Genomic DNA, 114,766 nt, shown 5'->3' on the forward strand with positions numbered 1-114,766 from the left:
GCGTGAGCACGATCTCCTGAGGTGAGCGGCCGGCGGCCAGGTCGAGCGCCGCGGCCACCGCGGTCTTCGCCAACTGCTCGGGGTTTTGCGAGACGGTGGTCATCTGCACGTGCGGTATCTTCGCCAGCCTCGAGTCGTCATAGCCGACGACGGAAATATCACCGGGCACGTCACGTCCGTGACGTGCGAGGACGTCCAGCACGCCGGTGGCGCAGCGGTCGTTGAACGCGATCACGGCGGTGGGGGGCGAGGGGCGGTCGAGCAGGTAGCGCATGCCTTCGGCGCCTGCGGTCTCGGTGAGACCACCGGCGATCACGTCGGCCGAGTCCTGGAGTCCGTGGCGCCCCATGGCTTCCAGGAAGCCCAGCCGACGGTCGGAACTGCCAGGGGCGCCGGCGCCGTCGATGTGGGCGATGCGCCGGTGTCCGAGCGCCACGAGGTGGTCGACGGCGAGCGCGATCCCCGCTGTGTCGTCACCGCGCACCACGGCCACGCCGGAGGCATCGGTGTGGCGGGCGACGACTACGGTCGGCACCCGGCGGGCCAGGCTCGTCAGCTCCTCGGGTTCCAGCCCGCTGCCCAGGAGGATCGCCGCCTCGCACCGCTCCCGAAGCAGGGCGTTGACGGACGTCATTTCGCTGCGACTGGGGGCCACCGCACTGATCACGGCTTCATAGCCGCGTTGCGCGGCGGCGGAGTAGACGTGTTCCACGAGGTCGCCGTGGAAGGGCTGCTGGAGCTCGAAGGAGACGCCGAGTACCCGGGAGCTGGACTGCCGGAGCTTGCGCGCACGCTGGTCGGGGACATAGCCCAGTTCGTCGGCGATCCGCATGATGCGCTGCCGGGTGGCCTCGCTGGCTCCCGGCACGCCGCGCATGACGATCGATACGAGTGCGGTGGACGTACCCGCCGCCCGGGCCACGTCGGCCATCGTCGGCCGGGTCCCGTTTCCGCGCTTGCCGCCGGTGGCCGACGTGCGGGGCGAGCGCTGCTCGGCTTCGGCGCGTGCCTCCTCGGGCTCGCCCACTTCCGCTGCTCCTACCTGCTCGAATCGTTGCGGACGCCCGCGCCGCCCCCGGCGGGTGCCGCCTGTGCCGAGCATATCCACCTCTTGACCCCATGCGGAGTGGGCTTTACGTTGTGCAACTAGAACGTACTAGTGATGTGGAGCACTCCATGACCGTCACCGATGTCAGCACCGGTCGTAGCGCCCGGCCCGCCTCGGACACCTTGCAACTGGCCACCATCGGGGCCGGCCGCATCGGCTCGAACCACGCGGAGATCGTTGCCCGGCATGTCCCCGGAGCCACGCTGGCTGCGATCAGCGACCCCGTCCCCGGAGCCGCCGAACGTCTCGCGACCGCACTCGACGTCCCGCTGGCCACCACCGACGTCGCGGAGGTACTCGACCGGGCCGACATCGACGGAGTGCTGATCACTGCGCCCGCTCGCGCACACACCGACCTGGTCGTGGCCGCGGCTACCGCCGGCAAGCACGTCTTCGTCGAGAAGCCGATGGCGGTCACCCTGGAGGATGCCGACCTCGCCATCGCCGCGGCCGAGGAAGCCGGCATCGTGCTCCAGGTCGGCTTCAACCGCCGGTTCGCCCCCGGCTTCGCCGCAGCCCGTGCCGCCATCGACGAACGTAAGGTCGGGGCTCCGCAGCTGCTGCGTTCACTGACCCGCGACCCGGGACCCTTCACCGCGGACCCCTCCCGCATTCCGCAGTGGACGATCTTCCTCGAAACCCTCATCCACGACTTCGACACCGTGTGCTGGCTCAACCCCGGTGCCACCCCCGTGCGCGTCCACGCCACCGCCGATGCGCTGGTTCGCCCCGACGCCAAGGCCGACGGCCACCTCGACACCGCCGTTGTGACCATTCGCTTCGACAACGGCGCCATCGCCACCACCGAGGCCTCCTTCTCCGCGCTCTACGGATACGACGTACGCGCCGAAGTCTTCGGCTCGGAGGGCATGGTGACCGCCGGCAACGGACGCCGCACCGACATGACCTACTACGGAGCCGACGGGATCCAGGCCGACACCGCCCGACGCGACACCGAGCTGCTGCGCGCGGCGTACACCGCCGAACTGAGGGCGTTCACCGACGCCATCTGTAACCAGTCCCCGGTACCGGTCACCGGGCACGACGCACGCCGGGCACTGTCCATCGCATTGGCCGCCATCCGCAGCATCAAGACCGCCTCCGCCGTCGACATCGCCGAGGTGACCAAGTGAGCAGCACTCCTTACACGCTGGCCGCCTGCGCCGAAATGCTCTACCTCGACCGGCCCTTCCCCGAGCGGGTCCGCCATATCGCCGAGCGTGGCTTCCAAGTGGAGGTCTGGGACTGGTCCGCCAAGGACATCGACGCCCTCACCGCCACCGGAGCCACTTTCTCCTCCATGACCGGCTACCTGGAGGGCAACCTCACCGAGCCCGACGGCATCGACGCTCTGCTCACCTCGGCCCGACAGTCCCTCGACGTGGCCAAGCGGCTCGACTGCCCGCGCCTGAACCTGCACGGCACCGGCCTGGACGGGAAGGGGCTCCCCGTCCGTCCCGTCGAAAACGTCACGCCCAGCATGTGGCCGGCGGCGCTCGACACGCTGCGCCGGGTGGCCGAGTTGGGGGAGGAGGCCGGCCGCGTCTTCACCCTCGAAAACCTCAACCTGGCCGTCGACCACCCGGGCACCCCCTTCGCCCGCGCCGCCGACACGCTCGCCCTCGTACAGGCCGTGAACAGCCCGTACCTGCGCATGAACCTCGACCTCTACCACGCTCAGATCGGCGAGGGAAACCTCATCGAACTGGTTCGCCAAGCCCTCCCCTACGTCGGCGAAATCCAGGTGGCCGACGTACCGGGTCGCTGTGAACCCGGCACCGGGGAGATCCACTACCCCGCCATCGCCGGGGAGCTTCGCAACCTCGGATACAACGGCACCGTCGCACTCGAAGGCTGGGCCCGCCACGACTCCGACGCCGCACTCGACGCCTTCCGCGCGGCATTCACCTGAAAACTCGCTTCACAGGGCCCATCACAAGCACGGCGCCCCCGAGTCCACGACGGGACCGGGGGCGTGTGTAGAACGGAAGGATCAGGAGGTCATTCCGCAAGGGGCAGGTAGACGCGGTTGCCCGCTGCCGCGAATTCCTTGGACTTCTCGGCCATGCCGGCCTCGGGGTCCACGGCCAGGTCGCCGCCGTGTTCGCGGCGGATGTCCTGGGAGATCTTCATGGAGCAGAACTTCGGGCCGCACATGGAGCAGAAGTGCGCCGTCTTGGCCGGTTCGGCCGGGAGCGTCTCGTCGTGGAAGGCGCGGGCCGTGTCCGGGTCGAGGGCCAGGTTGAACTGGTCTTCCCAGCGGAACTCGAAGCGGGCGTCGGAGAGGGCGTCGTCCCACTCCTGGGCGCCCGGGTGGCCCTTGGCCAGGTCGGCCGCGTGGGCCGCGATCTTGTACGTGATGACGCCGGTCTTCACGTCGTCGCGGTCCGGCAGGCCCAGGTGCTCCTTGGGCGTGACGTAGCAGAGCATCGCCGTGCCCCACCAGGCGATCATCGCGGCGCCGATGCCCGAGGTGATGTGGTCGTAGGCGGGAGCGATGTCGGTGGTGAGCGGACCCAGGGTGTAGAACGGCGCCTCCTCGCAGATCTCCTGCTGGAGGTCGATGTTCTCCTTGATCTTGTGCATCGGGACGTGGCCCGGGCCCTCGATCATGGTCTGCACGCCGCGCGACTTGGCGATGGTGTTGAGCTCGCCGAGCGTCTTCAGCTCCGCGAACTGGGCCTCGTCGTTGGCGTCCGCGATGGAGCCGGGGCGCAGGCCGTCACCGAGCGAGAACGTGACGTCGTACGAGGCGAGGATGTCGCAGAGCTCTTCGAAGTTCTCGTAGAGGAAGGACTCCTTGTGGTGCGCCAGACACCACGCCGCCATGATCGAGCCGCCGCGGGAGACGATGCCGGTCTTGCGGCGGGCGGTGAGCGGGACGTACCGCAGGAGCACACCGGCGTGGACCGTCATGTAGTCGACGCCCTGCTCGGCCTGCTCGATGACGGTGTCCTTGTAGATCTCCCAGGTGAGCTCCTCGGCCTTGCCGTCGACCTTCTCCAGGGCCTGGTAGAGGGGGACGGTGCCGATGGGAACGGGGGAGTTCCGCAGCACCCACTCGCGGGTGGTGTGGATGTTCCGGCCGGTGGAGAGGTCCATGACCGTGTCGGCGCCCCAGCGGGTCGCCCAGGTCATCTTCTCCACCTCCTCCTCGATGGAGGAGGTCACCGCGGAGTTGCCGATGTTGGCGTTGACCTTCACCAGGAAGTTCTTGCCGATGATCATCGGCTCGATCTCCGGGTGGTTGACGTTGGCCGGCAGTACCGCGCGACCCGCCGCGATTTCGTCCCGCACGAATTCGGGGCTGCACTTCTCGCGGACCGCGACGTACTCCATCTCCGCGGTGATCTCGCCGCGCTGGGCATACGCGAGCTGGGTGACGGCGCCGTCCCGACCGCGGCGCGGCTGCCGGGGCCGGCCCGGGAACACCGCGTCGAGGTTCTTCAGGCCGCCACGCGGCGAGGTGTGCTTGAGGCCGTCGTCCTCCGGGCGCATCGGCCGGCCCGCGTACTCCTCGGTGTCGCCGCGGGCGATGATCCAGTTCTCCCGCAGCGGCGCGAGGCCGCGGCGGACATCGGTTTCGATATTGGGGTCGGTGTACGGCCCTGACGTGTCGTAAAGCGTCACGTGCTCGCCGTTGGTGAGGTGCACTCGCCGGACCGGCACCTGGATGTCGGGGCGCGATCCGTCGATGTAGCCCTTGTGCCAGCCGATCTGCTGCGTCGTCTCGGCAGCGTCCTGGCCATTTTCGGGCGTGCGTGCATCCTGCAGAGTCATTAAGACCCACTCCCTACGCCGGCATTACCCGGTAACAGGTTCGGCGGTCGACGCAGCTCTTCCCGTGTCGGTGTTTCACGTGAAACACCGCTGGTACGGAATCAGCGCCCTCTCAGCCCGGTGCTCCGAGCTCCCGCGATTGCAAAGGTGCCACCACGGTAGCGGCCGATGCCGCGTGGTGACCAGGGGGCCCGGTGAGTTGTTGGATGATCGGGCGGTGACCCGCAACGAGCCCGAGCCCCAGCCGCACACTCATCCGCATGCACACGGCCACAGCCATGGCCACGGACCAGCCGCGCCCGTCTCGCGCCACCTGCGCAAGGTCATCGCCGCGGTACTGATCCCCTTCGCCCTGGCGGTGGGCGTCGGGCTGATCGCCCTCTGGCCCGGCGGCGCACCGCCGCACAAGCCCACGGGGGTCGGCTTCGACCAGGAGACCCAGTCCGCGCGGGTCGTCCAGCTGACGAAGGTGGACTGCGCCGACGTCAACGCACAGCAACAGCAGCAGATGGAGCAGCAACAGCCGCCGACGGGACCCGGCGGTGGCGCGCAGCAGCAGGCGCAGCGCTGTGAGCAGGCCACCATCGAGGTGACCACCGGCAAGGACACGGGGCACCGCTTCAAGACCGTGGTGACGCCGGATGCCTCGCGCCGCTACACCGAGGGCCAGGACGTCGTGGTGGCGTACGCGCCCAAGGCGCCCCGGGACCTGCAGTACTCGGTCACCGACGTGGACCGCACCTTCCCGATGTGGGTGCTCGCCGCGGTGTTCGCGCTGGCGGTGGTGGTCGTCGGGCGGCTGCGCGGGGTGCTGGCACTGGTCGCGCTGGCGGCGAGCTTCGCCGTCCTCACCGTGTTCATCCTGCCGGCCATCCTGCAGGGCTCGAATCCGCTGCTGGTGGCGGTGGTCGGGGGCAGCGCGATCATGCTCATCGCGCTGTACATGTGCCACGGCCTGACGGCCCGTACATCGGTCGCGGTGCTCGGCACGCTGGCGTCACTGCTGCTGATCGGGCTGCTGGGATCGGTGTTCATCGGCTGGGCACAGCTGACGGGCAACACGGACGACCAGACGGGACTGGTGCACAGCCTCTACCCGGGCATCGAGATCCGGGGTCTGCTGCTGGCGGGGATCATCATCGGGTCGCTGGGTGTACTGGACGACGTGACCGTGACCCAGACGGCGGCCGTGTGGGAGCTGCGGGACGCCGACCCGACGGCGAGCCGGCGGCAGATCTACGGGGCGGCGATGCGGATCGGGCGGGACCACATCGCGTCGGTGGTGAACACGCTGGTACTGGCGTACGCGGGCGCCGCGCTCCCACTGCTCCTGCTGTTCTCCATCGCCCGCAGCGGTGTCGGTACGGTCGCCGGCAGCGAAATGGTGGCCGAGGAGATCATCCGGACGCTCGTGGGCAGTATCGGGCTCGTCGTGTCCGTACCGCTGACCACGCTGCTGGCGGTACTGGTGGTCTCCGCCGACCGCGGCAGCCGGAGCGGTCCGCAGGAGGAAGACGGCCGGGCGGCCGGTCCGGGGCCCGGGCAGCCGGGCAGCAGGCGCGGTGGACGGGGCCGCCGCCGCAAGCGCTGACCGGGCCGGACCGGCGGTCAGCCCGCCCGTTGCGCGTTCGCGAAGATCCGGTCCAGCTCCGCGTCGAGCGTGCCGCAGATCTGCTCCTGGCCGAGCGGCACCAGCCGGTCCGTACGGTCCAGGAAAGCGACCAACGGAGCCGCGCCGACGCGGAAAAGCGCCTGCTCGGAGCCCACCTGCAGACTGACGAAGACATCACTGAGGTGCGCGCCCGAGACCGGCGCCACGTGAATGTCCCCTTCACCGGCCGGCCGACTCAGGCCGTCCAGGAGCAGTTCCCGGCTGAACGCCCAGGTCACCGGGGCATCGCCCGGGAGATCGAACGTGAAGCGCACGGCATAGGGATCGGCGCTGTCGAAATCGAGCTCCACCGGAATCCGGAAGGCGAGTTCCTCGGAGACGATGAAGCTCATCATCACTTCTGCCTGCACTGTTTGGCTCATCAACCACTGCCCCGCACTACTTGATCGAAGTGGCCGGTAATGATCCGCCGACCGCTATTGACGCCATCGTCGACGAGTTGCCGACAGATCACAAGGAGTAATTTTTCAGATACTGATAGAGAAGGCCAGCGTCATAAGGGTCGACTCCGCCATCCTCTGCACCTTTTCGGTTACCGCCAGCAGTCTCTCCGCCTCACCTGCGGGGAGAGAAATCGCCACGGTCGCCGCCGCCGAACCAACTCGAATGGGAATTGCCGCACACACCGTACCGACGGCATATTCCTCGCGTTCGACGGCGAGTTGGGCCTTACGCACCGTGTTCAGCCGGTGCAGCAGTTCACCCTCCGTCCGTACGGAATGGGCCGTGAGCGACTGCACTTGATACCGGGAAAGATGATCTTTCCGCTCCTCCTCGTCGAGTTGGGCCAGCAGGCACTGGCCGATCGCGTGCGCGTGAGCGGTCGTACGAAAGTCCGCCCATTCCTCGACCGGCGGCCGCTCCGGATCGTCGCTCACCGCGACCACCTCCACCTCGCCCGCGTGATACACCGCGAAATACAGCGCGGCGCCGACTTCTTGGCCGATCGCCGACAGCGCCTGCGCGATCCGGGAGTAGCGCCGGCGGCGGGCCCCGCACCGGCCGATGAGCTCGGCGGCCTCGCCGAGGAGGAACACGCCGTTCTCGCGCTGGAGATATCCCTCGTGGGTCAGGGTGCGCAGCAGGTGGTACGTGGTCGGGAGGGGATAACCGGTCTCCCTGGCCAGCTGTTTGGCGGGGGCGCCGCGGGGGTGGCCGGCCACCGCTTCGAGGAGGCGCAGCGCCCGCTGGACGGAGCCGATCAGCGTCGGGGAAGTCGTGGATGCGTCGTTCGCCGTGGCCAAGACCAACCCCCAGGACAGGTCGCCGGGGTGCCGACCCCGGGCTCGGGCCCCGCGCCCGTGCCGCGTGCGCTTTCCGGGCACCGTCCGTGTCGCCCGGACCGGCCGGACGGTCCGGAACGTCGGCATCCGGAAGATGCCCCGCGTCGGCACTCTAACGTGAGCGCTGCGGACGGCAGGTCGATTAGCTTGCGAATTACCTCAGGCGGCGCATTTCTTGACTCGGCCCGAAGCCCGTCCGCCGCGAGCGCCCCGGACACCAGTTCGCAGGGGACAAACAAAGGGCGTCCCGTACCCCTGCGGGGGAACGGGACGCCCGGCAATTCCGCGCTGCCGCGAACTCACCACTCGCCGCGTGACGAGGACGACGATCCGGTGAACCTGCGCACGAGGTAGACCACGCCCGCGATCAGTGCCACCGCCAGCAGGATCTTGAAGAGCAGCCCGATGAGGAAGCCCACCACGCTGCCGATCAGCCCGCCGAAGACGACCAGCAGGATGACGGGCACCGCGACCCACTTCACCCACCACGGGAGTCCCGCGAAAATCTCCTTCACGGCCATTTCTCTGCCCTGCTTTCTGGTCGTCGCCCGGTACTCGCCCGGCCCGCCCGGCTCCTGTCCGATCCCGCCCTGCACCATCGATGCTAGGGCGCCGACCGGCCACATTGGGGCCCCACGGCCCCGGCTGTCCCCTGACCCTTCCCCTACGGGTACGGAAGGCCCGGCTCGGCTGCCGGGAGGAGGCCGACCGGCCGGGCCCACTCGCTCACCGGTCGGCCCACCGGCTCAGCCTTCCGGCGGCGAGAAGATCACCATGACCCGCAGATCCTCGGTGATGTGGTGGAACTTGTGCGGCACCCCGGCCGGTACGTACACCACGCTGCCCCGCGCGACCTGCGTCGTCTCCATCCCCACCGTGATCGACGCGCGCCCGCTCACCACCAGGTACACCTCGTCCTGCTGGTGCGGCGCCTGCGGATCGCTGCTGCCGGCGTCCAGTGCGTACAGCCCGGCCGACATGTTCCGCTCCCGAAGGAACTGCAGATACGCACCGTCGTTGGCGGCCCGTTCCGCCTCCAGCTCCTCCAGCCTGAACGCCTTCATCACCCGCGCACCCCTCACTGCCACCGTCGTGTCTGCGACGATCCCACCATGAAGAATTTTCTGGTCAAGACGCTCGCCAACGCCGGGGCCCTCGCCGTGGCCACCTGGCTGCTCAGCGACATCACGCTGACCGGCACCAGTACCGGCAACAAGGTCTGGACGCTGATCCTGGTCGCGCTGATCTTCGGCGTGGTCAACGTCATCGTGAAGCCCGTGGTGAAGCTGCTGTCGTTCCCGCTCTTCATCCTCACCCTGGGCCTGATCACGCTCGTGATCAACGCCCTGATGCTGATGCTGACGTCCTGGCTGGCGGGGAAGGTCGACCTGGCCTTCCACGTCGACGGCTTCTGGACCGCGGTACTGGGCGGCCTGATCGTCTCGATCGTCTCCTGGGCACTGCACGTGATCCTGCCGGACAAGGACTGACCGCACCGCCCCACCGGTCTCCCCCCTCCCTCCCGGCTGCTGCGGGCGCCCGGCCCGGCGCCCGTGACGCACGCCACGGCCGTTCTCGATACGGATGTTCCTGACCCGTACTACGGCGGCGTGGCAGGCTTCGAGGACGCAGGACGAGAGGCGGGGAGAGCCCATGACAGGCGACGACGCGCGCATGACCGGCGACAGCACCCGGGCCGTACGGGCCGGCCTCCCCGAGGCCGAGGCGTACCACCCGACGCTCCCGGGGCCGGTCTTCGCGGCCCACTACCACCTGCCGGGCGATGCCACCGGCCCGTACACCTACGGCCGCGAGTCCAACCCGACCTGGACCCTCCTCGAAGAGGCGATCTCGGAGCTGGAGTCGCCCGGCGAGCCGGCCCACACCTCGGTCTTCGCCTCCGGGATGGCCGCGATCTCCGCCGTCCTCTTCTCCCAGGTCCGCACCGGCGACGTGGTCGTCCTGCCGAACGACTGCTACCAGCTCATGCCCGCCGTCCGGGAGCGCCTGGAGAGCTACGGCGTCGAGGTCCGCACCGCCCCCACCGCCGGGGACGCCCAGCTCGACGTACTGGACGGCGCCCGGCTGCTGTGGATCGAGACGCCCTCCAACCCGGGCCTGGACGTCTGCGACATCCGCCGGCTCGCCGCGGCCGCGCACGCCCAGGGCACTCTGGTCGCCGTCGACAACACCCTCGCCACGCCGCTCGGCCAGCGCCCGCTCGGCCTCGGCGCCGACTTCTCCGTGGCCAGCGGCACGAAGGCGCTGACCGGCCACGGCGACCTCCTGCTGGGCTATGTCGCCACCCGCGACCAGGCCCTCACCGACTCCGTACGGCAGTGGCGCAAGACCGTCGGCGCGATCCCCGGCCCTATGGAGGCGTGGCTCGCGCACCGGTCGCTGGCCACGCTGGCGTTGCGCGTCGAGCGGCAGGCGGTGGGCGCGCTGGCGCTCGCCGAGGCGCTGCGCGACCGCCCGGAGGTCACCGGGCTGCGCCACCCGGGACTGCCCACCGATCCGTCGTACAAGGGCGCGGTGGCCCAGATGCGCCCCGGACGCTTCGGCTGCGTCGTCTCCTTCGTCCTGCCGGACAAGGCGCACGCGGAACGTTTTCTGGCCGGACTGACGCTGGTGGACGACGCGACGAGTTTTGGGGGAGTCCGGTCGACGGCCGAGCGGCGGGGACGCTGGGGCGGCGACGCCGTACCGGACGGATTCGTCCGCTTCTCCGTCGGCGTCGAGGATCCGGACGACCTGGTCGCGGACGTGCTCCGGGCGCTGGACAGTGCCGCGCGCGGCTAGTACCGCTCCGATCGGCGGGCCCGGCGGCCGTACGCACAGCAGACGGTCCGAGCCTCCCCCCTCGTGGCTCGGACCGCCCTCGGTTCAATGCGCAACGAACCGCACAATCAAGGCTAGTTGACTCAGCGTCAGTGTCCAATCACGCTAGCGACACAGCCCTATCGACAAATTTATAGTGACCCCGCGAGCAGGCATCCCGGAAGAAGGGGGTATGGATGGATCTGGCGCTGTTGCGCACCTTCGTCACTGTGCACCGGGCCGGCTCCTTCACCCGCGCCGCCGCCCTCCTCGGACTCTCCCAGCCCGCGGTGACCAGTCAGATACGGACGCTGGAACGCCAGCTCGGCCGCCCGCTGTTCCTGCGCAGGCCGCGCGGGGTCATCGCCACCACCGTCGGCGACGAACTCGCCCACAAGATCGCCCCGCATCTCGACGCCCTCACCGAGATCACCGAAGCCGGACTCGACGAGGAATCCGTCACCCGCACCCTTCATCTCGCCGGGCCCCCGGAATTCGCCGCCGAACGCGCCCTCCCGGCCCTCGCCCCCCTCATCGACCGGGGCCTCGCCGTCCGCACCTCCTTCGGTTCCGCCGAGGAGCTGCTCAACGGGCTCGCCGCCGGCCACCACGATCTCGCCGTCACCACCGCCCGGCCGCGCGGCGGACTGCTCACCGCGACCCCGCTGTGCGACGAGGAACACGTTCTGGTCGCCGCGCCCCGCTGGGCGAACCGGCTCGGCGGCCCGGCCCACCTCCAGGACCGCGGCCCGCGGGCCCTCGACCCCGTACCGGTGGTCGAGGTGCACGAGAGCCTGCCGCTGGTCACCCGCTACTGGTCCGCCGTCTTCGACGCCCGGCCCACGGCGCCCGCCGCCGTGATAGCCGCCGACCTGCGCGCGGTACTGGCCTGCGCGGCGGCCGGCGCCGGGCTCGCCGTCGTACCGCGCTACCTCGCCGCACCGGCCCTCGACCGCGGCGAGGTGGTCTCGCTGCTGGACCCGCCGGTGCCGCCGCTGCGCACGTACTTCCTCGTCGTCCGCACCGGGACGCTCGCCCTGCCGCACATCGCCCGCGCGCACGAGTGGCTGCTGCGGGCCGCGGCGGCCTGGTGACCGGCAGGAGCGCTACCGCACTGGTGAGCGGCCTGGAGGGGTTCGTTCCGGCGCTGACCGGGGCGTATCCGGCGCGCCCGCGGCCGGATGTCACGCGCCCCGCAAGACGCGGGTTTCACCAGCCGTCGAAAGCGGCATCTGTCCCCTATGACCGTACGGCCAGTCGTCAAACGCACCGCCCGCGCGATCCTGCTCGACGGTGACGACCTCATCCTGATCAAGCGCACCAAGCCGGGACGGAACCCGTACTGGATCACGCCGGGTGGTGGCGTGGAGCCCGAGGACGCCACCGTGATCGACGCCCTCCACCGGGAGGTGGACGAGGAGCTGGGCGCCAAGGTGAAGGACGTCGTGCCGGTCTTCGTCGACACGGTTGAGCACGTCACGGACGGCGGCGTGGACGGCGTGAAGGTGCAGCACTTCTTCGTCTGCCGGCTCGACTCCATGGACCTGGCCCGGCGACACGGCCCGGAGGTTGAGGAGCCGTGCGGGGAGTACGAGATCGTGCGGGTGCCGTTCACCCGCGTCGGTATCGCCTCCGTCGAGGTCGTACCGCTCTCCCTGCGGCACTACCTCGACGCCAACATCGAAGGCGTCCGGGCGCTGCACGCACCCGATCTGGGCTGACGATCCGCCCCGCGCGAACCGTCCGTTTCACGTGAAACATCCGCGTCCACGTCGTATCGCTTACGACCGTTTCACGTGAAACACGTCATGTTTCACGTGAAACAGCGGTCGGTCCCTGGGCTAACCAAACCAGCCACGGAAGTCGCCGGGTTCCGCCGGTGCCCGCTGCTGTACGAGCGCCAGTACGCGCTCCGCCTCCTCCTGGAAGGAAGAAGGGGCGGGGGTACGGGGACGAGCCGGCGCCGGTTCCTGTGGCGCTTCCGGCGCCCCTTCCCGGCGCCGGTAGGGGGCCCGGTCGGCCGCCTCGGCCGCCGCGCCGAAGAAATCGCCGCCCTTGCGCTTCATATCGTCCGTGCCCCAGGCGCGGTCGCCGCGCTCCTGCCGGGGAACCTTCTGCAGGTGGGGTATGTGCTTGGCGCAGTGGATGTACGCCTCCTCCACCTCGACCACCACCCACAGCTGTGCGCGCCGCCCGGGCACCGGGTCGACCGGCAGATCGGGGTGGCGCACCCGCATCTCCTCGTCCGGGACGACCCAGGCCCGCCCGTTCACGTGCAGGCCGATCCGGTCGCGCAGGAAGTCCACGAAGAGGATGCCCAGCCGCGGGTTCTCGGAGAGGTTGCCGAGCGAGGCCAGCACGCCGTTGCCGCGGTACTCGGGGTAGATCAGCGTGCGCTCGTCCAGCACGCGCACGAAGCCTGGCGGCCCGGCCCGGAAGGTCGAGTCGCACTCGCCGCTCCCGTCCGCGGTCGCCAGGAAGAACATCTCCTGTCGGCCGACGAACTCACGCATGCGCGCGTTGAGATGGTCCAGGACCTGGTCGCGGTAGAAGCGGTCGGCGCGGTCGGTCGTCCCCATCTGTTGCTGCACACGGTGCTCACCGTCGCTGCCGGGCCGCTCGGCCCGCTCCTCGACGGCCCAGCTGGGCACCGGTCGCGCGGCCGGCTGCTCGTACGCCTGCGCAGCCGAACCGGGCCGCTCGTGCGTGGGCGCAGCCGCACTGGGCCGCTCATGCGTGGGCGCGGCCGGGGCGGACGGCTCGTAGGTGTATACATCCGGGTACTCACTCGCGTACCGGTCCGGGTACTGGACCGCGTACTCGTCCGGGTACCGGCCCGCAGGCTCCCGCGAGTAACCCCAGCGGCTGCTGTCTTCCGTGCTCAAGTACTACTCTCCCGCCGCGACAAGCTCTTCAACGGCGTCATGCCGGATACGGTCCGACGGGACGCCGACGCCGACCAGCGCGTCCACACCGCTGCGGATCAGACCGGGCGGCCCCGACACATACGCGTCGTACTCGCCCCACGGCCCGTACTCCCGCACCGCGTCCGGCAGCCGCCCGCTGATGCTCCGGTACACACCGCCCGTCGGTCCGCTGGAGATCACCGGGCGTACGGACAGCCAGGGATGGGCGTGCTCCAGCCGCAGCATGGTGTCGATGTCGTACAGGTCATGATCGCTGCGAGCACCGTAGAACACCTCCACCGGACGCCGGCGGCCGTGCTCGGCGACATCCTCGACCAGCGCCTTGATGGGCGCGATACCCGTACCGCCGCCCAGACACAGCAGGCCGTTGTCCGTGGTGTGGTCGACGGTCATCGAACCGCCCGGAGGACCGAGCCGGATGACGTCGCCCGGCCGCGCCCGGTGCACCAGCGCACCCGAGACCCAGCCCGCCGGTACCGCCTTGACGTGAAAGGTGAGCAGGCCGTCCGAGCGCGGCGCGCAGGCGAAGGAGTAGTGCCGCCACACCCGCGGCCACCACGGCGTCTCCACACTGGTGTACTGCCCGGCGAGGAACGGGTACGGCTGGTCCGGCCGCACGGTAATGATGGCGACGTCGGGCGTGCGCAGCTCGTGGGCGACCACCTCGGCGTCCCACCAGGCGGGCGCGATGGCCTCGTCCTCGGCGGCTGCGTCGATCATGGTCTGTGAAATCTTGGTGTATGCCCGGATCCAGGCGGCTTCGGCCTCGCCGTCCCAGCTGAGCGTGGCGTACCGGGAGAGCGCACCGAGCAGGCACTCGCCGACCGCCGGGTAGTGCTCCGGCAGCGTGCCGTACTTGCGATGGCCGCGGCCGAGATGCGCCAGGAACTCGGTGAGCGACGCGTCGTCGTCCACCCGCTGTGCGGCGGTGAGCAGCGCCTTGAACAGCCGGTCGCGCTGCTCGTCCATCGAGACCGGGAAGAGCTGGCGCAGGTCGGGGTGGCGGACGAAGAGAAGCGCGTAGAAGTACGAGGTGACCTGGTCCGCCACCGGCTCGATCTCCGCCATCGTGCGCCGGATGAGCAGCGCGTCGGCGGACGCCTCGGCCGCGGCGGGCCGCTGGGTACGGACCGATGCCTCCAGCGCGGACTCCGGCACGGGCCCCGCCGCGGCCGGGACCTCACGGCGGGGCGGGAGCGTGGCGGTCCGAGCGCCGGCCCCAGGAGCACCTTGAGAAGCGGCGCGAGAAGCGGCTTCAGGAGTCGTGCGGGGAAGGGTCGGAGGAGCCGCCTGGTCGGCTGCCGATTCGGTTGATTCGATGGATTCAGCCGCTTCGACCGATTCGGCGGCTTCAGTCGATTCGGTGGGCTTTTCCGGTGACTTGGCGGGAGAGGGAGTGAACCAACTCCACGCGCCACTGTCACCGTCGGCGCCGTTACCGGCCGACGCGGTGGTCGGAGCGTCCATGGTCTGCCTCGCCTCGAACGGTCGTGGAACGTCTTCGCATTCTTGATCGGCAACCGCTAGCCGGGCAATGCCCGCGAAAGCGGGGCAGCTCCGACTCGTGTCACACCCAACGCAGTTCCCGTCTCCGCACGCCTCCGCAGCATGTCAGCCCGCACCCGTACGTACGGGCGAACAGCCTGAAGTCCCGGTAACGCACGATGCGTTGCCGGTAGGCTGGCGGACTCCGGGCGCACGCCGGGGCAACCCGCGGCGCGCCCGCCCGATGAATCGGAGTCGACCATACCGGGACCGGACGAATCCACAAGTCCCGTTCCGCGGCAGCCCGCCGACGTCCCGGTGAAGCCCTGGTGAGTTCCGGGTGAACCGACCGGTGACGGGGGTGGTGGCACGAGCCGGTGGGCTCATCCGCCGGCCTTCCCGCCGAGCGTCAGCGCGTACGCCTCCCGCAGGTCCCGCCCCGCGTACGCGAAGGTCGCGAGTTCGCTGACGTGATGATCCGCGTTCACCGCCACGGACGCCGGGAGGGCCGCGAACAGTTCCGCGTCGGAGCGGGAATCCCCGTACGCCACGCAGTCGGCCCGGCTCAGCCCGAACGACGCACAGAGCTCATCGGCGATACGCACCTTGGCCCCGGCGGACAGGATGCCGGTCGGGTCCACCCGCTCCCGGAACGGCACGTCCGGCCAGCGCGAGCCGTACGCCGCGTCGGCGCCCCAGCCCAGCAGCCGGTTCACGAAGAACGACGGCGACAGGGAGATCACCGCGCAGCGCTCCCCGCGCTCACGGATGTCGGCCCACACGTCCCGGATGCCGGCCAGCCAGGGCGCCGCCTCGAAAGCGGCCGCGACATCGGCGTGGGTCAGCTCTGTCCACAGGTCGCAGGCCAGCTGCGCGAAGCGCGGCGGAGTCAGTTCGCCGGCCGCGAAGGCACGCTCCAGCTCGCCGGTCTCCCGTTCCAGTCCGAGCTGCCGCGCGATCTCCACGGCGGCGGCGGACTCGTAGAGCAGCGTTCCGTCCAGGTCGAAGAGGTGCAGCTTGGCCATGGGGGCGAGGGTAGGCGGTCGAGCTGTCGGCAGGCAGGCCGGGTCGCGACGAACCGGTACGAGTCGGTGTCCGTACTCGTCCGCGCGTACGGGCGGATACTCCCGCCGTCAGACGCGCCGCGGGCCGCCGGGCGCGACGGTGGTGACATGCAGCAGCTCAGCCGTCCCGCACGCCGGGCCACCCTCGTCGTCCACGTCGTCGTCTCTGTCGGCTGGCTCGGGCTCACGCTCGGCCTCCTGGCGCTCGGCATCGCGGCGGCGTCCGCGGATGTTTCACGTGAAACCGACGCGGTGGCCGGTTCAGGGACGGCCGACGCCGCCACGGAACTCGCCGCGGCCGCCTATCGCTCGATGAAGATCTTCATCGACTGGCTGATCGTCCCGCTCGCGGTGCTCACCTTGGTGTCCGGCCTCGTCCTGTCGCTCGGCACGCCATGGGGGCTGGCCCGGCACCGCTGGGTGGTCACCAAGTTCTGGCTCACGTTGGGCGCGGTCATCGCCACCGCCCTGGCGCTGCGCGCGCAGATCAACACCGCTGCGGGTGCCGTGACGGCGGACCGGCCGGTACCGCCCGAGGTCGACCTCGTCGTGACGCCGGCCGTCGCGCTCACGCTGTACGTCTTCCTGACCGCCGTCTCGGTGCTGAAGCCCTGGGGGCTGACAGCGCGCGGCCGCCGCCTGCGCGGGGAGCGCGGGCGGCGGCCGGAGAAGGCGGCCCGGACGGCCGCGGAGTGATCACCGCAGGGGAGTGATCACTCCAGGCCGGCGGCCTGACGGGCGGCGACGGCGATCCGGTGGTCCTGCTCCGGTGCACCGCCGCCGAAGCCGATGGCGCCGATCAGCCGGCCGTCGCGGTGCAGCGGTACGCCACCCGCGATGAACAGCAGCGGCCGGTCGAGGGCGGTCGGCAGCGTGTGGAAGAGGCCGTCCGGACGGACCAGGTCGACCAGGTCGGCGGTGGGCGCGTCCAGCTGGAGCGCGGTGTACGCCTTGCGGGTGCTGGTCTCGCCCGAGATCAGCACGGCGTCGTCGTCCCGCCGGAAGCCGAGCAGGTGGCCGCCGGCGTCCAGCACGGTGACGCTGCCGCGTACGCCTTCACCGTCGGCGGCCCGCCGCGCGGCTTCGACGAGGGCATCGACGTCCCCGGTGGTGAGCGGGCGGACGGCGGCGATGGTGTCGGGGGTGCTCATGGGGTGGTGCTCCTTGGGGGGAGTGGAGTGACGTTGGGTACTAGGGGTGGGGTGTGGGGATGAGGCGTGTCACGCCCGCGCGGGCTCCGCCGCGTTCTCCTCGGCCGTCGCGCCCGCGACGACCCGGCCGGTGCCGCCGGCGACCGCCCGGTCGCGGCGTTCCAGCGCGGCCGACCAGAAGGCCAGTACCAGCGCGGAGGCGGCGAGCAGCGCGCCGACCCAGTTGGGGGCCGTGACGCCGAGGCCGGCCGAGATCACCAGGCCGCCGAGCCAGGCGGCGATCGCGTTGCCGAGGTTGAAGGCGCCGATGTTGACGGCGGAGGCGAGCGTGGGCGCGTCCGCGGTCTGGTCGAGCACCCGCTTCTGCAGCGGCGGTACGGTCGCGAACCCGAAGGCGCCGATCAGCGGGATGGCAACGGCTGCGGCGACCTTGTCGTACGCGGTGAACGTGAAGGTCCCGAGCACGACGGCCAGCGCGGCGAGCGCCACGTACAGCATCGGCATCAGCGCGCGGTCGGCGAACTTGCCACCGATCAGGTTGCCGACCACCATCCCGATCCCGAAGAGGACGAGCAGCCAGGTGACGGACCCGTCGGCGTACCCGGCAGCCTCGGTCATCATCGGCGCGATGTAGGTGATCGCGGCGAAGACACCGCCGAAGCCGAGCACGGTCATGGCCATCGCCAGCAGGACCTGCGGGTTGCGGAAGGCGGCGAGCTCGCCGCGGAGGTGCGTGCGCTGCGGTGCGTCCGCTTCGCGGCGGTCGGCCGGTACGAGGGCCGCGATGCCGAGCAGACCCAGTACGCCGAGCGCGGCGACGATGAAGAAGGTCGCGCGCCAGCCGACGCTCTGGCCGATGAACGTGCCGGCCGGAACGCCGACGACATTGGCGACGGTGAGACCGGTGAACATCATGGCGATCGCGCCGGCCTTCTTGTGCGGCGCGACCAGACCCGCGGCCACGATCGAACCGATGCCGAAGAACGCGCCGTGCGCGAGCGAGGCGATCACCCGGCCGGCCAGCATGACGCCGAAGACGGGGGCGACGGCCGAGACGAGATTGCCCGCGATGAACAGGCCCATCAGCAGCATCAGCATTCGCTTGCGCGAGACGCGGGCGCCGAGGACGGCCAGCAGCGGGGCGCCGACCACGACACCGAGCGCGTAGCCGGTGGTCAGGAAGCCGGCAGTGGGGATGGAGACGCCGAAGTCCGCGGCGACCTCCGGCAGCAACCCCATGATCACGAATTCGGTGGTGCCGATTCCGAAGGCGCCGATGGCCAGCGCCAGAAGTGCGAGAGGCATGACTGGGCCCTTCAAAACGTTGCAGGGGGAGGTTGAGTGCGTTCACAATAATTGCAGACGCGGGTTACTTGCAAGCGCGGGCTATTTCACGGGTGGCCTATCCTCAGGAGTACGACCCAAGGGAGGGTTCTCATGACGCAGTGCCAGCAGACCGTCCGCGCGCCCGGCCTCGCCCAGGGGTGGTGCGCGCTCTCCGTCCTGCACGGCCGGATCGAGACGCACATCGAGCGCGCCCTGCAGGACGGACACGGGCTGAGCGTGCGCGAGTACTCCGTCCTGAACGTGCTCAGCGAGCAGCACGACGGCGTGGGCGGCCACCTGCGCATGCACCAGGTCGCCGATGCGGTCGTCCTCAGCCAGAGCGCGACGACGCGCCTGGTCACGAGGCTCGAGGAGCGCGGGCTGCTGTCGCGTTACCTGTGCCCCGACGACCGCCGCGGCATCTACACGAACGTCACCGAGCAGGGCCACCAGCTGCTGGAGGAGGCGCGCCCCACGCACGACGCGGCGCTGTCCGAGGCGCTGAGCGAGGCGGCCCGACGCCCGGAGCTGGCGCCGCTGGTGGCCGCGGTGGAGGGGATGGCTACGGGGGCGGCACCTACGGGCGGGCGCTGAGCGCGCACCGCGCGCTCCGAAGGAGCGTGGCGTGCGCCGCGGGGCAGCGTGGCGGGCGCGACGTGCACTGCCCCTGGGACGCAGCCCTCGCACCGCATATGGTCGCGGCCATGAGCGATTTCAAGATCCGTCGGGCGGCCGAAGCGGACCTCCCCGCCATCGTGGCACTGCTGGCCGACGACGCACTGGGCGCGACCCGCGAGTCCCCGGATGACCTGACTCCGTACCGTACGGCGTACAAGCGGCTGGCCGATGACCCGAACCAGCACCTGGTCGTCGCCGAACGCGCCGGCCGCGTCGTGGGAACACTCCAGCTCACCGTCATTCCGGGGCTCTCGCGGCGCGGCGCCACCCGGTCGATCGTCGAGGGCGTGCGCATCCACTCCGAGGAGCGGGGGAGCGGCCTGGGCACCCGGCTCATGGACTGGGCGGTGGAGGAATCCCGGGCGCTAGGCGTCGAGTTGGTACAGCTGACCTCCGACGCCACGCGCGTCGACGCCCATCGGTTCTACGAGCGGATCGGCTTCGACGCCTCCCACCTGGGCTTCAAGCGCCAGCTGTGACCTCGGCGGACCTGTCGGTGGGCTCCGCCTCAGGGACTGTGCCCCCTTCGGAACGCGCCCTGGACCGGGTCCGGTGCGCCTTCTGCCGGCAGGCCCCGCCGCAGTAGCGGGCGGGCCGGCCGGTATGCGCCATATGCACAGGTCCGCCGCATTCTTCGCACACAGTTTCGTTATTTTCTGCGGCTTCGAACGGGAGTTTCGTTACGTCCCGCCCGGCCCGCAGACCGTCACACATCAGGGCGGTCATACGGCCCGACACACCGTCCGACACCCTCATATCGGCCGGGGAATCCCCCGCACCCGTCGGCTCCTCCCCCGGCCCCCTTTCCGGCGGGCCGGACGCCGCCGACCGGCGGACTTCCATGGCCATGCACCCGGTCAGCAGCACCCGCACATCGGCGATGCCCACGTCCTTACGCACCGCGCCGGCCCGCTGAGCCCTGACCAGCAGCACTTCCAGGGCCGACCAGAATTCCTCTTCCAATCCCGGGAGTACGGGACGCACCTCGGCCACCGTCGCCCCTTCCAGCGCGGCACACATCGCCTTGTTCTGTGCGACCAGCCTGACCACCGAGGAAATGAACCGGAAAAAGACCTCGCCCGGGTCCGGCACATCGGCCAAGTCCCGTGCTGTATCGGTGAACAGCCGCATCCGGTCCGCGACCGTCGCCCTGAACAAGGCGTCTTTGGAAGGGAAATGGCGGTAAACGGTGCCCGCCCCCACCCCCGCGCGCCGTGCGATCTCTCCAAGCGGAACGGTCAACCCGCGTTCCTCAAAGGCGGATCGGGCCGCCTGCAGCACGAGCGCCCGATTGCGCCGCGCGTCGGCACGCAATGCGGCGGACCCAGTCTCCGGCATTTTCCCGGCCTCCTCGAAACGGCTGCGCCTCTGTCCCGGAAACCGCGCAGATAAACGGGCCGGGCGTTCCGATTCTAAGGGCCGCTAAAAGCATGATCGACAACCGCGCATCCGGCGCGCCGTCGTAAAGAGCTGCTGAAAAGAGCCGACGAAAACTGCGACAGAAACGGGTTGCCCCCTCCGTTTATGGAAGCGTGGCTGGACCACCCCCGGGTAGCCGGCCGTGAACCGACCAGGAACCCGCCCGGACTTCGCCGCCCTACGGGACTCGCCACCCGGGTCTCGCCTGTCGCCCGCTCATCACTCAACTCGCCCATAAATTAGGGCACTTAAGGGGCCCAGCGCTCCGTTTTCAGGTGAATTGCCGGCGAATGCTCGGCACTCCCTCGCAGAGCGACCATTCCGCTTCCGCGTCCGGTTCCGCTTCGCCCCCCGGCGCACATGACTGTGGGGCCGTGTTTCACGTGAAACACGGCCCCACTCAGGCCATCTCCCGGCCTACAGGCCCATCAGACACTCGAATGGCCTACATGGCCCTCCAGCGCCTTCCCCCGCGGCTCACTCAGCCCCGCTCAGCCCTCGATCACCGCATCCCATGCGGCCCCCGCCGCCGCCACGGCGGCCTCGGCGTACAGCTCGGCGCCCAGCGTCCGCAGCCCCTCGCCCAGCGCGGAGAGCGCGGCCAGGACCACGCCACGGTCCGCTGCCCGGCCGTAGTGGTTCAGCCGGATCATCTCCTTGGCCAGCGCCCCGGCCGCGGCCTGGAGCGGCACCCCACCGTTCGCGGCCAGTGCCGCGGCCACGACCTCGCGGGCGTCCACGTTCTCCGGCACCCGGAGCGTCGTGGCGGCCGGTGCGGCGTCCTCGTCACGGAGCACGTACGGCGTCAGGCCGCCCAGGGCCCGTACGCCCGCACGCGTCGCCGCCGCGGCAGCGCGATGGCGGGCGATGACGACATCCAGCCCCTCGTCGTTCACCCGGTCCGCGGCCTGCTCCAGCGCCAGCATCTCCAGCTGCGCCGGCGCGTGCGGCAGCGCCGTACGGCCGCCGTCGATCCAGCGCTCCTTCCAGTCCAGCAACGAGAGGTAGGACCGGCGCGGCGCCTGCTCGTTGGCGGCGATCCGCTCCCAGGCGCGGGCGCTGACCGAAGCGACCGAGACACCGGCCGGTCCCGCCAGTGCCTTCTGCCCGCCGATGACGCAGAGGTCCACGCCCCACTCGTCGGTACGCAGCGGCTCCGCGCCCACCGACGCCACCGCGTCCAGCATCAGCAGCGCGCCGTGCTCCCGCACCACCGCACCGATCTCGGCGACGGGGTTCGTGTTGCCGGTCGCGGCCTCGGCGTGCACCAGACTCACGAAGTCGATGGCGGGGTTCTCCCGCAGCGCGTCCGCGACCTGCTGCGGCGAAACCGCACCGGTGAACGGGGCGGTGATCGTGACCACCTCGGCGCCGCAGGACCGCAGCCAGCCGCCGAAGGTCTCGCCGTACGGCCCGGTGATGATGTTCAGGGCGGTGCTGCCGGGTCGTACGGCCGAGCGGATGCACGCCTCGAGCGGCAGCAGCGCCTCGCCCTGCATCGCCACGACGTCCGCTTCGGTCCCCATCAGCGCGGCGACCTTGTCCTCGATCCGCGCGAAGTGCGCCGCGGTGAGCGGCGGCAGGTCGAGCAGCACCGGGGCGTCGGAGTTCGCGGTCGCGGTCGCATCGTTCACGGCAGTCACAGTGGCCTTCCAGCGGTAGCGGGCCCCGCACGACGGCGGCTCCCGGGCACTCCTGATATCTGGCTCGACTGTACGTCCGCCCCGTCACCCCGACTCCGGCACCCGCTGCCCGCGGCCCGCACACACCCCGCCACCCGACTCCGCCGCCACCCTCCCCAGCCTCCTCCCCCGGACTCACCCCTCCGAGCTCACCCCTCCGTACGCCAGCCGCCCGCGTCGACGCCGCCCGGCACCGGCGCCGACGGCTCGTACGGCGCGCGGGTGAACACGAACGTGCCCAGATCCAGATGGCTCACCGAACCATCCGCGGCCCGCACCGCGCGCAGCGTCTCCCCCGCGTAGTAACCGTCCAGGCCCGTCCAGCTCCCGTCCTCCGTCGGCCGGAACCGCGAGCTGCGGCCCCCGCCGGACATGGGGCTCAGCTCCAGCTCCCGGTCCGGCCGCAGCCGCAGAAGGTACGGAGCGGAGCCCCAGAACCAAGGCCCGGTCAGCGCCAGCAGCTCCTCGTCCAGCGGTCCGGCCAGCGGTCGCCACGGCTCGGGAATCCGCGGCTCCCGCTCGGCCACGATCCGTACGAAGTCGGCGGCGATCCCGCTCACCGCGGGGCCCGACGTGCAGTTGGCCAGCGCGACACCCGCGACACCCTCGTCCGTACCGGCGTCCGTGCCGACCCACAGAGAGGCCAGGAAGCCCGGCATGGAGCCGGTGTGCCCGGCCAGTACCCGGCCGTCGTCCGTCCGCAGCAGCTGCAGCCCGAGGCCGTACCCCGTGCTCCAGTCGCCCTCCGCCGGTACGGCGGGCATCCGCAGCTCGGCCACGCTCGCCGCGCCCAGTACCCGTTCGTCGCCTCGGACCAGGAACGCCGCCCACCGGCACAGGTCCGACACCGTCGACCACAGCTGGCCGGCCGGCGCCATCCGCCCGGTGTCCTCGGCCGGTTCGGGCAGCAGCACGTCCGCCCAGGGGTGTACGGCCCAGCCGGCCGCGTGCGGCGCCACCGGGTCCAAGGTCGTACGCGTCATACCCAGTGGCTCCAGCACCTCGCGGCGCAGCACCACGCCCCAGTGCTCGCCGCCGCGCAGCCGCTCGACGAGCGCTCCCAGCAACGCGTACCCGGGGTTCGAGTAGTGGTGCCGACGGCCCGCCGGGTGGCGGCGCGGCCGCTCGCCGAAGAGGTCGGCCGACCCCGGCCGCAGCAGGCCCGGCGTCCGTTCCCACCACGGCCCGCGCGCCTCGGCCGCCAGCCCGGCACTGTGCGAGAGCAGCTGCGCGACGGTCGCGTCGGGTACCGGCGTACCGTCGAGGTGCTTGCCCAGCGGATCGGCCAGGCCGAGCAGCCCCTCGTCCCGCAACCGCAGGACGAGCACGGCCACGAATGTCTTGGTGAGCGAACCGATGCGGTACTGCATGTCGGCGTGCGGCACCGCACCGTCCACCGCCCCGCGGAGCCCCAGCCACACCGGCTGCCCGTCCCGCACGACCGCCCCCACCATGGACGGCGCCCGCCCCTCTGCCTGCCCCACAGCCAGCCGCCGCCACAGCTCCCGCCTGGTACCCGGCAACAGCTCCGCACCCTGGCGATCCTCATCCGAAGACACCGCCACACCGGCCCAGTTCCTCACACCACTCACGCCCCACTCCATCCCTCATGCTCCGGCCTGCCGTTTGCCGACGAACTCCCGTACCGAATCGGCGAATCCGACAGGCTCAGTCTCATGGACCGTACGGACCGAGGCGAGGCGGACGCTGACCGTTCAGCCGAACTCCGGCGTCATCGCGGCGGCCATCCTCAAATGCAGAGCGGCCTCGTCCTCCTTCCCCAGCCGCTGAAGAGTGCGGCCGAGCATCAGTCGCGCGTACGAGTCGTCGGGCGCGTCCACGACCAACGCCTCCAGTACTTCGCGGGCGCGCGACAGCTGTGCCGAGTGGAAGTAGCCGCGGGCCGCGAGCCGACGGACGTTCAGGTCGTCCGCGTACTCGTCGAGCAGCGGCTTCAGCACGGTGAGGGCCCCCAGCGGATCGTGCTGGTCGAGCAGGGACTCCGCCCAGCGCAGCCGCCGTACCTCCGCGGGCAACTCGCGGCTGCGGTCGCCCCGGGCGAGGAATTCCGCGATCACCTCCGGCGGCTGGGCACCGGCGAGCGCCCGGTCGCCGACCACGATCGTCGGCGAGGTCGCGATGGCGCGTGCCTTGCCGATCAGGAGGAGCTCGCGTACGTCGCGGTCGCCCGCATCGGTGTCCAGCAGCGCCGCTCCCTCCGCGAATCCGGACCGGACGGCGATGTCCTTGAGACTGCTCCGGTCGCTGATGTCGGCGCCGTCGATGAAGTGGGCCTTCATGATCTGCTCGGCCACCTCGTTCTGCAGCACGGCACCACCGTGCGCGAGAGCCAGGTGGAGGAGGCGGTGCGCATCGTGGCTGGCGGCCCGCCAAGCCGCTCCCCAGCGCGGGCCCAGACCTTCCGCTGCCGCGACCTCCGAGATACGCACCCGGTTCTCGGCCGGGGACAGACCCGGCGCGCACTGCCGCAGCGCGGCATCCACCATCGGATCACGCCATGCCTCCTCGATGGGTACGGCCTGATCCGGCGTGGTCGGGTCGATCCTGAACGGGCGCCACACCATCTCGACTTCGGCCCCGCCCGGCTCACGGCTCGCGAGTGCCTTCTCCAGGCGCCGCTTGCCGATGTATGCCCACGCGCAGACCACGTCTGCCCAGATCTCGATTCGCATGACCGGGACAGTAACCGACAGATGTCGTTTAGAAAAGCGACAACTGTCGGTTACTGTGAGCGGTATGAACCTGGATGACCCTCGTGCTCAGCGCAGTCGGGCCCGGCTGCGGACGGCGATCCTGGAGCTGGTCGCGGACAAGGACCCCGCCGCGATCTCCATGTCGGAGGTCGCCAAGCAGGCCGGAGTGAACCGGGCCACCGTGTACCAGCACTTCCCCGACGTGAACGCGCTGGTCACGGACGCCATGGACGAAGCCGTCGCGCATGTGGCACAAGCGGCGGCGCTGTGTCCTCAGGACGCCCCCGGGGATGAAGTTCCCGAGCCGCTGCGCGAGTTGTTCCAGCACTTCACCGGCAATGCGGCGCTGTACCGGCGCATGCTCGGCGCCCACGGCAGCGCGCTGTTCGCCACGCGGCTGCGGGAACGGCTGACTGCCGAGCTCGCCACGGCTTTCCGGGACGGACGGCGGCCCGGCGGAGCCGACGACGTACCGCCCGAGCTGCATGCCGCGTACCTGGCCGGCGCGTTGATCGGTGTGATCGCCACCTGGATCACGGCCGACACGCCCGCTCCGGCCGACGACACGGCACGGGCGTTCTGGAAACTGTTCCGCGCCTGACCGGAAACGCATCTCCTGGCTGGGAACCCGTCGTCGCACCCCGCCGCCCGGCCGAGGCGGCCGTCAGGTCTGGGCCATGTCCACGAAGCGGGAGTAGTGGCCCTGGAAGGCGACGGTGATGGTGGCGGTGGGGCCGTTTCGGTGCTTGCCGACGATGATGTCCGCCTCGCCCGCGCGCGGGGACTCCTTCTCGTAGGCGTCCTCGCGGTGCAAGAGGATGACCATGTCGGCGTCCTGCTCGATCGATCCCGACTCACGGAGGTCGGAGACCTGCGGCTTCTTGTCCGTACGCTGCTCAGGGCCACGGTTCAGCTGGGAGAGCGCGATGACCGGGAGCTCCAGCTCCTTGGCGAGCAGCTTGAGGTTACGGGACATGTCCGAGACCTCCTGCTGACGGCTCTCGACGCGCTTGGAGCCGCCGGACTGCATCAGCTGAAGATAGTCGATGACCACCAGCTTCAGGTCCTGCCGCTGCTTGAGGCGGCGGCACTTGGCCCGGATCTCCATCATCGAGAGGTTCGGCGAGTCGTCGATGAAGAGGGGCGCGGCCGACACGTCGGGCATCCGGCGGGCGAGCCGGGTCCAGTCCTCGTCCGTCATCGCGCCGGAGCGCATGTGGTGCAGTGCCACCCGCGCCTCGGCGGACAGCAGACGCATCGCGATCTCGTTGCGGCCCATTTCGAGCGAGAAGATGACACTCGGCATGTTGTGTTTGATCGAACATGCTCGGGCGAAGTCCAGCGCGAGCGTGGACTTACCCATCGCCGGTCGGGCCGCGACGACGATCATCTGGCCGGGGTGCAGGCCGTTCGTCAGCGAGTCGAGGTCGGAGAAGCCGGTGGGGACGCCGGTCATCTGGCCCTGACGTGAGCCGATCGCCTCGATCTCGTCGAGCGCGCCCTCCATGATGTCGCCGAGCGGGAGGTAGTCCTCACTGGTGCGCTGCTCGGTGACGGCGTAGATCTCCGCCTGCGCGCTGTTGACGATCTCGTCGACGTCGCCGTCGGCGGCGTATCCCATCTGCGTGATCTTGGTGCCGGCCTCGACGAGCCGTCTCAGCACCGCCCGCTCGTGGACGATCTCCGCGTAGTACTCGGCGTTCGCGGCCGTCGGCACGGACTGCACGAGGGTGTGCAGATACGACGCGCCGCCCACCCGGCCGATCTCGCCGCGCTTGGTCAGCTCGGCGGCGACGGTGATCGGGTCGGCCGGCTCGCCCTTGGCGTACAGGTCGAGGATGGCCTGATAGACCAGCTCGTGCGCCGGGCGGTAGAAGTCGTGGCCCTTGAGGACCTCCACCACATCGGCGATGGCGTCCTTGGAGAGCAGCATGCCGCCGAGCACGGACTGCTCGGCGTCCAGGTCCTGCGGCGGGACCCGCTCGAAGCCGCCGGACCACGCGCCGTCGCCGTCCTCGCGGTCGAACCGGTCCTCGCGGCCGCGTCCCTTGCCGTCGTTCCGGCGGGAGCGGGCGGGCAGCCGGTCGCCGGGGCCGGAGTCGGCCCAGGGGTCATCCATGGGCTGCATGGGCTCAGGCACGCTCACCACGCCACCTCCTCCCGTCCGCGACGCGGACCTTGCTGTGCCCTTCTTTCTTACGGCACGGCTCTGACAATCGAGACACCCGACTCCGCTTACGGCGCGACGAGTTCGGATGAATCCAGGGACCGACACGGGGAGGGGGCGCCGCACAACGGTAGGCCGCCGGGCACCGTCCGCCAATCTGGTTATCCACAGGCCATGTGGATGATCGCCCCCAACCTGTGGAGAACTCCCCGCTTCCTGTGCACGGCGCGGGGGAAATCGGTGTGGACAAACACACAATCACCCTCGCCTGACACCTCTGACCTGCGGCTTCTTCATCCATAGCCTGTGGGGGAGAAAAACTTCGGCAACCTGTTCAAGATCGCGTCATGCGCTGGGGAGAACTGCACCCCAAGCCCCGAGGAGTAAGGGGCAGAAGCTAGTTGTGTCTCTTACCTGTGGAAGATTAGATTGGGCGCATGACACAGGCCCCCGCGAAGCCCCGGCGCACCGGCCGCAGGCACGACCGCGAGATCATCGCACTCGCTCTCCCCGCGTTCGGCGCGCTCGTCGCGGAACCTCTCTTCGTCATGGTCGACAGCGCCGTCGTCGGCCACCTCGGCACCCCGCAGCTGGCCGGGCTCGGCGTAGCCGCCGCCCTCCTCACGACCGCCGTCTCGGTCTTCGTCTTCCTCGCTTACGCGACCACCGCGGCCGTCGCCCGCCGGGTCGGCGCCGGCGATCTCTCCGCCGCCATCCGCCAGGGCATGGACGGCATCTGGCTCGCCCTCCTCCTGGGCGCCGCCGTGATCGCCGTCGTACTGCCCACCGCCCCCTGGCTGGTCGACGTCTTCGGGGCGTCCAGCACCGCCGCTCCGTACGCCACCACCTACCTGCGCATCAGCTCCCTCGGCATCCCCGCGATGCTCGTCGTGCTCGCCGCCACCGGCGTGCTCCGTGGCCTGCAGGACACCAGAACCCCGCTGTACGTCGCGATCGGCGGCTTCACTCTCAACGCCGCGCTCAACGCCGGCCTGGTCTACGGCGCCGGCCTGGGCATCGCCGGCTCCGCCTGGGGCACCGTCATCGCCCAGTGCGGCATGGCGGCCGTCTATCTCAGCGTCGTCGTTCGCGGCGCCAAGCGGCACGGCGCCTCGCTGCGTCCCGACGCCGCCGGCATCCGCGCCTCCGCACAGGCGGGCGTTCCCCTGCTGGTACGTACCCTCTCGCTGCGTGCCGTCCTGATGATCGCGACGGCGGTGGCCGCGCGGCTCGGCGACGCCGATGTGGCCGCCCACCAGATCATCCTGACCCTGTGGTCGCTGCTGGCCTTCGCGCTGGACGCGATCGCCATCGCCGGCCAGGCCATCATCGGGCGCTATCTGGGCGCGGGCGATGTGGACGGAGCGAAGGCCGCCTGCCGACGCATGGTCGAGTGGGGGATCGCCTCCGGAGTGGTGCTCGGCATCCTGGTCGCACTGGCCCGGCCACTGTTCATCCCGCTGTTCACCACCGACCCCGCCGTGAAGGACGTTCTGCTGCCGGCCCTGCTGGTGGTCGCGGTGAGCCAGCCCGTCTCCGGCATCGTCTTCGTCCTCGACGGCGTACTGATGGGCGCGGGGGACGGGCCGTACCTGGCCGGAGCGATGCTGGTCACGCTGGCGGTCTTCGCACCCGTGGCGCTGGCGGTACCAGTGCTGGGCGGCGGGCTGACCGCGCTGTGGTGGTCGATGGCGCTGATGATGGCCGTACGCATGGTGACCCTGTGGGTCCGTACCCGCTCCGGCCGCTGGATCGTGACCGGCGCGGCCCGCTGAGGTCCGCCGGGCTGCGCGGCCGGCTCCGAACGACTGAAGGGGCCGCATCCTCGAAAGGATGCGGCCCCTTCAGCGTGACTCGGTCACCGGACCACGGTCAGCGGCTGCCGCCCGCGGCCCCGTGATCAGGCCGTGCGATCGGGCTGCACTCAGGCAGCGACGACCTCGACGCCGACGTTGGCGACAACCTCGGCGTGCAGACGCACGGAGACCTGGTGCGCGCCCAGGGTCTTGATCGGCGAACCGACCTCAACGCGGCGCTTGTCCACGTCCGGGCCACCGGCGGCCTTGATCGCCGAGGCGATGTCGGCCTGGGTGACGGAGCCGAACAGGCGGCCGGCGTCGCCGGCGCGGACGGCCAGCTGCACCTTGACGCCCTCGAGCTGACCCTTGACCTCGTTGGCCTGCTCGACCGACGCGATCTCGCGGATCTTGCGACCGCGGCGGATCTGCTCGACGTCCTTCTCGCCGCCCTTGGTCCAGCGGATCGCGAAACCGCGCGGGACCAGGTAGTTACGGGCGTAACCGTCACGGACGTCAACGACGTCACCGGCGGTGCCGAGGCCGGAGACCTCGTGGGTGAGGATGATCTTCATGTTTCGGTCACCCTTCCCTTATCGCGCGGTGGACGTGTAGGGCAGCAGCGCCATCTCACGGCTGTTCTTCACGGCCGTGGCGACGTCACGCTGGTGCTGGGTGCAGTTGCCGGTGACTCGGCGGGCACGGATCTTGCCGCGGTCGGAAATGAACTTCCGCAGCAGGTTCGTGTCCTTGTAGTCGACGTAGGAGATCTTCTCCTTGCAGAACACGCAAACCTTCTTCTTCGGCTTGCGAGCAGGCGGCTTCGCCATTGTCTCTCTCCAGTGAGTTCAAGAAGTTTGTGCTGGCGCCCTCAGGCCGCCGGACCACGTTTCACGTGAAACCGTGTTTCACGTGAAACAGCCCCGCGTGTACGTGCCAGACGTACGTGCCTAGAAGGGCGGCTCGTCCGAGTAGCCGCCGCCGGAGCCACCGCCCCAGCCGCCACCGCCGCCACCCTGCTGGCCACCGCCTGCAGGAGCACCGGTCGCCCAGGGGTCGTCGGCGGGAGCCCCGCCGCCCTGCTGGCCGCCGCCGGGGCCGCCGCCCCAGCCGCCGCCACCCTGGCCGCCGCCCTGCGGGCCGCCGCCGAAGCCGCCGCCCTGAGCACCCCGGCCGCTGGTCTTGGTGACCTTGGCCGTGGCATTGCGCAGGCTCGCGCCGACCTCGTCGACGTCGAGCTCGTAGACCGTGCGCTTCACGCCCTCGCGGTCCTCGTACGACCGCTGCTTGAGGCGGCCCTGCACGATCACGCGGGTACCCCGCGTAAGGGACTCGGCGACGTTCTCCGCCGCCTGACGCCACACCGAGCAGGTCAGGAACAGGCTCTCGCCGTCCTTCCACTCATTGGTCTGACGGTCGAAGGTGCGGGGAGTGGACGCGACGCGGAACTTCGCGACCGCCGCACCGGACGGGGTGAAGCGCAGCTCGGGGTCATCGACAAGATTGCCGACGACCGTGATGACGGTCTCGCCTGCCATTAGGGGAACCTCTCGGCGGGTGTGCTGCTGGCTGCTGTGTTGCTACTCGAACCCGATGTCCGCTGAACGCTTACGCGGTCAGTGGGTCTCGGGACGGAGGACCTTGGTCCGGAGGACCGACTCGTTCAGGTTCATCTGACGGTCGAGCTCCTTGACGACGGCCGGCTCGGCCTGGAGGTCGATGACCGAGTAGATGCCCTCGGGCTTCTTGTTGATCTCGTACGAGAGACGACGACGGCCCCAGGTGTCGACCTTCTCGACCTTGCCGTTGCCCTCACGGACGACGGAAAGGAAGTTCTCGATCAGGGGGGAGACAGCGCGCTCCTCCAGATCGGGGTCGAGGATGACCATCACCTCGTAGTGACGCATGTGGAACCCACCTCCTTTGGACTCAGCGGCCACGGTCGTTCCGTGGCAGGAGGGTCGTGATGCGTTCCGCGCCCGGTCCGTACAGCGAATGCGGACAGACATGGGCGCAGACCGTACAGAGTACCCGCCTGAAGGCTTCCGGTTGAAATCAGGCCACCGATCCCCCCAATCTGGAACACAACGGGTGTGAGCGGCGTTACAGTGCGCCGCCCTGTCTACGGAGGTGCCGCATGGCACATGCAGTACAGCCCCAGAAGCCCCAGCAGCAGCACGGCCTGCTCTCCCTGCTGAACAGCGACGGCAAGGCGCACCCCCTCGAGAACACCCTCGCCGCGGTGACGCTGGTGCTGGGCCTCGTCGCCGTCATCTCCGCCTACTTCACCCACCTGCACCTGCTCAGCTCCTGGGCCGGGCTGTTCGGCATCGGCACAGGTGCCTGGGGACAATTCATCTCCGTCACAACTGGGGAACGCTTCGTGCTGATCATCGGCCTCGGCGCGGCAGCACTCGGCTTCTTCCTCGGCATGGCGCACGGCGGCCTCTTCGGAGGCGTGCTGGGCTAGCCGCACGGATGACGTACGGACGTCTGCGTACGTAGGCCCAGACGGGGCGCTCCCTTGGCGCAGTAGGCTTCGGCGCGAGAGCCGGAGCCCCGACCACGGGGACAAACCTGCCGAGGAGCGCCCCGCATGAGCCTGACCCTGAGGACCATCAGTCGAGAGCAGCATCTGGCATATATCCAGAGTCTGCCCGCGGCCAGTCACATGCAGGTCCCGGCCTGGGCCGATGTGAAGTCCGAGTGGCGCTCCGAGAACCTGGGCTGGTTCGACTCCACCGGTCAGCTCGTCGGCGCCGGCCTGGTCCTGTATCGCCAGCTGCCCAAGATCAAGCGGTACCTCGCGTACCTCCCCGAGGGCCCCGTCATCAACTGGTACGCGCCCAACCTGGAGGACTGGCTGCAGCCGATGCTCGCGCATCTCAAGCAGCAGGGCGCCTTCTCCGTGAAGATGGGCCCGCCGGTCGTCATCCGCCGCTGGGACGCCGCCGCGATCAAGTCCGGCATCCAGAGCCCGGACGTCAAGCGGCTGCGGGACGTGGAGGCCACCCACATCGAGCCGCGCGCCTTCGAGGTCGCCGACCGGCTGCGCCGCATGGGCTGGCAGCAGGGCGAGGACGGCGGTGCGGGCTTCGGTGACGTACAGCCCCGCTACGTCTTCCAGGTGCCGCTGGAGAACCGCTCGCTGGAGGACGTCCACAAGGGCTTCAACCAGCTGTGGCGCCGCAACATCAAGAAGGCCGAGAAGGCCGGCGTCGAGGTCGTCCAGGGCGGCTTCGAGGACCTCGCCGAGTGGCAGCGGCTGTACGAGATCACCGCGGTGCGTGACCACTTCCGCCCGCGGCCGCAGAGCTACTTCGAGCGCATGTGGAAGGCCCTCAACAGCGAGGACCCGAACCGTATGCGGCTGTACTTCGCCCGCCACAACGGCGTGAACCTCTCCGCGGCGACGATGCTGGTCGTCGGCGGCCACGTCTGGTACTCCTATGGCGCGTCCGACAACATCGGCCGCGAGGTCCGCCCGTCCAACGCGATGCAGTGGCGGATGCTGCGGGACGCCTACGCGCTCGGCGCGACCGTTTACGACCTGCGCGGCATCAGCGACTCGCTGGACGAGAACGACCATCTCTTCGGGCTGATCCAGTTCAAGGTCGGTACCGGTGGGCAGGCGGCGGAGTACCTGGGCGAGTGGGACTTCCCGCTGAACAAGCTCCTGCACAAGGCGCTGGACATCTACATGTCGCGGCGCTGACCGCTCGCCCGGCGACATCCCCCACAGATCCGACGCACCACAGCAAAGAGAAAGGTTCACGGGCCGGCCATGGCGCTCACCCTCTACGTCGACACCGCGCGCTGGCGGGCGCACCAGCAGCAGGTGCTGCAGCAGTTCCCGGGGCTGGTCCCGGTCTGCAAAGGCAACGGCTACGGCTTCGGCCACGAGCGTCTCGCCGACGAGGCGACCCGCCTGGGGTCCGACCTCCTGGCCGTCGGCACCACCTACGAAGCGGCCCGCATCAAGGACTTCTTCAGCGGTGACCTGCTCGTCCTGACGCCGTTCCGGCACGGCGAGGAGCCGGTGCCGCTGCCGGACCGGGCGATCCGCTCGGTCTCCTCGGTCCAGGGGCTCGGCGGACTGGCCGGGGCGCGGGTCGTGGTCGAGGTCATGAGCAGCATGAAGCGGCACGGCGTCACGCCGGAGGAGCTGCCGATGCTGGCCTCCGCGATCGAGAACGTACGGCTGGAGGGCTTCGCCATGCACCTCCCGCTGGACCGCACCGACGGCACGGACGCGGTGGACGAGGTCATCGGCTGGATGGACCGGCTCCGCAACGCGCGGCTGCCGCTGCACACCATGTTCGTCAGCCACCTCAAGGCCGATGAGCTGCACCGGCTGCAGGCCCAGTTCCCGCAGACCCGCTTCCGCGCCCGGATCGGCACGCGGCTGTGGCTCGGCGACCACGACGCCACCGAGTACCGCGGCGCGGTCCTGGACGTCACCCGCGTCGCCAAGGGCGACCGCTTCGGCTACCGCCAGCAGAAGGCGGCCTCCGACGGCTATCTCGTCGTGGTGGCCGGCGGCACCTCGCACGGCGTCGGCCTGGAGGCCCCCAAGGCGCTGCACGGCATGATGCCCCGCGCCAAGGGCGTCGCCCGGGCGGGCCTGGCGACGGTGAACCGTAACCTCTCGCCGTACGTGTGGTCCGGCAAGCAGCGCTGGTTCGCGGAGCCTCCGCACATGCAGGTCTCCATCCTGTTCGTGCCCAGCGACGCACCGGAGCCCAAGGTCGGCGAGGAGCTGGTGGCCCACCTGCGGCACACCACCACGCAGTTCGACCGTCTCGTGGACCGCTGACCTGCGGTTTTCCGGGCTATGACAACGGGCCCGGACGCCCGGCTACGCGCCGTGCGTCCGGGCCCGCCGCGTTCTCCGGACAACCTGCCAGAACGCGCCGGCGATCAGTCCCCGGCCGGCCCCCACTCGACCCGTGCCACGCCCTCGAACGGGGCGGCGTGCCGCGGCGAGTGGTGCTGCCCCAGGACGAACACATCGGGGGCCTGGTCCAGGACGCCGCCCGAGGGGTCGTCGGCACCTTCCCGGCGCACCGTGTCCCGGTCCGGCAGCAGGATGTCCCTGACCACCAGCGCGCACAGGTACAGCGTGCCCAACAGGTGCAGGACGATGGCGAGTTGGTAACCCTCGGGCGGCAGGCCCTGGTGCTTGTCCCCGCTGCCGCTGTACGCGAGGTACAGCCAGATGCCGAGGAAGTACATGACCTCGCAGCCCTGCCAGACCAGGAAGTCCCGCCAGCGCGGCCGGGCCAGTGCGGCCAGCGGGATCAGCCAGAGCACGTACTGCGGTGAGTAGACCTTGTTGGTCAGGACGAAGAGCGCGACGACCAGGAACGCCAGCTGGGCCAGGCGCGGGCGGCGCGGCGAGTAGAGCGTGAGCAGCGCGATGGCCCCGCACCCGACGATCATCAGCAGCGTCGCGTAGGTGTTGGCGTACTCCAGCGGGTTACCGGTGCGCTGGGAGATCAACAGCCAGACGGAACCGAAGTCGATCGGCCGCTCCTGGCTGAAGGTGTAGAACTTCTGCCAGCCGTCCCAGGCCGGCAGCATCACGGGCAGGTTCACCGCCAGCCAGGAGAAGACCGCGCCGCCCGCCACCGCGCCGAACGCCCGCCACTTCCCGGCCCGCCAGCACAGGACGAACAGCGGCCCCAGCAGCAGGACGGGGTAGAGCTTGGCCGCTGTCGCCAGCCCGATGAAAACCCCGGCGGCGAGCGGGCGGCTGCGCGACCAGAGCAGCATCGCCACCGCGGTCAGCGCGACGGCGAGCAGGTCCCAGTTGATGGTGGCCGTCAGCGCGAAGGCGGGCGCCAGGGCGACGAGCAGGGCATCCCAGGGCCGCTTGCGGTGCGTCCGGGCCACACAGACCGCGATGACGGCGGCGCAGACCATGAGCATCCCGGCGTTGACCAGCCAGTAGATCTGCTCGCGGTGCTGCATCGTGCCGCCGTGCGGGGTCAGCCACGAGGCGACCTCCATGAACACCCCGGTCAGCACCGGGTATTCGAGGTACTGCATGTCACCGGGCAGCCGGTCGAAGTACGGGACGAGGTTCTCGGCGAACCCACGTCCGGCGTAGAGGTGCGGGATGTCCGAGTAACAGGCGTGGGTGTACTGACTGGTCGCGCCGAAGAACCAGGCGCCGTTGTAGCAGGGCAGCTTCTGCACCATCCCCAGCGCGAACATCCCCAGGGCGACCAGAGCGATGACGCGTACCGGCGTCCACCAGCTCGCACCGAGCAGAACGCGGCGGCCGAGCGGGCCGCCGATCAGCTCGCTGCCGGCCGCCGCCACCTCGTCCCGTTGCGTCGGCCGTACGGGCTCGTCCTGTCGCACGCTCGTCATGGGGTCATCCTGCCGCACGTCTCTGTGCCGGAGACGGCGAAGCCCCCGCCCGGGCATGCCGGGCGGGGGCTCGTTGTGTCGCATCCGCTGTTTCACGTGAAACCAGTCGAGCGTTTCACGTGAAACAGCGCGCGGTCAGTTCTCGAAGCCGTCCGGGCCTCCGAAGAAACCACCACCGTCGTCGCCGCCGCCGGGCGGCTCGGTCGCCGGTGGCGAGGTCTCCTCGCCGGGATCGCCCGGGCCACCGGTCGGGCCGCCGTCCTGGCCTCCCTCGTCCTTGCAGCCCAGGTCCCAGGGCGAGCAGGTGTCGCTCGCCGACGGGCTGGGGGAGGACTCGCTCGGGCTCTCCGAAGGCGTCTCCGAGGGCTCGTCCGTCGGCTTCTCCTCGGTCTCCGTCGGAGTCGGCTTCGGGCTCGCGCTCTCGCCGTAGACGACCTTGCCGATCGGCTGCGGCTGCGGGAAGGGCAGCATCTCCTGACCCGCCATTGCCTGGGTCATGTAGTCACGCCAGATCTGCGAGGGGAACGAAGCTCCGTGGATCTTCTCCTCACCGCCGACGCCGTACATCTTCAGGAACTTCTGGACCTTGGCCTGGTCGTTGACGCGCCACATGCCGATCGTGGTGGCCAGCTGCTTGGTATAGCCCGCGAACCACGCCGACTTGTTGTCGTCGGTGGTACCGGTCTTGCCGGCCGCCTCGCGGCCGTCCGGCAGCTTCGCCGCCGTACCGGTGCCCTTCTCGACCACGTTCTTGAGCACGTCCGTGACGTTGTTGGCCACGTTCGGGTCGAAGGCCGTCTTGGTCTTCGTCTCGTGCTTGTAGTACTCCGTGCCGTCCTTGGTCACCGATTCGACGGAGTACGGGTCGGTCTGCTCGCCGCTCGCGGCGAAGGTGGCGTACGCACCGGCCAGCCGGATCGCACTGGGCGCCGAGGTACCCAGGGAGAAGGTCGGCGTGGTCCGCGCCATGCTGTTGTCGTCCCGCAGGCCGGCGGCGATGGCCTCCTGCTTCACCACATCGGTGCCGACGTCCATGCCCAGCTGGATGAAGGGCGTGTTCACCGAGTACTGCATGGCGGTGCGCAGGCTGACGCGGCCCTTGTCCTCATTGCCGTCGTTGGCCTGGTGCCATTCCTTGCCGTCCCGGTCGTGCCAGACGGTCCCGTCGTAGTTGAGCAGCCGCACCTTGTTGTTGCCGTTGTACATGCTGCTCGGCGACACGGGAGTGCGGACGGCCGGATTGTTCGGGTCCCGTACGCCCTTGTCCATCGCCGCGGCCAGGACGAACGGCTTGAAGGTCGAGCCGACCTGGACACCGGTGTAGTCGGCGTTGTTGGTGTAGTGCTCCGTCGCATCCTTGCCGCCGTAGATGGCGACGATCTTCCCGGACTTCGGCTCGACCGAGGCCCCGCCGAACTGCACGTACTTGTCGACCGCGCGCTGCTCGGGCTTCAGCGCCTTCTTGGAGACGTTTTCGACCGCCTTGGTCAGTTCACCCATCTTCTTCCGGTCGAAGGTGGTGTGAATCGAGTATCCGCCCTTTTTCAGCTCGGCTTCCGAGATGTTGGTGTTGGCGGTGATGTAGTTGTTGGCGAGGTCGACGAGGTAGCCCTTCTGGCCCCGCAGGTCCATGGCCTTCTTCGGCGGCCGGGGCGTGGGGAAGTCCTGGATCTTGGCCCGTGCCGCCTTGGACAGCCGGCCCACCTCGACCTCACGGTCCAGCGTCCACGACCAGCGTGCCTTGGCCCGCTTCAGGTTCGCGTTCTTGCTCTCCGTCGTAACGAACGGGTCGTAGAGGTTGGGGCCGTTGAGCAGCGAGGAGAGGAAGGCTCCCTCGCTCCTGGTGAGGTCTTCGCTGTCCTTGTTGTAGTAAGCACGCGACGCGGCCTGGATGCCGTAGGCGCCACGTCCGTAGTACGCCGTGTTCAGGTACCCGGCCAGGATCTTGGGCTTGGGCTCCGAGGCGCCCACCTTTATCGAGATGAACAGCTCGGTGATCTTGCGCTTGAGCGTCTGCTCCTGGTTCAGGTACGTGTTCTTCACGTACTGCTGGGTGATCGTCGAGCCACTCTGCGTCTCACCGCCCAAGGCCATCTTGACCACCGCGCGGGCGATACCCATCGGGTCGACGCCGGAGTCCGTCTCGAACGAGGCGTTCTCCGCGGAGATCACCGCGTCCTGCATCGACTTCGGGATCTGGCTGATCGGCACGATCTGGCGGTTGAGCTCACCACCACCGGCGACGACCATCTGCTTGCCGTCGCCCCAGTAGTAGACGTTCTTCTGCACCCCCGCGAGCTTCTGCGCGTCGGGAACGTCGACGTAGGCCAGCGCGATGCCGGACAGGCCGAGCACCAATCCAATGAAGCCCAGGCAGCTGCCCAGCACGAGGCGCCAGGACGGCACCCAGCGGCGCGCTCCGTCCTTGCCCCAGCGCGGGTAGTCGATGAACCGCTTCTTGGGCGGGTGACCATTGCCACCCGCACCGCCGCCGGAGCGCCGGCCGCCGCGGCCGGCGCCTCCGGCAGCCGCCGCCTCGGGCGCCCTCCGGCGCCCGCCGCGTTGCGCAGCCCGGCGCGCAGCCGCCCGCCCCTGGTAGGGAGGCTCCTGCTCGGGCGCGCCGGACGGGGAAGCGGCAGCAGGAGCGGACGCCCTGCTGGAACCGCGCGACGGCGCGGCTCGGCGGCCACTCGATTGTTGCTGTGCGGCGCGTCGGGCCGCGGCACGTCCGCCACCTTGCGGCTGCGGCGGTTTGCGACGGTGCTCGCTCATGGAACGGTTACTCCTCGGGCAGGCGCGCTATCTCATCGCCTGAAGGCGGCAGTTCACTTCAGGTCCCCCCGACAACACGGCCCGCATTGGTCGCACGGGCCGCACTACACCGGGGACGGAGACGCCACTTCTCGCCACTTGGTTCCCGGCAGTCTGCATGCCGCACAGACTACGCACGGCCAAAACCTGCCCAGGCTCGAAATTCACTCCAAATCAGTCACGTTGGCTACAGCGAATCGACGATGTGATGCCGTTCACCGTCCCCGCCCTTGTTCCACTCAGCGGCCCGTTCTATCGTCTGGATGTATCGAGTCGATACATCAGCTCGGCATAAAGAGCGCACACAGCTGGGGAGGCGGAGGATGAGCAGACGGTCCGGCATCCTCGAATTCGCCGTGCTCGGCCTGTTGCGCGAGTCCCCCATGCACGGGTACGAGCTGCGGAAGCGGCTCAATACTTCGCTGGGCGTTTTCCGAGCGTTCAGCTACGGCACGCTCTACCCCTGCCTGAAATCCTTGGTCGCGCACGGCTGGCTGACCGAGGAGACCGGGGGAGACACGGCCCAGGGCGCCGCCCCGGCCGCGTCACTCGCGGGGCGCCGAGCCAAGATCGTCTACCGGCTGACGGCGGCGGGGAAGGCGCACTTCGAAGAGCTGCTCTCCCACTCCGGGCCCGACGCCTGGGAGGACGAGCACTTCGGTGTCCGGTTCGCCTTCTTCGGGCAGACCTCGCGCGACGTACGCATGCGTGTACTGGAGGGCCGGCGCAGCCGCCTGGAGGAGCGCCTCGAAAAGATGCGCGCCTCCCTGGCCCGCAGCCGCGAGCGGCTCGACGACTACACCCTCGAGCTGCAGCGGCACGGCATGGAGTCCGTGGAACGCGAAGTGCGCTGGCTGAACGAGCTGATCGAAAGCGAGCGGGCCGGGCGCGATCAGCGTGCCCCGGATGCCGCAGCACCGGACCGCAATGAGTCAGGAGAGACGGGCGGCCTGCCCCGACACCGGGGTGGATCCCGGCCGGATCCGTCCGATGACACCGCAACATGAGGCTCCGCAGCCGCGGAGCCGCGTCGAGAACAAACAGGGAGCAACCGGAATGGGTTCGGTTCGCGTAGCCGTCGTCGGCGTGGGCAACTGCGCCGCATCGTTGGTACAGGGCGTCGAGTACTACAAGGACGCCGACCCGGACAGCCGCGTGCCCGGTCTGATGCACGTGCAGTTCGGTGACTACCACGTGCGGGACATCGAGTTCGTGGCTGCCTTCGACGTCGACGCCAAGAAGGTCGGCCTCGACCTCGCCGACGCCATCGGCGCCAGCGAGAACAACACCATCAAGATCTGTGACGTGCCGCGCTCCGGCGTGACCGTTCAGCGCGGCCACACCCTCGACGGCCTCGGCAAGTACTACCGCCAGACCATCGAGGAGTCCGCCGAGGCTCCCGTCGACGTCGTCCAGGTCCTCAAGGACCAGCAGGTCGACGTCCTGGTGTGCTACCTCCCCGTCGGCTCCGAGGACGCCGCGAAGTACTACGCCCAGTGCGCCATCGACGCCAAGGTCGCCTTCGTCAACGCCCTCCCGGTCTTCATCGCCGGCACCAAGGAGTGGGCGGACAAGTTCACCGAGGCGGGCGTCCCGATCGTCGGTGACGACATCAAGTCCCAGGTGGGCGCCACCATCACGCACCGCGTGATGGCCAAGCTCTTCGAGGACCGGGGCGTCATCCTGGACCGCACGATGCAGCTGAACGTCGGCGGCAACATGGACTTCAAGAACATGCTCGAGCGCGAGCGCCTGGAGTCCAAGAAGATCTCCAAGACGCAGGCCGTCACCTCCCAGATCACCGACCGCGACATGGGCGAGGACAACGTCCACATCGGTCCCTCGGACTTCGTCGCCTGGCTGGACGACCGCAAGTGGGCCTACGTCCGCCTGGAGGGCCGTGCCTTCGGTGACGTCCCGCTGAACCTGGAGTACAAGCTCGAGGTCTGGGACTCCCCGAACTCCGCGGGCGTCATCATCGACGCACTGCGCGCCGCGAAGATCGCCAAGGACCGCGGCATCGGCGGCCCGATCCTCTCCGCCTCCTCGTACTTCATGAAGTCCCCGCCGGTCCAGTACTTCGACAACGAGGCCCGGGACAACGTCGAGAAGTTCATCAAGGGCGAGGTCGAGCGCTGAGCTAGCGCGACCGCGGACGCCGCCGCGACCGCACCGTCCTGACGCGGGCCCCTGGGATCTCCCCAGGGGCCCGCGGCCTGTGTGAGGCTGTGGCCCATGTCAGCCGTGCGTGCCCTCCGCGTACTCCTCCGCCGCCGCGATTTCCGCCGGCTGCTGGCCGTCCGGCTCCTCTCCCAGGCCGCCGACGGCGTGTACCAGGTCGCCCTCGCCTCCTACGTCGTCTTCTCCCCCGAGCGGCAGGCGTCTCCCGCGGCGATCGCCTCCGCCATGGCGGTGCTGCTGCTCCCGTACTCCGTGCTCGGGCCGTTCGCCGGTGTACTCCTGGACCGCTGGCGCCGCCGCCAGGTCCTGCTCCACGGCAATCTGCTCCGTACGGTCCTGGCCGCCGCGACCGCGGTACTGCTGCTGACCGACGCGCCGGACTGGCTCTTTTACACCTCCGCCCTCTGCGTCACCGCGGTCAACCGCTTCGTCCTGGCCGGTCTGTCGGCCGCGCTGCCCCACGTCGTCGACAACGCCGAGGCGCTGGTAGTGGCCAATTCCTTGTCCCCCACGGCCGGCACGCTCGCCGCCACAGCAGGTGGCGGCCTCGCCTTCGCCGTGCGGCTCGCCGGCGTGGAATCCGACGTGCTCGCCGTCCTGCTCGGTGCTGTCCTCTACCTCTGCGCCGCCCTCGTCGCGCTGCGCATCCCCGCGGCGCTCCTCGGCCCGGACCCTGGCCGCGTCGCACCACGTGTCTCCGTCGCCCTGCTGAGCACCGCTCGCGGGCTCGCCTCGGGGCTGACCCACCTCGGCCGGCGCCGGTCCGCCGCTCGGGCGCTGGCCGCGATGGCGCTGATGCGCTTCTGCTACGGCGCGCTGACGATCACCGTGCTGATGCTGTGCCGTGCCTACTGGCCGCAGAGCGGGCCCGACGGGATGACCACGCTGGGGTTCGCGCTCGCCGCGTCCGGCGCCGGATTCTTCGCTGCCGCGCTGCTGTCCCCCTGGGCGGTCACCCGGCTGACCGCCATAGGCTGGATCGCGGTGTGTGCCGGCGCCGCCGCGGTACTGGTCCCCGCGCTCGCTCTGTCCTTCGCGCTGGCGCCCGTGCTCGTCGGCGCCTTCATCCTCGGCCTCACGACCCAGAGCGCGAAGATCGCCACGGACACGGAAGTCCAGTCCGCCGTCGACGACGCATTCCGCGGCCGGGTCTTCTCCCTCTACGACGTGCTTTTCCACGTCTCCTTCGTCGGGGCGGCCGGGGTGGCGGCCCTCGTACTGCCGCCCGATGGCCGCTCTCCCGTACTGATCATCGGGGTGGCGTTGATCCATCTGGCCGTCGCGCTCGCCATGGCACGGACTCGTGTTTCACGTGAAACATCGCCCCGGCCGAAAGACGACCGGGGCGATGCGGGGGGTGTTTCACGTGAAACATGAGCGCGAGGTTTCACGTGAAACATGAGCGGCCGACACGTCGGCCGCCGGGATCAGCTCTGCTGCTCGGCCCACCATTCCTTGAGCGCCGCGACTGCCGCGTCCCGGTCCATCGGGCCGTTTTCCAGCCGCAGCTCCAGCAGGTACTTGTACGCCTTGCCGACTCCCGGCCCGGGCGCGATGTCCAGTACCTGCATGATCTCGTTGCCGTCCAGGTCCGGCCGGATCGCGTCCAGCTCCTCCTGCTCCTGCAGCCGCGCGATGCGCTCCTCGAGCCCGTCGTACGCTCGCGAGAGCGCGTTGGCCTTGCGCTTGTTCCGCGTGGTGCAGTCCGAGCGGGTCAGCTTGTGCAGCCGCGTCAGCAGCGGACCGGCGTCCCGTACGTACCGTCGGACCGCCGAGTCGGTCCACTCACCCGTGCCGTAGCCGTGGAACCGCAGGTGCAGCTCCACCAGCCGCGCGACGTCCTTGACCATCTCGTTGGAGTACTTCAGCGCGGTCATCCGCTTCTTGGTCATCTTCGCGCCGACCACCTCGTGGTGGTGGAAGGAGACCCGGCCGTCCTTCTCGAATCGCCGGGTCTTCGGCTTTCCGATGTCGTGCAGCAGCGCCGCCAGCCGCAGCACCAGGTCCGGACCGTCCTCCTCCAGGTCGATGGCCTGCTCCAGGACGATCAGCGAGTGCTCGTAGACATCCTTGTGACGGTGATGCTCGTCACGTTCCAGCCGCAGCGCCGGCAGCTCCGGCAGCACCCGGTCGGCGATGCCGCTCTCGACCAGGAGCGCGAGGCCCTTGCGGGGGTACGCGCCCAGGATCAGCTTGTTCAGTTCGTCACGCACCCGCTCGGCGGAGACGATGTCGATCCGGTCCGCCATCTCCTTCATCGCGGCCACGACCTCGGGCGCCACCGTGAAGTCCAGTTGGGCGGCGAAGCGCGCCGCCCGCATCATGCGCAGCGGGTCGTCGGAGAAGGACTCCTGCGGGGTGCCCGGCGTGCGCAGCACCTGCGCCGCGAGGTCCTCCAGGCCGTTGTGCGGGTCGATGAACTCCTTCTCCGGGAGCGCCACGGCCATCGCGTTCACGGTGAAGTCCCGGCGCACCAGATCGTCCTCGATCGAGTCGCCGTAGGACACCTCGGGCTTGCGGGAGGTCCGGTCGTACGCCTCCGAGCGGTACGTCGTGACCTCGATGTCGAAGGAGTCCTTCTTGCAGCCGACGGTGCCGAAGGCGATGCCGACCTCCCACACCGCGTCCGCCCACGGCCGGACGATCTTCAGAACGTCCTCGGGCCTGGCGTCGGTGGTGAAGTCCAGGTCATTGCCGAGCCGGCCCAGCAAGGCATCCCGCACTGAACCGCCGACCAGGGCAAGAGTGAACCCGGCCTCCTGAAAACGGCGGGCCAGATCGTCCGCGACGGGCGACACGCGCAGCAGCTCGCTGACGGCGCGGCGCTGGACCTGGTTCAGCGCCTGCGTCGACTCTGCGCTGCGCTCGGTCTGCGGGGCGTGGGTGTCATTGTTGGCGTTCGGCACAACAGGACAGGGTACGTGCCCGCGCCGCGCGAGGCGGACACGTATAAAGGGGACGAGTTCGCGGAGACCGGCTGCCCGCCCGAGCAGGTGGAGCAGTCCGCAGCACTTCGCCACTGCAGTCATCGTTACCATGCGTGGACGCATATTGCGACGACCACTGACGACGACGAGGGACGGGCGAGCGCGTGGCCGAGGCGGCAGGGTTCCAGGTGACCGAACGGCCGCGTGGTCGATGGCTGCGACGGGCCGCTGCGCTGGTCGCCGGTGCGCCGCTGCTGGCCGGACTGCTGCAGGTCCCCGCGGCGCAGGAGGCGCACGCCGCCCCCGCCGGCTCCCGGACGGTCGACGTCGACATCGACTCGCTCACCCCGCCGGCTCCCGGCAAGGACGACGACGCGGTCACCGTCTCCGGCAGCATCACCAACGAGGGCCGCGCGACGATCACCGGCGGACACATCGGACTGCGCCGCGGGCCCGTACTGAACAACCGCAGCTCCATCGACGCCGTGGCCCGGCGCACCGGCTACTCCGCGGGCCTGGACGGTCAGGAGGTCGGCGGTCGGACCGAGAAGGTCAAGGCGCTGAAGCCGGGTGTCTCGCAGCCCTTCACCCTGCGCGTCCCGGTCAAGAAGCTGCGCCTGAGCAAGGACGGCGTCTACCAGCTCGGCGTCTCCTTCTCCGGCCGGTCCAAGAGCGCCCCGTACGAGCAGGTGCTCGGCATCGAGCGCACCTTCCTGCCCTGGCAGGAGGCCGACGCGCCGAAGAAGACCGACCTCACGTACCTGTGGCCGCTGATCTCCAAGACCCACCTCACCGCGGAGACCGAGGGCGACGAACAGCAGACCCCGATCTTCCGTGACGACAAGCTGGCGGCCGAGATCGCGCCGGGCGGCCGGCTGCAGCAGCTCGTCGCCCTCGGCAAGGACCTTCCGGTCACGTTCGTCGTGGACCCCGACCTGCTGGCCTCCGTCGACGCCATGACCGGCCGGTACAAGGTCGAGGGGCCGCACGGCACGACCAGGCCGGGCCGGAACCAGGACGTGGCCAAGCAGTGGCTGAGCGATCTGGAGCAGGCGGTCCAGGCCCATGAGGTGATCGCGCTGCCGTTCGGCGACCCCGACATCGCCTCGCTGGCGCACCAGGGCAAGGCCGTACCGAGCGCGCTGGGCCACCTCGGCCCGGCCACCGAGCTCGCGTCGAAGACCGTGGACACCGTCCTCCCGGGTGTGAAGGCGCGCAACGACTTCGCCTGGCCCGTCGACGGCGCCGTGGACTCCTCCGTCGTGGACGTGGCGACCTCGGCGGGGGCCCACAACGTCATCGCCCGCAGCGACAGCATGCGGGAGAACGGCCTGTCCTACACGCCCACCTCCGCCCGGCCCATCGGCGGCGGCAACACCGCGGTCGTCGCGGACGCCGGACTGTCCACCGCCTTCACCGGCGACCTGTCCAAGGCCGGCTCCGCGACCCTGGCGGTACAGAACTTCCTGTCCCAGACCCTGATGATCAATCTTCAGGACCCGTCACGACAGCGCAGCGTCGTGGTGGCGCCCCAGCGGATGCCCACCGCGAGCCAGGCCCAGGCGATGGCGAAGGCCGTACGGGCGCTGAACGACAGCGGCTGGGCCGAGGCGCAGGACCTCAGCGACGCGGCCAAGGCCAGGCCCGACCGCAATGCCACCCGCCAGGTGCCGGGCCCCGCCTCGTATCCGTCCTCGCTGCGCAAGCACGAGCTGCCGGCGGCCGCCTTCCGGCAGGCGCAGGAGACCCGTACCGCACTGGACGACTTCGAGGTCATCCTGGCCGAGCCGTGGCGGGTCGAGACCCCCTTCGGCAACGCGATCATGCGGATGATGTCCACGTCGTGGCGCGGCGACGCCAAGGGCGCCAAGGCGTTCCGCAAGTCCGTCCGCAGCTACCTGGACGGCCTGACGACCAAGGTGCATCTGATCCAGAAGTCGGACGCCACGCTCTCCGGGCGCAGCGCCACGATTCCCGTCACGGTGCAGAACAACCTCGTCCGGGGCGTCGAGGGCATGACGCTGCGGCTCACGTCCTCCCAGCCCAACCGGCTGGACGTCGGCGAACCGCAGACGATCGACGTCGAGGGCGGGCACAGCCAGTCCTTCAAGTTCGACACCACCGCGCACGCGAACGGCCCGGTGCAGGTCACCGCGCAGCTCTACACCGCCGACGGCAAGCGGTACGGGCGGGCGATGACCTTCGAGGTGAACGTCACCGAGATCACCGCTACGGTCATGCTCGTCATCGCGGGCGGCATGCTGCTGCTCGTCCTCGCCGGCGTACGGATCTACCTGCAGCGCAAGCGCGCGGCGGCCCGCGAGGACGACGGCGGCGCCGACGGCGGGGACGGTACGGACGGCGGCGCCGGCTCGGACGACGGGGACGGCACCCCGGGCCGCGACGGCACGGACGAGGACGGCCGGCCCTCGGACGGCGAATCCGAGCAGCCGGGTGACCCGGCTGCGGACACCGGTTCGGAAAGCACGGACGCGTCCGGCTCGGGTGAGAAAGTGGACCGTTGATACATGGCGGGGCCGGATGGCCGGCGACGGATGAGGTGGGGCAGCTATGAATGCGCCGTACGACGGTGACCGCGGCCAGGCTGCGAGCGGCGACGCCGCAGGCCGACCCCCACAGCCGCCGCAGGCACCCGACCCATATGTGCAGGACGCCTACTCGCGAGCGCCCTTCCCCTCGCAGGACCCCGCGGCCCAGGACCCGGTGGCCGACGCGCTGTACGACCGGGCGGCGCACCCGCCGCACCAGGCCGCGCCGGACCACCCGCTCTACCAGCAGCCGCCGGCACCCCGGTACGCACCGGGGCCGGAGGCATGGCCCGCCCCGACGGCGCCCGAGCCGCAGGGCCAGGGGCAGCGGCTGTACAGCGACGCCACGACCCAGTTCGTCGGCGTGGACGACCTGATCACCCAGGCCGCCGACCGGCCGGCGGAGCCCGACGCGTTCGCCCACCTCTACCGTGACCAGCGGGCGCCCGAACCGCAGCGGCCGCCGGCCCAGAACAGCGGCCCGGGCCCGTACCCGCCGTCGGGCGGACAGTACGGACCGACGGGTGGGCAGTACGGGCAGCCGGGTGGGCAGTACGAGCCCACCGGCGGGCAGTACGAGCCGGCGGGCGGGCCGCAGCCCGTGCCCCCGGCCGAGCCCGAGCCCGAGCCGGCCTCCGCACCGGAGCCGCCGGAGCCCGCCGGACGCACCGGCGGCAAGGCGAGCAACCTGCTGAAGTCCAGCGCTGTGATGGCCGCCGGCACCATGGTCTCCCGGCTCACCGGCTTCATCCGGTCCGCGCTGATCGCCTCGGCACTCGGCGCCGCCGTCCTCGGTGACGCCTGGCAGGTCGCGTACACGCTGCCCACGATGATCTTCATCCTGACCATCGGCGGCGGCCTGAACTCCGTGTTCGTACCGCAGCTGGTGCGCGCCATGAAGGAGGACGAGGACGGCGGCGAGGCGTACGCCAACCGCCTGCTGACCCTGGTGATGGTGGCTCTCGGCGCCCTCACCGTCCTGGCAGTGCTCGGGGCACCATGGCTGGTACGGGCGATGTCCGGGTTCGCCCCGGACTCGGCCAGCTTCGAGGTCACGGTCGCCTTCACCCGCTACTGCGTGCCCACGATCTTCTTCATGGGCATCCACGTGGTCATGGGCCAGGTGCTCAACGCCCGCGGCCGCTTCGGCGCGATGATGTGGACCCCGGTCCTCAACAACGTCGTCATGATCAGCACGTTCGGGCTGTTCATCTGGGTCTACGGCAGCGCCAGCTCCTCGCACATCGGGGTCACCACCATCCCCGAGGCCGGTATCCGGCTGCTGGGCATCGGCACGCTGCTCGGCCTGGTCGTCCAGGCGCTGGCGATGATCCCGTACCTGCGTGACACCGGCTTCAAGCTCCGGCCGCGGTTCGACTGGCGGGGCCACGGCCTGGGCAAGGCCGCCACGCTCGCCAAGTGGACCGTGCTGTTCGTGCTCGCCAACCAGGCCGGCGTCCTCGTCGTCTCCAAGCTCTCCACGCTGGTCGGCGAGAAGGCCGCCGGTCAGGGGCACCCCGGCACCGGCTACATGGCGTACTCCAACGCCCAGCTGATCTGGAACATGCCGCACGCGATCATCACCGTCTCCGTGATGGCGGCCCTGCTGCCGCGCCTGTCGCGCTCCGCGCACGACGGCGACTCCGGCGCCGTCCGCGACGACATCTCCCAGGGCCTGCGCACCGCCGCCGTGGCGATCGTGCCGCTCGCCTTCGGCTTCCTCGCGCTCGGCATCCCGATGTGCACCCTGGTCTTCGCCGGAACCGGCTCCGACGCCGGTGTTTCCACGGGCTACATGCTCATGGCCTTCGGCCTCGGCCTGATCCCCTACTCCGTGCAGTACGTCGTGCTGCGCGCCTTCTACGCGTACGAGGACACCCGCACGCCGTTCTACAACACGCTGATCGTCGCCGCGGTCAACGCCGCCGCCTCGGCCCTGTGCTACCTCGTCCTGCCCGCCCGGTGGGCCGTGGTGGGCATGGCGGCCTCCTACGGCCTGGCGTACATCATCGGCGTCGGCGTGGCGTGGCGACGGCTGCGCAAGCGGATGGGCGGCGACTTGGACGGTGCGCACGTTGTGCGTACGTACGCCCGGCTGGCCGGCGCGAGCCTCCCCGCCACCCTGTTCTCCGGCGCCGCCGTGTACGGGATCATCCAGGGGCTGGGCACCGGCGTGCTGGGATCACTCGTCGCGCTGGTCGGCGGCGGTGCCGTCCTGCTGGTGGTCTTCTACGCGGCCGCCAAGAAGATGCGCATCGAAGAACTCAACGCCCTGGTCGGCATGGTGCGCGGCAAGCTGGGGCGCTGAGCGAGCACAACCTTCGTCCGCCACCGTGTGTCGTGCACAGTGGCGGACTGTGGGCACAATTGACTTGGCTCTTTTGAGCATGCAACGGATGGGGAGGCAGGAACGACGGTGGCGGAACGGAGCACGGCTGCCGTCGACGTGGCCGACACGAGCGGTGGAGAACCGCTCGCCGCCAAGGCGGACGAGGCCACGACCGACGGTACGAAGGCCGAGAAGGTGACCGACGCGGCACAGGACACCGCGGACGACGGCGAGCAGAGCGCCACAGCATCCGAGGCACAGCCGCTCGAACTGCACAGCGGTCACAAGCTGGCCAGGCGCTACCGCCTGGAGGAGTGCGTCACCCGACTGGACGGCTTCAGCAGCTGGCGGGCAGTGGACGAGAAACTGCGCCGCGCCGTCGGGGTCCACATCCTGCCCGCCGACCACCCGCGTGCCCGTCCCGTGCTCTCCGCCGCGCGGTCCGCCGCGCTGCTCGGCGACCCGCGCTTCGTCCAGGTCCTCGACGCCGTCGAGGAGAACGACCTGGTCTATGTCGTCCACGAATGGCTCCCGGACGCCACCGAGCTGACCGCCGTCCTCGCCGCCGGACCGCTCGAACCGCACGACGCCTACCAGCTCGTGACGCAGATCTCGCAGGCCATGGCCGCCGCCCACCGCGAGGGCCTGGCGCACCTCCGGCTGACCCCCGGGTCCGTCCTGCGCACCTCGTCCGGCCAGTACCGCATCCGGGGCCTGGCCATCATGGCCGCGCTCCGCGGGATCACCAGCGATCACCCGCAGCGCACCGACACGGAGGCCATCGGCGCGCTGCTGTACGCCGGGCTCACCCAGCGCTGGCCGTACGAGAACGACGCGTACGGGCTGTCCGGGCTGCCCAAGGGCGTCGGCCTGATCGCCCCCGACCAGGTACGGGCCGGCGTGCACCGCGGCCTGTCGGAGCTGGCGATGCGCGCGCTCGTCAACGACGGCGCCACCGCCTCCCGCCAGGAGCAGCCCTGCACCACGCCGGAGGAGCTGGCCAAGGCCGTCGGCGCGATGCCGCGCATCCGGCCGCCGGAGCCCTCCTTCACCTCCCCGCCGCCCTACCAGCGCACCGGCTACCAGCAGGGCACGTACGGCCAGCAGGCCGGCGCCGGACGGCCCGGGGCCTCGGCCACCCGGCCTGTCCCCACCCCGCCGCCTCCGCTGCAGAGCCGTACCGGAAGGGCGGCCAAGTGGTGCGTCTCCGCGCTGCTGATCGCCGCGCTGGGGCTGGGCAGCTGGCAGCTGGCCGACACGCTCCTGAAGGACCGGAACCAGGACGACTCCGGCAGCTCCGAGACGACCGGGGGCCACGGCGGCACGGCGTCGGGCAAGGCCGTCCAGGTCGACAAGGTCGTGGATTTTGATCCGGCGCCGGGCGGTGACGGCACGGAGAACCCGCAGGACGCCCCCAAGGCCCTCGACGGGGACCCCGCCACGTCCTGGCCGACCCGCAATTACTACGGCCGCTCCGACCTCGGCGGTCTCAAGGACGGCGTCGGGCTGATTCTCGACCTCGGCAAGGTCCAGCAGGTCGGCAGCGTCAAGGTCGACCTCGTCGGGAACACCTCGCTCGACTTCCGCGCCGCGCCCGAGGACAGCAGCGGTGCGCCCACATCCCTCGACGGCTTCAAGAAGATCGCCGACGGCTCGGGGGAGACGGTGACGCTGCGGGCGAAGGAGCCGATCAAGACACAGTACGTATTGGTCTGGCTCACCGACCTCCCGTTGAAGGACGATGGCAACTACCGGGGCCAGATCAAGGAGATCAAGGTCCGTAGCTAGGGGTGGGCAGCAGGGGGGCGCCAGGATGTCGATGCGGACAGCGGCCAGGAGGCGCCGGTGCTCCCCGGGCCTCCTTCCGCCCCCGCGGCCGGCCGCTGTGGCCGTTTTCCTGGAGCCTGGTACCGCCGAGCACCCGTATGTAAGCTCCCGTGTACAGCTTGACGCCAGGGGTTCGGTTATGCGTGATGGCGCAGTGATGCCCACCGTCGTAGGAAAGGTCGGTCCGGCCGGTGTCCTGGCCGTCCCGGCCGACGCCCGTGCCCGGGCGGCCCCGGGCAGGAAACGCACCGCGGTGCCGTCCACGCGGCCGGCGCTCACCGGCCCGCACGGGACCGGCTCCTGCGAGGCGGGCCATGGCAGATAACGTCCGCCCCTCCGACCAGGCACTCCTCGCCCGGCATGTCGAGGGTGACCCCGATGCGTTCGGCGAGATCGTCAGGCGACACCGTGACCGGCTGTGGGCGGTGGCGCTGCGCACCCTCGGCGACCGCGAGGAGGCAGCCGACGCGGTGCAGGACGCCCTTGTGTCCGCCTACCGCGCCGCCCACACCTTCCGCGGCCAGTCGGCCGTCACCACCTGGCTGCACCGCATCACGGTCAACGCCTGCCTGGACCGGGCCCGCAAAGCGGCCTCCCGGCGCACCTCGCCGGTCGCGGAGACCGAGCGGCTGGAACAGCTCATCGAGCCGCACGAATCCGCCGCGGTACCGGCCGAGCGCCAGGATCTGCACCGCGAGCTGCTCAGCGCCCTCCGCACTCTCCCCGCCGAGCAGCGCGCGGCCATCGTCCTCGTCGACATGCAGGGCTACCCCGTGGCCGAGGCCGCGGAGGTACTGGGCGTCCCCACCGGCACGGTGAAGAGCCGGTGCGCGCGCGGCCGGGCCCGGCTCCTCCCGATGCTCACCCATCTGCGCGCCGAAGACGGGGATAAGGGCACCTCAGGCGGGGGAAGGAACCGGGCGCAGGGGACATCCGTCCCACAGACGGCAGGACCGAATGACTCAGGGGCCGTGAAGGGCGGAGGTGGGCGAGCGTGACAGCCACGACCGACACGGGCGGGCATCCGGAGGTCGCGGAGATCTCCGCGCTCGCGGACGGGTTGCTTTCGCCCGCCCGCGCGGCGGACCTCCGCGCGCATCTCCACGGATGCCCGCTGTGTGAGGACGTCCACAGCTCGCTGGAGGAGATCCGCGCACTGCTCGGCACGCTGCCGGGTCCGGGACGGATGCCCGACGACGTCGTGGGTCGCATCGACGCCGCCCTGGCGGCCGAAGCCCTGCTCGACGCCACGGCGCCCAACGGTGACGCCGCCCTTGTGTCGACCGCCTCGGGCGACAGCTCCCGTGTCGTGGGGCAGTCGACCGGTACGCATGATGGCTCGGTTTCACGTGAAACCGTGGAGGAGAAACGGGACGCGGTTTCACGTGAAACAGTGCCCGTGCGCACTGGTGGAAGCTCCGCTGACCGCCCGGCCGGTTACCCCCGCTCCGCCACGGGTCCTGGTCGCAAGGCCGCCGGCCTCCGCACGGCGAGGACGCGCCGCTGGCCCAAGGTGCTGCTCGGCACGGCGGCCGCCGCAGCCGTGCTCGGCATCGGCGGCATCCTTCTGCAGAATGGTTCCGCGAACACCGGGCAGGACCAGGACCCCGGCGTGACCGCCACCGAGCAGAGCCCTGCGGAGGGGGCGCTCAGCTCCGCGACGCTGGGCAGCCACGTGCGCGATCTGCTCGCCGAGCCCGGCCGTAGCAAGACCCCCGATGTCGGCACCCAGAGCTCGCCCCAGACGCCGCTGCGCGGTGCGGACGACACGATCCCCTCCTGCGTGCGCAAGGGTCTGGCACGGCCCGAGACGCCGGTGGCCGCGAGCCGCGACACCTACCAGGGCAAGGACGCCTACCTCGTCGTGCTGCCCCATCCGTCCGACACGGCGCGCGTCTCCGCCTATGTCGTCTCGGCGTCCTGCGTCTCGGCCTCACCGCCTGTGCCTGGCAAGATTCTGCTCAGCGGGACCTACCCCCGCGGCTGAGTCGCCGAGCCCGGCCCCGGGCTCCAGGCCGCTACGGGTGCGCTGGGACACTGCGGGAATGCTCGCCCCGTAGGATCCGTTGGGTGGGAAGAGAGTTTCTCCAGCCCACCCAACGCAGTCGGCAGAGACAAGGAAGACACCCGTGAGCGACGTCCGTAACGTGATCATCATCGGCTCCGGGCCTGCGGGCTATACCGCCGCGCTCTACACCGCCCGTGCCTCGCTGAAGCCGCTGGTGTTCGAGGGCGCCGTCACCGCCGGTGGCGCACTGATGAACACCACCGATGTCGAGAACTTCCCCGGCTTCCGGGACGGCATCATGGGCCCGGACCTCATGGACAACATGCGGGCCCAGGCCGAGCGCTTCGGCGCCGAGCTGATCCCCGATGACGTCACCGCCGTGGACCTCTCCGAGCCCATCAAGACGGTCACCGACTCCGCCGGCACCGTGCACCGCGCGCACGCCGTCATCGTCACCACCGGCTCCCAGCACCGCAAGCTCGGCCTGCCGCGAGAGGACGAGCTCTCCGGTCGCGGCGTGTCCTGGTGCGCCACCTGCGACGGCTTCTTCTTCAAGGACCAGGACATCGCCGTCATCGGCGGCGGCGACACCGCGATGGAGGAGGCCACCTTCCTCTCCCGCTTCGCCAAGTCCGTCACCATCGTCCACCGCCGCGACACCCTTCGCGCCAGCAAGGCGATGCAGGAGCGTGCGTTCGCCGACCCGAAGATCCAGTTCGTGTGGGACAGCGAGGTCGCCGAGATCCACGGCGAGAACAAGCTCTCCGGTCTGACCCTGCGCAACCTCAAGACCGGTGACACCTCCGAGCTGCCGGTCACCGGCCTGTTCATCGCGATCGGTCACGACCCGCGCACCGAGCTGTTCAAGGGCCAGCTGAAGCTGGACGACGACGGTTACCTCAAGGTGGACGCGCCCAGCACCCACACCAACATCCAGGGCGTCTTCGCCGCCGGCGACGTCGTGGACCACACCTATCGTCAGGCGATCACCGCCGCCGGCACCGGCTGCTCCGCCGCCCTGGACGCCGAGCGCTACCTCGCCTCGCTCACCGACGGCGAGCCGGCCGAGCCCGAGCAGACCCCTGCCGCGCCGGAGCAGACCCCCACCGCCTGACCGCGAACGTCAGCTGTTCACACCCCACCCAGTAAGGAGAACGCCATGGCCGGTGCCACGGTGACCGTGACGGACGACAACTTCGAAGAGGTCGTCCTCAAGAGCGACAAGCCGGTACTCGTCGACTTCTGGGCCACCTGGTGCGGCCCGTGCCGCCAGGTTGCCCCCTCCCTGGAGGCCATCGCCGCGGAGCACGACGAGATCGTCATCGCCAAGCTCAACACCGACGAGAACCCCGCGACCACTGCCAAGTACGGCGTCATGTCGATTCCGACCATGAACGTCTACAAGGGCGGCGAGGTCGTGAAGACCATCGTCGGCGCCAAGCCCAAGGCTGCGATCGAGCGGGACCTGGCGGACTTCCTCGCCTGATCTCCGCACCATGTTTCACGTGAAACGGGCCTGCCCTTCGGGGCGGGCCCGTTTCGCTGTCCGCGCTATAGGGGCCGGAGCACTGGTTCCTTCTGGACGGCACCCAGCAGCCGGTCCAGGGCGAGTTCCACGTCTTCCTTCCACGACAGGGTCGTGCGCAGCTCCAGGCGCAGCCGTGGGTAGCGCGGGTGCGGTCGTACGGTCTTGAAGCCCACCGCCAGCAGATGGTCGGCGGGCAGCACGCATGCCGGCTCCGTCCACTTCGCGTCGCCGAACGCTTCGATCGCCTTGAAGCCCCGCCGCAGCAGGTCCTTCGCCACGGTCTGGACCATGACCCTGCCGAGCCCCTGGCCCTGATAGCCGGGGATGAGCCAGGCGGTCATCAGTTGCACGGCGTCGGGGGAGACGGGACTCGTCGGGAAGGCCGTGGAGCGCGGCACATAGGCCGGAGGCGCGTACAGCACGAAGCCGACCGGTACCTCGTCCACATAGACCACCCGGCCGCAGGAGCCCCACTCCAGCAGCACGGCGGAGATCCACGCTTCCTTCTCCAGCTCGGGCCGGCCGCTCTTTACCGCGGCCTCACCGCTGACGGGGTCGAGCTCCCAGAAGACACACGAGCGGCAGCGCTTGGGGACATCCGGAAGGTTGTCCAGCGTGAGCGGTACGAGCCGACGCCCCATGAAGCCAGGTCCTCACTTCCCTCGCCCACCGCACCTCCCGGCACGGTCAGCGGAACGCGCTCACTGAGCAGGCCGCCGACGAACCCGCCGACTGCGCCCAGACCGAACCCCGCTGCCATCAATCCGGTGCGGCTCACCGATCGCATGGCCTCTCCTCGTCGTGAGGTGACTCCGAGTGGATGCGTGCCATACCCGAACGCATCGTAACCGGGACAACATGAACCCGGGTACCGCGAAAAGGCAAAGGGCGGGCCGTGTTCCGGTCACCTCACCGGCACACGGCCCGCCCTCACGTCGGACGGCGGTATCTCACGCCTCGTCGCTGTCCTCCTCCGAGTGCTTGTCCAACACCCGTCCCTCTCCAGGAGCCAGCGTGCCCAGGATGCGGTCGAGATCGTCTATCGAGGCGAACTCCACGACGATCTTGCCCTTCTTCTGACCGAGGTCGACCTTCACCCGCGTCTCGAACCGGTCCGAGAGCCGGGAGGCCAGGTCGGTCAGGGCAGGCGCGACGCGGGTGCCGGCCCGCGGCCCCTTCGCCTTCGAGGCGCTCTTGGGCGTGGACCCCATCAGGGTCACGATCTCCTCGACCGCCCGCACCGAGAGGCCCTCGGCCACGATGCGGTGCGCCAGCCGGTCCTGCTCCTCGGAGTCGTCCACGGACAGCAGCGCCCGCGCATGACCGGCCGAGAGCACCCCCGCGGCGACCCGCCGCTGCACCGACGGCGACAGCTTCAGCAGCCGCAGCGTATTGGAGACCTGCGGACGCGACCGACCGATCCGGTCCGCCAGCTCGTCGTGCGTGCAGTTGAAGTCCTTCAGCAGCTGGTCGTAGGCCGCCGCTTCCTCCAGCGGGTTCAGCTGAGCCCGGTGGAGGTTCTCCAGCAGCGCGTCCAGGAGCAGCTTCTCGTCGTCCGTCGCACGGACGATCGCCGGGATCTTCTCCAGACCGGCCTCACGGCACGCCCGCCAGCGGCGCTCGCCCATGATGAGCTCGTACCGGTCGGGACCCGTGGACCGTACGACGACCGGCTGGAGCAGGCCCACCTCCTTGATGGAGGTGATCAGCTCCGCCAGGGCGTCCTCGTCGAACACCTCACGCGGCTGCCGTGGATTGGGAGTGATCGAGCCGATCGGCAGCTCGGCGAAGTGCGCTCCGGCGACTTCGCCCCCCTTTTCGTTCACCACCGGCTCGGCCGGTGCCTCCGTTTCACGTGAAACGGCAGCGTCCGGAATGGCCGCCACCTTGACCGCGGCAACACCTCGCTCCGGCGTCATGACCGGCACCGCCGATGGCGATGTCGTCCCCCGTCCCACCGCCGGGCCGGCGTTGTCCGAACCCTGCGGTGCCGCGGGGATCAGCGCACCGAGCCCGCGGCCCAGTCCTCTACGTCGTTCGCTCACTGATTCCCCTCCGACATGCTGTGCTGTGATTCATAGGTCACGCTGAGCCCCTGACCGGTCGCCCCCGAAACCCCGCGCAGCGCGATCTCACGCGCCGCTTCGAGATAGGACAGCGAGCCGCTGGAACCCGGATCATAAGTGAGCACCGTCTGCCCGTAGCTCGGCGCCTCAGAGATGCGCACAGAGCGGGGGATGCTCGTTCTCAGTACCTCGCTGCCGAAGTGACTGCGCACCTCGTCGGCGACCTGAGAGGCGAGCCGGGTCCGGCCGTCGTACATGGTCAGCAGGATCGTCGACACATGAAGCTTGGGGTTCAGATGGCCCCGGACCAGATCGACGTTCCTCAGCAGCTGGCCCAGCCCCTCCAGCGCGTAGTACTCGCACTGGATCGGGATCAGCACCTCGGCACCGGCCACCAGCGCGTTGACCGTCAGCAGGCCGAGCGAGGGCGGGCAGTCGATGAGGATGTAGTCCAGCGGCTGCTCGTACGCCTTGATGGCCCGGTCCAGCCGGCTCTCCCGAGCCACCAGCGAGACCAGCTCGATCTCCGCACCGGCCAGGTCGATCGTGGCGGGCGCGCAGAACAGCCCCTCCACGTCCGGCACCGGCTGAACCACGTCGGAAAGTGGCTTGCTCTCCACCAACACGTCATAGATGGAGGGGACTTCGGCGTGGTGGTCGATCCCCAGGGCCGTGGAGGCATTGCCCTGCGGGTCCAGGTCCACCACCAGCACTCGTGCCCCGTGCAGGGCGAGTGACGCAGCCAGGTTCACGGTGGTCGTGGTCTTGCCGACCCCGCCCTTCTGGTTGGCCACCACCATGACCCGGGTCTGCTCGGGGCGGGGCAGGCCCTCTCCCGCACGACCCAGCGCCTGGACTGCCAGCTGAGCAGCACGACCGATCGGGGTGTCGTCCATGGGGGGCGGCGTTTCACGTGAAACGTCGTCCCCGAGCGACTCGCTACGGGGACCGGGGACCGGATCGGTCATCGGTCCCGCGATGTTGGCGTCGGACCGCAAGGATTCACTCTCCTCGACTTCAGGCTCGCAATGCTCAGAGCCTGCCATGGTTTCGGTGTCGCGAACCAGCGAGGCCCTGTCTCCTGTGGATGAATCCTCCTCTGTGGATACATCCGTGACCCGACCGGGTCGGTGGCCACGCGGTGCGGCAGCCGCACGACCTCGACTGATGATTCCATGCAGCAGGGAGCGACGTTTCACGTGAAACACGATGCCAGCGTCGTGCCCCATTCCCCCGCGACACTCCGGCTTATGTCGTTTTGGTGGTTTGTATGGAGCATGGCCCTCGTTGGTTCGAGCGACGCCCCTGGCAAGAGATGACAGGAGCGCTTCCCGTCGGCGGACGGAAAGCGCTCCTGTCTGCGTCTGGTGTTGTGCTGCGCCGGTCTACCGCCGACGACCCCTGCTCGGCCGATTGGCGCGATTGGCCTTGGCGCGCTTGGCCGCGAAGCGGACACCGCCGGGGCTCTCGCCCACCTCCACGCGGACGACCGTGGACAGCGGATCCACCACGCCCTCGCCGACGTGCACCACCGAGGTGGCTTCCACGCCGAGCTTGCTGAGCGCCGCCCGGGCGCCCTTCAGCTCTTCCTCCGCGGTGTCGCCCTTGAGCGCCAGCATCTCGCCGTACGGTCGCAGCAGCGGGACACCCCAGCCGGCCAGCCGGTCCAGCGGCGCCACGGCACGCGCGGTCACCACGTGGACCTGAGGAATCTTGCCCATCACCTCTTCGGCCCGGCCCCGCACCACGGTCACGTGGTCCAGCCCCAGCAGCTCCACGACCTCCTGCAGGAAGTTCGTCCGCCGCAGCAGCGGCTCCAGCAGGGTGATCTTCAAATCCGGTCGTACCAGCGCCAGGGGAATGCCCGGCAGCCCGGCCCCCGAGCCCACATCGCACACCGAGACGCCCTCGGGGACCACCTCGGAGAGCACCGCGCAATTCAGCAGGTGCCGCTCCCACAGCCGCGGCACCTCACGCGGACCGATCAGCCCACGCCGAACACCCGCGTCGGCGAGCAGCTCGCCGTACCGCACGGCCTCCGGGAAGCGCTCACCGAAAATCTCCCGTGCCGCTTCCGGCGCCGCTGGAAGCTCCGCCGCTGACTCCGTCACGGTTACCGCCCTTCCTCTGAACTGCTGATCCTGCCGGTGCCCGGACCGAGACCGGTACCGCAGAAGGCTGACAAGACGTGGCCCCGCCTGCGAACAGACGGGGCCAAAGACACGCGCGAGCGCCGGGGAATCAGGCCGGGAGCACGACGACCCGGCGCTGGGGCTCCTCGCCCTCGGACTCGCTGCGCAGTCCGGCCGCCGCGACGGCGTCGTGCACCACCTTGCGCTCGAACGGCGTCATCGCCTTCAGCTTCACCGGCTCACCCGAGGTCTTCGCCTCCTGGGCCGCCTTGGCGCCCAGCTCCGCGAGCTCCTCGCGCTTGCGTGCGCGGTAGCCGGCAATGTCCAGCATCAGACGGCTGCGGTCGCCGGTCTCCCGGTGCACCGCCAGCCGGGTCAGCTCCTGGAGCGCCTCCAGCACCTCGCCGTCCCGGCCCACCAGCTTCTGCAGGTCGCGGCTGGTGGAGTCGCTGATGATCGACACCGCGGCACGGTCGGCCTCGACGTCCATGTCGATGTCGCCGTCGAGATCCGCGATGTCCAGCAGGCCCTCGAGGTAGTCGGCCGCGATCTCGCCCTCCTGCTCCAGCCGGGACAGGGTGTCGGTGCCCTCGGCGGCAGGGGTCGTGTCCGTCACGAAAGACTCCTTCTACTTCTTGGACGGGTGCTTGGGCCGCTGCTGGCCCTTGCGCTGTCCGGACTTGGCGTTACGGGAGGAACCGGAGGCCGAGCTGCCCTTGGGCTTGCCGCCCTCGGAGGACTTCTTCGCGGCGTCCGCCTTCTGGCCCGAGTCCTTCTGCAGCGACTGCTTGGTCGCGCCGCCCTTGGCCGTGGAGCCCGACTGCCCACCCTGCGCACCGGCCCGGGTACGGGTCTGCGTACCGCCGGCCGGGGCCGCGGTCTGCCGCTGGGACTTGCTCTGGCGCTTGGGCTGCTGGCGGTTCTGACGCGCCTCCTCGACAGCCTTCTTCGCCTCGAGCTCGGCCGGGTCCTCCTTCAGCTTGCCCTTGGCACGCAGCCGCTCCTGGCGCTCTGCGTATGCCTTGCTGCCCGGAGTGGGGTTACGGCGGATGATGAACATCTGCTGGCCCATGGTCCACACGTTGGTGGTCAGCCAGTACACGAGGACACCGACGGGGAAGTTGATACCGAAGACGGCGAACATGATCGGGAAGACGTACATCAGCATCTTCTGCTGCTGCATGAACGGCGTCTTCACCGTGAGGTCGACGTTCTTCGTCATCAGCTGGCGCTGCGTGTAGAACTGCGACGCCGACATCAGGACGATCATGATGACCGTGACGACGCGCACGTCGGTGAGCGTGGCGCCGAGCGCCTCGACCTTCGACGCGGAGTCCATGAACGTCACGGACAGCGGGGCACCGAAGATGTGCGCCTGCTGCGCGCTCGCCAGCAGCGGCTTGTCGATCACACCGACGATCTTGTTCTCGGCGATGTGGTTCAGGACCTGGTACAGCGCGATGAAGAACGGCGACTGGGCCAGGATCGGGAGACAGCTCGAGAGCGGGTTGGTGCCCGTCTCCTTGTAGAGCTTCATCATCTCTTCGGACTGGCGCTGCTTGTCGCTCTTGTAGCGCTCCTGGATCGCCTTCATCTTCGGCTGGAGCGCCTGCATGTTCCGCGTCGACTTGATCTGCTTCACGAAGAGCGGGATCAGGCAGATACGGATCAGCACCACCAGCGAGACGATGGACAGACCCCACGCCGCGCCGCTGTCCTTGTCGAACACCAGGCTGTAGAGCGAGTGGAACTGGACGATGATCCAGGAAACGGCGTAATAGAGAGGATTCAGGATCGTGTCCACGAATCAAGCTCCTTGGGCGTTGGGCTGAGTCTCGGGCTGTGCGGCAGGCTCAACATGGACGGTGGGCCCGCCCAGGCGGCTCCTCAGCCGCTGGTGCCAGACCGGGTGCTTCCGGGGCGGTACATGGTCGACACCACCGAGCGACCACGGATTGCAGCGCAGGATGCGCCAGGCGGTCAGCGCGGTACCTTTCACCGCGCCGTGCCGGTCGATGGCCGTATAGCCATAGTGCGAACACGACGGGTAGTACTTGCAGACCGGGCCCAGCAAGGGGCTGATGGTCCACTGGTACAACTTGATCAACAGCAGCAGCGGGTACTTCACGGAGCGCCCCCTCCTGGGTCCCGCCCGGGGGTCCTCAGCAGGCGCTGCAGCGCGGCATCAAGATCACGAGCGAGCGCGTCATGGTCCGCCTCACCCGCGCCGGGCAGCGCACGTACAACCACCAGGCTACCGGCGGGCAGCCGGTCCAGGCGGTCGCGCACGAGGTGGCGGAGCCGACGCTGGACCTTGTTCCGCACCACAGCGTTGCCGATGGCCTTGCTCACGACGAAACCCGCACGCGCCGGGGGAACCATTTCCCCCGCTGCGTGCGGGTCCGTTGCACCGCTGCGTAGATGGACGACAAGGAGCGGGCGCCCGGCCCTGCGTCCCCGGCGTACCGCGGTCGCGAAGTCCTCGCGCCGCCTCAGCCGATTCTCGGTAGGCAGCACGTCATGGACCTAGAGGCCGGGCTGTCAGGCCGACAGGCGGGCGCGACCCTTGCCACGGCGGGACGCGAGGATCGCGCGGCCGGCACGCGTACGCATGCGCAGACGGAAGCCGTGGGTCTTGGCGCGGCGACGGTTGTTCGGCTGGAAGGTGCGCTTGCTCACTCGGGGGCTCCAGGAAAGATTGTTGCCTCTTGCGAGACAGGTGTGGGGCGTCGACTGGCTGTCACCGTGCGCCCACGAGTAGCTCGCATACGCCCGAGTGCACCGCTACACGATCGCTGGGCGCGATCTTTGCCCATCGGAGGCAGGCGGCAGCAGCCATCGACAACTCGACCTGGTCACGGTACGCGCGGCTGCATCATCCGGTCAAACCGGCTCTAGGACAGGACACGCTGTGCACAGGCTGTGGACAACAACTTGAACACGCGCGGGTCAGCTGACTACCGTGGCTGAACTCCGATTCCTTCCCGCCCGTCCTGAGAATCACACATTCGTGGGACTGTGAGAGAGCGTGCTCTGTGGCTGACGTCCCTGCAGATCTTGCCGCAGTGTGGCCGCGGGTCCTCGACCACCTGCTCCGGGCGGAGAGCGACAGCCTCAAGCCCAAGGACCAGGACTGGCTGAAGCGGACCCAGCCGCTCGCCCTCGTCGCCGACACCGCGCTGCTCGCCGTACCCAACGAATTCGCGAAGGGTGTACTGGAAGGCCGGCTCGCCCCGCTGATCGGCGAGGCGCTGAGCCACGAGTGCGGCCGTCCGATCCGCATCGCGATCACCGTCGACGACACCGCCGAGGCACCACAGCCCCCCGCGCCGCCCCAGCAGCACCTCCCCACGCAGCAGCCCCAGCTCTCGCACGATGCGTACGAAAGCTACGACGGCCGCCAGGGTTACGGTCGGCATAACGGGCATCAGGGCGGCCACGAAAACGGTCCGCAGGGCGTACCCCAGGGTGGACACGGCGACGGCCGGCACGGCAGCCACCAGAGCGACGAGCTGCCCACCGTGCGCCCCGCCTACCCCGAGTACCAGCAGCAGCACCCGCAGCCGCGGCCCGCGCCCGGCGCCTGGCCGCAGCACTCCGAGGACCACCGCTCCGGCCTGGGCGACGACTCCGGCCGGCACGACGACTACGGCTGGCAGCAGCAGCGGCTCGGTGGCTTCCCCGAGCGCGACCCCTATGCCACGCCGTCGCACCTGCAGCAGCACGGTCGCCCCGGACCCGGCGACTACCGGTCGCAGAGCGACGACTACCGGTCACAAACCGATGACTACCGCTCGCAGAATGCCGACGACTACCGTCGGCAGGGCGCCGACCGCCCCGGCCCCGGGCAGCACGCCGACTCCCAGCGCTCTCCGTACGAGCAGTCCCCGCAGCACCGGGACTCCGACGGCCACCAGCCGGGCGGCCCCGGACGGCACGCGGGCCCCGGCAGCAACCTGCCCGCGCCCAGCGGCGCCCCCGGGCCGCTCGCGGCCCAGCCCGCGCCGGCGACCGGCCCCGGTGAGCCCACCGCGCGGCTGAACCCCAAGTACCTCTTCGACACCTTCGTGATCGGCGCTTCGAACCGCTTCGCGCACGCGGCGGCGGTCGCCGTCGCCGAGGCCCCGGCCAAGGCGTACAACCCGCTGTTCATCTACGGCGAGTCCGGGCTCGGCAAGACGCACCTGCTGCACGCGATCGGCCATTACGCCCGCAGCCTGTACCCCGGTACCAGGGTCAGATACGTGAGCTCGGAGGAGTTCACCAACGAGTTCATCAACTCCATCCGCGACGGCAAGGCGGACGCGTTCCGCAAGCGCTACCGCGACATGGACATCCTGCTGGTCGACGACATCCAGTTCCTCGCGAGCAAGGAGTCGACGCAGGAGGAGTTCTTCCACACGTTCAACACGCTGCACAACGCGAACAAGCAGATCGTGCTCTCCAGTGACCGGCCGCCCAAGCAGCTGGTGACGCTGGAGGACCGGCTGCGGAACCGTTTCGAGTGGGGCCTGATCACGGACGTCCAGCCGCCCGAGCTGGAGACCCGTATCGCGATCCTGCGCAAGAAGGCGGTGCAGGAGCAGCTGAACGCGCCGCCGGAGGTACTGGAGTTCATCGCCTCCCGGATCTCGCGCAACATCCGCGAGCTGGAGGGGGCGCTGATCCGGGTCACGGCCTTCGCCTCGCTCAACCGGCAGCCGGTGGACCTCGGCCTCACCGAGATCGTGCTGAAGGACCTGATCCCCGGGGGCGAGGACGCGGCCCCCGAGATCACCGCCACCGCGATCATGGCCGCCACCGCCGACTACTTCGGGCTGACGGTGGACGACCTGTGCGGCTCCTCACGCAGCAGGGTGCTGGTGACCGCGCGGCAGATCGCGATGTATCTGTGCCGCGAACTGACCGATCTGTCGCTGCCGAAGATCGGCGGCCACTTCGGCGGCCGCGATCACACGACCGTCATGCACGCCGACCGGAAGATCCGCGCGCTGATGGCGGAGCGCCGCTCCATCTACAACCAGGTGACCGAGCTGACGAACCGCATCAAGAACGGCTGACGCGGGCGGCGTCGGCCGCGGACGCGCACAGGGCGCTCCGGGACAACTCCCGGGGCGCCCTTCGCCATTGAGGGCACCTCAAGAACGCCGTACGGGAGGCCTTCCGGTCGTCCCGAGCCGTCCCCACGCTGTGGAACCCGCTCCTCGCCGGCTCCGAACTCCCCAGCACTGTTCGATTTCTGACGAGGACACGGCCTCTCTCCACAGATTGGGCGAGAATCTTCCCTCCACACCCTGGGGACTGCAGAGTTATCCCAACAGCGTCCACAGGGAGGCCACCCGCCAACGGATCATCCCAGGTCAGCAGGGTGTGGAATTGCGGACAACCGTCATCCACAGGGTGTGGACAAAGATCTCGTCCACAGTGTGCGCACGCGACTGTCCACCGGCCGCCCACAGGGAATGCGGCGTTGTACACACCTCGTCCACACCGCTGTCCACTGTTCGGCAAGGCAACACCCCCGCTCACCGGGTCGAGTGAAAGCCGTCACACCAAAGTGCCGGGTTGGGCTGTGGGGAACCTGGGTAAAACTGGGGACGGCGCTGGGGAGAAACCGGCCTCCCCTGTGCATCGGGTGTGCACAACGTCGGGCGGTCCACAGAACCGCCGGCTTATCCACGGCTGCACCCACAGCCCCCGGTGGACAAAAAACGGGCGCTGACCTGCGAAAAGCCGGTTGTCCACGGTTTCCACAGCCCCTACTACTACGACCACGGATATGTAGCGGGGAACTCGTTTCGAATCGGGTGCTGTGCACAACTTGGGGACCGGGCCTCTTCGAGCTCCCGCCCCGACTTGACCCCGAGCCGCACCGACTGTCGGTGGCGTGCGTCAGACTGGTCTCCGGCAACCCAGCCGACGACGAAGGCCAGCAGGGCGAAGAGCCAGCAACAGCAGGAGGCGGTTTCCGGTGAAGATCCGGGTGGAGCGCGATGTACTCGCGGAGGCAGTGGCCTGGGCGGCCAAGAGCCTCCCGGCCCGTCCGCCGGTGCCCGTCCTCGCGGGCCTGCTGCTGAAGGCGGAGGACGGCTCCCTGAGCCTCTCCGGCTTCGACTACGAGGTCTCGGCACGTGTCTCGGTGGACGCGGAGACCGAGGAGGAGGGCACGGTCCTCGTCTCCGGCCGCCTGCTCGCCGACATCTGCCGTGCGCTGCCGAACCGCCCGGTGGAGATCTCCACAGACGGTGTACGAGTGACCGTCGTCTGCGGCTCCTCGCGCTTCACCCTCCATACCCTTCCTGTGGAGGAGTACCCGGCGCTGCCCCAGATGCCCACCGCCACCGGCACCGTCCCCGGTGAGGTCTTCGCCTCCGCGGCCGCCCAGGTCGCCATCGCCGCCGGCCGCGACGACACCCTCCCGGTGCTCACCGGTGTCCGCATCGAGATCGAGGGCGACACCGTCACGCTCGCCTCGACCGACCGCTACCGCTTCGCGGTCCGCGAGTTCCTGTGGAAGCCGGAGAGCCCGGACGCCTCCGCGGTCGCGCTGGTGCCCGCCAAGACGCTGCTGGACACTGCCAAGTCGCTGAGCAGCGGTGACACGGTCACGCTGGCGCTCTCGGGCTCCGGCGCCGGTGAGGGCCTGATCGGTTTCGAGGGCGCCGGTCGCCGGACGACCACCCGCCTCCTCGAGGGCGACCTGCCGAAGTACCGCACGCTCTTCCCGACCGAGTTCAACTCCGTCGCGGTGATCGAGACGGCCCCCTTCGTCGAGGCCGTCAAGCGTGTGGCGCTGGTGGCCGAGCGGAACACCCCGGTGCGGCTCAGCTTCGAGCAGGGCGTGCTGATCCTGGAGGCCGGCTCCAGCGACGATGCACAGGCTGTAGAGCGCGTCGACGCGCAGCTGGACGGCGACGACATCTCGATCGCCTTCAATCCCGGCTTCCTGCTGGAGGGCCTGTCGGCGATCGACTCCCCGGTCGCGCAGCTGTCGTTCACGACGTCGACCAAGCCCGCGCTGCTGAGTGGCAAGCCGGCCGCCGACGCCGAGGCGGACGACGCGTACAAGTACCTGATCATGCCGGTCCGCCTGTCGGGCTGACGGCCCGCTCCGCCCCGGCCGTGGCCCTGCGTCCACAGGCTGTGCACACGCCCGGAAGGCCGTACGGACCCGCTCCGTACGGCTGCCCGGATGACGCGGTTGACCTGCGGCTTATGAGCGGCTGAGCCCACAGCTGTGCACGGCCCTTCGGGCGTAGGCTCGTCGTAGGTCAGGTACAAGGGCAACGACTATGTGCAAAGAGGGTCTCTGATGGAGCTCGGTCTCGTCGGTCTCGGCAAGATGGGCGGCAACATGCGCGAGCGCATCCGCCGCGCAGGCCACACGGTCATCGGTTACGACCGCAACCCGGACCTCGCTGACGTTGGCAGCCTCAAGGAGCTGGTGGACTCGCTGCAGGGTCCGCGCGTCGTGTGGGTCATGGTGCCGGCCGGCGCCGCCACCCAGGCGACCATCGATGAGCTGGGCGAGCTGCTGTCCGAGGGCGACATCGTCGTGGACGGCGGCAACAGCCGCTGGACGGATGACGAGAAGCACGCCGAGGAGCTGCGTGCCAAGGGCATCGGCTTCGTCGACTGCGGCGTCTCCGGTGGCGTGTGGGGCCTGGAGAACGGCTACGCGCTGATGTACGGCGGTGCCGCCGAGGACGTGGCGAAGGTCCAGCCGATCTTCGACGCGCTCAAGCCGGAGGGCGACTTCGGCTCGGTGCACGCGGGCAAGGTCGGCGCGGGCCACTTCGCGAAGATGGTCCACAACGGCATCGAGTACGCGATGATGCAGGCCTACGCCGAGGGCTGGGAGCTGCTGGAGAAGGTCGACTCCGTCACGGACGTGCGCGAGGTCTTCCGCTCCTGGCAGGAGGGCACGGTCATCCGCTCCTGGCTGCTGGACCTGGCGGTCAACGCGCTGGACGACGACGAGCACCTGGAGAAGCTGCGGGGCTTCGCCGCCGACTCCGGTGAGGGCCGCTGGACGGTCGAGGCCGCGATCGACAACGCGGTGCCGCTGCCGGCGATCACCGCGTCGCTGTTCGCGCGGTTCTCCTCGCGTCAGGACGACTCTCCGCAGATGAAGATGATCGCCGCGCTGCGGAACCAGTTCGGCGGCCACGCGGTCGAGAACAAGAAGTAATCCCAGGTGCCGGGGCGTTTTCCCCGGCACCGCAGCAGTATTACGCCGGGGGAGGTCGGCGCCGCCCATGCATGTCGCGCATCTGTCGCTCGCCGACTTCCGCTCGTACGCCCGGGTCGAGGTCCCGCTCGATCCGGGCGTCACGGCCTTCGTCGGGCCCAACGGCCAGGGGAAGACCAATCTCGTCGAGGCGGTCGGCTATCTCGCCACCCTCGGCAGCCACCGGGTGTCCTCCGACGCGCCGCTGGTCCGCATGGGCGCGGAGCGGGCGATCGTCCGGGCACAGGTGGTGCAGGGCGAGCGGCAGCAGCTGATCGAGCTGGAGCTGAACCCCGGCAAGGCCAATCGGGCCAGGATCAATAGATCCTCGCAGGTCAGGCCGCGTGACGTGCTCGGCATCGTACGGACGGTCCTGTTCGCGCCCGAGGATCTGGCCCTGGTGAAGGGCGATCCGGGTGAGCGGCGGCGCTTCCTGGACGAGCTGATCACGGCGCGGTCGCCGCGGATGGCGGGCGTGCGCTCGGACTACGACCGCGTGCTGAAGCAGCGCAACACCCTGCTGAAGAGCGCGGCCCTGGCGCGCCGGCACGGCGGCCGGAAGATGGATCTGTCCACGCTGGACGTGTGGGACCAGCATCTGGCGCGCGCGGGTGCGGAGCTGCTGGCGCAGCGGCTGGACCTGATCGCGACGCTGCAGCCGCTGGCGGACAAGGCGTACGAGCGGCTGGCGCCGGGCGGCGGTCCGGTCGGGCTGGACTACCGCGGTTCGGTGGGCGAGCGGCTGGCGGAGGCGTCGAACCGTGAGGAGCTGTACGGGCTGCTCATGGAGGCGCTGGGCGAGGCGCGGAAGAACGAGATCGAGCGGGGCGTGACGCTGGTCGGTCCGCATCGGGACGACCTGGTCCTCAAGCTCGGGCGGCTGCCGGCGAAGGGGTACGCGAGCCACGGCGAGTCCTGGTCGTACGCGCTGGCGCTGCGGCTGGCCTCGTACGACCTGCTGAGGGCCGAGGGCAATGAGCCGGTCCTCGTACTGGACGACGTCTTCGCCGAGCTGGACGCGCGCCGCCGGGAGCGGCTGGCCGAGCTGGTGGCGCCGGGCGAGCAGGTGCTGGTGACGGCGGCGGTGGACGACGATGTGCCGGGCGTGCTGGCGGGAGCGCGGTTCGCGGTCTCCGAGGGCACGGCGGAGAAGGTGTCGTAAGTGAGTGAGCAGTCCGGTCCTCAGGAGCCTGCGGGACCCGAGCAGCCGAAGCCGCCGGAGCTGTCCGGTGTCGATCTGGCGCGGCAGGCGCTGGTGGCCGCGAAGGAGCAGGCACGGGCCCGGGGTGCGGCTGCGCAGCAGAAGAAGCAGGCCCGGCGCGGGGGCGGGCTCCGTTCCGGTGCGCGCGCCGACGGCCGGGACCCGCTGCCGCTGGGTGCGGCGATCAACCGGCTGATCACCGAGCGTGGCTGGGAGACGCCGGCCGCGGTCGGCGGGGTGATGGGCCGCTGGCCGCAGCTGGTGGGCGCGGAGGTGGCGCAGCACTGTGAGCCGCAGAAGTACGACGAGGACGCCCGGGTACTGACGGTGCAGTGCGACTCGACGGCGTGGGCGACGCAGCTGCGGCTGCTCGCGCCGACGCTGGTGGCGCGGCTGAACGAGGACCTGGGCCATGGCTCGGTAAAGATCATCAAGGTGCTGGGGCCGGGTGGCCCGCCCCGCCGGTACGGCTCGCTGCGGGCTCCGGGGAGCAAGGGGCCCGGCGACACGTACGGCTGAGCCGTGTCCGCGCGCCCGGAGTGACCGTTTCACGTGAAACCACACGCTCGCCCGGCCGAACCCCTCTGTTTCACGTGAAACCGCCCCTGTGGCGGGTGTCCGTACGGGCGACATGCCTGGGATGTTCTGATGTGACGCATGAGACTCCGCTCACCGTAGTCGGAGGTTGACAGCCCGAAGCGCTGAGTGCCGGTGTGAGCGTCCTGGGGGCCCGTCTCGCATATGGGGAGTCGGCGGACGCCAGTTCAGGGCGGCACGTGAGGACTCAGGCGCCCGCAAACCCCCATGAGTGTCGGCGCTACCGGTAGACTGGTAGCAATCCCGCCCACTCGCGGAACATGTCGAACGACGCAGCCGCTCCTGACCGGCACGGGGCCTTCCCGCCGGCGGCAGGAGAAGGCTCGTGCCTGTGCCAGAAAGGGCGCTTCGTGGCCGACTCCGGCGACCTCAACGAGAACATCACGGCTTCTACCGAAGAGGGGGTTCCTGCCGTCGCCAGTGGCGGCTCCTCGGAAGAGAAGTCGTACGACGCCAGTGCGATCACTGTCCTTGAGGGCTTGGACGCGGTTCGCAAGCGACCGGGTATGTACATCGGCTCCACGGGCGAGCGTGGTCTGCACCACCTCGTCCAGGAGGTCGTCGACAACTCCGTCGACGAGGCGATGGCCGGCCACGCGGACACGATCGACGTCACGATCCTCCCGGACGGCGGCGTGCGCGTCGTCGACAACGGCCGTGGCATCCCCGTCGGCATCATCCCCTCCGAGGGGAAGCCGGCCGTCGAGGTCGTGCTCACCGTGCTGCACGCGGGCGGCAAGTTCGGCGGCGGCGGGTACGCCGTCTCCGGTGGTCTGCACGGCGTCGGTGTCTCCGTCGTGAACGCCCTGTCCCAGCGGGTCTCCGTCGAGGTCAAGACGGACGGCTACCGCTGGACGCAGGACTACAAGGCGGGTGTGCCGACCGCGCCGCTCGCCAAGCACGAGGCCACCGAGGAGACCGGCACCTCGGTCACCTTCTGGGCCGACGGCGACATCTTCGAGACCACCGAGTACTCCTTCGAGACGCTCTCGCGGCGCTTCCAGGAGATGGCCTTCCTCAACAAGGGGCTGACGATCCAGCTCACCGACGAGCGCGAGGCGCACGTCGACGAGGACGGCAAGCCGCTCACCGTCAAGTACCACTACGAAGGCGGCCTCGTCGACTTCGTGAAGTACCTGAACTCCCGCAAGGGCGAGACGGTCCACCCCACGGTCATCGACATCGAGGCCGAGGACAAGGAGCGGATGCTCTCGGTGGAGATCGCGATGCAGTGGAACACCCAGTACACCGAGGGTGTCTACAGCTTCGCGAACACCATCCACACCCACGAGGGCGGTACGCACGAAGAGGGCTTCCGCGCCGCGCTGACGGGCCTGATCAACAGGTACGCGCGGGACAAGAAGCTGCTGCGCGAGAAGGACGACAACCTCACCGGTGAGGACATCCGCGAGGGTCTGACGGCGATCATCTCCGTCAAGCTCGGCGAGCCCCAGTTCGAGGGCCAGACCAAGACCAAGCTGGGCAACACCGAGGCGAAGACCTTCGTCCAGAAGGTCGTGCACGAGCACCTCACGGACTGGCTGGACCGGAACCCGAACGAGGCCGCGGACATCATCCGCAAGGGCATCCAGGCCGCCACGGCCCGCGTCGCCGCCCGCAAGGCGCGCGACCTGACCCGCCGCAAGGGCCTGCTGGAGACCGCGTCGCTGCCGGGCAAGCTGAGCGACTGCCAGTCCAACGACCCGACCAAGTGCGAGATCTTCATCGTCGAGGGTGACTCCGCCGGCGGCTCGGCCAAGTCCGGCCGTAACCCGGAGTACCAGGCGATCCTCCCGATCCGCGGCAAGATCCTGAACGTCGAGAAGGCCAGGGTCGACAAGATCCTGCAGAACCAGGAAGTCCAGGCGCTGATCTCGGCCTTCGGCACCGGGGTCCACGAGGACTTCGACATCGAGAAGCTCCGCTATCACAAGATCATCCTGATGGCGGACGCCGACGTCGACGGCCAGCACATCAACACCCTGCTGCTCACCTTCCTGTTCCGCTTCATGCGGCCGCTGGTCGAGGCCGGGCACGTGTACCTCTCCCGCCCGCCGCTGTACAAGATCAAGTGGGGCCGGGACGACTTCGAGTACGCCTACTCCGACCGCGAGCGCGACGCCCTGATCGAGCTGGGCAAGCAGGCCGGCAAGCGGATCAAGGACGACTCGGTCCAGCGCTTCAAGGGTCTGGGCGAGATGAACGCCGAAGAGCTGCGCATCACGACCATGGACACCGACCACCGTGTGCTCGGCCAGGTCTCGCTGGACGACGCGGCCCGCGCGGACGACCTGTTCTCCGTGCTCATGGGTGAGGACGTCGAAGCGCGTCGCTCGTTCATCCAGCGCAACGCCAAGGACGTCCGCTTCCTCGACATCTGAGCCCGTCGGCCCGAACAACAGCCGCAGCTCGAAAGGACTTTGAACAGCAATGGCCGACGAGAATCCCCCCATGACCCCGGACGGCGTGACCGCCGAGGGCGCGCCCGCCGCCATCGAAGGCGTGGGCATGCGCGTCGAGCCCGTCGGGCTCGAGACCGAGATGCAGCGCTCGTATCTCGACTACGCGATGTCCGTCATCGTCTCGCGCGCCCTGCCCGACGTGCGGGACGGCCTCAAGCCGGTGCACCGCCGCGTCCTGTACGCGATGTACGACGGCGGGTACCGCCCCGAGAAGGGCTTCTACAAGTGCGCCCGCGTCGTCGGCGACGTCATGGGTACGTACCACCCGCACGGCGACTCCTCGATCTACGACGCGCTGGTCCGCCTCGCGCAGCCGTGGTCGATGCGGATGCCGCTGGTGGACTCCAACGGCAACTTCGGTTCTCCGGGCAACGACCCGGCCGCGGCCATGCGGTACACCGAGTGCAAGATGGCGCCGCTGTCGATGGAGATGCTCCGGGACATCGACGAGGAGACCGTCGACTTCCAGGACAACTACGACGGCCGTAACCAGGAGCCGACGGTCCTGCCGTCGCGCTTCCCGAACCTGCTGATCAACGGCTCGGCCGGCATCGCGGTCGGCATGGCGACCAACATCCCGCCGCACAACCTCCGCGAGGTCGCGGCCGGCGCCCAGTGGGCGCTGGAGCACCCGGAAGCCTCCAACGAGGAGCTGCTGGACGCCCTGATCGAGCGGATCAAGGGCCCGGACTTCCCCACCGGTGCGCTGGTGGTGGGCCGCAAGGGCATCGAGGAGGCGTACCGCACCGGCCGTGGCTCCATCACGATGCGCGCCGTGGTCGAGGTCGAGGAGATCCAGAACCGCCAGTGCCTGGTGGTCACCGAGCTTCCGTACCAGACCAACCCCGACAACCTCGCGCAGAAGATCGCCGACCTGGTGAAGGACGGCCGGATCGGCGGCATCGCCGACGTCCGCGACGAGACCTCCTCGCGCACCGGCCAGCGCCTGGTCATCGTGCTCAAGCGGGACGCCGTCGCCAAGGTCGTGCTGAACAACCTGTACAAGCACACCGACCTGCAGACGAACTTCGGCGCCAACATGCTGGCGCTGGTCGACGGCGTGCCGCGCACGCTGTCCCTGGACGCGTTCATCCGCCACTGGGTGACGCACCAGATCGAGGTCATCGTCCGCCGGACGAAGTTCCGGCTGCGCAAGGCCGAGGAGCGGGCGCACATCCTGCGCGGTCTGCTCAAGGCCCTGGACGCCATCGACGAGGTCATCGCGCTGATCCGGCGCAGCCAGACGGTCGAGGACGCGCGCGGCGGCCTGATGGACCTGCTGGAGATCGACGAGATCCAGGCGAACGCGATCCTGGAGATGCAGCTGCGGCGGCTGGCGGCCCTGGAGCGGCAGAAGATCACCGCCGAGCACGACGAGCTGGAAGCCAAGATCCGCGAGTACAACGCGATCCTGGCCTCCCCGGAGAAGCAGCGGCAGATCGTCAGCGACGAGCTGACCGCGCTCGTCGACAAGTACGGCGACGACCGTCGCTCCAAGCTGGTGCCCTTCGAGGGCGACATGTCCATCGAGGACCTGATCGCCGAGGAGGACATCGTCGTCACGATCACCCGTGGCGGCTATGTGAAGCGGACCAAGACCGACGACTACCGCTCGCAGAAGCGCGGCGGCAAGGGCGTCCGCGGCACGAAGCTCAAGGAAGACGACATCGTCGACCACTTCTTCGTGTCCACCACCCACCACTGGCTGCTGTTCTTCACGAACAAGGGCCGGGTCTACCGCGCCAAGGCGTACGAGCTGCCGGACGCGGGCCGGGACGCGCGCGGCCAGCACGTCGCGAACCTCCTCGCCTTCCAGCCGGACGAGCAGATCGCGCAGATCCTGGCGATCCGCGACTACGAGGCGGCGCCGTACCTGGTCCTGGCCACCAAGGCCGGCCTGGTGAAGAAGACGCCGCTGAAGGACTACGACTCGCCGCGGTCCGGCGGTGTCATCGCCATCAACCTGCGCGAGCAGGCGGACGGCTCGGACGACGAGCTGATCGGCGCCGAGCTGGTCTCCGGCGAGGACGATCTGCTGCTGATCTCCAAGAAGGCGCAGTCGATCCGCTTCACCGCAACGGATGACGCGCTGCGCCCGATGGGGCGTGCGACCTCCGGCGTGAAGGGCATGAGCTTCCGCGAGGGCGACGAGCTCCTCTCGATGAACGTGGTGCGGGCGAACACCTTCGTGTTCACCGCCACCGACGGCGGGTACGCGAAGCGCACGAACGTCGACGAGTACCGCGTCCAGGGCCGCGGCGGCCTCGGTATCAAGGCCGCCAAGATCGTGGAGGATCGGGGTGAGCTGGTCGGCGCGCTGGTGGTCGAGGCGAGCGACGAGATCCTCGCGATCACCCTCGGCGGTGGGGTGATCCGCACGCGGGTCGACGAGGTCAGGGAGACGGGCCGTGACACCATGGGCGTCCAACTGATCAATCTGGGCAAGCGCGATGCCGTCGTCGGTATCGCTCGGAACGCCGAGGCCGGTCGCGAGGCCGAGGAGGTCGAGGCCTTCGTGGAGGGCGGGTCGGCCGACGCGGCGGACGCCCAGGCCCCGGCGGCCGGGGGCGAGGAGCCCGCGGCGGAGTAGCGCGAGGAGTAGGTCGTGAGTGGAGCCACGGGTGCGCAGGCGGGCGGATCGGGCGACGGGCGGAGCTCGTCCTCCGGGCCCGCGACCGTGAAGGACGGCGCCCGTGGCTCCGATGCTGAGGGCGGCCCCCGCAAGGAGGCCGCCTCCGAGGGGGGAACCGTGACCGACACCAGGCAGCCGCAGCCCGAGGCGCAGCCGCAGCCCGAGCCCCGCCCGCAGGGCGCCGAGGGGCAGCCGTACCGCCCGCCGTCGGCGTACGCGACAGGCGGGGGCAAGCAGGGGATGCGCGTGCCCCGTACGGGCGTCCGTACGGCCCCGCGTACGCGCAAGGCCCGGCTGCGCGTGGCCCGCGCGGACCCGTGGTCGGTGATGAAGGTCAGCTTCTTGCTGTCGATCGCGCTGGGGCTGTGCACGCTGGTGGCGGTGTCGGTGCTGTGGATGGTCATGGACGCGATGGGCGTCTTCTCCACGGTCGGCGGCACGATCAGCGAGGCCACCAGCTCCGACGGCGGTTCCGGTTTCGATCTGGAGTCGTTCCTGTCGCTGCCGCGGGTGCTGTTGTTCACCGGTGTCATCGCGGTGATCGATGTGGTGCTGGCGACCGCGCTGGCCACGCTCGGCGCGTTCATCTACAACCTCTCGGCGGGCTTCGTGGGCGGCGTGGAGCTGACCCTGGCCGAGGACGAATGACCTGATGCGAGCGGCTGCCGACGGCCTTTCGGGCCCCCGCCGACTATCGATTTGGGTCATGGCTCTGAAGTGCGCTAATCTTTCGGTGCAGCCAGCGAGGCGGCACCAAGCCAGGGGCTATAGCTCAGACGGTTAGAGCGCTTCCCTGATAAGGAAGAGGCCACAGGTTCAAGTCCTGTTAGCCCCACCGGCAAGGATCGGCCCGGACGGAGAGTTCTCCGCCCGGGCCGATCCGTTTGTGCTTGCCGACAGTTGGGGTCGGGCTAGGTCACCGATTGATATCGACCGGTGTGTATCATCGGCCCCCGAAGGTCCCCTACGTCAACGAAAGACGAGGTCGCGCGGTGAAGAAGCTTCTCCTGGTCGCACTGGCCGCCATCGGCGGGCTCCTCGTGTACCGCCAGATCCAGGCGGATCGCGCCGAGCAGGATCTGTGGACGGAGGCGACCGACTCCGTGCCCGCAGGTTCGGGCGTGTGAGCCCCAGCACGTACGTACGAAACCCCGGTTGCCGCGCTGTGCGGTGGCCGGGGTTTCGTCTGTGTTCAGCGTCGTTTCCGATGGTCGTTGCGGGACCGTAATGCCTCGTACCTTGAGTTTGCGGTAGCACATCATTAAGTTGCGCTAGCAAACTGGCAGGATGGGCGGCGCAGTGCCGGTACCGGTGGGGGTTCGGGACGATGAGGGGTAGTACGTGGTGACGCGGCGCACGATCAGGAGGGGACTGGCAGGGTCAGTGGCGCTCGGCGTGCTGGCGGTGCTGCCGGGGGTGGCCACGGCGGCGGACGCGCTGCCCACGTATGCGCCCGCGCCGGATGCCAAACCCGTCGAGGGGAAGACGAGCACCGGGGACGCGCCGAAGATCGACCCCGGTACGTACACCGACTCCCTCAAGCGCGGCGAGAAGAAGCTCTACGCCCTCGAACTGGACGGCAGTTCCACCGCTTACGTATCGGCGGTGGCCGCGCCGGCGCCGGACACGAAGGTGGAGGACTACACCGACGGGCTGACCGTTTCCGTGCAGGACAGCAACGGCGCGACCTGCGGTCCCGACGGCGACGTGCGGTTCCACGGCGGCAAGACCGCCTATCCGATCGGCGATTACGCCTCGCGTCGCATCGGCAGCGATCTGTCGGAGTGTCAGCAGGCGGGCCCGTACTACGCGGTGGTCGAACGGCCCGGGGACGCGACCTCGGGTCCCGACAGCTGGCCGGTCGAGCTGCACTACGTGACCGAGCCCCGCCTTACGGGGGCGGCGCCCGCCGAACCCGGTAAGGGCAGTTGGAGCAGCGCCACGCCTGCGCCGCCCACGGAGGGCAAGCAGAAGACCGTCAAGGGCGGCACGAGCTTCAACGACGCCGCCTCCGTGGGCGAGGGGCAGTGGAAGGACCGCATCAGGCCCGGCGAGACCCGCTTCTACCGGGTGCCGGTGGACTGGGGACAGCAGCTGAACGTGAGCGCCGAACTGTCCAGCACCGCACGGAAACCGGGCACGGGGATCTCCTCGTTCGTCCCGGAGGCGCTCGGCCTGACCGCGTACAACCCGGCGCGCGGCCTGGTCAGCGACGAGAGCTTCAAGGCGTACGAGGGCAAGCAGACGCCGGTGCGGCTGTTCACCGCGCCGGTGGACTACGGCAACCGCTTCAGTGACGACGACGCCGTCAGCCCGATGCGCTTCGCGGGCTGGTACTACCTGGAGGTGTCGCTCAACCCGGACGCCGCGCAGTTCTTCAAGAAGGACGCGGACCTCACGCTCCGGGTGGGCCTCAAGGGCGCGGCGAAGCCCGGCCCTCAGTACGCGGAGCCGGCGACCGCCTTCTCCGTCACGTCCGAGGACCGGGGCCTGGCGGAGACGGGCCGGGCGGCGTCCGAGGCGGAGCGCAGCGGCCATCTGCGGACGGTGGGGTACGCGGGCATCGGCATCGGCGCGGCGCTGTTGGCCGGTCTCGGGGTGTGGACGGCGAGGGCGCGGCGCAAGGCGGCGATCACCATGGCGGCCACGGGGCCCGCTGCGGGCGCGCCGGGCGGCCAGGGTGCCCAGATCCCCGGGCAGCAGCCGTACGGCGCTCAGAACGGCGCTCAGGACGCCGGACAGGGGTTCGGACAGGGGTCCGGACGGGCGCCGGGAAGCCGACCGCCGCAGAGCTAGGGCGTCGCGTCAGCTCGCCATCAGGGCCCAGACCCCCACCGCGATGCACAGCAGCGCGACGACCAGGACCGGCACGGCGACCTTCGGGGGCGGCCCGGGGCGGGCCGGTTTCGCGTGCTGCGCACCGGATGCGGCGGGCGCACCAGGAGCGGCGGGCGCCGCGGCCTGACCGGGGACGCGTGGCTGCCCGACCGTGTACGGCCGGGTCTGCGCCAGGTCCTGCTGCGCCCCGGCGGTCGGCTCGTACGTCCGTACCGGCGGCTCGTACGGCTGCACACCGGGGGCCGGGAAGGGCGTCGGGAGGGGCGTCGGCGTAGGGGTGGGGGGCTCCTGCGGGCGGGGCGGTGCCGACGGGAAGCTGCCGGTACCCGGCACCCGAGGGGCACTCACCGGACCACCGAACGTTCCGCCACTTACCGGACCACCGACCGTTCCTGCGCCCTGCGTGCCACCGCCCGGCCCGCCCCCCTGCGCACCGCCGCCGACCGGCCCCTCGGGCCCGTACCCCGAAGGCAGCGGCCCGATGAGGTCGAAGACCTCGACGATCTCGTCCTCGACCGTCTCCTCGGGCAGCAGCTCGACGGCCGAGAGGACCGCCTTGCGGGCGCCGTTCGCCGTCTTGAAGCGGGCGTCCGGGTCGGGCTGCAGCAGACCCGCCAGTACCTGCCACAGCGGCTCGGGCACGCCTTCGGGCGCGCCGGGCACACCGTGCTGCGTGAAGTGCTCGACCAGCGCCTGGGAGTCCGGCTTGTTGCCGGTCAGCAGGTACAGGGCGAGCAGGCCGACCGCGAAGAGGTCGGCGGGGAAGTCCGGCTCGGCACCCAGCAGTTGCTCGGGCGCGAAGTAACCGGGCGTCCCGACCACGTAATCGGCCTCGGTGAGCCGCGGCTCGCCCTTGCGCATCGAGATGCCGAAGTCGGAGACCCGCACGTGCGGCCGCCCGGTGCCGGTGGCCTCCAGCAGGATGTTGGCGGGCTTGATGTCCCGGTGGACCACGCCCTCTGCGTGCACCGCGGCCAGCCCCGAGAGCACCTGGTCCAGCAGCAGGCACACGTAGCGCGGCGGCAGCGGGCCGTAGTCGCCCACCAGGTGCGCCAGCGAACCGCCGTTGACCAGGTCCATGGTGAACAGGACCTTGTCGTCGTTGGCGGCCCAGCTGGCGGGCGCGAGCACGTGCGGGTGATCGATGCGCAGCGCCTGTTCCCGTACGAAGCGCAGCAACGTGTGCGCGTCGCTCTGCTGGAGCACCTTCGCCGCGACGTAGCGCCGGCGCCGCTGGTCCCAGGCGCGCCACACGGCGCCCACCCCGCCCCGCCCGATCGGATCGATGAGCTCGTACCTGCCGGCGAAGACCTCACCCATGGCGCCGCGTCCGCTCCCTCGACAAGCTGCCTGCCTGGCTGATTCCGGTGTGCTGCGTAGCGATTTCCGGACTAGTTCTGGTGCGCTTCGTAGTGGGCCACCGCGTCGGCGGTCCGGCCCGCCCCGTAGACCCGCAGGAACTCTGCCAGTTCGGGGTGGGTGGCGGAGAGGGAATCCGCGGCCTCGATGATGTCGCCGGCCGCCGCGACGGACCGCAGCAGCGACTGGATCTCGCGCACGACGCGACGCACGGTGGTGGCCCCCGTGGTGGCGGTCTGCGTCGTGTTGTTCAGCACCGAACCGCCCGCCGTCTTCTTGATCTCGTCCATCCGGTCGGTGGCCTCGGCCGCGGACACGCTGCCGTCGGCGACCTGGCTCGACAGCTCCTGGAGCGCCTGTACGCGCTGGACCACGGCCGGGTTGCCGATCTTGGCGCGCTGGCCGCTCATCAGCTGCGACAACATGGGCGCCGAGAGGCCCAGCACAGCGGCGAGCCGGGCCTGATTGAGCCCGAGATCGTCGATGAGGCGACGGAAGAGCGCCCCCAGCGGCTCTCCGTACCAGCTGCGCTGCAGCTCCCGAGCGCGCGCGGTGGCTTCCTGCTGTGCTGCATCCATGGCGTCTCCCCTTCGCTTCGCTGCCGCGAATCTCGCGAAGCATCCTACGGAGAGCGACGGCCCGTAGCGATACCCGGTCGGGAAAGCGAGCGGGTACCGGGTACTCTGGTGCGCGACGGGGCCTTAGCTCAGTTGGTAGAGCGCTGTCTTTGCATGGCAGATGTCAGGGGTTCGACTCCCCTAGGCTCCACACCCAAACGCCCCCCGAGCTGCGTGAAGCGCTCGGGGGGCGTTCTGCTGTGCGGTGCGGCGGTGGGTCAGGTGCGGTTGCCGCCGTCACGTTCGTCCGCTTCGGACTCCGCCTGCTTGGCCTGGACCTCTGGGTCCAGGACCGCGCCGGGGCTGCCGTCCACGGCGCTGAGCGGGGCGCGCTCGCCGACCTCGGTGGCGGCGGGCGGCTCGACCAGCCAGTCGGGGTTGGCCTGCTTGTCCCACCACTTCCACGCGGCGAAGGCGCCGCCGGCGAGGATGCCGAGCAGAGTGACCCGCTTGAGGGCCTTTCCGGTACGGGCCCGGCGGCGGTGCTTCCTGGCGAGCTTCTCGATCTCGGCGGCGGTGACCTGTCCGCGCAGCGCCGCCACGGCCGCGGCCCCGCGCAGCATGGCCTCCTCGCGGGCGGGCTCGGCGGCGGCACGGGCGCTGCGAACGGCCTTCTCCACACGCGGCGCGGTGTAGTCGGTGGCCTGGCGGGCGGCCTTACGGGTGCGGGCCGCGGCCTTCGTGGCGGCGGCGTCCACCTTCGGGGGCAGCGCGCCGCGCGCGTGCTCCAGGCGTGGCTGGAGCCGGGCGTCGTACTGCTGACGCGCCTGATGGGCGGCCACGGTCACCTTGGGGGCCAGTTTGGTGCGCGCCTCGTGCGTGAGGTGCACGGCGGTGTCCCTGGCCGTGCCGGCATACGGAGCCACCACCTCCGCGGCGTGCCGCACGCTGTCCTTGGCCGTTCCGGTGGCGGCGCGCACGCTGTCCTTGCGGGTCACGGGATCCTCCTCATCGGGTGGCGTGTCCGGGCTCGGGGGCGCTTGCCCACGTCTGCAGTGACGCCTCTCCGCCCGCTTGCAGATCATGCCTGCGCGACGGACGTACGGCATGTGCAGGCGGGCATCCGGGTCAATGCGGACTTCGGGCGCCTTGTGATGACAATGCCACGGTTCGGCGCGGCGCGCGCCGCTTCGGCGGCTTCCGGCCGCGGTAACGGGATTCGGCGGTTTCTCGCCCCCTGTCAGCGGTCTGTCTGCGGGCTGTCTGCGGTTGGGGTCGGTCCGCCGGTACGGACGTATGGCCGCCGGCCGGACCGGAATGTACGGGTCCCCGCTGGTCGGCGGCGAAAACCCCACCAGAGGGGGGAAATCAGTGCGAACACCGGGTATGAGGTGGCGGGCGGGGGACGGGCGGGCCCGTTCGTGCGAGGATCGGTAACCGTCAGTGCAGACTTATGGAAGGTAGATCGTGGCTGAGCAGCTCTACGCCACCCTGAAGACCAACCAGGGCGACATCGAACTTCGGCTTCTGCCGAACCACGCCCCGAAGACGGTCAAGAACTTCGTCGAACTCGCCAAGGGCGAGCGGGAGTGGACCAACCCGGCGACCGGACAGAAGTCCACGGACAAGCTGTACGACGGCACCATCTTCCACCGGGTGATCAGCGGCTTCATGCTCCAGGGCGGCGACCCGCTGGGCAACGGCACCGGTGGTCCGGGCTACGAGTTCGCCGACGAGTTCCACCCGGACCTCTCCTTCGACCGCCCGTACCTGCTGGCCATGGCCAACGCCGGCCCGGGCACCAACGGCTCGCAGTTCTTCATCACCGTGGCCCCGACCGCGTGGCTGACCGGCAAGCACACCATCTTCGGTGAGGTCACCAACGAGGCCAGCAAGAAGGTCGTGGACGCCATCGCGACCACCCAGACCAACCCGCGCACCGACCGTCCGGTGAACGACGTGGTCATCGAGCAGGTCGTCATCGAGACCCGCTGAGTTCCGCCGCGCGAGGGCCTCTGGGTCCCGCTGCACGAGGACCTCTCCGCCACCCCTGCCCGCGGCCGACCGTGGGCGGCGTGGAACCATAACGCCCCGCCCGGTCGTAGACCAGGCGGGGCGCGCAGCTTGTCAGGGCCGTGCGCCATTCAGGACGAGGGGAAGCGATGGAGCAGGCGCCAGGCAATCCACAGGGACCGCAGGACGCCCACGGCGGAAACGATCCGTCCGAGGGCGGAAACGGTTCGCCGCGCTGCTACCGCCACCCCGACCGGGCCACCGGCATCAGCTGCACCCGCTGCGAGCGGCCGATCTGCCCGGAGTGCATGGTCAGCGCCTCGGTCGGCTTCCACTGCCCGGAGTGCGTACGCAGCGGCGGCGGTACCGGCCACGCCCCGGGTGCGAGCCGCCCACGTACGGTCGCCGGCGGTGCGCTCACCGCCGATCCGCGGCTGCTCACCAAGATCCTCATCGGCGTCAACGTCGCGGTCTTCCTGGCCGTCATGGCCGTCGGGGACCGGCTGGTCAACGCGCTGGACATGGTGGGCCTGGCCTTCGATCCCGGCTCGTTGGGGCTGGTCGGCGTCGCGCACGGCGAGTGGTACCGCCTGGTCACCGCGATGTTCCTGCACCAGCAGGTCATGCACATCGCGTTCAACATGCTCTCGCTGTGGTGGCTGGGGCCGCCGCTGGAGGCGGCGCTCGGCCGGGTCAGGTTCCTCGCGCTGTACTTCCTCGCCGGGCTCGGCGGCAGCGCCCTGTCGTACCTGCTCGCCGCGCAGAACCAACCGTCGCTGGGCGCGTCCGGCGCGGTCTTCGGGCTGCTGGGCGCCACGGCGGTGCTGCTGCGCCGGCTGAACTACGACATGAAGCCGGTACTGATCCTGCTCGGCCTGAACCTGGCCTTCACGTTCTTGTGGCCGAACATCGCCTGGCAGGCACACGTGGGCGGCCTGGTGGTGGGCGCCGCGGTGACGTACGCCATGGTGCACGCGCCGCGCGGCCGCCGGAACGCGATACAGGCCGCGGCCTGCGTACTGGCGCTCCTGGTGATCGTCGCGGTGGTGTGGACCCGCACGGTCCAGCTCACCGGCTGAACGGACGCGGGCTCCTGGTGGAGCCCGCTCATCACCCACAGGAGTCACACCACTCCCGCCCGAGCGCCCTGGACACCCGTCCGGAGTGATCGCCCGTTCACTTGTCCACAGCTCGTGTCGGCCCCTGTGCGCACCGTGCAGAATCCCGGCAAGGGGGGCCGCTGCAGGGACGTTTCCGCAGTACAGCGGGGTAGTGCGGGTCGCCGGCGGTGCCCGCCGCCGGTGTGATCAGCGTCAACCCCACAGGGGTTATCCACAGATCTTCTGAAGTTTTCCCCGGCTGTGGATAACCGTGTGGATGGCCTTGGGTACAGCTTGCGCTCGGGGCGCTACTTCCACTGCGTGGAGACGCCGAAGCCCACCGCGATGAAGCCGAAGCCGGCCACGATGTTCCAGTTTCCCATCGTCTTGATGGGCAGGTCACCTTCGGTCACGTAAAAACACACGATCCACGCCAGCCCGATCAGGAACATCGTCAGCATCAGCGGCGCCACCCAGCCCCGCCCCGAGTTCAGCTTGATCGAGGTCTGCTTCGCCGACGGCGGCGGCGTGAAGTCGTCCTTCTTGCGGATCCGTGACTTCGGCACGAGGAACTCTCCTGTCGATGCGCTGCGTAACCGCGCGGATGTACAAAGGCCGGCACCGGGTGGGAGGCGTCGGGGATCGGGTGCTCCCCCGGGGCGTCCGTTAGCGTAGTGCTTCCGCGGCGTCGTAAGGAGTAAGGGTACGTTGAGCAATTCCGCTGACTCCCCCGGCCGCCGCTCTCGTTTGCGGCTGCGTCCCGTACGCCTGTTGACGCTCGTCGTCTTCGCGCTGGCCGGGCTGCTCTTCTGGATCAGCTTCGACACCGCGCGCGGCACGAACCTGCGCTCGGACGACTCGATGCTGCGGCTGTCGGACCTCATCCAGGACCACAGCCATAAGAACAAGATCCAGGACGAGCGGAACGCCTCCCTGCGCTCGGACGTCGACCGCCTCGCCGGCGAGGACAGCGGCAGCAGCGACGCCGACAAGGCCCGGGTCGAGGCGCTGGAGGAGAACGCGGGGACGAAGAAGGTGAGCGGCCAGGGCCTGACCGTCACCCTCACCGACGCCCCGCCCAACGCCACCGCCCAGATCCCCGGCGTCCCCGAGCCGCAGCCCAACGACCTGGTCATCCACCAGCAGGACCTGCAGGCCGTGGTCAACGCCCTGTGGCAGGGCGGCGCCAAGGGCATCCGGGTCATGGACCAGCGGCTGATCTCCACCAGCGCGGTGCGCTGCGTCGGCAACACGCTGATCCTCCAGGGGCGGGTCTACTCGCCGCCGTACACGGTCACCGCCGTGGGCGACCGCCAGGCGCTGACCGACTCCCTGAACGCCTCACCCGCCATCCAGAACTACCTCCAGTACGTCGAGGCGTACGGCCTCGGCTGGAAAGTCGAGCCGCACGGGGCGATGACTCTGCGCGGCTACTCCGGCACAGTGGATCTCCACTACGCACAGCCTGTGAAGCCGTAGCGCGCGGGGAGCGTGCACGAGGGGGCGGCCGGGATGACGGTACGGCTGGTCGTCAGGACCTTCAGCGAGCTCTGCCTGACCATCGGCACATTGATCGTGCTCTTCGTCGTCTACGTCCTGTACTGGACCGGGGTACGGGCCGACAGCGCCATGGACGGCGAGCTCGGCCGGCTGCAGGACCGCTGGTCCACGGGGCCGGTCGCGAACGCCGCACCCGCTCCCGACGACGACAAGCCGCGGGAACCGGCACCGCCCGCGTACCGCGATGGCGAGCCCTTCGCCGTCATGTACATCCCCCGCTTCGGCCGCGACTGGGCCAAGCCCGTCCTGGAGGGCACCGCCACCGGCACCCTGCAGAAGGGCCTCGGCCACTACGCCCGTACCGCACGCCTCGGGGCGACCGGGAACTTCGCCGTCGCGGGCCACCGCCGCACCTACGGCGACCCCTTCAAGGACTTCCCGCGGCTGCGCCCCGGCGACGCGGTCGTGATCAGTGACGGCACGACGTGGTTCACGTACCGCATCGACAAGCGCCCCTACCGCACCCTGCCGAGCGACGTCGGAGTCATCGACCCCGTACCGCGCGCATCCGGCTACGACGGCCCCGGCCGTTACCTCACCCTGACGACCTGCGAGCCGGAGTGGGGACACAGTCACCGGCTGATCGTCTGGGCGCACCTGGACGCCACCTCACCCGTGGCCGAGGGACGTCCGGCGGCATTGCGCAGCTGAGCCACACGGTCAGGGCTCGCCCCTTACTCTGGTGGGGCAAATGACAACTGGCATCGGCAAGTAGGGACAGCATGTACGGCTGGATCTGGCGGCATCTGCCGGGCAACGCATGGGTGAAGGCACTGATCTCGCTCGTGCTCGTACTGGCGATCGTCTTCCTGCTCTTCCAGTACGTCTTCCCTTGGGCGGAGCCGCTGCTCCCCTTCGGCGAGGTCACGGTGGATCAGGGAATGGAGGCCGTCCGATGAGCGCGCGGATCCTCGTCGTCGACAACTACGACAGCTTTGTCTTCAACCTCGTCCAGTATCTCTATCAGCTCGGTGCCGAGTGCGAGGTGCGGCGGAACGACGAGGTGGAGCCGGGGCACGCACAGGACGGCTTCGACGGCGTCCTGCTCTCGCCGGGCCCGGGCGCGCCCGAGCAGGCCGGCGTCTGCATCGACATGGTGCGGCACTGCGCGGACACCGACGTGCCGGTCTTCGGCGTCTGCCTGGGCATGCAGTCGATGGCGGTGGCGTACGGCGGTGTCGTGGGCCGCGCTCCCGAGCTGCTGCACGGCAAGACGTCGCTGGTGACGCACGAGCACAAGGGCGTCTTCCAGGGGCTGCCCACGCCGTTCACGGCGACCCGGTACCACTCGCTGTCGGTCGAGCGGGACACGCTGCCGGACGAGCTGGAGGTCACCGCCTGGACGGAGACCGGCCTGGTGATGGGGGTGCGCCACCGCGAACTGCGGGTGGAGGGCGTGCAGTTCCACCCGGAGTCGGTGCTCACGGAGTGGGGCCACGGAATGCTCGCCAACTGGCTGGTCGAGTGCGGTGACGAAGGAGCGGTGAAGCGTTCGACGGGGCTGGCCCCCGTGGTCGGCAAGGCCGGCGCGTGACCGCACTCCGCCCCGAGCGCGAAGGCACGTCGTCGTACGGTCCTCATGATCCGTACGACGGCTCTGCCGCGTTCGAGGCGGCCGTCGGGCAGCTCGGCGATCCCCTGACGGACCCCCTGCCCGGCCGGAACGACGCAGCGCACGAGCAGTACAGCGACCCAGCGCACCAGCAGTACTACGACCAGCCGCCGTACGAGGATCCGGCCGCCGCGTACGACGGGTACGACGGCTACGAACCGACCGCGTTCTACCCGCAGTTCTCGGCCTACGAAGGCTACGAAGCCTACGGGCAGACCGAGCAGGCCGGACAGGCCGACCACGCCGGGACGTATACGTACGCGCAGGAGGACCCGAGCGCGTACAGCGAGGCGGCGCTCGCGGCGGCCGAGACGGTCATCGCGCCGGTCGTGCCGTCCCTGCCCGCCGACGACGAGCCGGTGCCGCGGCAGGACGACCAGACGATGGCGCTGCGGCAGGCGGACGCCAAGGCCGTGAAACGGCCCGAGGACGCTGTTTCACGTGAAACAGAGCCTCCGGCCCCCGGCGGCCGCGCCGCGCGGCGCAGAGCGGCGCAGGCGGCCGCCAAACAGGGCGGCAAACGTGCCCGCCGCCCCGCTCCGGCCGCGGAGGGCGCCAGACGGGGCGGCAAACGTGCCCGTCGTCCCGTTCCGGCCGCGCACGCCGCCAAGGCCACGGAGACCGCCCCTGAGTCCGCGCCGACCTCACGAGTCGCCGCGCGACGGGCCGCACGCGCCCGCAAAGAGAGCGTCGGCGTCGTCGTCAGCCGGGTCACGGGCGAGGCGTTCATCACGCTCGGCGTGCTGATGCTGCTGTTCGTCGCCTACCAGCTGTGGTGGACCAACGTCCTGGCGCACAACCAGGCGGGCGGCGCGGCCAGCAACCTCCAGCAGGAGTGGGACAAGGGCGGCGCGGACAAGCGTGCGGCGGGCGCGTTCTCGCCCGGCCAGGGCTTCGCGATCATGTACATCCCGAAGCTCGACGTGAAGGTCCCCATCGCCGAGGGCATCAGCAAGCACGGTGTCCTGGACCGCGGCATGGTCGGCCACTACGGCGAGGGCAAGCTGAAGACGGCGATGCCCTGGGACAAGACGGGGAACTTCGCGGTCGCGGGCCACCGGAACACCCACGGCGAGCCGTTCCGCTACATCAACCGGCTGGTGAAGGGCGACAAGATCGTCGTCGAGACCCGCAGCCGCTTCTACACGTACGAGATGGAGAGCATCCTCCCGCAGACCTCGCCCTCCAACATCGGGGTGATCGGCCCGGTCCCGCCCGGCTCCGGTTTCACCGAGCCCGGCCGGTACCTCACGCTGACCACGTGCACCCCGGAGTTCACCAGTACCTACCGGATGATCGTGTGGGGCAAGATGGTCGAGGAGCGGCCGCGGAGCAAGGGCAAGCCGGATGCGCTCGTCAGCTGAGCACCATCAGGGGGTACCACGCGGTGACTGCCACCGGACAGGACGCGGACGCCGGCCGCGCCGAGAACACTGACGCGTCCGAGGGGGCCGGTACGCCGTCCCCGCCCCCGCCGCGGCGGACCCGGCGCCGGATCGCCGCGGTCATCAGCGTCATCGGCGAGCTGCTGATCACAGCAGGCGTGATCATGGGCCTCTTCGTCGGCTACTCGCTGTGGTGGACCAACGTCCTCGCCGACCGCGCGGCGCATCACCAGGGTGACCGGGTGCGGCAGCTCTGGGCGAAGTCCAAGAGCCCCGAGCAGAAGGAGCTGGACACCAAGGACGGCATCGGCTTCCTGCACGTCCCCGCGATGAAGAACGGCGAGGTGCTGGTCAAGAAGGGCACCAGCAGCAAGGTCCTCAACGACGGGGTGGCCGGGTACTACACCGACCCCGTGAAGTCGGCGCTGCCGCAGGACAAGACCGGTAACTTCACGCTCGCCGCGCACCGGGACGGGCACGGCGCCAAGTTCCACAACATCGACAAGCTGAAGAAGGGCGACGCGGTCGTCTACGAGTCGCAGGACGCCTGGTACGTCTACAAGGTCTTCGCGACGCTGCCGCAGACCTCCAAGTACGACGTCGGTGTGCTGGAGAAGACCCCCAAGGCGTCCGGCAAGCGCAAGCCGGGCCGCTACATCACCCTGACGACCTGCACGCCGGTCTACACCTCCACCTACCGCTACATCGTGTGGGGCGAGCTGGTCCGCACCGAGAAGGTGGACGCCGACCGCACCCCGCCGAAGGAACTCCGCTAGGCGGTGTCCGCAGGAGTACGCGAGAGGGCCCGGGGCGCAAAGCCCCGGGCCCTCTTCGTCGTACCGACTGCCGTCGGCTCAGTGCCTGTCGCGGCCCCAGCCGTCGGCGCCGCCGAAGAAGCCGCCGTCGTCCCCGCCGTCTTCCCCGTTGCCGGGCATCGTGGTGAGGTTGATGGGCGTGTTCTTGGCGACCTCCGTGCCGGCCACCGGGTCGGAGACCACGACGGTCGCGTCGTCGCCCTGCGGCCCGGTGATGTTGCCGACCGCGAGACCCATGTCGGTCAGGGTCTTCTTGGCGTCCTTGAGCTTCTGGTTGGCCAGGTCGGGGACCTGGACCTTCTCGGCCGCCTTGGCGACGGTCAGCGTGATTGTGGAGCCGTTCTCGGCCTGGCTGCCGCCGGCCGGGTCCTGCGACAGCACGGTGTCGGCCGGCTGGTCGGACTCCTGGTCGGTGCGCGCCACCTTGAAGCCCAGGTCCGTGAGCTGCTTCTGCGCCGCGTCGAAGGGCTTGTTCGTGACGTCGGGCACGCTGGTCTTCGGCTTCTCGGCCGCGACGGTCAGGGTGATCGACGCGTCCTTGGTGGCCTCGGTCTGGCTCTCGGGGCTCTGCTTGATGACCGTGCCCGGGGTCTGGTCGGACGCCTCGGAGGTCTGCTGGATGTTGGTGAAGCCCTTGCCCTCCAGGATGGACTTCGCCTTGTCGAAGGTGTAGCCCTGCACATCCGGCACGGTCACCTTCGCCGGCCCGGTGCACATCGTGACCGTGACCGTGTCGCCCTTGCCGATGGTCGCCGGGGGCTTCGGGTTCTGCTTGGTGACCTGCCCCTTCTTGGCGTTGTCGCAGGTCTTGCTGCCGCCCCTGACCACCTCGAAGTCGCCGTTGCGGCCGGCTTCCTTGGCCTCGGAGAGGGTCTTGCCGACCAGGCTGGGCACGGCGAGGTCGCCGTCGGCCTTGCCGCCGCTGAACATCGCCTTGCCGATGAAGATCGCGCCGATCAGTACCAGGACCGCCGCCAGGATCAGCAGGATCGTGGAGGTGCGGTTCTTCTTCTGGCCGCGGCGCCGGTCCGGGCGCTCGTCGTAGCCGTAACCGCCGTCATCGGGGTTGACCGGCGGCAGCATGGACGTGGCGCCCGCCGGGTCCTGCGGCCGCAGCGCCGCGGTGGGCTGGTCCTGGTCGTAGCCGACGGCGCCGAGTGCCGCGGTGGCCGCGACCGGCTGCCCGTCCAGCGCCGCCTCGATGTCGGCGCGCATCTCGTCCGCCGACTGGTAGCGGTAGTCGGGGTCCTTGACCAGCGCCTTGAGGACGATGGCGTCCATCTCGGGCGTGATCTCGGAGTCGAAGTTGCTCGGCGGCTGCGGCTCCTCGCGCACGTGCTGGTAGGCGACCGCGACCGGCGAGTCGCCGATGAACGGCGGCCGCACGGTCAGCAGCTCGTACAGCAGACAGCCCGTGGAGTACAGGTCGGAGCGGGCGTCGACGGTCTCGCCCTTGGCCTGCTCGGGGGAGAGGTACTGCGCGGTACCGATCACCGCGGCGGTCTGCGTCATCGTCATGCCGGCGTCACCCATCGCGCGGGCGATGCCGAAGTCCATGACCTTGACCTGGCCGGTGCGGGTGAGCATGACGTTGGCGGGCTTGATGTCGCGGTGGACGATGCCGGCCCGGTGCGAGTACTCCAGCGCCTGGAGCACACCGATGGTCATCTCCAGGGACCGCTCGGGCAGCAGCTTGCGGCCGGAGTGCAGCAGCTCACGCAGCGTGGAGCCGTCGACGTACTCCATCACGATGTACGGGATCGAGACGCCGTCGACATAGTCCTCGCCGGTGTCGTAGACCGCGACGATGGACGGGTGGTTCAGCGAGGCGGCCGACTGGGCCTCCCGGCGGAACCGGGCCTGGAACGACGGATCGCGGGCGAGGTCCACGCGCAGCGTCTTCACAGCGACGGTGCGCCCCAGGCGGGTGTCATGGGCGAGGTAGACCTCGGCCATGCCGCCGCGGCCGAGCACCGAGCCCAGCTCGTACCGGCCGCCGAGGCGACGCGGCTCTTCCATAGCTACTCCAGCCCTCTCCGTTGATCCCGACCGCACCTGTGTGTGGTCCGGCGGTGTGCTGTTCGGGCATACCGTACCCGGCACGCCTGACGCGGCCCGGCCGCGGCCGCTACCTGATATGCGACCGGTATGGGCGTGACCGCAGTCACTGGTTGCCGTCGACTACCGCCTCCATGACCGCCTTGGCGACCGGGGCCGCGAGCTTGCCACCGGCGATGTCGCTGCGCAGCGCGTCGGATCCTTCGATGACCACGGCGACGGCCACCGGGGTGCCCTTGTCGGTCTTCGCGTAGGAGATGAACCAGGCGTAGGGGTTGTCCTTGTTGTTCTCGCCGTGCTGGGCCGTACCGGTCTTGCCGCCGACCGTGACGCCCGGGATCTGCGCGCTGGTGCCGGTGCCGTTCTTGACGACCGTCTCCATCATTTCCTGCAGCTTCTGCGCGTTCTCCGGCTTCAGCGGCTCGCCGAGCTTCTCCGGCTGCTGCTGCTGGATGACGTTGAGGTTCGGCGCGACCAGCTTGTCGACCATGTACGGCTTCATCAGCGTGCCGCCGTTGGCGACGGCCGCGGCGACCATGGCCATCTGCAGCGGCGTGGCGCGGTTGGACGCCTGACCGATGCCGGCCATGGCGTTCTGCGGCCGGTTGTCCTCGGGGTAGACGCTGGCGTCCGCGCGGACCGGCGTGAAGTGTTCCTTGTTGAAGCCGAACTTGTCGGCCTCCTCGATCATCTTCTTGTTGCCGAGGTCGGCGCTGATCTTGCCGAAGACAGTGTTGCAGGACCAGCGCAGCGCCTCGCGCAGGCTGGCGTTCTCGCACGGGATGTTGCCCTCGTTCGGCAGCGGGATGCGAGTGTCGGGCAGCGTCCACGGCAGCGGCGAGTTCGTCTTCGCGTCGATGTCCGTGTAGAGGCCGTTCTCCAGCGCCGCGGCCGCGGTGACCACCTTGAACGTGGAGCCGGGCGGGTAGGTCTGACGCAGCGCCCGGTTCAGCATCGGGTCGTCCGGGTTGTTCTTCTTCTGCAGCGAGAGGTACTTCTCGGCGTCCTTGTCGCTCATCCCGGCGAAGCTGGACGGGTCGTAGGACGGCGCGGAGGCCAGGGCGAGGATCGCGCCGGTCTCCGGGTTGATGGCCGCGACCGCGCCCTTCTTGCCCTCCAGGCCGTCGAATGCGGCCTTCTGGGCCTTGGCGTTCAGGGTGGTGACGACGTCGCCGCCCTGCTGCTTCTCACCGGTGAACATGTCCACCGTGCGGCTGAAGAAGAGCTTGTCGTCGGTGCCGGTGAGGACCGGGTCGTACAGCTTCTCCAGCTGGTTCGCGTCGAACGCCTGCGAGGCGTACCCGGTGACCGGCGCCCACATGGGGCCGTCCTTGTAGGTCCGCTTGTACTTGAAGTCGCCGCTGTCCGTGGTGGTCGAGCCGGTCACGGGCTTGTCGCCGACGATGATGTTGCCGCGCGGGATGCTGTACCGCTCGATGGCCACCCGGCGGTTGTGGGAATCGTTCTTGAGTTCGTCGGCCTGGACGAACTGCACCCAGTTGACGCGGATGAGCAGGGCGAGGACGAGCAGGCCGCAGAAGATCGCGACCCGGCGCAGGGGCTTGTTCACGGTCGGACCACCTGGGTCATCTCGGCGTCGGTGGAGGGAGCGGGGGCCGGGGCCGGGCGGCGCGCGGTGTCGCTGATCCGGAGCAGGATCGCGACCAGCGCCCAGTTGGCGATGACGGACGAACCGCCCTGCGCCAGGAACGGCATGGTCATACCGGTCAGCGGGATCAGCCCGGTCACGCCGCCGGCGACGACGAAGACCTGCAGCGCGAACGCGCCGGACAGGCCGACGGCCAGCAGCTTGCCGAACGGGTCGCGGGCGGCCAGCGCCGTACGGATGCCGCGCTCGATCAGCAGGCCGTAGAGCAGCAGGATCGCCATGACGCCGGCGAGGCCCAGCTCCTCGCCGACAGTGGCGAGGATGTAGTCGCTCTTCGGCGCGATACCGCCGATGAGGCGGGAGTAGCCCTGCCCGAGGCCCGAGCCGAGGATGCCGCCGGAGCCGAAGGAGTACATCGCCTGGGCGGTCTCGGTGACGCCGCCGTTCAGCAGTTCCAGGGGGTTGAGCCAGTTGTGCACACGGGTCTGGACGTGCGACTCGAAGGTGGCCACGGCGACCGCGCCGGCGCCGCTGAGCAGCAGACCGAAGACGATCCAGCTGGTCCGCTCCGTCGCGACATACAGCATGATCACGAAGAGGCCGAAGAACAGCAGCGAGGTACCGAGGTCGGTCTCGAAGACCAGGATCATCAGGCTCAGCGCCCAGATGACCAGGATCGGGCCGAGGTCACGGCCGCGCGGCAGGTACAGGCCCATGAAACGGCGGCTGGCCAGCGCCAGCGCGTCCCGCTTCACCATCAGGTACCCGGCGAAGAAGATCGCGATGATGATCTTCGCGAACTCGCCCGGCTGCAGCGAACCCACGCCCGGGATCGTGATCCAGATGCGGGCACCGAAGCGGGCCGGGAAGAACACCGGCAGGATCAGCAGAACCAGCGCCACCACCATCGAGATGTAGGTGTAGCGCTGCAGGACACGGTGGTCCTTGAGGAAGATCAGTACGCCCAGGAACAGCGCCACGCCGAGCGTGGACCACATCAGCTGACCCGGCGCCATCGCCCCGCCCAGCTGCGGCGTGGTGATCTGCGGCTCCTGGTCCAGGCGCCAGATGAACACCAGGCCCAGGCCGTTCAGCAGCGTGGAGATCGGGAGCATCAGCGGGTCCGCGTACGGGGCCCACTTCCGCACGACCAGGTGCGCGACGCCCGCCAGCAGGCCGAGGCCCAGCGCGTAGCCGAGCACGCCTGCGGGGACCGTGTCCTCCTTGGCGAGCCCGACGTTGATGTAGGCGAACACCGGGATGATCACGGCGAAGACGAGCAGCGCCAGTTCGGTGTTCCGGCGGCTCGGGGCTCCGATCGTCCCGATGGTGGTGGTGTTGCTGGTACTGCTCATGAGATCAACTGCCCCCTACGCCCTCACTGCTGGGTGCTGCAATTCTTCTCCAGCCGCTGCTGCTCCGCTGAGGGGGAGTTGCTGGTCGACGGCGTGGGAGTGGGGCTCGCGCTGTCCGTCGCGCTGCCCGGCCCGGCCGTGGAACCCGGCTTGGCGGTCGCGCCCGGCTTTGTACCGGCGGTGCCGCCCGCCTGGCGCTCGCTCTTCTTGCGGGCCGCCTCGCGCTCCGCGGCCTCCCGCTGCTGCAGGGACTTGCACGCGCCGGCCTGCTTGCCGAGCTCGCCGACCTTGACCAGTGCCTGGTTCCGGCTGTCGACCGCGATCGTCTCCTCGACCTGCTTGCGCTGGTAGGCGGGCAGGTACTTGAGTTCGATCTCGGGGTGGTCCTGGTCGATCTTGTTCATGGAGAACCACGCCAGGTCCTGGCTGATGCCCTGGTACAGGGCCACATGCCCGTCCTTGGCACCCACGAAGTACTGCGACTGCGTCCAGCGGTAACCGGCATACAGTCCACCGCCGACCACGGCCAGGCACAGCGCGACGATCAGCGTCGGCTTGAGCCACCGGCCGCGCCGCCGCGGCTCCGCGTAGTCGTCGTCGACGAACGCGCCGTACGCGCCCTGCGGCGGCACCGTGTCCGCGGCGCCGCTCCCGGGCGGGCCGAAGCCGCCGGCCGGCTGCGGGGGCACCTCGCCCCGCCCGCCGCGCCCCAGCTCGGCCGCGCGGCCCGCCGGGGTGTGCAGGGCACCGTCGTCGTACTGGTGCTGGTTCTCCGCGACCGCGCCGACGATCACCGGGGTGTCGTTCAGCTGCCCGGCGAGGGTGTCGGTGTCGTCGACGTTCAGTACGTCGGCCACGATGCAGGTGATGTTGTCCGGGCCGCCGCCGCGCAGCGCGAGCTGGATCAGCTCCTGCACGGTCTCGTGCGGGCCCTGGTAACTGGCGAGGGTGTCCTCCATCGTCTGGTGGCTCACCACCCCCGACAGCCCGTCCGAGCAGATCAGGTACCGGTCCCCGGCTCGCACCTCTCTGATGGAGAGGTCGGGCTCGACGTGGTCACCGCTGCCCAGCGCGCGCATCAGCAGCGACCGCTGCGGGTGCGTCGTGGCCTCTTCCTCGGTGATCCGGCCCTCGTCGACCAGCCGCTGCACCCACGTGTGGTCCTGCGTGATCTGCGTCAGCACGCCGTCGCGCAGCAGGTACGCACGCGAGTCGCCGACGTGCACGAGGCCGAGCCGCTGCCCGGTCCACAGCAGGGCGGTCAGGGTCGTACCCATGCCCTCCAGCTGCGGGTCCTCCTCGACCATGACGCGCAACTGGTCGTTCGCGCGCTGCACGGCCGTGCCGAGCGAGGTGAGGATGTCCGAACCGGGCACGTCGTCGTCGAGCTGGACGAGTGTGGAGATGACCTCCGAGGAGGCGACCTCGCCGGCGGCCTGGCCGCCCATGCCGTCGGCGATGGCGAGCAGGCGGGGGCCGGCGTATCCGGAGTCCTCGTTGCCTTCCCGGATCATGCCCTTGTGGGACCCTGCGGCGAAACGCAGTGACAGACTCATGCGCACCTCGCCCGTCGGCTCGGGGTACAGCCGGTCTCGCGCCACACTGCCCACCCTCCGGTCGGGAGCGCGCACGGGCCGGCCGAGTGGACCGCCGCGGCTCGCTCGCTCCGCTCGCTCATTGTCGTACTACTTCCGCAGCTCGATGACGGTCTTGCCGATGCGGATCGGGGCTCCCAGCGGAATCGGCGTCGGCGTCGTCAGCCGGGTCCGCTCCAGGTACGTGCCGTTCGTCGACCCGAGGTCCTCGACGATCCACTGGCCGTCGCGGTCCGGGTAGATCCTGGCATGCCGGCTGGAGGCGTAATCGTCGTCCAGCACGATCGTGGAGTCGTGCGCCCGGCCGAGGCTGATGGTCTGGCCCTGCAGGGCGACCGTCGTGCCCGTGAGGGTCCCTTCGGAGACCACCAGCTTGGTGGGAGCGCCGCGGCGCTGACGGCTGTTGCCGCCGCGACCGCTCTCCTGGCGACGCTGCGCCTGCGGCGGTGCCGCCGACTGCCGCTGTGCGCCTCGCTGCTCCTGGCCTCCGCGACGGGCGGCACCGCGCTGTGTGACGCGCGTGCCGAACAGATCGCTGCGGATGACCTGTACGGCCACGATGACGAACAGCCACAGTACGGCGAGGAAACCCAACCGCATGACCGTGAGGGTCAGCTCTGACATTGCCCCCGCTTCACCCTTCGGCTTGCCGGTAAACGATGGTGGTGCTGCCCACGACGATCCGCGAGCCGTCGCGGAGCGTAGCGCGGGTGGTGTGCTGCCCGTCCACCACGATGCCGTTCGTCGACCCGAGATCCTGGATCGAGGAAGGCGATCCGGCCCGGATCTCGCAGTGCCGGCGCGAGACACCCGGGTCGTCGATGCGCACATCGGCGTCGGTGCTGCGGCCGAGCACCAGCGTCGGACGCGAGATCTGATGGCGGGTGCCGTTGATCTCGATCCAGCGCCGGGTCTGGGCCTGCGGCTGCGCGCCCGCTGTGGGGCGCGCGGCCGGCTGCGCACCGGGCGGCGGGGACGAGGGCATGGGGGGCGGGCCCACGTGTCCGCCGCCGGGCCGGCCGGCCCGGGCCGCGCCGGCACCCTGGGGTGCGGCGCCTCCCTGCTGTGACGTGCTGGCGGCGAGGGTACGGCTGCGCACGCGGTACAGGCCGGTGTCCAGGTCCTCGGCCTTCTCCAGGTGGACCTTGATGGCACCCATGAACGTGTAGCGCTGCTGCTTGGCGTAGTCCCGCACCATGCTGGACAGCTCGTCGCCGAGCTGCCCGCTGTAGGGGCTCAGGCGCTCGTAGTCCGGAGCGCTCAGTTCCACGATGAAGTCGTTGGGGACGACCGTCCGGTCGCGGTTCCAGATCGTGGCGTTGTTGTCGCACTCACGCTGGAGCGCGCCCGCGATCTCCACGGGCTGCACCTCGGACTTGAACACCTTGGCGAAGGTGCCGTTGACGAGGCCCTCGAGACGCTGCTCGAAGCGTTTCAGTACTCCCACGGGGCACCTCCTTCCTCAGTCTTCGTCAGGGTCGACCCTGTACTGCTTACTGATCGTATCCACGCGTCGGGAAAACAGCTGGTTCCCCTTTCCCGCCTAGAGGACGAGTGTCGCCTCTCACAAGGTTGCCCACGCTCGCTGTCCGATGCTGACTGCGATCGTAGATGCGGCCGCACGACAGTGTCCCGCAACTGCCGAGCTCCCCGGGCGGGCGGGGCCGTTGAGGAGGCGCGCGGTGCACGGATGGACCTTCGTGGCGGGCGCCGTACTGACGCGACGGGGAGGATTGGATGTCCGCCGCGGGGCCGGGCGGGTGACGGCCCGGAGGACGGTCCGGCTGACGGGGCCATGACCGGCCGGTGCGGTGGCCTGCGGAGAACGGGTGTGAAGGCACCCCTCGCAGCGTGCTAATGTTTTCCATGTCGAAAGGCGCTCCCGCCGAAGACCCGGACCGAACGGCCCGGATCACCGGTGAGAGAATCGAGCGACAACACCCATGCGCGGGTGGCGGAATAGGCAGACGCGCTGGATTCAGGTTCCAGTGCCCGAAAGGGCGTGGGGGTTCAACTCCCCCCTCGCGCACAAGAGGACCCCCGGTCCCGGAGAGATCCGGACCGGGGGTTTTTCGTTGTCCGAAACCGCGACGGCGGGTGTGAGGCGTACCTCACACCCGCCGCCGTACGGCTCGGTCCGGCTCAGGCGGCGACGCGCTCCGCCAGCTCCTTCGCCTTGGTGACCGCCTCCTGCTGGGCCTTCTCGCGGGACGCCTCGAAGAGCGGGATCAGCTCGGCCATCGCCGGGTTCGACGGCGCCATGGTCAGCTCCGGCACGATGAAGTCCACCTCGAAGCCGAACGCCCCGGTGAGCACGGACTCCACGTAGTTCTGGACGTACTCGAAGTCCTCGCGCGGGGTGCCGGGGGCGTAGCTGCCGCCGCGGCTGGCGACGACGACGGCCGGGGTGCCCTTGGCGGAGCCGTTCTCGCCCGGTGCGGTGCGGCCCATGATGATCGTCTGGTCGAGCCAGGCCTTCAGGGTCGAGGGGATCGTGAAGTTGTACATCGGCGCGGCGATCACGATCGCGTCCGCCTGCTCGATCTCCTCGGCGAGCTTCGTACGCAGCGCGAAGGCGGCCTGCTGCTCGGGGGTGTGCGTGGCGGGGTCGCTGAAGCCGGCCGAGGCGGCGACGCCGTCGAGGTGCGGCAGCGGATCGGCCGCCAGGTCGCGGTGGATGACCGCGCCGCCGGGGTGCTGCTCCTCCCAGGTCTTGCGGAAGGCGGCGGTCACGGCACGGGAGGCGGAGACGCCCTCGGGCGAGACGGACGAATCGATGAGCAGCAGCGTGGCCATGGTGAGCTCCTTAGTGGAAAACCGTATGTACCTATGGATACCACAGTCACTTACTTTTTTATAGCTCCGAACCGCAAAGCAGTACCCTAGTGTCATGGCGGATCGCGGCGGAGAGGCATGCAAGCAGGTCGACAGCGGTATGACGCGCGTCTTCGGGCTGCTCGGAAAGCGCTGGACGGGGCTGATCGTGGCCACCCTGATGTCGGGTCCGGTGCACTTCGCCGACCTGCGGCGGGCGATCCCGGGCATCAGTGAGCGGATGCTCTCCGACCGGCTCGTGGAGCTGGGCTCTGCGGGCCTGGTGGTCCGCGAGGTCGACGCGGGCCCGCCGCTGCGCGTGGCGTACCGGCTCTCCCGGGCCGGACTCGCCCTGGAGCCGGCGCTCAAGGAGCTCGCGCACTGGGCGGAGACGTATCTGGCGGACGGGGGACAGTGCCCGGAGCGATTCCGGGACTGAGGCGGTTCCGGCCGTTCTGAAGCCGATCAGCCGAGGCGCTGCTGCGCTTCGTTGTAGCGCAGCAGGTACGAGGCGAAGCGCTCCAGATCCGCGTCGTCCCAGTCGGCGAGCCGGGCGGTGAACGCCTGGCGGCGCTGCGCACCGGCGTTGGCGAGTACCTCCGCACCGCGCTCGGTGGGGTGCAGTACCTGTACACGGTGGTCGTCCGGGTCCACCCGGCGCTCGACGAATCCGAGCCTTTCCAGTGCGGAGATCTGCCGGCTGACCGTGGACTTGTCCAGCAGGTAATGTGCGGCGAGATCGGTGGCGCGGCAGCCCTTCTGGTCCTCCAGATGGGCGAGGAGGGTGTACGAGACGAGCGAGAGCTCGGGGTGCATCCGGGCCGCGGTGGCGCGGGCCCGACGCGCGAAGGCCGTCAGCTCCTGCTGGATGATGCCGACGGAGTCGTCTCGCTGCGTCACGGTTGCTCCCTTTCTCCTGCTTGTTGCTCAGTACAACGTAAAGTGCGGCGCTTTCCGTCGGCAGGGCCGGGCCCGGGTGGGATGGTGGTCACCCCGCTCCCCCCACCGTCAGAAGACACGGACCCGACCGGAGGGAACCCCGGATGGACACGGTGCGGCTTCCGCACGTCAGCGGTTTTGCGCGGCGAGGCGACGACGGGCCGGGGCCGAAGGCCGCCGGCAAGGCGCTGCGGGAGACGGTGCCGCGGTCCGCGCACAGCGAGCCGGCCTTCGGGGCCGGCCGCCCGGGCGCCGTGGCGGCGGTGGAGGAATCCAGCGCCGGCCGGCTGCCGGAGCTCGTACCGATACGGGTCGGCCGGATGGCGGCCTCGCCGTTCGCGTTCCTGCGCGGCTCGGCCGGGCTGATGGCGTACGACCTGATGACCACGCCCGTCACCGGCATCGCGGCCCAGCTCTGCGGAGACGCGCACGCCGCGAACTTCGGGCTGTACGCCGACGCCCGCGGCCGGCTCGTCATCGACCTGAACGACTTCGACGAGACCCTGCGGGGGCCGTGGGAGTGGGACCTGAAGCGGCTCGTGGCCTCGCTCGTCCTGGCGGGCCGCGAGGCGGGCGCCGACGAGGACGCCTGCCGGGACGCGGCGCGGGACGCGGCGGGCGCGTACCGCCGCACGATGCGGCTGCTGGCGAAGATGCCCGCGGCGGACGCGTGGCACGCCATCGTGGACGAGGACCTGGTCTCGCACGCGGACGCGCGGGACCTGGTGGGCACGCTGGAGCGCGTGATGGAGAAGGCGCGCAAGAACACCAGCGCGCGCTTCGCCGCGAAGTCGACCGAGGCGGTACCGGACGAGGGCGGCACGGCACCGGGCGGCGGGCAGGCCGGCGTCCGGCGGCGGTTCGTCGACGCGCCGCCCGTGCTGCGGCGGGTGCCGGACGCGGAGGCCGCCGCGGTGGTGTCGGCGCTGGCCGGGTACCTGCGGACGCTGCCCGACGACCGGCTGCCGCTGCTGTCCAGGTACGCGGTGCACGACGTCGCCTTCCGCATCGTCGGGACGGGCAGCGTCGGCCTGCGGTCGTACGTCGTCCTGCTGCTGGATCACCGGGGCGAGCCGCTGGTGCTGCAGGTGAAGGAGGCGCGTGCTTCCGCGCTCGCGCCGTACGTGCAGAAGGCCGGGTTCGAGGTGGCGCCCGTGGAGCACGAGGCGCGCCGGGTGGTGCTCGGCCAGAAGCGGATGCAGGTCGTGAGCGACATGCTGCTGGGCTGGACGACGGTGTACGAGGCCCAGGCCGCGGCGGGTGGGGGCCGGGAGGGGCGGCCCTTCCAGGTGCGGCAGTTCCGTAACCGCAAGGGCAGCGTGGACCCGGCGGCGCTGCCCGCGGACCAGCTGGACGACTATGCGCGGATGACCGGTGCGCTGCTGGCCAGGGCCCATGCGCACAGCGCCGATCCGCGGCTGGTCGCCGGGTACTGCGGCAAGAGCGAGGCGTTGGACGAGGCGCTGACCTCCTTCGCGGTGGCGTACGCGGACCGCACGGAGGCTGACTACGAGGAGCTGGTCACGGCGGTGCGCAACGGGCGGCTGGCCGCAGAGCCGGGAGTGTGAGCCGGGCCGTAGGGTGGCCGGGTGACGAACTCGCAAGCGCAGAACGGGCAGGACGGCCAGGCAGCCGCAGGAGGTGCGGGCCCGGAGGATCCGGCGGCCGGCGGCGCCGACGGGCAGGCAGCGGGCGGCACCGCCCGGCTGGCGCAGGCGGTGCGCGCTGCCGAGCAGGCACTGATCGAGTTCGAGATCGCGGTGGAGACCTTCCGGGTGGAGGTGGAGAACTTCTCCCGCCTGCACCACCAGCGGCTCGGGCCGATGTACTCGCGGCTGGACGAGCTGGACGCGCAGATCGCGGAGGCCGTCGCGGCACGGTCGGGCGATCCGGAGGACGTGCGCAGGGCGCAGGAGCTCCGTGCGGCCGTGCTGCCGATGCCGGGTGTGGAGGAGCTGTTCCACGGCTGGATGGGGTCCGAGGGGCTGTGGCCCGAGGCACAGGCCATGCTGACGGACCAGCCGGTGCGCCCGCCGCAGAAGGTGCGGCCGAGCGAGGAGGCCCGCAAGGTGTTCCGGGACCTGGTGCGCAAGGCGCATCCGGACCTGGCGCAGGACGAGACGGAGCGGGAGCGCCGGGACGCGTTCATTTCGCGGGTCAACGCCGCGTACGCGATCGGTGACGAGGCGGCGCTGCGGGAGCTGGCGGCGGAGTGGGAGGCCGGTCCGGTCCCGCAGGAGCGACAGCTGAGCGAGAGCGAGGAGCTCTACGCGCGGCTGGAGTGGCTGGCCACGCGCAAGGAGATGCTGACGGCGGTCGCCGCGGAGCTGGAGGAGAGCGCGATCGGCCAGATGCTCAAGATGGCGCCGGAGGACCCGGACGCGCTGCTGGAGCAGATCGCCGAGAAGCTGCTGGCCGATGTGGCGGAGCGCGAGGAGCGGCTGGCTCAGCTGGTGGGCTAGGGGGCTTCTGATGGCGCGGGCGGCGCGCGGGGAGGCCGGTCGGGTAGCGTCGGGGCCATGCATTTTGGTTCTGTGCCCACGATCGGTGTCGACGCGCTCACGCCGGCGGATTTCCTGCTGGACGTGCGGGAGGACGACGAGTGGGAGGCCGGGCACGCCGAGGGTGCCCTGCACATCCCGATGAGCGATTTCGTCGCGCGCTACGCCGAGCTGACGGAGAAGGCGCCCGAGAGCGGCAAGGTGTACGTACTGTGCCGGGTCGGCGGCCGTTCGGCGCAGGTCACGCAGTACCTGGTCCAGCAGGGCGTCGACGCGGTGAACGTCGAGGGCGGGATGCAGGCGTGGCAGGCCACCGGGCGTCCCGTGGTCACCGATCAGGGTGCGCCGGGCGCGGTCATCTGACCCTCGGCTCAAGGCATTTCGCGCGGCGGTGCTCTGTTTCACGTGAAACGTGAAGCGGGGCGCCGCCGCGTTGTGGGAGCCCGCTCAGCCCAGCGGATGAGCCGCCAGCAGCTCCCCGAGCGCTTCCTCGTGTGCCGGTGCGGGGCCGAGTGCGAGTTCCAGTTGCTTGGCCCAGGCGTGGTAGCGGTGCAGCGGGTAGTCGGTGTCGGCGCCGAAGCCGCCGTGGAGGTGCTGCGCGGTCTGTACGACGCGCCGTACGCCCTCCGCGGCCCAGATCTTGGCCACGGCGACGTCTCCGGCCGGGGGCAGGGCGCCGGGTGCGCCGGTACCGATGCGCCAGGCGGCCTGCCAGAGGGTCGCTTCCGTGGCCCGCAGATCGATGTACCGGTCGGCGGCCTGCACGGCGACGGCCTGGAACGTGGCGACCGGGTGCCCGAACTGTTCGCGGGTGCCGGTGTATTCGGCGGTCATGGCGAGGACCCGCTCGCCGAGCCCGAGCGCCTGGGCGCAGGTGCCGACGGTGAGGAGCTGCCGCAGCCGTTCCCAGGCGGCGGGGTCGGTGATCATCTCGCGGGCGGTGAGCCGTACGGCGTCCAGCTGGACCTCGGCGTACCGCTCCCCGTTGGTGGCGATCTGCTCGGCGAGGGTGACGCCGGGGTGGTCGCGGGGGACGAGGGCGAGGACGGCGCTGCCGTCGCGGGTGTGTGCCGGGAGAAGGAGGCGGTCCGCGCTGTGGGCCCAGGGCACGGCGCTGTGGGTGCCGTCCAGGATCCAGTGCGCGTCCTGCTCCTGTGCCTCGACGGCCAGTTCGGCCGGTTCGTGTCCGGTGCGTCCGGTGCCGGCGACGGTGACGATCAGCTCGCCGCGGCCGATGCGGGGCAGCGTCTCCTCGCGCAGGCCGGGGTCGGCGTACGTCTGCAGGGCGAGTGCGGCGGCGGCCGTCTCCAGCAGCGGTACCCGGGCGAGGACCTTGGTGGCTTCGCGCAGGACGAGGCAGAGCGCGACAGGGTCGAGTCCCGATCCGCCGTACGCGGGGTCGAGAACCAGGCTGAGCAGGTCCGCGTCGGCCAGCGCGCGCCACAGGTCGCGGTCGATGTCGTCGGCGACGGCTCCGGTGGTGAGGGACGGTGACGGGACGGCGTCCGGGGCGACTCCGGAGAAGACGGCCCCGGCCGCCTCGGCGGCCGCCTGCTGTTCCTCGGTGAAGGTGAAGTCCACTGGCTGTCCTTCCGCACGCACCGTTGGGGGCCTGCAAGGTAGAACAGGTTGCAGGAATTGGGAATGGCGGCGGACGGCCGAGGTGCGGATGAGGCGCGGCGAGGGCGGTCCGGCGGCGCGGGCGACGGCCCGGAAGGTGTCGAGGCTGTGCACAACCGGGGGAACGCTGTCGCTGCGCACGTGGCCTGGGTACGGTTCCGTGGCGGGATGGAGCCGCACAGGACCGGGGAACGGGGCATGAATGCAGTCATACGCGGACGAAACGCGACCACCACAGGCGTCGCCCGTCACCGCGCTCTCGCTGCCTTCGCGGATCGTGGTGGCGACCGCGGCGGGCGGCATCGCGATCGCCGTCCTGGTCCACCTCGCGATGATGTTCCTGCACGTCGCCCCGTCCAACACGGTCACCAAGGCGCACGGCGAGGCGGTCAGCGACTACGTCTACCCGGAGTACGAACAGAACTGGAAGCTGTTCGCCCCCAATCCGCTGCAGCAGAACATCTCCGTACAAGTACGGGCGGAGATACGCCCCGGCGACGGCGGCAGCGCCCGTAGGACCGGCTGGACCGACCTGACCGCGCTCGACGGCCGGGCCATCCACCACAATCTCTTCCCCAGCCACACGCAGCAGAACGAACTGCGCCGCGCCTGGGAGTCGTTCGTCGGCTCGCACGACGCGCAGAACCGTCCGAACGGCACCCGCGGTGAGCTGACCGAACGCTATCTGCGGCGGATCGCGATGGGCCGCCTCGGCGCGGAGTGGACGGCGCACGGCGGCACGGTCGACCGGATCGCGTTCCGCTCGGTGACGACGCCCGTCGGGCCGCCGCCGTGGAGCGCCGAGAAGATCAGTAACAAGCCCGTGTACCGAGTGCTGCCCTGGTGGCCGGTCACCGTCGACGACGTGCCCGAGGGGGCGAGCAACCAGTGAGCACGCACTCCACGGAGCATCGGCACATGAGCGACACCGGCGGCGCCGACGCGCAGAAGGCGCAGGGCGAGCAGGACTATGTCGTGCGGGACACCTGGATAGAGCGGGCGGTCGGCCGCGGGTTCGCCCGTGTCACGGCCGGTCCGATGGCCCCGTACCAGACCGCCGTGATCCGTATCGGCTTCGCCGCGACCTGGCTGTTCTTCCTGTTGCGCGAGTGGCCGCACCGCCATGAGCTGTACGGCCCGGACGGCGTCTGGAGCCTGGACATGGCCCGCCGGCTCCTCGGGAACAACGGCGCGTTCTCCGTGCTGGTCTGGTCCGACGGCCGCGGCTGGTTCGAGCTCGTGTACGCGCTGGCCGTGCTCTCCAGCGCGCTGCTGATGCTCGGCTGGCGCACCCGCACCATGTCCGTGCTGTTCATGATCGGCGTGCTGTCGCTGCAGAACCGCAGCGTCTTCCTCGGGGACGGCGGCGACAACGTCATCCACCTGATGTCGATGTACCTGGTCCTGACCCGCTGCGGGCAGGTCTGGTCGCTGGACGCCCGGCGCGCGCGGCGAACGGCGACGGCCGGGGCCGGGGCCGGTGTCGACGGGACGCCGGGCCGGGACGTGATCGGCGTACTTCTGTGGTCCGTCCTGGGCCTGGTCCTCGCCGTCGCCCAGCTGCTGGGGCTGCACGGGCTGGAGTGGACGGCGGACGGGCCGTTCCCGCACGTGGGCTGGGCCTTGGCGCTGTGGGGGCTGTGGCTGGCGCACGGCGCGTGGTGGTGGGTGCGGCGCTATGCGCCGGGAGAGCCGCGTACGGTCCTCAACACCCTCGCCGACCTCGCGCACAACGGCGCGCTGCTGGTCATCATGGTCGAGGTCTGCCTGATCTACGCCACGGCCGGCTGGTACAAGATCCAGGGCAACCGCTGGCAGGACGGCACCGCCGTCTTCTACCCGATGCACCTGGACTACTTCTCGCCGTGGCCCGAGCTGTCGGCGCTGCTCGCGGGCAACGGGCTGCTGGTCATGCTGGTCACCTACGGCACGGTGATCGTGCAGGTCGCCTTCCCCTTCACGGTCTTCAACCGGCGCGTGAAGAACGTCCTTCTGGTGGCGATGATCCTGGAGCACCTGTCCATCGCGGTGCTCCTCGGGCTGCCGTTCTTCTCGCTCGCGATGGTGGCGGCGGACGCGGTCTTCCTGCCGACGAACTTCCTGCGGTGGCTCGGCGCCCGGGTGTCGGGCGTACGCGACCGGCTGCTCCCGGGCGGGGCGGCGCGGCGTGCGGCCGGTGGGGCGGTCAGTGGGGCGTCGGGAGCGGCGGCTGACTCGGCGTCCGGAGCGGCGGTCGATGCGGCAGGGGACGAACGGGAGACGGGCGGAACGGCGGGGGACGCGGGGAACCCGGCCGGTGGGTCGGGGGCTCGTACGCGGGAGTCCGGCGGTGGCCATACGCTCGTGGGGTGAGCAGCGAGAAAACCGCCCCCGGCAGCGGTCAGGACACCACCGGCGGCAGCCCGGAGGGCCACGGCCGGCGCACCACCGGCCCGGCGACGATCCTCCCCGACGAGTCCGCCCGGACCGCCGAGCCCGTCCAGTACGACGAGGGCTTCGCGACCGTCGTCGGCGTGGGGCCGCACCCGGAACCCTGGCCGCAGGACGAGCGGTACGACCCCGAGCTGCTCGCGCACGGTGACCGGCGCAACGTCGTCGACCAGTACCGCTACTGGACCCGCGAGGCGATCGTCGCCGACCTGGACACCCGCCGCCACGACTTCCATGTGGCCGTGGAGAACTGGGGCCACGACTTCAACATCGGCTCGGTCGTGCGCACCGCCAACGCCTTCCTGGCCAAGGAGATCCACATCGTCGGCCGGCGCCGCTGGAACCGGCGGGGCGCGATGGTGACCGACCGCTACCAGCACGTGCGCCATCACCCCGACACCGCGGACCTCACCGCCTGGGCGGCCGCCGAGGAGCTGCCGATCATCGGGATCGACAACCTCCCCGGCGCCGTCCCGCTGGAGACCACGGAACTGCCGCGACGGTGCGTGCTGCTCTTCGGGCAGGAGGGGCCGGGGCTGACCGAGGAGGCCCGCGCGCACGCCTCGATGGTCTGCTCGATCGCGCAGTTCGGCTCGACCCGCTCGATCAACGCGGGGGCGGCCGCCGCCATCGCCATGCACGCCTGGATCGGCCGCCACGCCCGCATCGAGCCGCCTGCCTAGGGCGCGTTGCTCCGGCGCCCCGCGTTATGGATCAGTACTGATCACGCCTGGCGTCGCACCTCCACCGTCCGGAACCGGTTGGCCACGAACGCCGCGTCGCACAGGGCCGCGTTCGCCGCCGGATTGCCGCCGGAGCCGTGGAAGTCGGAGAACGCCGCGGTCTGGTTGACGTACACCCCGCCCGTGAGGTTCAGCGAGAGCTGGGCGCACTCCTCCAGACAGGCGTCCTCGACCAGATGCTCCACCTCCGGCGAGGTGGTGTACGCGCCGACGGTCATCGCGCCCTTGTCGCGCAGCGTGCGGCGCAGCAGCTCCACCGCCTCCGGCGCGGAGTCCACGGCGACGGCGAAGGAGACCGGGCCGAAGCACTCCGAGAGGAAGGGCGGCTCGGCGTCCGCGCCCTCCCACTGCTTCCGCTCGCCGTCGGCCTTGACCATCACCGGCGTACGGACCGTGGCGCCCGGGAACTCGGGGTGGGTCACCTCGCGGGAGGCCAGCGCGACCTCGCCGAGCTCGGGGGCTGCCGTTATACGCCCGGCCACCTGCGGGTTCACGATCGCGCCCAGCAGGGCGTTGGCCCGGGCGTCGTCACCGAGCAGGCCCTGGACGGCGCCCGCGAGGTCGGCGACCACCTCGTCGTACGTCTTCGGTCCGGCGTCCGTGCTGATGCCGTCCCGGGGGATGAGGAGGTTCTGCGGGGTCGTGCACATCTGGCCGCTGTAGAGGGACAGCGAGAACGCGAGGTTCCCGAGCATGCCCTTGTAGTCGTCCGTCGAGTCGATGACGACGGTGTTGACGCCGGCCTTCTCCGTGTACACCTGCGCCTGGCGGGCGTTCTCCTCCAGCCAGTCGCCGAAGGCGGTGGAGCCGGTGTAGTCGATGATGCGCACCTCGGGGCGGAGCGCGAGGATCTTGGCGAGGCCCTCGTCGGGGCGGTCCACGGCGAGCGCGACCAGATTCGGGTCGAAGCCGGCCTCGGCGAGCACCTCGCGCGCGACGCGGACGGTGAGGGCGAGCGGCAGGACGGCCCGCGGATGCGGCTTGACCAGCACGGGGTTGCCGGTGGCCAGGGAGGCGAAGAGGCCTGGGTAACCATTCCACGTGGGGAAGGTGTTGCAGCCGATCATCAGGGCGACGCCGCGCGGGACGGCCTGGAAGGTCTTGCTGAGCTCCAGCGGGTCGCGCTTGCCCTGCGGCTTGGACCAGGGGGCGGCCTCGCCGGGCGTGCGGGTCTGCTCCGCGTAGGCGTACGCCACCGCCTCCAGGCCGCGGTCCTGGGCGTGCGGCCCGCCGGCCTGGAACGCCATCATGAACGCCTGGCCGCTCGTGTGCATCACCGCGTGCGCGAACTCATGGGTGCGGGCGTTGATCCGGGCGAGGATCTCCAGGCAGACCGCGGCGCGGACCTCGGGCCCCGCGTCCCGCCAGGCGGGGATCGTCGCGCGCATGACCGGCAGCAGGACATCGGGGTCGGGGTGCGGATACGTGATGCCCAGTTCGATGCCGTACGGCGAGATCTCCTCGCCGGTCCAGCCGTCCGTGCCGGGCTGGTCCAGCTCGAAGCGGGTGCCGCGGAGGGCCTCGAAGGCGGCCTTGCCCTCGGGCGCGGCGTCCTCGCCGTACGCCTTGGGGTGCTCCGGGTGCGGGGACCAGTACGCCCGGCTGCGGATGGTCTCCAGCGCCTGGTCGAGGGTGGGGCGGTGCTTCTCGATCAACTGCGTCGTGGTCGGGTCGGCGGCCATCGGGGACCAACTCCTCGTCGATCAGGGCTGGGAGTGGACGGGCATCGGGAGCTAGAGTAACCGAACGATCGGTCGGGGCAAGAGGGCTCGGAAAGCCTGTGGAAAACTCCGCCGGAGCGTCAGTTGTCACGGCGGGTGCGTGGGGCGGGAGACCGCTCCGCGCCCGCCGGCCGCCGACCTCGTCCCGCTCCCTGGTCCGCTGTGCGGCCCCGTCCGGAAAGCTGCTGTAATCATGACCATGGCCAAGCGCGACACCTATACGCCCGATTCGCTGCTCGCGGTCGCCGTCGAGGTGTTCAACGAGCGCGGTTACGACGGCACGTCCATGGAGCACCTCTCCAAGGCGGCCGGCATCTCCAAGTCCTCCATCTACCACCACGTGCGCAGCAAGGAAGAGCTGCTGCGGCGGGCCATAAGCAGGGCGCTGGACGGCCTCTTTGGCGTCCTCCAGGAGCCGGGCGCGACCCAGGGGCGGGCGATCGAGCGGCTGGAGTACGTGACCCGGCGCGAGGTCGAGGTGCTGATCGCGGAGCTGCCCTATGTGACGCTGCTGCTGCGGGTGCGGGGCAACACCGACACCGAGCGGTGGGCCATGGAGCGCCGCCGCGACTTCGACAACGAGGTCGCCGAGCTGCTGAAGGCGGCGGCCGCCGAGGGCGACCTGCGCCCGGACGCCGACATCCGGCTGGCGACGCGGCTGCTCTTCGGCATGATCAATTCGATTGTGGAGTGGTACCGGCCGGGCCGCGGCGGCTCGGCGAGCGCCGAGGAAGTGGCCGAAGCGGTGGTCCGTACGGCCTTCGCGGGCCTGCGCAACGAAGCCTGAATCCGGGGCCCGCACAACACGGGCCGCAGGACTCATCCCTCCGGTTCGAGGTCCGTTTCCTCGAAGACCAGCAGCGTGCGGGTGCTCAGTACTTCCGGTATCGACTGGATGCGGGTGAGGACCAGTTCCCGCAGCGCCCGGTTGTCCTTCGTGTGGACCAGCAGCAGGACGTCGAAGTCCCCGCTGACCAGGGCGATATGTGCGGCGCCCGGGAGCGCCTGGAGCGCTTCGCGCACCGTGCGCCAGGAGTTCTGCACGATCTTCAGCGTGATGTACGCCGACGCGCCCTGACCCGCCCGCTCCTGGTCCACCCGGGCGCTGAAACCGCGGATGACGCCGTCGTCCAGCAGGCGGTTTATCCGGGCGTACGCGTTGGCCCGTGAGATGTGCACGCGGTCGGCCACGGACCGTATCGACGCCCGGCCATCGGTCTGCAGCATGCGCAGGATGTCGCGGTCGACGGCGTCCAGTGGACGGACGGGGTGTCGTCCGGCGGGATTGACCATCTGTTCGTCCGACATGCCGTCCTGTCTCCCCTTCTTGGACGTCCTGACTTCATTCCAGGCTGTGCAGAACCGATTGTCCACAGGCTCGGCCCACCTGTAGCCAAAATGTGTCGGCAACCGAACAATCGGTAGGGAGGAGTCCGGCCCACCGGCCGGTCCCCCGCATCCGCAGTTTTCCCTCCAGCCGCCCGTCACCACCCCGCACGCGGCGCACAGCGCCACCCCTTCCACCGAGGAGGTGCCCCTCATGACGGTTCTCGAGCAGCCCGGCAGCGGCAGGCACGGCAGCACCGCGACCAGCGACCGCCCCGCGCCGCCGCCCGCCTGGCGGCCCCGCGTCGACCCCGGGCCCCTCCTGCCCGACGAGGAGCCGTACCGCCTGCTCGGCACGGACGCGGCGCGCGGGCTGGACGACGGCCTGCTCAAGCGGCTGTACGCGCAGCTGGTCAGCGGCCGCCGGTACAACACCCAGGCCACGGCCCTCACCCGCCAGGGCCGGCTCGCCGTCTACCCCTCCTCCACCGGCCAGGAGGCGTGCGAGGTGGCCGCCGCGCTCGTCCTGGAGGAGCGCGACTGGCTCTTCCCCAGTTACCGCGACACCCTCGCTGCCGTCGCCCGCGGCCTGGACCCCGTACAGGCGCTCACCCTGCTGCGCGGCGACTGGCACACGGGGTACGACCCGCGGGAGCACCGCGTGGCGCCGCTGTGCACCCCGCTCGCCACCCAGCTGCCGCACGCGGTGGGCCTCGCGCACGCCGCCCGTCTCAAGGGCGACGACGTCGTCGCGCTCGCCATGGTCGGCGACGGCGGTACGAGCGAGGGCGACTTCCACGAGGCGCTGAATTTCGCGGCCGTATGGCAGGCACCCGTCGTCTTCCTGGTCCAGAACAACGGCTTCGCGATCTCCGTGCCGCTCGCCAAGCAGACGGCAGCCCCCTCGCTCGCCCACAAGGCGGTGGGATACGGCATGCCCGGCCGGCTGGTCGACGGGAACGACGCGCCCGCGCTCCACGAAGTGCTCGGCGAGGCGGTGGCGCGCGCCCGCCGCGGCGGCGGCCCCACGCTGGTCGAGGCCGTGACGTACCGCATCGAGGCGCACACCAACGCCGACGACGCCACCCGCTACCGCAGCGACGCCGAGGTCGAGACCTGGCGCGGCCACGACCCGATCACCCTGCTGGAGCGCGAGCTGGCCGAGCGCGACCTGCTGACGCCCGCGTATGTGAGTGCCACGAAGGACGCGGCGGAGGAGCTGGCCGGCGCGCTGCGCGAGCGGATGAACGCGGACCCGGCGCTGGACCCGATGGATCTCTTCGACCACGTGTATGCCGCGCCGACCCGCCAACTGCGCGAGCAGGCGGACCTCTTGCGGGCCGAGATCGCAGCGGAAGGGGAGCACCGATGAGCACCGCAGTCGCCGCCGGGGGCACGACCGCGACCGAGCGCAGGCCCGCCACGATGGCGCAGGCCCTCACGAGGGCGCTGCGCGACGCCATGGCCGAGGACCCCACCGTCCATGTGATGGGCGAGGACGTCGGGCAGCTCGGCGGCGTCTTCCGGATCACCGACGGGCTCGCCAAGGAGTTCGGCGAGGACCGCTGCACCGATACGCCGCTCGCCGAGGCGGGCATCCTCGGCACGGCGGTCGGCATGGCGATGTACGGCCTGCGGCCCGTGGTGGAGATGCAGTTCGACGCGTTCGCCTACCCCGCGTTCGAGCAGCTCGTCAGCCATGTGGCGCGGATGCGGAACAGGACGCGGGGCGCGCTCCCGATGCCGTTGACGATCCGCATCCCGTACGGCGGCGGGATCGGCGGCGTCGAGCACCACAGCGACTCCTCCGAGGCGTACTACATGGCCACGCCCGGCCTCCAGGTGTTCGCCCCGGCGACCGTCGCCGACGCGTACGGCATGCTGCGGGCCGCGATCGCCTCCGACGACCCGGTCGTCTTCCTGGAGCCCAAGCGGCTGTACTGGTCCAAGGCCGACTGGTCCCCCGAGGAGCCGACGCCCGTCGCGCCCATAGGACGCGCGGAGATCCGCCGCCCCGGGAGCAGCGCCACGCTGCTCACCTACGGGCCGTCGCTGCCGGTGTGCCTGGAGGCGGCCGAGGCGGCCCGCGAGGAGGGCTGGGACCTGGAGGTGCTGGACCTGCGCTCGCTGGTGCCGTTCGACGACGAGACGGTGTGCGCGTCGGTGCGGCGCACGGGGCGCGCGGTCGTCGTCCACGAGTCCACCGGTTTCGGCGGTCCCGGAGGGGAGATCGCCGCCCGGATCACCGAGCGCTGCTTCCACCACCTGGAGGCGCCCGTGCTGCGGGTCGCCGGCTTCGACATCCCGTATCCGCCGCCGATGCTGGAGCGGCACCACCTGCCCGGCGTCGACCGGGTACTGGACGCCGTGGCGCGCCTGCAGTGGGAGTCCGACTGGACCGAGGGCGGCACCGAGGGGAGTGGCGCGTAATGGCCGAAGTACGCGAGTTCCCGCTGCCCGATCTGGGCGAGGGGCTGACCGAGGCGACCATTGTGCGCTGGCTGGTGGAGGTGGGCGAGGTCGTCGCCGTCGACCAGCCGGTGGTGGAGGTCGAGACGGCCAAGGCGATGGTCGAGGTGCCGTGCCCGTATGGCGGCGTCGTCACCGCCCGGATGGGCGCGGAGGGCGACGAAGTGCCGGTCGGCGCCCCGTTGGTGACGGTGGCGGTGGGGGCGGCGCAGGACGCCGGGAACGAGCGCTCCACGGGCGGCGAGCGCCGTGCCGGGGAGGCCGAGGGCTCGGGGAATGTACTCGTCGGGTACGGCACGAGTGCGCCGGCGGGGCGCCGGCGACGCGTACGGCAGACGGGCCCGGCCCGTACGTCGGGTGCGCCCCGGGCGACCGAGCCGACCGAGCCGACCGAGGCGGCCGCGCCGACCGAGGCGACCGAACCGACCGAGCCGACCGGTGCGGCCGTCGGCGGGGCGGCGCCGGTGCCCGTGATCTCGCCGCTGGTGCGGCGGCTGGCGCGGGAGCACGGCGTGGACCTGCGCACGGTAGGGGGGAGCGGTCCCGAGGGGCTGATCCTGCGCTCCGATGTCGAGCACGCGCTGCGCGGCGGGAAGCAGACCGCGTCCGTCGCTGCCGCGGGGACCGGCGCCGTGGCCCCGGAGGGTGCCGAGCGGGTGCCGCTGAAGGGGATGCGGGGCGCGGCGGCGGAGAAGTTCGCCCGCAGCCGGCGGGAGATCCCGGACGCGACCTGCTGGGTGGACGCGGACGCGACGGAGCTGCTGGCCGTACGCCGCGCCATGAATGCGGGGCGCGGCGAGAAGGTGTCGCTGCTCGCGCTGCTGGCCCGGATCTGTACGGCGGCCCTCGCGCGGTATCCGGAGCTGAACTCCACGGTCGACACGGCGACGCACGAGATCGTCCGGCTGCCCGCCGTGCATCTGGGATTCGCGGCACAGACCGACCGCGGGCTGATCGTGCCGGTCGTACGGGACGCGCACGCCCGTACGGTCGAGGGGCTCTCCGCCGAGATGGCGCGGCTCACCGAGACGGCGCGCGCGGGCCGGCTCGCGCCCGCCGAGCTGACGCACGGCACGTTCACCCTCAACAACTACGGCGTCTTCGGCGTCGACGGCTCCACGCCGATCATCAACCACCCCGAGGCCGCGATGCTCGGCGTCGGCCGGATAGCCGCCAAGCCCTGGGTGCACGAAGGGGAGTTGGCCGTACGGCAGGTCGTACAGCTCTCGCTCACCTTCGACCACCGGGTGTGCGACGGCGGCACGGCGGGCGGCTTCCTGCGCTTCGTGGCGGACTGCGTGGAATCGCCGGCGATCCTGTTGCGGGGGCTGTGAGAGACAAACACCACGCTCACGAACACTGGTACGTACGGGGTGTCGATCGCCGGGTGCCGGTGATACTCGGGGGGTGACGAGCGACTACGACACCATCGTGCTGGCCGGGGGCGCGGCGCGCCGGCTCGGCGGCGCGGACAAGCCGGCCCTCGCGGTCGGCGGCCGGTCCCTGCTGGATCGGGTGCTCGCCGCCTGCCCCGGTGCGGCGCGCACCGTGGTGGTCGGTCCGGAGCGGCCGACCGCGCGCCCCGTGATGACGACGCGCGAGGACCCGCCCGGGGCCGGACCGGTCGCGGCGCTGGACGCGGGCCTGCGGCACACCACGGCAGGCACGGTGCTCGTCCTCTCCGCCGACCTGCCCTTTCTCACCGCCGGGACGGTGGACGCGCTGCTGGCGGCGGGAGCGGGCCCGGGGCCCGGGGAGTCGCCCGGCCACGCGGACGGGGCGCTGCTGGTCGACGGGGACGGGCGGGATCAGCCGCTCGTGGCGGCGTACCGGGCCGAGGCGCTGCGCCGCGCCCTTGAGACGCTGCGGGCCGAGCGCGGCGGGCTCGACGGGCTGCCGTTGCGTGCCCTGCTCGCCGAACTGACGGTGCGGCGCGTGCGGGACGACACGGCGGCGGCCTCGTTCGACTGCGACACCTGGGAGGCCCTCAGCGCGGCGCGCGCCCGGATCAGGGAGCATGGACACGTGTTGGACGAATGGATCACCGCAGTCAAGGCCGAACTGGGCATCGAGCTCGATGTCGACACGGCCGACCTCCTCGACCTGGCGCGGGACGCGGCGCACGGCGTGGCCCGGCCGGCCGCGCCGCTGACGACCTTCCTCGTCGGGTACGCGGCCGCCCAGCAGGGCCTCGACGTGGCGGAGGTCAGCAGGCGCGCCGCGGCGCTGGCGAACCGCTGGGCCGCGGAAGCCGAAGCCGCGGACGCCGGAGTCGCGGACGCAGGAGCCGGGGAAGCGAAGGAATGATGCCCGGTCTTACGGGAGACCCCGGCGAATTCGACGACGCCCTCGCCATCGCCAACGCGGGGCGGTACGGCCAGGCCGGCGGCGACCGGATCACGGACGCCGCACCCCGGACACCGGACGCCGCATCCGGAACACCGGATACCCCGCCTCACGCGGGTGCCGGCTGGAGCGATCCCTGGCACGCGCCCTGGGGCAACGGCCACCGTGCGGCCCGGTCCGAGGCGGCCGCGGCCGCCGACCCGACACCGCCCCCGCCGGAGCCGCCCTCCGAGCCCACCCGCTCCGAGCCTGCAGCCTCCGGGTCCGCAGCCTCCGAGCCCACAGCCTCCGGGCCCGCGGCTCCCCAACCGGCCGCCCCCGCGTCCGGTAAGGGATCGCCCACCTCCCCGGCCCACCGCCACAGTGCCCACTCCCCCTGGCACGACGCCCGAGCGGCCGCCGCCGGCGCCGTGGCCGGGCCGCTGGAGGCGGCCGCCGTACCGCTCGGCCCCGAGGCGCTGGGCCGCGTGCTCGCCGGGGCGCTCACCGCGCTCACCGACCTGCCCTCGTTCGACACCTCGGCAATGGACGGCTGGGCCGTCTCCGGTCCCGGCCCCTGGCGCGTGACCGCCCCCAGTACGCTCGCCCCCGCCGCGACCGCCGGCATCCTCGCCGGTCAGGGCCCCACCCGGCCGCTGCCCGCCGGACACGCGATCCCGATCGCCACCGGGGCGCGGATACCGCCCGGTGCCTCGGCCGTGCTCCGTTCCGAGCACGGTGAGACCGTCGAACAGGCCGATGGCGGCGCTCTGTTGTCCGCACCCGGCGGCGCGCGGCCCGGGCAGGACATCCGGCCGCGCGGCCAGGAGTGCCGCAACGGCGACCAACTGCTGCCGCCCGGCACGCCGGTGACCCCGGCCGTGCTCGGCCTCGCCGCCGCCGCGGGCTACGACGAGCTGTGGACGTACCGCCGCCCGGTGGTGGAAATCCTGGTACTGGGCGACGAGTTGCTGCACAGCGGACTGCCGCAGGAGGGACGCATCCGGGACGCGCTCGGCCCGATGCTCGCGCCCTGGCTGCAGGCGCTGGGCGCGGAGACCATCGGCCCGCGCCATCTCGCGGACGACGAGGGCGTGTTGTACGAGGCCATCGCCTCCTCGACGGCGGACGTGGTGATCACGACCGGCGGCACGGCCGCGGGCCCGGTCGACCATGTGCACCCCACGCTGCGCCGCCTCGGGGCCGAACTGCTGGTGGACGGCGTACAAGTACGCCCCGGCCACCCGATGCTGCTCGCCCGGCTCGACCCGGCGGACGGCGCCGCCGCGCGCGGCCGGTCCGCCAAGCGCGCCAGGCGCCCTGTCCGTGCCCCGCGCACCCCCCGGCACCTGGTCGGCCTCCCCGGCAATCCGCTCGCCGCCGTCTCGGGGCTGCTGACGCTCGCCGAACCGCTGCTCGGTACGCTCTCGGGCCGTACGCGCTCGGAGCCCCGCCGGGTACGCCTCGCCGACGGCGTGCACGGCCACCCGCACGACACCCGGCTGGTGCCTGTGGGCTGCCGTACGGACGAGAAGGGAGCGGTCGTGGCGCACCCCCTGCACTTCAACGGCCCGGCCATGCTGCGCGGCATCGCCGCCGCGGACGCGCTGGCCGTGATCCCGCCCGGCGGCGCCACCGAGGGTGAGCCGGTCATGCTCCTCGGCCTCCCCTGGTCCCCCGGCGCCACGAACCCGTACACCGGTGCCACCGGAGGCCGCGCGTGAAGCTCCCCACGCAGGACGCCGCGGCACACGAGCGGCTCCCCGAAAACGTCTCGCACCGGGTCCAGTTGCCCCGACGGGCGCCCGCCGCACCGCTGCGGCAGGTGGTCCGACGGCTCGTCATGGCGCTGATAGTGCTGGTCCTGACGGTCCTCATCGTCTGGGTGGACCGCAGCGAGTACCACGACAACGCCGACAACAAGGTCGACTTCCTCGACTGCGTCTACTACGCGACCGTCACGCTCTCCACGACCGGATACGGCGACATCGTCCCGTACGGAGACACCGCACGGCTGCTGAACATCCTGCTCATCACGCCACTCCGCGTCCTGTTCCTGATCATCCTGGTCGGCACCACCCTCGAGGTCCTCACCGAACGGACCCGTGAACAGTGGCGGCTGAACCGCTGGAGGACCGCCTTGCGCGACCACACCGTCATCATCGGCTTCGGTACGAAGGGCCGGTCGGCCGTGGAGACGCTGCGTGCCACGGGCGCGAGCCGGGACCGCATCGTCATCGTGGACCCGAGCCCCAAGGTGATCGACGCGGCCGTCGCCGAGGGCTACGCGGGTGTACTGGGCGACGCCACCCGCAGTGACGTGCTGCTGCGTGCCGAGATCCAGCGCGCCCACCAGATCGTCATCGCCACGCAGCGCGACGACACCGCGGTCCTGGTCTCGCTCACCGCCCGCCAGCTCAACAAGAAGGCGACGATCGTGGCGGCGGTGCGGGAGGAGGAAAACGCGCCGTTGCTGCGGCAGTCCGGCGCCGACTCGGTGATCACCTCGGCGAGCGCGGCGGGCCGGCTGCTGGGCCTGTCCGTGCACAGCCCGAGCGCGAGCACGGTCATGGAGGACCTGATCCAGCAGGGCACCGGGCTGGATCTGATCGAGCGCCCGGTGGTGAAGGCGGAGGTCGGCAAGTCGGTACGGGACACCGGTGACCTGGTCGTTTCCGTACTTCGCGGGCACCGGCTGCTGGCGTACGACGACCCCGCGGCGAGTCCGCTGCAGCACGCCGACCGGCTGATCACGATCGTCCGCGCGGTGCCGAAGGAGGAGCCGGAGCTGGGCCGGCCGGCCGCACAGGGACTGCCGGGCTCCGGCGTCCAGCCGATGCGCCGGGCGGACGAGAAGGACCGCGTGATCCGCCGCGCGGACGAGCAGGACCTGGGGGACTGAGCCGCCCACGCGCGGCTGTTTCACGTGAAACGTGGAGCGGGGGGCTGGGCTGGCCTGGGCCCGCAGAGACGAGCAGGGTCTCGGGGGCCAGCACCTGCACGGACAGCGAGGGTGGCGCTCGTCCGTCCGGTACGGAGGCGAGTAGCCTCGCGGCCATGCGTGCGATCACCATTCCCGAACCCGGCGGACC

Annotated in this window: 105 protein-coding genes, 3 tRNA genes and 1 riboswitch (2 of these 109 running past the window's edge); of the genes, 61 read left to right on the forward strand and 47 right to left on the reverse strand. The window is 70.3% G+C overall.

Annotated features, from left to right (window positions below; all coding sequences use genetic code 11):
- A protein-coding gene (locus AB0I82_RS24080; protein ID WP_363259417.1) for a LacI family DNA-binding transcriptional regulator crosses the window boundary here: on the reverse strand, positions 1–1,027 show its 5' portion. 44 nt of this gene lie to the left of the window's left edge; the window shows 1,027 of its 1,071 coding nt (coding positions 1–1,027); it begins with the start codon at positions 1,025–1,027; its stop codon lies off the left edge, out of view.
- 149 nt (positions 1,028–1,176) lie between these two features.
- Here AB0I82_RS24080 and AB0I82_RS24085 point away from each other — a divergent pair, with 149 nt between their 5' ends.
- Positions 1,177–2,241, forward strand: a complete 1,065-nt coding sequence (locus AB0I82_RS24085; protein WP_363259418.1) for a Gfo/Idh/MocA family oxidoreductase — start codon at positions 1,177–1,179, stop codon at positions 2,239–2,241.
- Positions 2,238–3,020: a TIM barrel protein gene (locus AB0I82_RS24090; protein WP_363259419.1), complete on the forward strand. Its 783-nt coding sequence runs from the start codon at positions 2,238–2,240 to the stop codon at positions 3,018–3,020. Before AB0I82_RS24085 ends, AB0I82_RS24090 begins: the two co-directional genes overlap by 4 nt.
- An 89-nt stretch (positions 3,021–3,109) precedes the next feature.
- Here AB0I82_RS24090 and thiC read toward each other — a convergent pair whose 3' ends face one another.
- On the reverse strand, positions 3,110–4,888 hold the full coding sequence (thiC, locus tag AB0I82_RS24095) for a phosphomethylpyrimidine synthase ThiC (protein WP_363259420.1): 1,779 nt from the start codon (positions 4,886–4,888) through the stop codon (positions 3,110–3,112).
- Positions 4,882–5,035: riboswitch (TPP riboswitch) on the reverse strand. It overlaps the preceding gene by 7 nt.
- Before the next feature lie 70 nt (positions 5,036–5,105).
- On the opposite strand from thiC, the gene AB0I82_RS24100 reads away from it, so the two are divergent.
- Positions 5,106–6,479: a YibE/F family protein gene (locus AB0I82_RS24100; RefSeq protein WP_363259421.1), complete on the forward strand. Its 1,374-nt coding sequence runs from the start codon at positions 5,106–5,108 to the stop codon at positions 6,477–6,479.
- Between the two features lie 17 nt (positions 6,480–6,496).
- Here AB0I82_RS24100 and AB0I82_RS24105 read toward each other — a convergent pair whose 3' ends face one another.
- From AB0I82_RS24105 to AB0I82_RS24120, 4 genes are all read right to left on the reverse strand, one after another.
- Positions 6,497–6,922: an SsgA family sporulation/cell division regulator gene (locus tag AB0I82_RS24105; protein ID WP_363259422.1), complete on the reverse strand. Its 426-nt coding sequence runs from the start codon at positions 6,920–6,922 to the stop codon at positions 6,497–6,499.
- A gap of 105 nt (positions 6,923–7,027) precedes the next feature.
- A complete protein-coding gene (locus AB0I82_RS24110) occupies positions 7,028–7,804 on the reverse strand; it encodes an IclR family transcriptional regulator C-terminal domain-containing protein (protein ID WP_363259424.1) in 777 nt (258 codons plus the stop codon).
- Positions 7,805–8,142: 338 nt separating this feature from the next.
- On the reverse strand, positions 8,143–8,364 hold the full coding sequence (locus AB0I82_RS24115) for a DUF5326 family protein (RefSeq protein WP_363259652.1): 222 nt from the start codon (positions 8,362–8,364) through the stop codon (positions 8,143–8,145).
- Between the two features lie 225 nt (positions 8,365–8,589).
- Complete coding sequence (locus AB0I82_RS24120) at positions 8,590–8,907, reverse strand: cupin domain-containing protein (RefSeq protein ID WP_030259591.1); 318 nt, start codon at positions 8,905–8,907, stop codon at positions 8,590–8,592.
- A 48-nt stretch (positions 8,908–8,955) separates the two neighbouring features.
- On the opposite strand from AB0I82_RS24120, the gene AB0I82_RS24125 reads away from it, so the two are divergent.
- The 4 genes from AB0I82_RS24125 (at position 8,956) to AB0I82_RS24140 (ending at position 12,384) form a co-directional block, all read left to right on the forward strand.
- Positions 8,956–9,333: a phage holin family protein gene (locus tag AB0I82_RS24125; RefSeq protein WP_363259425.1), complete on the forward strand. Its 378-nt coding sequence runs from the start codon at positions 8,956–8,958 to the stop codon at positions 9,331–9,333.
- A 184-nt stretch (positions 9,334–9,517) separates the two neighbouring features.
- Positions 9,518–10,645, forward strand: a complete 1,128-nt coding sequence (locus AB0I82_RS24130) for a cystathionine gamma-lyase (protein ID WP_363259653.1) — start codon at positions 9,518–9,520, stop codon at positions 10,643–10,645.
- Positions 10,646–10,860: 215 nt separating this feature from the next.
- A complete protein-coding gene (locus AB0I82_RS24135; protein WP_363259426.1) occupies positions 10,861–11,757 on the forward strand; it encodes a LysR family transcriptional regulator in 897 nt (298 codons plus the stop codon).
- Positions 11,758–11,904: 147 nt separating this feature from the next.
- Entirely contained in the window at positions 11,905–12,384 is a 480-nt protein-coding gene (locus tag AB0I82_RS24140; RefSeq protein WP_223734974.1) for an NUDIX hydrolase, read from the forward strand.
- Between the two features lie 120 nt (positions 12,385–12,504).
- On the opposite strand, the gene AB0I82_RS24145 is transcribed toward AB0I82_RS24140, so the two are convergent.
- From AB0I82_RS24145 to AB0I82_RS24155, 3 genes are all read right to left on the reverse strand, one after another.
- Positions 12,505–13,242: a pyridoxamine 5'-phosphate oxidase family protein gene (locus tag AB0I82_RS24145; RefSeq protein WP_363259654.1), complete on the reverse strand. Its 738-nt coding sequence runs from the start codon at positions 13,240–13,242 to the stop codon at positions 12,505–12,507.
- 309 nt (positions 13,243–13,551) lie between these two features.
- The gene (locus AB0I82_RS24150) at positions 13,552–15,057 is read right to left on the reverse strand and encodes a globin domain-containing protein (RefSeq protein ID WP_363259427.1); all 1,506 of its coding nucleotides are present in this window, start codon (positions 15,055–15,057) and stop codon (positions 13,552–13,554) included.
- Positions 15,058–15,458: 401 nt separating this feature from the next.
- Positions 15,459–16,100 carry an HAD-IB family phosphatase gene (locus AB0I82_RS24155; RefSeq protein WP_363259428.1) on the reverse strand — a complete coding sequence of 214 codons (642 nt, stop codon included), beginning with the start codon at positions 16,098–16,100 and terminating at the stop codon, positions 15,459–15,461.
- Between the two features lie 147 nt (positions 16,101–16,247).
- On the opposite strand from AB0I82_RS24155, the gene AB0I82_RS24160 reads away from it, so the two are divergent.
- Entirely contained in the window at positions 16,248–16,835 is a 588-nt protein-coding gene (locus AB0I82_RS24160) for a DUF2269 domain-containing protein (RefSeq protein WP_363259429.1), read from the forward strand.
- A gap of 17 nt (positions 16,836–16,852) precedes the next feature.
- On the opposite strand, the gene AB0I82_RS24165 is transcribed toward AB0I82_RS24160, so the two are convergent.
- Both AB0I82_RS24165 and AB0I82_RS24170 read right to left on the reverse strand, forming a co-directional pair.
- Complete coding sequence (locus AB0I82_RS24165; protein ID WP_363259430.1) at positions 16,853–17,290, reverse strand: heme-binding protein; 438 nt, start codon at positions 17,288–17,290, stop codon at positions 16,853–16,855.
- Positions 17,291–17,359: 69 nt separating this feature from the next.
- Positions 17,360–18,595: an MFS transporter gene (locus AB0I82_RS24170; RefSeq protein ID WP_363259431.1), complete on the reverse strand. Its 1,236-nt coding sequence runs from the start codon at positions 18,593–18,595 to the stop codon at positions 17,360–17,362.
- 132 nt (positions 18,596–18,727) lie between these two features.
- Between AB0I82_RS24170 and AB0I82_RS24175 the strand changes: the two genes are divergently transcribed.
- Together AB0I82_RS24175 and AB0I82_RS24180 are read left to right on the forward strand one after the other, a co-directional pair.
- The gene (locus AB0I82_RS24175) at positions 18,728–19,210 is read left to right on the forward strand and encodes a MarR family transcriptional regulator (RefSeq protein ID WP_363259432.1); all 483 of its coding nucleotides are present in this window, start codon (positions 18,728–18,730) and stop codon (positions 19,208–19,210) included.
- Positions 19,211–19,320: 110 nt separating this feature from the next.
- Complete coding sequence (locus AB0I82_RS24180; protein ID WP_363259433.1) at positions 19,321–19,773, forward strand: GNAT family N-acetyltransferase; 453 nt, start codon at positions 19,321–19,323, stop codon at positions 19,771–19,773.
- On the opposite strand, the gene AB0I82_RS24185 is transcribed toward AB0I82_RS24180, so the two are convergent.
- The 4 genes from AB0I82_RS24185 to AB0I82_RS24200 all read right to left on the reverse strand — a co-directional run bounded on the left by AB0I82_RS24185 (position 19,757) and on the right by AB0I82_RS24200 (position 25,088).
- Positions 19,757–20,632 (reverse strand): helix-turn-helix domain-containing protein, encoded by an 876-nt coding sequence (locus tag AB0I82_RS24185; protein ID WP_363259434.1) that lies wholly within the window; start codon positions 20,630–20,632, stop codon positions 19,757–19,759. The two genes, AB0I82_RS24180 and AB0I82_RS24185, sit on opposite strands and share 17 nt — an antisense overlap.
- 572 nt (positions 20,633–21,204) lie before the next feature.
- The gene (locus tag AB0I82_RS24190; RefSeq protein WP_363259435.1) at positions 21,205–22,356 is read right to left on the reverse strand and encodes an aminotransferase class V-fold PLP-dependent enzyme; all 1,152 of its coding nucleotides are present in this window, start codon (positions 22,354–22,356) and stop codon (positions 21,205–21,207) included.
- Positions 22,357–22,544: 188 nt separating this feature from the next.
- Entirely contained in the window at positions 22,545–23,918 is a 1,374-nt protein-coding gene (locus tag AB0I82_RS24195) for a serine hydrolase domain-containing protein (RefSeq protein WP_363259436.1), read from the reverse strand.
- Between the two features lie 192 nt (positions 23,919–24,110).
- On the reverse strand, positions 24,111–25,088 hold the full coding sequence (locus AB0I82_RS24200; protein WP_363259437.1) for a DsbA family oxidoreductase: 978 nt from the start codon (positions 25,086–25,088) through the stop codon (positions 24,111–24,113).
- Between the two features lie 64 nt (positions 25,089–25,152).
- Between AB0I82_RS24200 and AB0I82_RS24205 the strand changes: the two genes are divergently transcribed.
- Entirely contained in the window at positions 25,153–25,710 is a 558-nt protein-coding gene (locus AB0I82_RS24205; protein ID WP_363259438.1) for a TetR/AcrR family transcriptional regulator, read from the forward strand.
- Between the two features lie 63 nt (positions 25,711–25,773).
- Here AB0I82_RS24205 and dnaB read toward each other — a convergent pair whose 3' ends face one another.
- Entirely contained in the window at positions 25,774–27,228 is a 1,455-nt protein-coding gene (gene dnaB, locus AB0I82_RS24210) for a replicative DNA helicase (RefSeq protein ID WP_363259655.1), read from the reverse strand.
- Positions 27,229–27,713: 485 nt separating this feature from the next.
- On the opposite strand from dnaB, the gene AB0I82_RS24215 reads away from it, so the two are divergent.
- Positions 27,714–29,051 carry an MATE family efflux transporter gene (locus AB0I82_RS24215; protein WP_363259439.1) on the forward strand — a complete coding sequence of 446 codons (1,338 nt, stop codon included), beginning with the start codon at positions 27,714–27,716 and terminating at the stop codon, positions 29,049–29,051.
- 149 nt (positions 29,052–29,200) lie between these two features.
- Here the strand turns inward: AB0I82_RS24215 and rplI are convergent, their stop codons facing one another.
- The 4 genes from rplI to rpsF form a co-directional block, all read right to left on the reverse strand.
- Positions 29,201–29,647: a 50S ribosomal protein L9 gene (gene rplI, locus AB0I82_RS24220; RefSeq protein WP_363259440.1), complete on the reverse strand. Its 447-nt coding sequence runs from the start codon at positions 29,645–29,647 to the stop codon at positions 29,201–29,203.
- An 18-nt stretch (positions 29,648–29,665) separates the two neighbouring features.
- Positions 29,666–29,902 (reverse strand): 30S ribosomal protein S18, encoded by a 237-nt coding sequence (rpsR, locus tag AB0I82_RS24225; protein WP_003978893.1) that lies wholly within the window; start codon positions 29,900–29,902, stop codon positions 29,666–29,668.
- A 120-nt stretch (positions 29,903–30,022) separates the two neighbouring features.
- Positions 30,023–30,610: a single-stranded DNA-binding protein gene (locus AB0I82_RS24230; protein ID WP_030259504.1), complete on the reverse strand. Its 588-nt coding sequence runs from the start codon at positions 30,608–30,610 to the stop codon at positions 30,023–30,025.
- A gap of 78 nt (positions 30,611–30,688) precedes the next feature.
- A complete protein-coding gene (gene rpsF, locus AB0I82_RS24235; protein ID WP_003978891.1) occupies positions 30,689–30,979 on the reverse strand; it encodes a 30S ribosomal protein S6 in 291 nt (96 codons plus the stop codon).
- A gap of 230 nt (positions 30,980–31,209) precedes the next feature.
- Between rpsF and AB0I82_RS24240 the strand changes: the two genes are divergently transcribed.
- From AB0I82_RS24240 to AB0I82_RS24250, 3 genes are all read left to right on the forward strand, one after another.
- Positions 31,210–31,542, forward strand: a complete 333-nt coding sequence (locus AB0I82_RS24240) for a hypothetical protein (protein ID WP_363259441.1) — start codon at positions 31,210–31,212, stop codon at positions 31,540–31,542.
- Between the two features lie 126 nt (positions 31,543–31,668).
- Positions 31,669–32,787: a peptidoglycan bridge formation glycyltransferase FemA/FemB family protein gene (locus tag AB0I82_RS24245; RefSeq protein WP_363259442.1), complete on the forward strand. Its 1,119-nt coding sequence runs from the start codon at positions 31,669–31,671 to the stop codon at positions 32,785–32,787.
- A gap of 69 nt (positions 32,788–32,856) precedes the next feature.
- Complete coding sequence (locus AB0I82_RS24250; protein ID WP_363259443.1) at positions 32,857–33,888, forward strand: alanine racemase; 1,032 nt, start codon at positions 32,857–32,859, stop codon at positions 33,886–33,888.
- 104 nt (positions 33,889–33,992) lie between these two features.
- Here the strand turns inward: AB0I82_RS24250 and AB0I82_RS24255 are convergent, their stop codons facing one another.
- Both AB0I82_RS24255 and AB0I82_RS24260 read right to left on the reverse strand, forming a co-directional pair.
- Complete coding sequence (locus AB0I82_RS24255) at positions 33,993–35,450, reverse strand: glycosyltransferase 87 family protein (RefSeq protein ID WP_363259444.1); 1,458 nt, start codon at positions 35,448–35,450, stop codon at positions 33,993–33,995.
- Positions 35,451–35,585: 135 nt separating this feature from the next.
- Positions 35,586–38,222, reverse strand: a complete 2,637-nt coding sequence (locus tag AB0I82_RS24260) for a transglycosylase domain-containing protein (RefSeq protein ID WP_363259445.1) — start codon at positions 38,220–38,222, stop codon at positions 35,586–35,588.
- A gap of 362 nt (positions 38,223–38,584) precedes the next feature.
- Between AB0I82_RS24260 and AB0I82_RS24265 the strand changes: the two genes are divergently transcribed.
- The 3 genes from AB0I82_RS24265 (at position 38,585) to AB0I82_RS24275 (ending at position 41,819) form a co-directional block, all read left to right on the forward strand.
- Entirely contained in the window at positions 38,585–39,268 is a 684-nt protein-coding gene (locus AB0I82_RS24265; RefSeq protein ID WP_363259446.1) for a PadR family transcriptional regulator, read from the forward strand.
- 49 nt (positions 39,269–39,317) lie between these two features.
- Complete coding sequence (locus tag AB0I82_RS24270; RefSeq protein ID WP_363259447.1) at positions 39,318–40,400, forward strand: inositol-3-phosphate synthase; 1,083 nt, start codon at positions 39,318–39,320, stop codon at positions 40,398–40,400.
- A 96-nt stretch (positions 40,401–40,496) separates the two neighbouring features.
- Positions 40,497–41,819, forward strand: a complete 1,323-nt coding sequence (locus AB0I82_RS24275; RefSeq protein WP_363259449.1) for an MFS transporter — start codon at positions 40,497–40,499, stop codon at positions 41,817–41,819.
- A 50-nt stretch (positions 41,820–41,869) separates the two neighbouring features.
- Here the strand turns inward: AB0I82_RS24275 and AB0I82_RS24280 are convergent, their stop codons facing one another.
- Positions 41,870–43,348 (reverse strand): CCA tRNA nucleotidyltransferase, encoded by a 1,479-nt coding sequence (locus tag AB0I82_RS24280; protein ID WP_363259450.1) that lies wholly within the window; start codon positions 43,346–43,348, stop codon positions 41,870–41,872.
- 185 nt (positions 43,349–43,533) lie between these two features.
- On the opposite strand from AB0I82_RS24280, the gene AB0I82_RS24285 reads away from it, so the two are divergent.
- The 7 genes from AB0I82_RS24285 to trxA all read left to right on the forward strand — a co-directional run bounded on the left by AB0I82_RS24285 (position 43,534) and on the right by trxA (position 53,568).
- Complete coding sequence (locus tag AB0I82_RS24285) at positions 43,534–45,894, forward strand: DUF6049 family protein (protein ID WP_363259451.1); 2,361 nt, start codon at positions 43,534–43,536, stop codon at positions 45,892–45,894.
- 46 nt (positions 45,895–45,940) lie between these two features.
- Positions 45,941–48,226, forward strand: coding sequence for a murein biosynthesis integral membrane protein MurJ (murJ, locus tag AB0I82_RS24290; protein WP_363259452.1), 2,286 nt, complete (start codon positions 45,941–45,943; stop codon positions 48,224–48,226).
- Between the two features lie 108 nt (positions 48,227–48,334).
- Positions 48,335–50,035 carry a protein kinase family protein gene (locus tag AB0I82_RS24295; RefSeq protein ID WP_363259453.1) on the forward strand — a complete coding sequence of 567 codons (1,701 nt, stop codon included), beginning with the start codon at positions 48,335–48,337 and terminating at the stop codon, positions 50,033–50,035.
- A 353-nt stretch (positions 50,036–50,388) separates the two neighbouring features.
- On the forward strand, positions 50,389–51,072 hold the full coding sequence (gene sigM, locus AB0I82_RS24300; RefSeq protein WP_030259460.1) for an RNA polymerase sigma factor SigM: 684 nt from the start codon (positions 50,389–50,391) through the stop codon (positions 51,070–51,072).
- Positions 51,069–52,061 carry an anti-sigma factor gene (locus AB0I82_RS24305; protein WP_363259454.1) on the forward strand — a complete coding sequence of 331 codons (993 nt, stop codon included), beginning with the start codon at positions 51,069–51,071 and terminating at the stop codon, positions 52,059–52,061. Before sigM ends, AB0I82_RS24305 begins: the two co-directional genes overlap by 4 nt.
- 142 nt (positions 52,062–52,203) lie before the next feature.
- On the forward strand, positions 52,204–53,196 hold the full coding sequence (gene trxB / locus AB0I82_RS24310; protein WP_363259455.1) for a thioredoxin-disulfide reductase: 993 nt from the start codon (positions 52,204–52,206) through the stop codon (positions 53,194–53,196).
- A 45-nt stretch (positions 53,197–53,241) separates the two neighbouring features.
- Positions 53,242–53,568, forward strand: coding sequence for a thioredoxin (gene trxA / locus AB0I82_RS24315; protein WP_136742013.1), 327 nt, complete (start codon positions 53,242–53,244; stop codon positions 53,566–53,568).
- Between the two features lie 65 nt (positions 53,569–53,633).
- Here trxA and AB0I82_RS24320 read toward each other — a convergent pair whose 3' ends face one another.
- The 9 genes from AB0I82_RS24320 to rpmH form a co-directional block, all read right to left on the reverse strand.
- Positions 53,634–54,251, reverse strand: a complete 618-nt coding sequence (locus AB0I82_RS24320; RefSeq protein WP_030259447.1) for a GNAT family N-acetyltransferase — start codon at positions 54,249–54,251, stop codon at positions 53,634–53,636.
- Between the two features lie 309 nt (positions 54,252–54,560).
- Positions 54,561–55,655, reverse strand: a complete 1,095-nt coding sequence (locus tag AB0I82_RS24325) for a ParB/RepB/Spo0J family partition protein (protein WP_363259456.1) — start codon at positions 55,653–55,655, stop codon at positions 54,561–54,563.
- Positions 55,652–56,722 carry an AAA family ATPase gene (locus AB0I82_RS24330; protein ID WP_363259457.1) on the reverse strand — a complete coding sequence of 357 codons (1,071 nt, stop codon included), beginning with the start codon at positions 56,720–56,722 and terminating at the stop codon, positions 55,652–55,654. Before AB0I82_RS24330 ends, AB0I82_RS24325 begins: the two co-directional genes overlap by 4 nt.
- Positions 56,723–57,061: 339 nt before the next feature.
- Entirely contained in the window at positions 57,062–57,787 is a 726-nt protein-coding gene (gene rsmG / locus AB0I82_RS24335; protein WP_363259458.1) for a 16S rRNA (guanine(527)-N(7))-methyltransferase RsmG, read from the reverse strand.
- Between the two features lie 130 nt (positions 57,788–57,917).
- Entirely contained in the window at positions 57,918–58,424 is a 507-nt protein-coding gene (locus AB0I82_RS24340; protein ID WP_030259438.1) for a R3H domain-containing nucleic acid-binding protein, read from the reverse strand.
- A gap of 12 nt (positions 58,425–58,436) precedes the next feature.
- Positions 58,437–59,612, reverse strand: coding sequence for a membrane protein insertase YidC (gene yidC, locus AB0I82_RS24345; protein WP_363259459.1), 1,176 nt, complete (start codon positions 59,610–59,612; stop codon positions 58,437–58,439).
- A 3-nt stretch (positions 59,613–59,615) separates the two neighbouring features.
- Entirely contained in the window at positions 59,616–59,936 is a 321-nt protein-coding gene (gene yidD, locus AB0I82_RS24350) for a membrane protein insertion efficiency factor YidD (protein WP_030259434.1), read from the reverse strand.
- A complete protein-coding gene (gene rnpA, locus AB0I82_RS24355; RefSeq protein ID WP_363259460.1) occupies positions 59,933–60,325 on the reverse strand; it encodes a ribonuclease P protein component in 393 nt (130 codons plus the stop codon). Before rnpA ends, yidD begins: the two co-directional genes overlap by 4 nt.
- Before the next feature lie 24 nt (positions 60,326–60,349).
- Positions 60,350–60,487, reverse strand: coding sequence for a 50S ribosomal protein L34 (rpmH, locus tag AB0I82_RS24360; RefSeq protein WP_003949374.1), 138 nt, complete (start codon positions 60,485–60,487; stop codon positions 60,350–60,352).
- Positions 60,488–60,843: 356 nt separating this feature from the next.
- On the opposite strand from rpmH, the gene dnaA reads away from it, so the two are divergent.
- The 11 genes from dnaA (at position 60,844) to AB0I82_RS24415 (ending at position 75,726) form a co-directional block, all read left to right on the forward strand.
- The gene (gene dnaA / locus AB0I82_RS24365) at positions 60,844–62,868 is read left to right on the forward strand and encodes a chromosomal replication initiator protein DnaA (protein ID WP_363259461.1); all 2,025 of its coding nucleotides are present in this window, start codon (positions 60,844–60,846) and stop codon (positions 62,866–62,868) included.
- A 911-nt stretch (positions 62,869–63,779) separates the two neighbouring features.
- On the forward strand, positions 63,780–64,910 hold the full coding sequence (gene dnaN, locus AB0I82_RS24370; protein ID WP_030259430.1) for a DNA polymerase III subunit beta: 1,131 nt from the start codon (positions 63,780–63,782) through the stop codon (positions 64,908–64,910).
- 210 nt (positions 64,911–65,120) lie between these two features.
- Positions 65,121–65,999 (forward strand): phosphogluconate dehydrogenase (NAD(+)-dependent, decarboxylating), encoded by an 879-nt coding sequence (gnd, locus tag AB0I82_RS24375; protein WP_363259462.1) that lies wholly within the window; start codon positions 65,121–65,123, stop codon positions 65,997–65,999.
- A 67-nt stretch (positions 66,000–66,066) separates the two neighbouring features.
- Positions 66,067–67,200, forward strand: a complete 1,134-nt coding sequence (gene recF / locus AB0I82_RS24380; protein ID WP_363259463.1) for a DNA replication/repair protein RecF — start codon at positions 66,067–66,069, stop codon at positions 67,198–67,200.
- Positions 67,201–67,758, forward strand: a complete 558-nt coding sequence (locus tag AB0I82_RS24385) for a DciA family protein (protein ID WP_030259421.1) — start codon at positions 67,201–67,203, stop codon at positions 67,756–67,758. It begins immediately after the preceding gene.
- A gap of 428 nt (positions 67,759–68,186) precedes the next feature.
- Positions 68,187–70,217 carry a DNA topoisomerase (ATP-hydrolyzing) subunit B gene (gyrB, locus tag AB0I82_RS24390; RefSeq protein WP_363259464.1) on the forward strand — a complete coding sequence of 677 codons (2,031 nt, stop codon included), beginning with the start codon at positions 68,187–68,189 and terminating at the stop codon, positions 70,215–70,217.
- Between the two features lie 49 nt (positions 70,218–70,266).
- Positions 70,267–72,888: a DNA gyrase subunit A gene (gene gyrA, locus AB0I82_RS24395; RefSeq protein WP_363259465.1), complete on the forward strand. Its 2,622-nt coding sequence runs from the start codon at positions 70,267–70,269 to the stop codon at positions 72,886–72,888.
- Between the two features lie 15 nt (positions 72,889–72,903).
- On the forward strand, positions 72,904–73,578 hold the full coding sequence (locus AB0I82_RS24400; protein ID WP_363259466.1) for a DUF3566 domain-containing protein: 675 nt from the start codon (positions 72,904–72,906) through the stop codon (positions 73,576–73,578).
- 113 nt (positions 73,579–73,691) lie between these two features.
- A tRNA-Ile gene (locus AB0I82_RS24405) sits at positions 73,692–73,765 on the forward strand.
- A gap of 157 nt (positions 73,766–73,922) precedes the next feature.
- Positions 73,923–74,057: a DLW-39 family protein gene (locus AB0I82_RS24410; protein ID WP_003958712.1), complete on the forward strand. Its 135-nt coding sequence runs from the start codon at positions 73,923–73,925 to the stop codon at positions 74,055–74,057.
- Positions 74,058–74,271: 214 nt separating this feature from the next.
- Complete coding sequence (locus AB0I82_RS24415; protein ID WP_363259467.1) at positions 74,272–75,726, forward strand: hypothetical protein; 1,455 nt, start codon at positions 74,272–74,274, stop codon at positions 75,724–75,726.
- A 9-nt stretch (positions 75,727–75,735) separates the two neighbouring features.
- Here the strand turns inward: AB0I82_RS24415 and AB0I82_RS24420 are convergent, their stop codons facing one another.
- Together AB0I82_RS24420 and AB0I82_RS24425 are read right to left on the reverse strand one after the other, a co-directional pair.
- Positions 75,736–77,088: a serine/threonine-protein kinase gene (locus AB0I82_RS24420; protein WP_363259468.1), complete on the reverse strand. Its 1,353-nt coding sequence runs from the start codon at positions 77,086–77,088 to the stop codon at positions 75,736–75,738.
- 71 nt (positions 77,089–77,159) lie between these two features.
- Positions 77,160–77,705: a DNA-binding protein gene (locus tag AB0I82_RS24425; protein WP_030259400.1), complete on the reverse strand. Its 546-nt coding sequence runs from the start codon at positions 77,703–77,705 to the stop codon at positions 77,160–77,162.
- Positions 77,706–77,822: 117 nt separating this feature from the next.
- Between AB0I82_RS24425 and AB0I82_RS24430 the strand changes: the two genes are divergently transcribed.
- Positions 77,823–77,895, forward strand: a tRNA-Ala gene (locus AB0I82_RS24430).
- A gap of 67 nt (positions 77,896–77,962) precedes the next feature.
- Here AB0I82_RS24430 and AB0I82_RS24435 read toward each other — a convergent pair.
- Positions 77,963–78,682 carry a DUF5324 family protein gene (locus AB0I82_RS24435; RefSeq protein WP_363259469.1) on the reverse strand — a complete coding sequence of 240 codons (720 nt, stop codon included), beginning with the start codon at positions 78,680–78,682 and terminating at the stop codon, positions 77,963–77,965.
- Positions 78,683–79,151: 469 nt separating this feature from the next.
- Between AB0I82_RS24435 and AB0I82_RS24440 the strand changes: the two genes are divergently transcribed.
- Both AB0I82_RS24440 and AB0I82_RS24445 read left to right on the forward strand, forming a co-directional pair.
- Entirely contained in the window at positions 79,152–79,679 is a 528-nt protein-coding gene (locus tag AB0I82_RS24440; protein ID WP_363259470.1) for a peptidylprolyl isomerase, read from the forward strand.
- Between the two features lie 167 nt (positions 79,680–79,846).
- Positions 79,847–80,776, forward strand: coding sequence for a rhomboid family intramembrane serine protease (locus AB0I82_RS24445; protein WP_363259471.1), 930 nt, complete (start codon positions 79,847–79,849; stop codon positions 80,774–80,776).
- A gap of 329 nt (positions 80,777–81,105) precedes the next feature.
- On the opposite strand, the gene crgA is transcribed toward AB0I82_RS24445, so the two are convergent.
- Positions 81,106–81,363: a cell division protein CrgA gene (gene crgA, locus AB0I82_RS24450; RefSeq protein ID WP_363259473.1), complete on the reverse strand. Its 258-nt coding sequence runs from the start codon at positions 81,361–81,363 to the stop codon at positions 81,106–81,108.
- 142 nt (positions 81,364–81,505) lie between these two features.
- Between crgA and AB0I82_RS24455 the strand changes: the two genes are divergently transcribed.
- From AB0I82_RS24455 to AB0I82_RS24480, 6 genes are all read left to right on the forward strand, one after another.
- Positions 81,506–82,276, forward strand: a complete 771-nt coding sequence (locus tag AB0I82_RS24455; protein WP_363259474.1) for a DUF881 domain-containing protein — start codon at positions 81,506–81,508, stop codon at positions 82,274–82,276.
- Positions 82,277–82,309: 33 nt separating this feature from the next.
- Complete coding sequence (locus tag AB0I82_RS24460; RefSeq protein ID WP_363259475.1) at positions 82,310–83,008, forward strand: class E sortase; 699 nt, start codon at positions 82,310–82,312, stop codon at positions 83,006–83,008.
- A 71-nt stretch (positions 83,009–83,079) separates the two neighbouring features.
- The gene (locus AB0I82_RS24465; RefSeq protein ID WP_363259476.1) at positions 83,080–83,256 is read left to right on the forward strand and encodes a hypothetical protein; all 177 of its coding nucleotides are present in this window, start codon (positions 83,080–83,082) and stop codon (positions 83,254–83,256) included.
- Positions 83,253–83,891 (forward strand): aminodeoxychorismate/anthranilate synthase component II, encoded by a 639-nt coding sequence (locus AB0I82_RS24470; protein WP_363259477.1) that lies wholly within the window; start codon positions 83,253–83,255, stop codon positions 83,889–83,891. Before AB0I82_RS24465 ends, AB0I82_RS24470 begins: the two co-directional genes overlap by 4 nt.
- A complete protein-coding gene (locus tag AB0I82_RS24475) occupies positions 83,888–85,333 on the forward strand; it encodes a class E sortase (protein WP_363259478.1) in 1,446 nt (481 codons plus the stop codon). The genes AB0I82_RS24470 and AB0I82_RS24475 overlap by 4 nt, the downstream gene beginning before the upstream one ends.
- Positions 85,334–85,464: 131 nt before the next feature.
- The gene (locus AB0I82_RS24480; protein ID WP_363259656.1) at positions 85,465–86,130 is read left to right on the forward strand and encodes a class E sortase; all 666 of its coding nucleotides are present in this window, start codon (positions 85,465–85,467) and stop codon (positions 86,128–86,130) included.
- A 78-nt stretch (positions 86,131–86,208) separates the two neighbouring features.
- Here the strand turns inward: AB0I82_RS24480 and pknB are convergent, their stop codons facing one another.
- From pknB to AB0I82_RS24510, 6 genes are all read right to left on the reverse strand, one after another.
- Entirely contained in the window at positions 86,209–88,188 is a 1,980-nt protein-coding gene (pknB, locus tag AB0I82_RS24485) for a Stk1 family PASTA domain-containing Ser/Thr kinase (protein WP_363259479.1), read from the reverse strand.
- A gap of 145 nt (positions 88,189–88,333) precedes the next feature.
- Positions 88,334–89,797, reverse strand: coding sequence for a penicillin-binding transpeptidase domain-containing protein (locus tag AB0I82_RS24490; protein ID WP_363259480.1), 1,464 nt, complete (start codon positions 89,795–89,797; stop codon positions 88,334–88,336).
- Complete coding sequence (locus AB0I82_RS24495; RefSeq protein WP_363259481.1) at positions 89,794–91,191, reverse strand: FtsW/RodA/SpoVE family cell cycle protein; 1,398 nt, start codon at positions 91,189–91,191, stop codon at positions 89,794–89,796. The genes AB0I82_RS24490 and AB0I82_RS24495 overlap by 4 nt, the downstream gene beginning before the upstream one ends.
- Before the next feature lie 23 nt (positions 91,192–91,214).
- Entirely contained in the window at positions 91,215–92,747 is a 1,533-nt protein-coding gene (locus AB0I82_RS24500) for a protein phosphatase 2C domain-containing protein (protein ID WP_363259482.1), read from the reverse strand.
- A gap of 129 nt (positions 92,748–92,876) precedes the next feature.
- Complete coding sequence (locus AB0I82_RS24505; protein WP_363259483.1) at positions 92,877–93,410, reverse strand: FHA domain-containing protein; 534 nt, start codon at positions 93,408–93,410, stop codon at positions 92,877–92,879.
- Between the two features lie 10 nt (positions 93,411–93,420).
- Positions 93,421–94,233 carry a DUF3662 and FHA domain-containing protein gene (locus tag AB0I82_RS24510; protein ID WP_363259484.1) on the reverse strand — a complete coding sequence of 271 codons (813 nt, stop codon included), beginning with the start codon at positions 94,231–94,233 and terminating at the stop codon, positions 93,421–93,423.
- A gap of 498 nt (positions 94,234–94,731) precedes the next feature.
- Here AB0I82_RS24510 and AB0I82_RS24515 point away from each other — a divergent pair.
- Positions 94,732–94,815, forward strand: a tRNA-Leu gene (locus AB0I82_RS24515).
- A 113-nt stretch (positions 94,816–94,928) separates the two neighbouring features.
- Here the strand turns inward: AB0I82_RS24515 and AB0I82_RS24520 are convergent.
- Positions 94,929–95,582, reverse strand: coding sequence for an NAD(P)H-dependent oxidoreductase (locus tag AB0I82_RS24520; protein ID WP_363259485.1), 654 nt, complete (start codon positions 95,580–95,582; stop codon positions 94,929–94,931).
- Between the two features lie 94 nt (positions 95,583–95,676).
- Between AB0I82_RS24520 and AB0I82_RS24525 the strand changes: the two genes are divergently transcribed.
- Positions 95,677–96,039 carry a helix-turn-helix domain-containing protein gene (locus AB0I82_RS24525; protein WP_363259486.1) on the forward strand — a complete coding sequence of 121 codons (363 nt, stop codon included), beginning with the start codon at positions 95,677–95,679 and terminating at the stop codon, positions 96,037–96,039.
- A gap of 26 nt (positions 96,040–96,065) precedes the next feature.
- Here AB0I82_RS24525 and AB0I82_RS24530 read toward each other — a convergent pair whose 3' ends face one another.
- Entirely contained in the window at positions 96,066–96,500 is a 435-nt protein-coding gene (locus AB0I82_RS24530; protein WP_363259487.1) for a MarR family winged helix-turn-helix transcriptional regulator, read from the reverse strand.
- 143 nt (positions 96,501–96,643) lie between these two features.
- On the opposite strand from AB0I82_RS24530, the gene AB0I82_RS24535 reads away from it, so the two are divergent.
- Genes AB0I82_RS24535 through AB0I82_RS24545 form a run of 3 tightly spaced genes read left to right on the forward strand, consistent with a single transcriptional unit; the run spans position 96,644 to position 99,403 of the window.
- Positions 96,644–98,107 carry a DUF2252 domain-containing protein gene (locus AB0I82_RS24535; protein WP_363259488.1) on the forward strand — a complete coding sequence of 488 codons (1,464 nt, stop codon included), beginning with the start codon at positions 96,644–96,646 and terminating at the stop codon, positions 98,105–98,107.
- Between the two features lie 21 nt (positions 98,108–98,128).
- Positions 98,129–99,001 carry a hypothetical protein gene (locus AB0I82_RS24540; RefSeq protein WP_363259489.1) on the forward strand — a complete coding sequence of 291 codons (873 nt, stop codon included), beginning with the start codon at positions 98,129–98,131 and terminating at the stop codon, positions 98,999–99,001.
- Between the two features lie 57 nt (positions 99,002–99,058).
- Positions 99,059–99,403: a rhodanese-like domain-containing protein gene (locus tag AB0I82_RS24545; protein ID WP_363259491.1), complete on the forward strand. Its 345-nt coding sequence runs from the start codon at positions 99,059–99,061 to the stop codon at positions 99,401–99,403.
- Positions 99,404–99,487: 84 nt separating this feature from the next.
- Here the strand turns inward: AB0I82_RS24545 and AB0I82_RS24550 are convergent, their stop codons facing one another.
- The gene (locus AB0I82_RS24550) at positions 99,488–100,621 is read right to left on the reverse strand and encodes an acyl-CoA dehydrogenase family protein (RefSeq protein ID WP_363259492.1); all 1,134 of its coding nucleotides are present in this window, start codon (positions 100,619–100,621) and stop codon (positions 99,488–99,490) included.
- Between the two features lie 241 nt (positions 100,622–100,862).
- Between AB0I82_RS24550 and AB0I82_RS24555 the strand changes: the two genes are divergently transcribed.
- From AB0I82_RS24555 to AB0I82_RS24565, 3 genes are all read left to right on the forward strand, one after another.
- Positions 100,863–101,552, forward strand: a complete 690-nt coding sequence (locus AB0I82_RS24555; RefSeq protein ID WP_363259493.1) for a DUF5819 family protein — start codon at positions 100,863–100,865, stop codon at positions 101,550–101,552.
- Positions 101,553–101,698: 146 nt separating this feature from the next.
- Complete coding sequence (locus AB0I82_RS24560) at positions 101,699–103,012, forward strand: HTTM domain-containing protein (protein WP_363259657.1); 1,314 nt, start codon at positions 101,699–101,701, stop codon at positions 103,010–103,012.
- A gap of 89 nt (positions 103,013–103,101) precedes the next feature.
- Positions 103,102–103,773, forward strand: coding sequence for a TrmH family RNA methyltransferase (locus AB0I82_RS24565; protein ID WP_363259658.1), 672 nt, complete (start codon positions 103,102–103,104; stop codon positions 103,771–103,773).
- Between the two features lie 41 nt (positions 103,774–103,814).
- Here the strand turns inward: AB0I82_RS24565 and paaN are convergent, their stop codons facing one another.
- A complete protein-coding gene (gene paaN / locus AB0I82_RS24570) occupies positions 103,815–105,515 on the reverse strand; it encodes a phenylacetic acid degradation protein PaaN (protein WP_363259494.1) in 1,701 nt (566 codons plus the stop codon).
- Positions 105,516–105,747: 232 nt separating this feature from the next.
- Between paaN and AB0I82_RS24575 the strand changes: the two genes are divergently transcribed.
- Complete coding sequence (locus AB0I82_RS24575; protein WP_363259495.1) at positions 105,748–106,341, forward strand: TetR/AcrR family transcriptional regulator; 594 nt, start codon at positions 105,748–105,750, stop codon at positions 106,339–106,341.
- Positions 106,342–106,373: 32 nt separating this feature from the next.
- Here AB0I82_RS24575 and AB0I82_RS24580 read toward each other — a convergent pair whose 3' ends face one another.
- Positions 106,374–106,862 (reverse strand): Lrp/AsnC family transcriptional regulator, encoded by a 489-nt coding sequence (locus AB0I82_RS24580; RefSeq protein ID WP_030259305.1) that lies wholly within the window; start codon positions 106,860–106,862, stop codon positions 106,374–106,376.
- A 232-nt stretch (positions 106,863–107,094) separates the two neighbouring features.
- On the opposite strand from AB0I82_RS24580, the gene pdhA reads away from it, so the two are divergent.
- The 7 genes from pdhA to AB0I82_RS24615 form a co-directional block, all read left to right on the forward strand.
- Entirely contained in the window at positions 107,095–108,252 is a 1,158-nt protein-coding gene (pdhA, locus tag AB0I82_RS24585) for a pyruvate dehydrogenase (acetyl-transferring) E1 component subunit alpha (RefSeq protein ID WP_363259497.1), read from the forward strand.
- Positions 108,249–109,310 carry an alpha-ketoacid dehydrogenase subunit beta gene (locus AB0I82_RS24590; protein ID WP_363259498.1) on the forward strand — a complete coding sequence of 354 codons (1,062 nt, stop codon included), beginning with the start codon at positions 108,249–108,251 and terminating at the stop codon, positions 109,308–109,310. Before pdhA ends, AB0I82_RS24590 begins: the two co-directional genes overlap by 4 nt.
- Positions 109,310–110,683, forward strand: a complete 1,374-nt coding sequence (locus tag AB0I82_RS24595) for a dihydrolipoamide acetyltransferase family protein (protein ID WP_363259499.1) — start codon at positions 109,310–109,312, stop codon at positions 110,681–110,683. The genes AB0I82_RS24590 and AB0I82_RS24595 overlap by 1 nt, the downstream gene beginning before the upstream one ends.
- Positions 110,684–110,756: 73 nt before the next feature.
- Positions 110,757–111,656, forward strand: a complete 900-nt coding sequence (locus tag AB0I82_RS24600) for an NTP transferase domain-containing protein (protein WP_363259500.1) — start codon at positions 110,757–110,759, stop codon at positions 111,654–111,656.
- Positions 111,653–113,398 (forward strand): molybdopterin molybdotransferase MoeA, encoded by a 1,746-nt coding sequence (locus tag AB0I82_RS24605; protein WP_363259501.1) that lies wholly within the window; start codon positions 111,653–111,655, stop codon positions 113,396–113,398. Before AB0I82_RS24600 ends, AB0I82_RS24605 begins: the two co-directional genes overlap by 4 nt.
- Entirely contained in the window at positions 113,395–114,576 is a 1,182-nt protein-coding gene (locus tag AB0I82_RS24610) for a potassium channel family protein (RefSeq protein WP_363259502.1), read from the forward strand. Before AB0I82_RS24605 ends, AB0I82_RS24610 begins: the two co-directional genes overlap by 4 nt.
- Before the next feature lie 155 nt (positions 114,577–114,731).
- Positions 114,732–114,766, forward strand: the beginning of a protein-coding gene (locus AB0I82_RS24615) for an NAD(P)H-quinone oxidoreductase (RefSeq protein WP_363259503.1). The gene runs 946 nt beyond the window's last position; the window shows 35 of its 981 coding nt (coding positions 1–35); its start codon is at positions 114,732–114,734; the stop codon falls past the right edge of the window.

Source organism: Streptomyces sp. NPDC050315, assembly GCF_040655775.1.
GTDB lineage: Bacteria > Actinomycetota > Actinomycetes > Streptomycetales > Streptomycetaceae > Streptomyces.

Coding starts and splice junctions, on each gene's coding strand:
- AB0I82_RS24085 (WP_363259418.1), top strand. CDS start 1,177: ATGACCGTCACCGATGTCAGCACCGGTCGTAGCGCCCGGCCCGCCTCG.
- thiC (WP_363259420.1), bottom strand. CDS start 4,888: ATGACTCTGCAGGATGCACGCACGCCCGAAAATGGCCAGGACGCTGCC.
- AB0I82_RS24105 (WP_363259422.1), bottom strand. CDS start 6,922: ATGAGCCAAACAGTGCAGGCAGAAGTGATGATGAGCTTCATCGTCTCC.
- AB0I82_RS24115 (WP_363259652.1), bottom strand. CDS start 8,364: ATGGCCGTGAAGGAGATTTTCGCGGGACTCCCGTGGTGGGTGAAGTGG.
- AB0I82_RS24120 (WP_030259591.1), bottom strand. CDS start 8,907: ATGAAGGCGTTCAGGCTGGAGGAGCTGGAGGCGGAACGGGCCGCCAAC.
- AB0I82_RS24125 (WP_363259425.1), top strand. CDS start 8,956: ATGAAGAATTTTCTGGTCAAGACGCTCGCCAACGCCGGGGCCCTCGCC.
- AB0I82_RS24130 (WP_363259653.1), top strand. CDS start 9,518: ATGACCGGCGACAGCACCCGGGCCGTACGGGCCGGCCTCCCCGAGGCC.
- AB0I82_RS24135 (WP_363259426.1), top strand. CDS start 10,861: ATGGATCTGGCGCTGTTGCGCACCTTCGTCACTGTGCACCGGGCCGGC.
- AB0I82_RS24140 (WP_223734974.1), top strand. CDS start 11,905: ATGACCGTACGGCCAGTCGTCAAACGCACCGCCCGCGCGATCCTGCTC.
- AB0I82_RS24145 (WP_363259654.1), bottom strand. CDS start 13,242: ATGGGGACGACCGACCGCGCCGACCGCTTCTACCGCGACCAGGTCCTG.
- AB0I82_RS24150 (WP_363259427.1), bottom strand. CDS start 15,057: ATGGACGCTCCGACCACCGCGTCGGCCGGTAACGGCGCCGACGGTGAC.
- AB0I82_RS24155 (WP_363259428.1), bottom strand. CDS start 16,100: ATGGCCAAGCTGCACCTCTTCGACCTGGACGGAACGCTGCTCTACGAG.
- AB0I82_RS24160 (WP_363259429.1), top strand. CDS start 16,248: ATGCAGCAGCTCAGCCGTCCCGCACGCCGGGCCACCCTCGTCGTCCAC.
- AB0I82_RS24165 (WP_363259430.1), bottom strand. CDS start 17,290: ATGAGCACCCCCGACACCATCGCCGCCGTCCGCCCGCTCACCACCGGG.
- AB0I82_RS24170 (WP_363259431.1), bottom strand. CDS start 18,595: ATGCCTCTCGCACTTCTGGCGCTGGCCATCGGCGCCTTCGGAATCGGC.
- AB0I82_RS24175 (WP_363259432.1), top strand. CDS start 18,728: ATGACGCAGTGCCAGCAGACCGTCCGCGCGCCCGGCCTCGCCCAGGGG.
- AB0I82_RS24180 (WP_363259433.1), top strand. CDS start 19,321: ATGAGCGATTTCAAGATCCGTCGGGCGGCCGAAGCGGACCTCCCCGCC.
- AB0I82_RS24185 (WP_363259434.1), bottom strand. CDS start 20,632: ATGCCGGAGACTGGGTCCGCCGCATTGCGTGCCGACGCGCGGCGCAAT.
- AB0I82_RS24200 (WP_363259437.1), bottom strand. CDS start 25,088: ATGCGAATCGAGATCTGGGCAGACGTGGTCTGCGCGTGGGCATACATC.
- AB0I82_RS24205 (WP_363259438.1), top strand. CDS start 25,153: ATGAACCTGGATGACCCTCGTGCTCAGCGCAGTCGGGCCCGGCTGCGG.
- dnaB (WP_363259655.1), bottom strand. CDS start 27,228: ATGGATGACCCCTGGGCCGACTCCGGCCCCGGCGACCGGCTGCCCGCC.
- AB0I82_RS24215 (WP_363259439.1), top strand. CDS start 27,714: ATGACACAGGCCCCCGCGAAGCCCCGGCGCACCGGCCGCAGGCACGAC.
- rplI (WP_363259440.1), bottom strand. CDS start 29,647: ATGAAGATCATCCTCACCCACGAGGTCTCCGGCCTCGGCACCGCCGGT.
- rpsR (WP_003978893.1), bottom strand. CDS start 29,902: ATGGCGAAGCCGCCTGCTCGCAAGCCGAAGAAGAAGGTTTGCGTGTTC.
- AB0I82_RS24230 (WP_030259504.1), bottom strand. CDS start 30,610: ATGGCAGGCGAGACCGTCATCACGGTCGTCGGCAATCTTGTCGATGAC.
- rpsF (WP_003978891.1), bottom strand. CDS start 30,979: ATGCGTCACTACGAGGTGATGGTCATCCTCGACCCCGATCTGGAGGAG.
- AB0I82_RS24240 (WP_363259441.1), top strand. CDS start 31,210: ATGGCACATGCAGTACAGCCCCAGAAGCCCCAGCAGCAGCACGGCCTG.
- AB0I82_RS24245 (WP_363259442.1), top strand. CDS start 31,669: ATGAGCCTGACCCTGAGGACCATCAGTCGAGAGCAGCATCTGGCATAT.
- AB0I82_RS24250 (WP_363259443.1), top strand. CDS start 32,857: ATGGCGCTCACCCTCTACGTCGACACCGCGCGCTGGCGGGCGCACCAG.
- AB0I82_RS24255 (WP_363259444.1), bottom strand. CDS start 35,450: ATGACGAGCGTGCGACAGGACGAGCCCGTACGGCCGACGCAACGGGAC.
- AB0I82_RS24260 (WP_363259445.1), bottom strand. CDS start 38,222: ATGAGCGAGCACCGTCGCAAACCGCCGCAGCCGCAAGGTGGCGGACGT.
- AB0I82_RS24265 (WP_363259446.1), top strand. CDS start 38,585: ATGAGCAGACGGTCCGGCATCCTCGAATTCGCCGTGCTCGGCCTGTTG.
- AB0I82_RS24270 (WP_363259447.1), top strand. CDS start 39,318: ATGGGTTCGGTTCGCGTAGCCGTCGTCGGCGTGGGCAACTGCGCCGCA.
- AB0I82_RS24275 (WP_363259449.1), top strand. CDS start 40,497: ATGTCAGCCGTGCGTGCCCTCCGCGTACTCCTCCGCCGCCGCGATTTC.
- murJ (WP_363259452.1), top strand. CDS start 45,941: ATGAATGCGCCGTACGACGGTGACCGCGGCCAGGCTGCGAGCGGCGAC.
- sigM (WP_030259460.1), top strand. CDS start 50,389: ATGGCAGATAACGTCCGCCCCTCCGACCAGGCACTCCTCGCCCGGCAT.
- trxA (WP_136742013.1), top strand. CDS start 53,242: ATGGCCGGTGCCACGGTGACCGTGACGGACGACAACTTCGAAGAGGTC.
- AB0I82_RS24320 (WP_030259447.1), bottom strand. CDS start 54,251: ATGGGGCGTCGGCTCGTACCGCTCACGCTGGACAACCTTCCGGATGTC.
- AB0I82_RS24330 (WP_363259457.1), bottom strand. CDS start 56,722: ATGGCAGGCTCTGAGCATTGCGAGCCTGAAGTCGAGGAGAGTGAATCC.
- gnd (WP_363259462.1), top strand. CDS start 65,121: ATGGAGCTCGGTCTCGTCGGTCTCGGCAAGATGGGCGGCAACATGCGC.
- recF (WP_363259463.1), top strand. CDS start 66,067: ATGCATGTCGCGCATCTGTCGCTCGCCGACTTCCGCTCGTACGCCCGG.
- gyrA (WP_363259465.1), top strand. CDS start 70,267: ATGGCCGACGAGAATCCCCCCATGACCCCGGACGGCGTGACCGCCGAG.
- AB0I82_RS24420 (WP_363259468.1), bottom strand. CDS start 77,088: ATGGGTGAGGTCTTCGCCGGCAGGTACGAGCTCATCGATCCGATCGGG.
- AB0I82_RS24425 (WP_030259400.1), bottom strand. CDS start 77,705: ATGGATGCAGCACAGCAGGAAGCCACCGCGCGCGCTCGGGAGCTGCAG.
- AB0I82_RS24445 (WP_363259471.1), top strand. CDS start 79,847: ATGGAGCAGGCGCCAGGCAATCCACAGGGACCGCAGGACGCCCACGGC.
- AB0I82_RS24460 (WP_363259475.1), top strand. CDS start 82,310: ATGACGGTACGGCTGGTCGTCAGGACCTTCAGCGAGCTCTGCCTGACC.
- AB0I82_RS24465 (WP_363259476.1), top strand. CDS start 83,080: ATGTACGGCTGGATCTGGCGGCATCTGCCGGGCAACGCATGGGTGAAG.
- AB0I82_RS24470 (WP_363259477.1), top strand. CDS start 83,253: ATGAGCGCGCGGATCCTCGTCGTCGACAACTACGACAGCTTTGTCTTC.
- pknB (WP_363259479.1), bottom strand. CDS start 88,188: ATGGAAGAGCCGCGTCGCCTCGGCGGCCGGTACGAGCTGGGCTCGGTG.
- AB0I82_RS24495 (WP_363259481.1), bottom strand. CDS start 91,191: ATGAGCAGTACCAGCAACACCACCACCATCGGGACGATCGGAGCCCCG.
- AB0I82_RS24500 (WP_363259482.1), bottom strand. CDS start 92,747: ATGAGTCTGTCACTGCGTTTCGCCGCAGGGTCCCACAAGGGCATGATC.
- AB0I82_RS24505 (WP_363259483.1), bottom strand. CDS start 93,410: ATGTCAGAGCTGACCCTCACGGTCATGCGGTTGGGTTTCCTCGCCGTA.
- AB0I82_RS24520 (WP_363259485.1), bottom strand. CDS start 95,582: ATGGCCACGCTGCTGCTCATCGATTCGTCCGTCTCGCCCGAGGGCGTC.
- AB0I82_RS24525 (WP_363259486.1), top strand. CDS start 95,677: ATGGCGGATCGCGGCGGAGAGGCATGCAAGCAGGTCGACAGCGGTATG.
- AB0I82_RS24535 (WP_363259488.1), top strand. CDS start 96,644: ATGGACACGGTGCGGCTTCCGCACGTCAGCGGTTTTGCGCGGCGAGGC.
- AB0I82_RS24545 (WP_363259491.1), top strand. CDS start 99,059: ATGCATTTTGGTTCTGTGCCCACGATCGGTGTCGACGCGCTCACGCCG.
- AB0I82_RS24555 (WP_363259493.1), top strand. CDS start 100,863: ATGCAGTCATACGCGGACGAAACGCGACCACCACAGGCGTCGCCCGTC.
- AB0I82_RS24560 (WP_363259657.1), top strand. CDS start 101,699: ATGGCCCCGTACCAGACCGCCGTGATCCGTATCGGCTTCGCCGCGACC.
- paaN (WP_363259494.1), bottom strand. CDS start 105,515: ATGGCCGCCGACCCGACCACGACGCAGTTGATCGAGAAGCACCGCCCC.
- AB0I82_RS24575 (WP_363259495.1), top strand. CDS start 105,748: ATGACCATGGCCAAGCGCGACACCTATACGCCCGATTCGCTGCTCGCG.
- AB0I82_RS24580 (WP_030259305.1), bottom strand. CDS start 106,862: ATGTCGGACGAACAGATGGTCAATCCCGCCGGACGACACCCCGTCCGT.
- pdhA (WP_363259497.1), top strand. CDS start 107,095: ATGACGGTTCTCGAGCAGCCCGGCAGCGGCAGGCACGGCAGCACCGCG.
- AB0I82_RS24590 (WP_363259498.1), top strand. CDS start 108,249: ATGAGCACCGCAGTCGCCGCCGGGGGCACGACCGCGACCGAGCGCAGG.
- AB0I82_RS24595 (WP_363259499.1), top strand. CDS start 109,310: ATGGCCGAAGTACGCGAGTTCCCGCTGCCCGATCTGGGCGAGGGGCTG.
- AB0I82_RS24605 (WP_363259501.1), top strand. CDS start 111,653: ATGATGCCCGGTCTTACGGGAGACCCCGGCGAATTCGACGACGCCCTC.